This is a genomic window from Streptomyces sp. P9(2023) (assembly GCF_032436795.1).
In the GTDB taxonomy this organism is placed as follows: domain Bacteria; phylum Actinomycetota; class Actinomycetes; order Streptomycetales; family Streptomycetaceae; genus Streptomyces.
On sequence record NZ_JAUPWM010000005.1, the window covers coordinates 108147 to 222003 of the forward strand.

Annotated in this window: 101 protein-coding genes and 1 riboswitch (2 of these 102 only partly in view); of the genes, 61 read left to right on the forward strand and 40 right to left on the reverse strand. The window is 71.9% G+C overall.

Annotation, left to right across the window (positions count from 1 at the left end):
- From Q5762_RS09860 to Q5762_RS09885, 6 genes are all read left to right on the forward strand, one after another.
- Window positions 1–550: the 3' end of an NAD(P)H-hydrate dehydratase gene (locus Q5762_RS09860; RefSeq protein ID WP_315891618.1), read on the forward strand. The gene continues 887 nt to the left of window position 1, outside the view; the window shows 550 of its 1437 coding nt (coding positions 888–1437); its start codon lies beyond the left edge, outside the window; it ends in the stop codon at window positions 548–550.
- A 115-nt stretch (window positions 551–665) separates the two neighbouring features.
- Window positions 666–1538: a L,D-transpeptidase family protein gene (locus Q5762_RS09865; RefSeq protein ID WP_399494862.1), complete on the forward strand. Its 873-nt coding sequence runs from the start codon at window positions 666–668 to the stop codon at window positions 1536–1538.
- Window positions 1539–1558: 20 nt separating this feature from the next.
- Complete coding sequence (alr, locus tag Q5762_RS09870) at window positions 1559–2707, forward strand: alanine racemase (protein WP_315891619.1); 1149 nt, start codon at window positions 1559–1561, stop codon at window positions 2705–2707.
- 30 nt (window positions 2708–2737) lie between these two features.
- The gene (locus tag Q5762_RS09875; RefSeq protein ID WP_315891620.1) at window positions 2738–3913 is read left to right on the forward strand and encodes an alpha/beta hydrolase; all 1176 of its coding nucleotides are present in this window, start codon (window positions 2738–2740) and stop codon (window positions 3911–3913) included.
- Window positions 3914–3923: 10 nt separating this feature from the next.
- Window positions 3924–4415 carry a tRNA (adenosine(37)-N6)-threonylcarbamoyltransferase complex ATPase subunit type 1 TsaE gene (tsaE, locus tag Q5762_RS09880; RefSeq protein WP_315891621.1) on the forward strand — a complete coding sequence of 164 codons (492 nt, stop codon included), beginning with the start codon at window positions 3924–3926 and terminating at the stop codon, window positions 4413–4415.
- A 109-nt stretch (window positions 4416–4524) separates the two neighbouring features.
- Window positions 4525–4698, forward strand: coding sequence for a hypothetical protein (locus tag Q5762_RS09885; RefSeq protein WP_315891622.1), 174 nt, complete (start codon window positions 4525–4527; stop codon window positions 4696–4698).
- Window positions 4699–4745: 47 nt separating this feature from the next.
- Here Q5762_RS09885 and Q5762_RS09890 read toward each other — a convergent pair whose 3' ends face one another.
- A complete protein-coding gene (locus Q5762_RS09890; protein WP_399494802.1) occupies window positions 4746–5309 on the reverse strand; it encodes a hypothetical protein in 564 nt (187 codons plus the stop codon).
- A 105-nt stretch (window positions 5310–5414) separates the two neighbouring features.
- Between Q5762_RS09890 and tsaB the strand changes: the two genes are divergently transcribed.
- The 8 genes from tsaB to Q5762_RS09930 all read left to right on the forward strand — a co-directional run bounded on the left by tsaB (window position 5415) and on the right by Q5762_RS09930 (window position 11262).
- Window positions 5415–6086 (forward strand): tRNA (adenosine(37)-N6)-threonylcarbamoyltransferase complex dimerization subunit type 1 TsaB, encoded by a 672-nt coding sequence (gene tsaB / locus Q5762_RS09895; protein ID WP_315891623.1) that lies wholly within the window; start codon window positions 5415–5417, stop codon window positions 6084–6086.
- 20 nt (window positions 6087–6106) lie between these two features.
- Complete coding sequence (rimI, locus tag Q5762_RS09900; RefSeq protein ID WP_399494864.1) at window positions 6107–6577, forward strand: ribosomal protein S18-alanine N-acetyltransferase; 471 nt, start codon at window positions 6107–6109, stop codon at window positions 6575–6577.
- The gene (gene tsaD, locus Q5762_RS09905) at window positions 6570–7676 is read left to right on the forward strand and encodes a tRNA (adenosine(37)-N6)-threonylcarbamoyltransferase complex transferase subunit TsaD (RefSeq protein ID WP_315891625.1); all 1107 of its coding nucleotides are present in this window, start codon (window positions 6570–6572) and stop codon (window positions 7674–7676) included. The genes rimI and tsaD overlap by 8 nt, the downstream gene beginning before the upstream one ends.
- The gene (locus Q5762_RS09910; RefSeq protein WP_315891626.1) at window positions 7673–7930 is read left to right on the forward strand and encodes a hypothetical protein; all 258 of its coding nucleotides are present in this window, start codon (window positions 7673–7675) and stop codon (window positions 7928–7930) included. Before tsaD ends, Q5762_RS09910 begins: the two co-directional genes overlap by 4 nt.
- A gap of 36 nt (window positions 7931–7966) precedes the next feature.
- Complete coding sequence (locus Q5762_RS09915; RefSeq protein WP_315891627.1) at window positions 7967–8833, forward strand: polysaccharide deacetylase family protein; 867 nt, start codon at window positions 7967–7969, stop codon at window positions 8831–8833.
- Between the two features lie 109 nt (window positions 8834–8942).
- Complete coding sequence (locus tag Q5762_RS09920; RefSeq protein ID WP_315891628.1) at window positions 8943–9302, forward strand: YciI family protein; 360 nt, start codon at window positions 8943–8945, stop codon at window positions 9300–9302.
- 33 nt (window positions 9303–9335) lie between these two features.
- Entirely contained in the window at window positions 9336–10634 is a 1299-nt protein-coding gene (locus tag Q5762_RS09925) for an RNA polymerase sigma factor (RefSeq protein WP_315891629.1), read from the forward strand.
- Window positions 10635–10644: 10 nt separating this feature from the next.
- On the forward strand, window positions 10645–11262 hold the full coding sequence (locus Q5762_RS09930; protein WP_315891630.1) for a hypothetical protein: 618 nt from the start codon (window positions 10645–10647) through the stop codon (window positions 11260–11262).
- A 58-nt stretch (window positions 11263–11320) separates the two neighbouring features.
- Here Q5762_RS09930 and Q5762_RS09935 read toward each other — a convergent pair whose 3' ends face one another.
- A complete protein-coding gene (locus Q5762_RS09935) occupies window positions 11321–12502 on the reverse strand; it encodes a THUMP-like domain-containing protein (RefSeq protein ID WP_315891631.1) in 1182 nt (393 codons plus the stop codon).
- Between the two features lie 109 nt (window positions 12503–12611).
- Here Q5762_RS09935 and Q5762_RS09940 point away from each other — a divergent pair, with 109 nt between their 5' ends.
- On the forward strand, window positions 12612–13538 hold the full coding sequence (locus Q5762_RS09940; RefSeq protein ID WP_315891632.1) for a polysaccharide deacetylase family protein: 927 nt from the start codon (window positions 12612–12614) through the stop codon (window positions 13536–13538).
- Window positions 13535–13717 (forward strand): hypothetical protein, encoded by a 183-nt coding sequence (locus tag Q5762_RS09945; RefSeq protein ID WP_315891633.1) that lies wholly within the window; start codon window positions 13535–13537, stop codon window positions 13715–13717. Before Q5762_RS09940 ends, Q5762_RS09945 begins: the two co-directional genes overlap by 4 nt.
- On the opposite strand, the gene Q5762_RS09950 is transcribed toward Q5762_RS09945, so the two are convergent.
- On the reverse strand, window positions 13714–14091 hold the full coding sequence (locus tag Q5762_RS09950; protein ID WP_315891634.1) for a DUF6234 family protein: 378 nt from the start codon (window positions 14089–14091) through the stop codon (window positions 13714–13716). The two genes, Q5762_RS09945 and Q5762_RS09950, sit on opposite strands and share 4 nt — an antisense overlap.
- A gap of 273 nt (window positions 14092–14364) precedes the next feature.
- Between Q5762_RS09950 and groES the strand changes: the two genes are divergently transcribed.
- Together groES and groL are read left to right on the forward strand one after the other, a co-directional pair.
- Complete coding sequence (gene groES, locus Q5762_RS09955) at window positions 14365–14673, forward strand: co-chaperone GroES (RefSeq protein ID WP_057584642.1); 309 nt, start codon at window positions 14365–14367, stop codon at window positions 14671–14673.
- Window positions 14674–14792: 119 nt separating this feature from the next.
- Window positions 14793–16421, forward strand: coding sequence for a chaperonin GroEL (groL, locus tag Q5762_RS09960; protein ID WP_315891635.1), 1629 nt, complete (start codon window positions 14793–14795; stop codon window positions 16419–16421).
- A gap of 96 nt (window positions 16422–16517) precedes the next feature.
- On the opposite strand, the gene Q5762_RS09965 is transcribed toward groL, so the two are convergent.
- Window positions 16518–17228 (reverse strand): ester cyclase, encoded by a 711-nt coding sequence (locus Q5762_RS09965; RefSeq protein ID WP_315891636.1) that lies wholly within the window; start codon window positions 17226–17228, stop codon window positions 16518–16520.
- Window positions 17229–17290: 62 nt separating this feature from the next.
- Between Q5762_RS09965 and Q5762_RS09970 the strand changes: the two genes are divergently transcribed.
- On the forward strand, window positions 17291–19306 hold the full coding sequence (locus Q5762_RS09970; protein WP_315891637.1) for a hypothetical protein: 2016 nt from the start codon (window positions 17291–17293) through the stop codon (window positions 19304–19306).
- A gap of 163 nt (window positions 19307–19469) precedes the next feature.
- Window positions 19470–21014: an IS1182 family transposase gene (locus tag Q5762_RS09975; protein WP_315891801.1), complete on the forward strand. Its 1545-nt coding sequence runs from the start codon at window positions 19470–19472 to the stop codon at window positions 21012–21014.
- Between the two features lie 76 nt (window positions 21015–21090).
- On the opposite strand, the gene Q5762_RS09980 is transcribed toward Q5762_RS09975, so the two are convergent.
- From Q5762_RS09980 to Q5762_RS10000, 5 genes are all read right to left on the reverse strand, one after another.
- A complete protein-coding gene (locus tag Q5762_RS09980) occupies window positions 21091–22122 on the reverse strand; it encodes a hydroxyacid dehydrogenase (protein ID WP_315891638.1) in 1032 nt (343 codons plus the stop codon).
- A 26-nt stretch (window positions 22123–22148) separates the two neighbouring features.
- Window positions 22149–23021 carry a carbohydrate ABC transporter permease gene (locus tag Q5762_RS09985; RefSeq protein WP_315891639.1) on the reverse strand — a complete coding sequence of 291 codons (873 nt, stop codon included), beginning with the start codon at window positions 23019–23021 and terminating at the stop codon, window positions 22149–22151.
- Window positions 23018–23908 (reverse strand): sugar ABC transporter permease, encoded by an 891-nt coding sequence (locus Q5762_RS09990; protein WP_315891640.1) that lies wholly within the window; start codon window positions 23906–23908, stop codon window positions 23018–23020. The genes Q5762_RS09985 and Q5762_RS09990 overlap by 4 nt, the downstream gene beginning before the upstream one ends.
- Window positions 23909–23912: 4 nt before the next feature.
- Window positions 23913–25226 carry a sugar ABC transporter substrate-binding protein gene (locus tag Q5762_RS09995; protein WP_315891641.1) on the reverse strand — a complete coding sequence of 438 codons (1314 nt, stop codon included), beginning with the start codon at window positions 25224–25226 and terminating at the stop codon, window positions 23913–23915.
- A gap of 133 nt (window positions 25227–25359) precedes the next feature.
- Window positions 25360–26445 (reverse strand): substrate-binding domain-containing protein, encoded by a 1086-nt coding sequence (locus tag Q5762_RS10000; RefSeq protein ID WP_315891642.1) that lies wholly within the window; start codon window positions 26443–26445, stop codon window positions 25360–25362.
- 227 nt (window positions 26446–26672) lie between these two features.
- Here Q5762_RS10000 and Q5762_RS10005 point away from each other — a divergent pair, with 227 nt between their 5' ends.
- Entirely contained in the window at window positions 26673–28493 is a 1821-nt protein-coding gene (locus Q5762_RS10005; RefSeq protein WP_315891643.1) for a DUF2264 domain-containing protein, read from the forward strand.
- Between the two features lie 365 nt (window positions 28494–28858).
- Here Q5762_RS10005 and Q5762_RS10010 read toward each other — a convergent pair whose 3' ends face one another.
- Both Q5762_RS10010 and Q5762_RS10015 read right to left on the reverse strand, forming a co-directional pair.
- The gene (locus Q5762_RS10010; protein ID WP_315891644.1) at window positions 28859–29632 is read right to left on the reverse strand and encodes an SDR family oxidoreductase; all 774 of its coding nucleotides are present in this window, start codon (window positions 29630–29632) and stop codon (window positions 28859–28861) included.
- 39 nt (window positions 29633–29671) lie between these two features.
- Complete coding sequence (locus Q5762_RS10015; protein WP_315891645.1) at window positions 29672–30346, reverse strand: MOSC domain-containing protein; 675 nt, start codon at window positions 30344–30346, stop codon at window positions 29672–29674.
- 79 nt (window positions 30347–30425) lie between these two features.
- Here Q5762_RS10015 and Q5762_RS10020 point away from each other — a divergent pair, with 79 nt between their 5' ends.
- The gene (locus tag Q5762_RS10020) at window positions 30426–31331 is read left to right on the forward strand and encodes a LysR family transcriptional regulator (RefSeq protein WP_315891646.1); all 906 of its coding nucleotides are present in this window, start codon (window positions 30426–30428) and stop codon (window positions 31329–31331) included.
- 141 nt (window positions 31332–31472) lie between these two features.
- On the opposite strand, the gene Q5762_RS10025 is transcribed toward Q5762_RS10020, so the two are convergent.
- Window positions 31473–31826, reverse strand: a complete 354-nt coding sequence (locus Q5762_RS10025; RefSeq protein ID WP_315891647.1) for a WhiB family transcriptional regulator — start codon at window positions 31824–31826, stop codon at window positions 31473–31475.
- A 452-nt stretch (window positions 31827–32278) separates the two neighbouring features.
- On the opposite strand from Q5762_RS10025, the gene Q5762_RS10030 reads away from it, so the two are divergent.
- The 4 genes from Q5762_RS10030 to Q5762_RS10045 all read left to right on the forward strand — a co-directional run bounded on the left by Q5762_RS10030 (window position 32279) and on the right by Q5762_RS10045 (window position 36687).
- On the forward strand, window positions 32279–32890 hold the full coding sequence (locus Q5762_RS10030) for a response regulator transcription factor (protein WP_003948568.1): 612 nt from the start codon (window positions 32279–32281) through the stop codon (window positions 32888–32890).
- A gap of 321 nt (window positions 32891–33211) precedes the next feature.
- A complete protein-coding gene (locus Q5762_RS10035) occupies window positions 33212–33814 on the forward strand; it encodes a sigma-70 family RNA polymerase sigma factor (RefSeq protein ID WP_315891648.1) in 603 nt (200 codons plus the stop codon).
- A gap of 140 nt (window positions 33815–33954) precedes the next feature.
- The gene (guaB, locus tag Q5762_RS10040) at window positions 33955–35457 is read left to right on the forward strand and encodes an IMP dehydrogenase (protein WP_315891649.1); all 1503 of its coding nucleotides are present in this window, start codon (window positions 33955–33957) and stop codon (window positions 35455–35457) included.
- 105 nt (window positions 35458–35562) lie between these two features.
- Entirely contained in the window at window positions 35563–36687 is a 1125-nt protein-coding gene (locus tag Q5762_RS10045; RefSeq protein ID WP_315891650.1) for a GuaB3 family IMP dehydrogenase-related protein, read from the forward strand.
- A 68-nt stretch (window positions 36688–36755) separates the two neighbouring features.
- On the opposite strand, the gene Q5762_RS10050 is transcribed toward Q5762_RS10045, so the two are convergent.
- Both Q5762_RS10050 and Q5762_RS10055 read right to left on the reverse strand, forming a co-directional pair.
- Window positions 36756–37277 (reverse strand): hypothetical protein, encoded by a 522-nt coding sequence (locus tag Q5762_RS10050; RefSeq protein WP_315891651.1) that lies wholly within the window; start codon window positions 37275–37277, stop codon window positions 36756–36758.
- A gap of 137 nt (window positions 37278–37414) precedes the next feature.
- Window positions 37415–38656: a nucleotide sugar dehydrogenase gene (locus Q5762_RS10055; protein ID WP_315891652.1), complete on the reverse strand. Its 1242-nt coding sequence runs from the start codon at window positions 38654–38656 to the stop codon at window positions 37415–37417.
- Between the two features lie 224 nt (window positions 38657–38880).
- Between Q5762_RS10055 and Q5762_RS10060 the strand changes: the two genes are divergently transcribed.
- From Q5762_RS10060 to Q5762_RS10085, 6 genes are all read left to right on the forward strand, one after another.
- Window positions 38881–40587: a glycerol-3-phosphate dehydrogenase/oxidase gene (locus tag Q5762_RS10060; RefSeq protein ID WP_315891653.1), complete on the forward strand. Its 1707-nt coding sequence runs from the start codon at window positions 38881–38883 to the stop codon at window positions 40585–40587.
- Window positions 40588–40865: 278 nt separating this feature from the next.
- Window positions 40866–43112, forward strand: coding sequence for a serine/threonine-protein kinase (locus Q5762_RS10065; RefSeq protein ID WP_315891654.1), 2247 nt, complete (start codon window positions 40866–40868; stop codon window positions 43110–43112).
- Between the two features lie 163 nt (window positions 43113–43275).
- Entirely contained in the window at window positions 43276–46050 is a 2775-nt protein-coding gene (locus Q5762_RS10070; protein WP_315891655.1) for a serine/threonine protein kinase, read from the forward strand.
- A 234-nt stretch (window positions 46051–46284) separates the two neighbouring features.
- On the forward strand, window positions 46285–47928 hold the full coding sequence (locus Q5762_RS10075) for a protein kinase domain-containing protein (protein ID WP_315891656.1): 1644 nt from the start codon (window positions 46285–46287) through the stop codon (window positions 47926–47928).
- Between the two features lie 165 nt (window positions 47929–48093).
- A complete protein-coding gene (locus Q5762_RS10080) occupies window positions 48094–49722 on the forward strand; it encodes a succinic semialdehyde dehydrogenase (RefSeq protein ID WP_315891657.1) in 1629 nt (542 codons plus the stop codon).
- A gap of 51 nt (window positions 49723–49773) precedes the next feature.
- A complete protein-coding gene (locus tag Q5762_RS10085; protein WP_315891658.1) occupies window positions 49774–51618 on the forward strand; it encodes a GMC family oxidoreductase in 1845 nt (614 codons plus the stop codon).
- A gap of 623 nt (window positions 51619–52241) precedes the next feature.
- Here Q5762_RS10085 and Q5762_RS10090 read toward each other — a convergent pair.
- Window positions 52242–52547 (reverse strand): chorismate mutase, encoded by a 306-nt coding sequence (locus Q5762_RS10090; RefSeq protein ID WP_315891659.1) that lies wholly within the window; start codon window positions 52545–52547, stop codon window positions 52242–52244.
- A gap of 325 nt (window positions 52548–52872) precedes the next feature.
- On the opposite strand from Q5762_RS10090, the gene guaA reads away from it, so the two are divergent.
- The 4 genes from guaA (at window position 52873) to Q5762_RS10110 (ending at window position 57414) form a co-directional block, all read left to right on the forward strand.
- Window positions 52873–54474, forward strand: coding sequence for a glutamine-hydrolyzing GMP synthase (gene guaA / locus Q5762_RS10095; RefSeq protein ID WP_315891660.1), 1602 nt, complete (start codon window positions 52873–52875; stop codon window positions 54472–54474).
- 115 nt (window positions 54475–54589) lie between these two features.
- Entirely contained in the window at window positions 54590–55384 is a 795-nt protein-coding gene (locus tag Q5762_RS10100) for a class II aldolase/adducin family protein (RefSeq protein WP_315891661.1), read from the forward strand.
- A gap of 160 nt (window positions 55385–55544) precedes the next feature.
- Window positions 55545–56777 carry a hypothetical protein gene (locus Q5762_RS10105; protein WP_315891662.1) on the forward strand — a complete coding sequence of 411 codons (1233 nt, stop codon included), beginning with the start codon at window positions 55545–55547 and terminating at the stop codon, window positions 56775–56777.
- A gap of 88 nt (window positions 56778–56865) precedes the next feature.
- The gene (locus Q5762_RS10110; RefSeq protein WP_315891663.1) at window positions 56866–57414 is read left to right on the forward strand and encodes a DoxX family protein; all 549 of its coding nucleotides are present in this window, start codon (window positions 56866–56868) and stop codon (window positions 57412–57414) included.
- A gap of 8 nt (window positions 57415–57422) precedes the next feature.
- Here Q5762_RS10110 and Q5762_RS10115 read toward each other — a convergent pair whose 3' ends face one another.
- From Q5762_RS10115 to Q5762_RS10140, 6 genes are all read right to left on the reverse strand, one after another.
- The gene (locus Q5762_RS10115; protein WP_315891664.1) at window positions 57423–57893 is read right to left on the reverse strand and encodes an NUDIX domain-containing protein; all 471 of its coding nucleotides are present in this window, start codon (window positions 57891–57893) and stop codon (window positions 57423–57425) included.
- Complete coding sequence (locus tag Q5762_RS10120; protein WP_315891802.1) at window positions 57893–58603, reverse strand: helix-turn-helix domain-containing protein; 711 nt, start codon at window positions 58601–58603, stop codon at window positions 57893–57895. Before Q5762_RS10120 ends, Q5762_RS10115 begins: the two co-directional genes overlap by 1 nt.
- Window positions 58604–59148: 545 nt before the next feature.
- Window positions 59149–59736: a recombinase family protein gene (locus Q5762_RS10125; RefSeq protein ID WP_315891665.1), complete on the reverse strand. Its 588-nt coding sequence runs from the start codon at window positions 59734–59736 to the stop codon at window positions 59149–59151.
- Between the two features lie 392 nt (window positions 59737–60128).
- Window positions 60129–61676, reverse strand: coding sequence for a recombinase family protein (locus tag Q5762_RS10130; protein WP_315891666.1), 1548 nt, complete (start codon window positions 61674–61676; stop codon window positions 60129–60131).
- 36 nt (window positions 61677–61712) lie between these two features.
- Window positions 61713–61973: a hypothetical protein gene (locus Q5762_RS10135; protein WP_315891667.1), complete on the reverse strand. Its 261-nt coding sequence runs from the start codon at window positions 61971–61973 to the stop codon at window positions 61713–61715.
- A complete protein-coding gene (locus Q5762_RS10140; protein WP_315891668.1) occupies window positions 61960–63309 on the reverse strand; it encodes a PspC domain-containing protein in 1350 nt (449 codons plus the stop codon). Before Q5762_RS10140 ends, Q5762_RS10135 begins: the two co-directional genes overlap by 14 nt.
- A 171-nt stretch (window positions 63310–63480) precedes the next feature.
- Here Q5762_RS10140 and Q5762_RS10145 point away from each other — a divergent pair, with 171 nt between their 5' ends.
- Both Q5762_RS10145 and Q5762_RS10150 read left to right on the forward strand, forming a co-directional pair.
- On the forward strand, window positions 63481–64749 hold the full coding sequence (locus Q5762_RS10145; protein ID WP_315891669.1) for a PspC domain-containing protein: 1269 nt from the start codon (window positions 63481–63483) through the stop codon (window positions 64747–64749).
- Window positions 64746–65453 carry a response regulator transcription factor gene (locus tag Q5762_RS10150; protein ID WP_315891670.1) on the forward strand — a complete coding sequence of 236 codons (708 nt, stop codon included), beginning with the start codon at window positions 64746–64748 and terminating at the stop codon, window positions 65451–65453. Before Q5762_RS10145 ends, Q5762_RS10150 begins: the two co-directional genes overlap by 4 nt.
- Window positions 65454–65467: 14 nt before the next feature.
- Here the strand turns inward: Q5762_RS10150 and Q5762_RS10155 are convergent, their stop codons facing one another.
- On the reverse strand, window positions 65468–65881 hold the full coding sequence (locus tag Q5762_RS10155) for a monooxygenase family protein (RefSeq protein ID WP_315891671.1): 414 nt from the start codon (window positions 65879–65881) through the stop codon (window positions 65468–65470).
- A gap of 116 nt (window positions 65882–65997) precedes the next feature.
- Window positions 65998–67113 carry a C40 family peptidase gene (locus tag Q5762_RS10160; protein ID WP_315891672.1) on the reverse strand — a complete coding sequence of 372 codons (1116 nt, stop codon included), beginning with the start codon at window positions 67111–67113 and terminating at the stop codon, window positions 65998–66000.
- Between the two features lie 346 nt (window positions 67114–67459).
- Here Q5762_RS10160 and Q5762_RS10165 point away from each other — a divergent pair, with 346 nt between their 5' ends.
- The gene (locus tag Q5762_RS10165; RefSeq protein WP_315891673.1) at window positions 67460–67813 is read left to right on the forward strand and encodes a hypothetical protein; all 354 of its coding nucleotides are present in this window, start codon (window positions 67460–67462) and stop codon (window positions 67811–67813) included.
- Between the two features lie 39 nt (window positions 67814–67852).
- Here Q5762_RS10165 and Q5762_RS10170 read toward each other — a convergent pair whose 3' ends face one another.
- Complete coding sequence (locus tag Q5762_RS10170) at window positions 67853–69025, reverse strand: C40 family peptidase (RefSeq protein ID WP_315891674.1); 1173 nt, start codon at window positions 69023–69025, stop codon at window positions 67853–67855.
- Window positions 69026–69319: 294 nt separating this feature from the next.
- On the opposite strand from Q5762_RS10170, the gene pcrA reads away from it, so the two are divergent.
- Window positions 69320–71782: a DNA helicase PcrA gene (gene pcrA, locus Q5762_RS10175; RefSeq protein WP_315891675.1), complete on the forward strand. Its 2463-nt coding sequence runs from the start codon at window positions 69320–69322 to the stop codon at window positions 71780–71782.
- Window positions 71783–71838: 56 nt separating this feature from the next.
- On the opposite strand, the gene Q5762_RS10180 is transcribed toward pcrA, so the two are convergent.
- Together Q5762_RS10180 and Q5762_RS10185 are read right to left on the reverse strand one after the other, a co-directional pair.
- On the reverse strand, window positions 71839–73308 hold the full coding sequence (locus Q5762_RS10180; protein WP_315891676.1) for a M23 family metallopeptidase: 1470 nt from the start codon (window positions 73306–73308) through the stop codon (window positions 71839–71841).
- Window positions 73309–73564: 256 nt separating this feature from the next.
- Entirely contained in the window at window positions 73565–74374 is an 810-nt protein-coding gene (locus Q5762_RS10185; RefSeq protein ID WP_315891677.1) for an alpha/beta fold hydrolase, read from the reverse strand.
- Window positions 74375–74670: 296 nt separating this feature from the next.
- On the opposite strand from Q5762_RS10185, the gene Q5762_RS10190 reads away from it, so the two are divergent.
- The gene (locus Q5762_RS10190) at window positions 74671–75078 is read left to right on the forward strand and encodes a cobalamin B12-binding domain-containing protein (RefSeq protein WP_315891678.1); all 408 of its coding nucleotides are present in this window, start codon (window positions 74671–74673) and stop codon (window positions 75076–75078) included.
- A 161-nt stretch (window positions 75079–75239) separates the two neighbouring features.
- On the opposite strand, the gene Q5762_RS10195 is transcribed toward Q5762_RS10190, so the two are convergent.
- Both Q5762_RS10195 and Q5762_RS10200 read right to left on the reverse strand, forming a co-directional pair.
- On the reverse strand, window positions 75240–76838 hold the full coding sequence (locus Q5762_RS10195; RefSeq protein WP_315891679.1) for a DUF5691 domain-containing protein: 1599 nt from the start codon (window positions 76836–76838) through the stop codon (window positions 75240–75242).
- Window positions 76839–76911: 73 nt separating this feature from the next.
- Window positions 76912–78300: an SWIM zinc finger family protein gene (locus Q5762_RS10200; RefSeq protein WP_315891680.1), complete on the reverse strand. Its 1389-nt coding sequence runs from the start codon at window positions 78298–78300 to the stop codon at window positions 76912–76914.
- A 148-nt stretch (window positions 78301–78448) separates the two neighbouring features.
- Here Q5762_RS10200 and Q5762_RS10205 point away from each other — a divergent pair, with 148 nt between their 5' ends.
- From Q5762_RS10205 to sucD, 6 genes are all read left to right on the forward strand, one after another.
- A complete protein-coding gene (locus Q5762_RS10205; protein ID WP_315891681.1) occupies window positions 78449–78862 on the forward strand; it encodes a hypothetical protein in 414 nt (137 codons plus the stop codon).
- 110 nt (window positions 78863–78972) lie between these two features.
- The gene (locus tag Q5762_RS10210) at window positions 78973–80154 is read left to right on the forward strand and encodes an AAA family ATPase (protein WP_315891682.1); all 1182 of its coding nucleotides are present in this window, start codon (window positions 78973–78975) and stop codon (window positions 80152–80154) included.
- Window positions 80151–82463, forward strand: coding sequence for a DUF5682 family protein (locus Q5762_RS10215; protein WP_315891683.1), 2313 nt, complete (start codon window positions 80151–80153; stop codon window positions 82461–82463). Before Q5762_RS10210 ends, Q5762_RS10215 begins: the two co-directional genes overlap by 4 nt.
- Window positions 82464–82549: 86 nt before the next feature.
- The gene (locus Q5762_RS10220) at window positions 82550–83692 is read left to right on the forward strand and encodes a VWA domain-containing protein (RefSeq protein ID WP_315891803.1); all 1143 of its coding nucleotides are present in this window, start codon (window positions 82550–82552) and stop codon (window positions 83690–83692) included.
- A gap of 411 nt (window positions 83693–84103) precedes the next feature.
- The gene (sucC, locus tag Q5762_RS10225; protein WP_315891684.1) at window positions 84104–85297 is read left to right on the forward strand and encodes an ADP-forming succinate--CoA ligase subunit beta; all 1194 of its coding nucleotides are present in this window, start codon (window positions 84104–84106) and stop codon (window positions 85295–85297) included.
- Between the two features lie 19 nt (window positions 85298–85316).
- Entirely contained in the window at window positions 85317–86201 is an 885-nt protein-coding gene (gene sucD / locus Q5762_RS10230) for a succinate--CoA ligase subunit alpha (protein WP_315891685.1), read from the forward strand.
- A gap of 88 nt (window positions 86202–86289) precedes the next feature.
- Here the strand turns inward: sucD and Q5762_RS10235 are convergent, their stop codons facing one another.
- Window positions 86290–87675: a sigma factor-like helix-turn-helix DNA-binding protein gene (locus tag Q5762_RS10235; RefSeq protein WP_315891686.1), complete on the reverse strand. Its 1386-nt coding sequence runs from the start codon at window positions 87673–87675 to the stop codon at window positions 86290–86292.
- Between the two features lie 119 nt (window positions 87676–87794).
- Here Q5762_RS10235 and Q5762_RS10240 point away from each other — a divergent pair, with 119 nt between their 5' ends.
- Entirely contained in the window at window positions 87795–89351 is a 1557-nt protein-coding gene (locus tag Q5762_RS10240; protein WP_315891687.1) for a DUF6350 family protein, read from the forward strand.
- Between the two features lie 13 nt (window positions 89352–89364).
- Here the strand turns inward: Q5762_RS10240 and Q5762_RS10245 are convergent, their stop codons facing one another.
- On the reverse strand, window positions 89365–90150 hold the full coding sequence (locus tag Q5762_RS10245) for a hypothetical protein (protein ID WP_315891688.1): 786 nt from the start codon (window positions 90148–90150) through the stop codon (window positions 89365–89367).
- 278 nt (window positions 90151–90428) lie between these two features.
- On the opposite strand from Q5762_RS10245, the gene purN reads away from it, so the two are divergent.
- Window positions 90429–91052: a phosphoribosylglycinamide formyltransferase gene (purN, locus tag Q5762_RS10250; protein WP_315891689.1), complete on the forward strand. Its 624-nt coding sequence runs from the start codon at window positions 90429–90431 to the stop codon at window positions 91050–91052.
- On the forward strand, window positions 91049–92611 hold the full coding sequence (gene purH / locus Q5762_RS10255; protein WP_315891690.1) for a bifunctional phosphoribosylaminoimidazolecarboxamide formyltransferase/IMP cyclohydrolase: 1563 nt from the start codon (window positions 91049–91051) through the stop codon (window positions 92609–92611). The genes purN and purH overlap by 4 nt, the downstream gene beginning before the upstream one ends.
- A 68-nt stretch (window positions 92612–92679) precedes the next feature.
- On the opposite strand, the gene Q5762_RS10260 is transcribed toward purH, so the two are convergent.
- From Q5762_RS10260 to Q5762_RS10275, 4 genes are all read right to left on the reverse strand, one after another.
- Complete coding sequence (locus Q5762_RS10260; protein ID WP_315891691.1) at window positions 92680–93171, reverse strand: hypothetical protein; 492 nt, start codon at window positions 93169–93171, stop codon at window positions 92680–92682.
- Between the two features lie 74 nt (window positions 93172–93245).
- Window positions 93246–94154: a hypothetical protein gene (locus Q5762_RS10265; protein ID WP_315891692.1), complete on the reverse strand. Its 909-nt coding sequence runs from the start codon at window positions 94152–94154 to the stop codon at window positions 93246–93248.
- Window positions 94155–94253: 99 nt separating this feature from the next.
- Complete coding sequence (locus tag Q5762_RS10270; protein WP_315891693.1) at window positions 94254–95660, reverse strand: protein kinase domain-containing protein; 1407 nt, start codon at window positions 95658–95660, stop codon at window positions 94254–94256.
- Complete coding sequence (locus tag Q5762_RS10275) at window positions 95657–96403, reverse strand: FHA domain-containing protein (protein WP_315891694.1); 747 nt, start codon at window positions 96401–96403, stop codon at window positions 95657–95659. The genes Q5762_RS10270 and Q5762_RS10275 overlap by 4 nt, the downstream gene beginning before the upstream one ends.
- 165 nt (window positions 96404–96568) lie before the next feature.
- Between Q5762_RS10275 and Q5762_RS10280 the strand changes: the two genes are divergently transcribed.
- The gene (locus Q5762_RS10280; protein ID WP_315891695.1) at window positions 96569–98023 is read left to right on the forward strand and encodes a DUF2079 domain-containing protein; all 1455 of its coding nucleotides are present in this window, start codon (window positions 96569–96571) and stop codon (window positions 98021–98023) included.
- A 99-nt stretch (window positions 98024–98122) separates the two neighbouring features.
- Here the strand turns inward: Q5762_RS10280 and Q5762_RS10285 are convergent, their stop codons facing one another.
- A complete protein-coding gene (locus Q5762_RS10285) occupies window positions 98123–98707 on the reverse strand; it encodes a hypothetical protein (RefSeq protein ID WP_315891696.1) in 585 nt (194 codons plus the stop codon).
- 268 nt (window positions 98708–98975) lie between these two features.
- Between Q5762_RS10285 and Q5762_RS10290 the strand changes: the two genes are divergently transcribed.
- The 4 genes from Q5762_RS10290 to Q5762_RS10305 all read left to right on the forward strand — a co-directional run bounded on the left by Q5762_RS10290 (window position 98976) and on the right by Q5762_RS10305 (window position 102995).
- Entirely contained in the window at window positions 98976–99836 is an 861-nt protein-coding gene (locus Q5762_RS10290) for a bifunctional methylenetetrahydrofolate dehydrogenase/methenyltetrahydrofolate cyclohydrolase (protein WP_315891697.1), read from the forward strand.
- Window positions 99837–99838: 2 nt separating this feature from the next.
- Window positions 99839–100477 carry a DUF3017 domain-containing protein gene (locus tag Q5762_RS10295; protein WP_315891698.1) on the forward strand — a complete coding sequence of 213 codons (639 nt, stop codon included), beginning with the start codon at window positions 99839–99841 and terminating at the stop codon, window positions 100475–100477.
- Between the two features lie 255 nt (window positions 100478–100732).
- A complete protein-coding gene (locus tag Q5762_RS10300; protein ID WP_315891699.1) occupies window positions 100733–101830 on the forward strand; it encodes a DUF2690 domain-containing protein in 1098 nt (365 codons plus the stop codon).
- 175 nt (window positions 101831–102005) lie between these two features.
- The gene (locus Q5762_RS10305) at window positions 102006–102995 is read left to right on the forward strand and encodes a malate dehydrogenase (protein WP_315891700.1); all 990 of its coding nucleotides are present in this window, start codon (window positions 102006–102008) and stop codon (window positions 102993–102995) included.
- A 75-nt stretch (window positions 102996–103070) separates the two neighbouring features.
- Here the strand turns inward: Q5762_RS10305 and Q5762_RS10310 are convergent, their stop codons facing one another.
- Complete coding sequence (locus Q5762_RS10310; protein ID WP_315891701.1) at window positions 103071–103586, reverse strand: carboxymuconolactone decarboxylase family protein; 516 nt, start codon at window positions 103584–103586, stop codon at window positions 103071–103073.
- Between the two features lie 47 nt (window positions 103587–103633).
- On the opposite strand from Q5762_RS10310, the gene Q5762_RS10315 reads away from it, so the two are divergent.
- A complete protein-coding gene (locus tag Q5762_RS10315) occupies window positions 103634–105076 on the forward strand; it encodes a PLP-dependent aminotransferase family protein (RefSeq protein WP_315891702.1) in 1443 nt (480 codons plus the stop codon).
- 64 nt (window positions 105077–105140) lie between these two features.
- On the opposite strand, the gene Q5762_RS10320 is transcribed toward Q5762_RS10315, so the two are convergent.
- Window positions 105141–105980 (reverse strand): hypothetical protein, encoded by an 840-nt coding sequence (locus Q5762_RS10320; protein WP_315891804.1) that lies wholly within the window; start codon window positions 105978–105980, stop codon window positions 105141–105143.
- Between the two features lie 90 nt (window positions 105981–106070).
- On the opposite strand from Q5762_RS10320, the gene Q5762_RS10325 reads away from it, so the two are divergent.
- Window positions 106071–106379 carry a hypothetical protein gene (locus Q5762_RS10325; protein WP_315891703.1) on the forward strand — a complete coding sequence of 103 codons (309 nt, stop codon included), beginning with the start codon at window positions 106071–106073 and terminating at the stop codon, window positions 106377–106379.
- Window positions 106380–106395: 16 nt separating this feature from the next.
- Window positions 106396–107583, forward strand: a complete 1188-nt coding sequence (locus Q5762_RS10330) for a glutathionylspermidine synthase family protein (RefSeq protein ID WP_315891704.1) — start codon at window positions 106396–106398, stop codon at window positions 107581–107583.
- Between the two features lie 95 nt (window positions 107584–107678).
- Here the strand turns inward: Q5762_RS10330 and rocD are convergent, their stop codons facing one another.
- Complete coding sequence (gene rocD, locus Q5762_RS10335) at window positions 107679–108884, reverse strand: ornithine--oxo-acid transaminase (protein WP_315891705.1); 1206 nt, start codon at window positions 108882–108884, stop codon at window positions 107679–107681.
- A gap of 107 nt (window positions 108885–108991) precedes the next feature.
- Window positions 108992–109082, forward strand: a riboswitch (ZMP/ZTP riboswitch).
- Window positions 109083–109190: 108 nt separating this feature from the next.
- Here rocD and glyA point away from each other — a divergent pair.
- From glyA to Q5762_RS10350, 3 genes are all read left to right on the forward strand, one after another.
- The gene (glyA, locus tag Q5762_RS10340) at window positions 109191–110474 is read left to right on the forward strand and encodes a serine hydroxymethyltransferase (RefSeq protein WP_315891805.1); all 1284 of its coding nucleotides are present in this window, start codon (window positions 109191–109193) and stop codon (window positions 110472–110474) included.
- A 181-nt stretch (window positions 110475–110655) separates the two neighbouring features.
- Window positions 110656–111669 carry a tryptophan--tRNA ligase gene (gene trpS, locus Q5762_RS10345; RefSeq protein ID WP_315891706.1) on the forward strand — a complete coding sequence of 338 codons (1014 nt, stop codon included), beginning with the start codon at window positions 110656–110658 and terminating at the stop codon, window positions 111667–111669.
- A 95-nt stretch (window positions 111670–111764) separates the two neighbouring features.
- Window positions 111765–112352, forward strand: coding sequence for a 2'-5' RNA ligase family protein (locus Q5762_RS10350; protein WP_315891707.1), 588 nt, complete (start codon window positions 111765–111767; stop codon window positions 112350–112352).
- 28 nt (window positions 112353–112380) lie between these two features.
- Here the strand turns inward: Q5762_RS10350 and Q5762_RS10355 are convergent, their stop codons facing one another.
- On the reverse strand, window positions 112381–113136 hold the full coding sequence (locus tag Q5762_RS10355; protein ID WP_315891708.1) for a decaprenylphospho-beta-D-erythro-pentofuranosid-2-ulose 2-reductase: 756 nt from the start codon (window positions 113134–113136) through the stop codon (window positions 112381–112383).
- A 25-nt stretch (window positions 113137–113161) separates the two neighbouring features.
- Window positions 113162–113857 carry the 3' portion of an FAD-binding oxidoreductase gene (locus Q5762_RS10360; RefSeq protein ID WP_315891709.1) on the reverse strand. Its footprint extends 669 nt past the window's final position, so 696 of the gene's 1365 nt are visible here — the last part of the coding sequence; the start codon falls outside the window, past its right edge; the stop codon is at window positions 113162–113164.

Sequence of the window (113857 nt, forward strand, 5' to 3'; positions counted from 1 at the left end):
ACGCGTCCAGGCGTGGGTCGTCGGGCCCGGCCTCGGCGACGAGCGCTCGGCGGTCGCCGAGGTCCTCGCCTCGGACGTACCGGTCCTGGTGGACGCGGACGGGCTGCGCGAGCTGGACCCGGCGACGGTACGGGAGCGCACGGCGCCGACCCTGCTCACCCCGCACGCCGGCGAGGCGGCCGCCCTGCTCGGTACCTCGCGCGACTCGGTGGAGGCGGAGCGGCTCGCGGCGGTACGGGAGTTGGCGGCGCGTTTCGGGGCGACGGTGCTGCTCAAGGGCTCGACGACGCTGGTGGCGGAGGAATCCGGTCCGGTACGCGTGAACCCGACCGGCACGTCGTGGCTGGCGACCGCGGGGAGCGGGGACGTCCTGTCCGGCCTGGCCGGCTCCCTGCTCGCCGGCGGGTTGCGCGCTCGGGACGCGGGCTCGGTGGCCGCGTACCTGCACGGCCTCGCCGCCCGCCGTGCCTCGGGCGGCGCGCCGATCACGGCCGGCGACGTGGCGGACGCCCTGCCCGGCGCCTGGCGCGACGTGGTGACGGCTCCCTAGCGGCTCCCTAGCGGCGCCCGGCACCCCCGACGCACGCCCGGTCGGGCGAAGACGTTGGGCCACGCGTGGCGTTGGGCGGGCGGCGGTCGGTGGGGGCGGGTTCGCTGAGTGGGTGATCAGATCGACCGCCTCCTCCCGTGTCGTAACGCTGCTGCTCGTCGCCGCAGTCGGACTGCCGAGCACCGCAACCGCCTCCGCCGAACCCGCACCCCCCGCCCCCGCCGCCGACACCCTCGTGCCCGGTGTCGAGGGCGCCGGGCAGGCCGAGTACCCCATGGACACGCCCGATCAGGTGCTGCCGCCGGTTCCGCAGCAGGCCGAGGGCGTGCCCGTTCCCGTGCCCGAGCCCGACGGGCCCGTCGACGAGCTGGTCGAGTACCTGCCGCGCAGTGCGATCGCCGCCGCCTGCACCAAGCTCGCCGGGCCCCACCAGCGCCGCGTCGAGCGGCTGCTCAAGCTCAAGGTCGACGGCAAGCAGTCCGCCGCCGACTGCAAGGCCATCCGCGCCTTCCAGGTCAAGGAGAAGATCAAACCCGCCAGCGGTTACGCCGGCCCCGTCACCTGGGCCCGCGCCGAGCTGGTCGCCGCCCGCAAGAACCCCAACGCCGCCGGGAAGTGCCCGGCCAAGACGTACACCGTCGCCTGCGTCGACCTCGACCGTGAGCTGATGTGGGTGCAGAAGGGGAAGAAGGTCGGCTTCGGGGTCGTCAACATCCGGAGCGGGCGGCCCGGCTACCGCACCCGTACCGGCTGGAAGAAGGTCTACTGGCGCAACAAGGACCACTGGTCCTCCCTCTACAACACCCCCATGCCCTACGCCCAGTTCTTCGACGGCGGACAGGCCTTCCACGCCGTCTACGGCCAGCTCGCCACGCCCACCGGCAGCCGCGGCTGCGTCAATCTCAGCCACGCCAACGCCAAGAAACTCTGGGACGTGCTGCGCAAGGGTGACCGGGTCTACATCTGGGGAAAGCGGCCCGAACGCTGACACCTGAGAGACTGGGCGCGATGACTGAGACACCGCCGCCCCGCAGAGCCCGCGCCGAGATCGACCTCGGGGCGCTGCGTGCGAACGTCCGCACGCTGCGCGCCCGTGTCGCGCCGCACGTCCAGGTGATGGCCGTGGTCAAGGCGGACGCGTACGGCCACGGCGCCGTCCGCTGCGCCCGCGCCGCGCTCGACGCGGGCGCCGACTGGCTCGGCACCGCCACCCCGCACGAGGCGCTCGCGCTGCGCGCCGCCGGGATCACCGACGCGCGGATCCTGTGCTGGCTCTGGACCCCCGGCGACCCCTGGGCCGACGGCATCGAGGCCGGGCTCGACATCGCCGTCAGCGGTCTGTGGGCCCTCGAAGAGGTCCGCCAGGCGGCCAGGGAGACCGGCCGGGCCGCCCGTATCCAGCTCAAGGCCGACACCGGGCTCGGGCGCAACGGCTGCCAGCCCGCCGACTGGCCCGAGCTCGTCGGCGAGGCCCTCAGGGCCGAGCAGGACGGGCTGGTCAAGGTCACCGGACTCTGGTCGCACTTCGCCTGCGCCGACGAGCCCGGCCACCCCTCGATCGCCTCCCAGCTCGACGTCTTCCGCACCATGCTCGACTACGCCGAGAAGGCCGGCGTCGAGCCCGAGGTCCGGCACATCGCCAACTCACCGGCCACCCTCACCCTCCCCGAGGCCCACTTCGACCTGGTCCGGCCCGGCATCGCGGTGTACGGCGTCTCGCCCAGCCCCGACCTCGGCACCCCCGCCGATTTCGGTCTGCGGCCCGTGATGTCCCTGATCGGGAGCGTCGCGCTGGTCAAGCAGGTGCCCGGCGGGCACGGCGTCAGCTACGGGCACCATTACGTCACCGAGGGCGAGACCCACCTCGGCCTCATCCCGCTCGGGTACGCCGACGGCATCCCGCGCCACGCCTCCGGCCGCGGCCCGGTCCTGGTCGGCGGCAAGGTCCGGCGGGTGGCCGGGCGGGTCGCCATGGACCAGTTCGTCGTGGACCTCGGCCGGGACACCGTCGAGCCCGGCGCCGAGGCGCTGCTCTTCGGGCCCGGCGACCGGGGCGAGCCGACCGCCGAGGACTGGGCCGAGGCCGCCGACACCATCGCGTACGAGATCGTCACCCGCATCGGCGCGCGCGTTCCGCGCGTCTATGTGAACGGGTAAGCACCAGAACCGACCGAACAGGGGAGCCTCGTGAGCGAGTCCAGCACCGACAACTGGCGGCGTGCCGGGCTCGCCGGTGCCGCGATAGGCGTCCTGGCCGCCGGCGCGGCGGCCGGCGTGGCCATCGAGCGGCTGACCGTCGGGCGCGGCATGCGGCAGAAGGCGCGGCTCGCCCTCGACGCCTCCGCCCCCTACGGCTCCCTGCGCGGCACGCCCGGCAAGGCGCCCGCCGACGACGGCACCGCGCTCTACTACGAGGTCGACGAGGTCGAGTCGGACGCTCCGGCGCCGCGCCGCCGCAGGCTCTTCGGCCGCAAGGCGCCCGCGCCCGTCACCGTCGTCTTCAGCCACGGCTACTGCCTGGGGCAGGACTCCTGGCACTTCCAGCGGGCGGCGCTGCGCGGCCTGGTCCGTACCGTCTACTGGGACCAGCGCAGCCACGGCCGCTCCGAGCGCGGCGTCGCCCAGTCCGGGCCGGACGGCCCGCCCGTCTCCATCGACCAGCTCGGCCGCGACCTCAAGGCCGTCATCGACGCGGCCGCGCCCGAAGGGCCGCTGGTCCTGGTCGGGCACTCGATGGGCGGCATGACGATCATGGCGTTCGCCGACCGCTACCCGGAGCTGGTCCGCGAGCGGGTCGTCGGCGTCGCCCTCGTCGGTACGTCGGCGGGGAAGCTGGGCGAGGTCACGTACGGACTGCCGTCGGCCGGGGTCAACGCGGTGCGGCGGGTCCTGCCGGGCGTCCTGAAGGTGCTCGGCTCACAGACGGAGCTGGTGGAGCGGGGACGCCGGGCCACCGCCGACCTGTTCGCCGGGCTGATCAAGAAGTACTCGTTCTCGTCCCGCGACGTGGACCCGGCCGTCGCCCGGTTCGCGGAGCGGATGATCGAGGCGACCCCGATCGACGTGGTCGCGGAGTTCTACCCGGCCTTCGCCGAGCACGACAAGGCGGCGGCGCTCGCGGTCTTCCGCGACCTGCCCGTCCTCGCGCTGGCCGGCGACCGCGACCTGGTCACGCCCAGCTCGCACACCGAGGCCATCGCCGATCTGCTGCCGGACGCGGAGCTGGTCATCGTGCCCGACGCCGGGCACCTGGTGATGCTGGAGCACCCGGAGGCCGTGACGGACCGGCTCGCCGACCTGCTCGCGAAGGTCGGCGCGGTGCCCGCTACGGCGACGACGAAGGCGGGGGCCGGCAGCCGTTAGGTTGGCCGGTATGGAAGAACCGCATTCTGCCGCCAGCCTGGCCATCGACTCTCCGGAGCAGATGCAGGAGATCGGGCGCCGGCTCGCCAAGCTGCTCCGCCCCGGCGACCTCGTCATGCTCACCGGCGAGCTCGGCGCCGGCAAGACCACGCTCACCCGAGGCCTCGGCGAGGGCCTCGGCGTCCGGGGCGCCGTCACCTCCCCGACCTTCGTCATCGCCCGCGTCCACCCGTCCCTGGTCGGCGGGCCCGCGCTGGTCCACGTCGACGCGTACCGCCTCGGCGGCGGTCTCGACGAGATGGAGGACCTCGACCTGGACGTCTCGCTGCCCGAGTCGGTGGTCGTCGTGGAGTGGGGCGACGGCAAGGTCGAGGACCTCACGGACGACCGGCTGCACGTCCTGATCCACCGCGTCGTCGGCGACACCGACGACGACCGGCGCACGGTCGTGCTGCGCGGGATCGGTGCGCGCTGGGCGACCGAGAACCTCACGCTGAGCTGAACGTACGTAGGTTCCGACAAGGTGTCGGGAAGATGTTGCGTCGGTCGTACGGGACGTGGTCACATGGATGCAGAGCTGGTTAGGTGTACCTAACCTACGGGAGGCATGCATGGCGACGCCTGAGCGCGAGAACGCGGAAGCGCGGATGCGGACGCGTACGTCGATGAGCGAGCTGCTGGCGTCCTGCGCCGCGGCGAACGCGGTCTCGACACCCCCGCGCACGCCGAAGCATGAGCCGGAACAGGACACCGCCGAGCCCGAGGCCGAGCGCGAGGCGGCGTAAGCGGCCGTAACCCGAACGGGCGACGCGCCGGCCGGCCCCCGGCCCTCCTACGGGACGACGACGACCTTCGCGCCGATCGACGCGAAGGTCCACATCGCGTCGCCGTCCGCCCGCTTCATCCGGATGCCGCCGGTCTTCCGTGTCGGGTCCGGCGTCGGGAGCGTGCCGTCGACCGCCGCGCTGAAGCCGATCGAGACGTCCTGCTCGGTCGTGAACCGCACCACGTGCTCGATCATCACGCCGTCCGAGCCGGTGACCGAGCCCGAGCGGGACGTCACCTTGTACGTCCCCGGGGCCGGGTGGACCGTGCTCGGCATGACCGAGAAGGCGTGCGTGGCCTGGCCCTTCGGGTCCACCAGCCACACCCGGCGGTCGCCGAGCGCGTACACGACGCGCGTCCCGGTGCCCGAGTCGGCGGGGACTGCGAGCGGGTCCTTGACGGGCTTCTCGGGGCCACCGGTCGCGGCCGTCGACGGCGCCGTGCTCGGGGCCTTCGGCTTCGCCGAGACGTCCGCCGGGGCGTTCGCCGACGCCTGGTAGGCGAGGAAGGCGACCGCGGCGACCGCCGCCGCCGTGAGCCCGGCCACGAATCCCGAGCTGCTCCGTGCCACCCTGCTGCCCACCTTTCGTACGTACGTATCGGTCGTGACGGTAGCAGCCGTGGGGGACCGGGACGGGGCGCCGTGCGGACCGGCCGGGAGCCGTAGGCTGTTTGCGTGCTCTTGCTCGCCATGGATACCGCCACACCCGCCGTCACCGTCGCCCTCCACGACGGCGACTCCGTCATCGCCGAGTTCCGGCAGATCGACGCCCGCCGCCACGGGGAGCTGCTGCTGCCCGCCGTCGACCGGGTCCTCACCGAGGCCGGGCTGAAGCTCGACGCGGTCACCGGCATCGTCGTCGGCGTCGGGCCGGGGCCGTACACCGGACTGCGGGTCGGGCTCGTCACCGCCGCGACCTTCGCCTCCGCCCTCGGCGTGCCCGTGCACGGCCTGTGCACACTGGACGGGCTCGCGTACGCCTCCGGGATCGAGGAGCCGTTCGTCGTCGCGACGGACGCGCGCCGCAAGGAGGTCTACTGGGCGCGGTACGAGAACGCCCGTACGCGCGTCGGCGACGCGGCCGTCGACCGGCCCGCCGACATCGCCGAGCAGGTCGCCGGGCTCCCCGTCGTCGGCGCCGGCGCGCGGCTCTACCCCGAGGCCTTCCCGGACGCCCGCGACCCGGAGCACCAGTCGGCGGGCGCGCTGGCCGCCCTGGCGGCGGAGCGGCTCGCGGCGAGCGCCTCGGGCACCTCTCACACCGGCTTCCTCGACCCGCTGCCGATGTACCTGCGCCGCCCCGACGCCCAGGTGCCGAAGAACTACAAGGTGGTCACGCCCAAGTGACCGGCGCCGTACTGCGCGAGATGCGCTGGTGGGACCTGGAACCGGTGCTGGAGCTCGAGACCGAGCTGTTCCCGGAGGACGCCTGGTCGCCCGGGATGTTCTGGTCCGAACTGGCCCACGCGCGCGGCCCGCACGCCACCCGCCACTACGTGGTGGCCGAGGATCCGGCCGACGGCCGGCTCGTCGGCTACGCCGGACTCGCCGCCGCCGGCGGCCTCGGCGACGTCCAGACCATCGCCGCCGCCCGTGACCAGTGGGGCACCGGCCTCGGCGCCCGCCTCCTCACCGATCTGCTCCACGCGGCCACCGCGTTCGAGTGCGAAGAGGTACTGCTGGAGGTACGGGTCGACAACACACGGGCCCAGAAGCTGTACGAGCGCTTCGGCTTCGAGCCCATCGGCTTCCGCCGCGGCTACTACCAGCCGGGCAACGTGGACGCGCTCGTGATGCGACTGACCGCTCAAGGAACTGAGACTGATTCTGATGGCTGACGAACCGCTCGTACTCGGTATCGAGACCTCCTGCGACGAGACCGGGGTCGGCATCGTCCGGGGGACGACGCTGCTGGCCGACGCCGTCGCGTCCAGCGTCGACACCCACGCCCGCTTCGGCGGCGTGGTGCCCGAGATCGCCTCCCGCGCGCACCTGGAGGCGATGGTCCCGACCATCGAGCGCGCTCTGAAGGACGCCGGGATCTCCGCCCGTGACCTCGACGGCATCGCCGTCACGGCCGGCCCCGGTCTGGCGGGCGCGCTGCTCGTCGGCGTCTCGGCGGCGAAGGCCTACGCGTACGCGCTGGGCAAGCCGCTCTACGGCGTGAACCACCTGGCCTCGCACATCTGCGTCGACCAGCTGGAGCACGGCCCGCTGCCCGAGCCCACGATGGCGCTGCTCGTCTCCGGCGGGCACTCCTCGCTGCTCCTCGCCCCGGACATCACCGCCGACGTCCGGCCGATGGGCGCGACCATCGACGACGCGGCCGGCGAGGCCTTCGACAAGATCGCGCGCGTGCTCGACCTCGGTTTCCCCGGCGGCCCGGTCATCGACCGGCTCGCCCGGGAGGGCGACCCGAAGGCCATCGCCTTCCCGCGCGGCCTGAGCGGCTCGAAGGACCCCGCGTACGACTTCTCCTTCTCCGGTCTGAAGACCGCGGTCGCCCGCTGGATCGAGGCGAAGCGGGCGGCGGGCGAGGAGGTGCCGGTACGGGACGTGGCGGCGTCCTTCCAGGAGGCCGTCGTCGACGTGCTCACCCGCAAGGCCGTACGGGCCTGCAAGGACGAGGGCGTGGACCACCTGATGATCGGCGGTGGCGTCGCGGCCAACTCGCGGCTGCGGGCGCTCGCCCAGGAGCGGTGCGAGCGGGCGGGCATCCGGCTGCGGGTGCCCCGGCCGGGGCTCTGCACGGACAACGGCGCGATGGTGGCGGCCCTGGGCGCGGAGATGGTGGCCAGGAACCGGCCGGCGTCGGACTGGGAGCTGTCGGCGGACTCGTCGCTTCCGGTGACGGACCCGCACGTGCCGGGGAATCACTCGCACGCTCATGACCACGACCACGTGCACGAAGTCAGCAAGGAGAACCTGTACTCGTGACCGTCGTGACCCTGATGTGGGAGGCGCGCGCGGTCCAGGGCCGTGGCGCCGAACTCCTGGAGTGGGCGCGGGCGCAGCTCCTGCCGTACGAGCCGCTGCGGAGGGAGACCTTCCGCGCCCCGCAGGACCGGGTGCTCGTGCTGACCTGGTGGGAGACGGACGCGGTCGACGCCGAGCTGCCGGAGCTGCCCGAGCCGGCCGCCGACCTGGTCACCCGTCCGGTGCATCGTTGGCGTTTCGAGTCCGTGGACTGAGGCAACCTCCGGTCATTTTGTCGCATCATCCACGTCGTGACTCTCGGCGTGGACAAGAAGATCGTGACGTGGGCGGCGCTGACCGCCGCCGTACTCCTCATCTCGGGATGCGGCGGCCCGGCGGGAGCGGACTCCGCGACCGCTCCCACGAGACCTGCCTCGCCCACGACGGCCCCCGCCGAGGCCAAGGCCCCGGACCAGGCCGACAAGGCCGCGCAGGCCTCCGCCGCGTACCGGAAGTGGGGCCTGAAGCCCTTCGCCGCGCCGCCCGTACCGCCGACGACCAAGCCGGTGACGCGGAAGCCCGGCGCGCCCGTCCCCGTCATCAGCGAGATACCCACCAAGGACAAGGTCGTCTTCATCACGATCGACGACGGGGCCGAGAAGGACCCGGAGTTCCTGAAGATGATGGAGGAGCTGAACGTCCCGGTGACGGTGTTCCTCACCGACTCCGCCATACGCGCCGACTACGGCTACTTCAAGCCGCTCGCCGCCCTCGGCAACGGCGTCGCCAACCACACCCTCACCCACCCCAACCTGCGCACCCTCGGCCGCGCCGCCCAGCACCGGGAAATCTGCGGCCAGCAGACGAAGCTGGCGAAGGAGTACGGGACGACCCCCCGGCTCTTCCGCCCGCCCTACGGCAACTGGAACGAGCACACCCGCGCGGCGGCCGGCGAGTGCGGGGTGGACGCGATCGTGCTGTGGCGCGAGTCGATGCAGATCAAGAACATGCAGTACCAGCGCGCCGACAAGAAGCTGCACCCCGGCGACATCATCCTGGCCCACTTCAGGGGCCCCGCCGAGCTCAAGGGCACGACGATGACCCGGATGACGGCCAACATGCTCCGCCACATCCAGGAGCAGGGCTTCACGGTGGCCCGCCTGGAGGACTACGTCTAGGAATCCCGTCGCGAAATTCTTCGCGCGTGGTGTCGATGCGGGTCGAGCCCGTTCGACGTATGAGTGAAAGGCGGGGAACAGCCCCGCCCGCCACGCAAGGAGAACGACCATGCCCCGCTACCTGACGATGATCCGCATCGAAGAGGGCGCCTTCGAGATGTCGGAGGCCGACGCCGGGTTCGGCCAGCGCATGGAGGCGCTGTTCGAGGAGATCACCAAGGCCGGCGTGATGCTGGAGACGGCCGGCCTCAAGCCGACCGAGGAAGGCAAGCGCGTCGTCTGGGAGGGCGGGAAGATCTCCTACACCGACGGGCCGTTCACCGAGACCAAGGAGGTCGTCGGCGGCTACTCGATCACCCAGTGCAAGGACCTCGCCGAGGCCATGGAGTGGTCGAAGCGGTTCCTGGAGGTCCACCCGCCGCAGTGGAAGGTGACCTGCGAGGTCCGCGAGATCGAAGAGATGGGCTGACGCGGTCGGGGCGGGTGGTGTCATCGTTGACGCATGACCGCACCCGCCCCCGGCGCCGTAGAGACCGTCTTCCGGATGGAGTCGCCGCGGATCATCGCCGCCGTCGCGCGGATCGTCCGTGACGTCGGCATCGCCGAGGAGATCGCCCAGGACGCCTTCGTCGCCGCCCTCGAACAGTGGCCGCGGACGGGGGTGCCCGACCGGCCGGCCGCCTGGCTGACGGCCGCCGCCAAGAACCGCGCGGTGGATCTCGTACGGCGCCGGGAGACGTACGCGCGCAAGCTCGCCGAGGTCGGGCGGGAGGTGCCGGAGGCCGCGTACGACCCCGAGCCGTCCGGGCCCGGCGACATCGACGACGACCTGCTGCGGCTGATCTTCACCGCCTGCCACCCGGTGCTCTCCGCCGAGGCACGGACCGCGCTGACGCTGCGGCTTGTCGGCGGGCTGCGCACGGACGAGATCGCCCGTGCCTTCCTCGTACCGGAGGCGACGGTCGCACAGCGGATCGTGCGGGCGAAGCGGGCGCTGGCGAAGGCGGGCGTGGAGTTCGAGGTCCCGTACGGGGACGAGCGGGCGGCCCGGCTCGGCTCGGTGCTCGACGTCATCTACCTGATCTTCAACGAGGGGTACGCGGCGACGGCGGGCGACGACCTGCTGCGCCCCGCACTGTGCGAGGACGCGCTACGGCTGGCCCGGGTGCTCGCGGGGCTGATGCCGAAGGAGGGCGAGGTCCACGGTCTGGCCGCCCTGCTGGAGATCCAGGCCTCCCGGACGGCGACCCGGACCGGTCCGGACGGGCGGCCGGTCCTCCTCGCCGACCAGAACCGGAGCCGCTGGGACCGCCGCCTCATCCTGCGCGGCTTCGAGGCGCTGGGGCGGGCGGGCGAGGGCGCTTCGTACGGTCCGTACGCCCTCCAGGCCGCCATCGCCGCCTGCCACGCGAAAGCGCCCACGTACGGGGCCACGGACTGGCGGACGATCGCCGGCCTCTACGGGCGACTGGCGTCCGTCGCGCCCTCCCCGGTGGTCGAGTTGAACCGTGCGGTCGCCGTCTCGATGGCCGAGGGCCCGGAGGCGGGCCTCGCCCTCGTCGACGCCCTCGCCGAGGAACCGGCCCTGGCGGGCTACCACTTGCTGCCGAGCGTCCGCGGCGACCTGCTGGAGCGACTCGGCCGGCCGGCCGAGGCCCGCGCGGAGTTCGAGCGGGCCGCCGCCCTGACCCGCAACGAGCGGGAACGCGCACTGCTGCGCGAGCGCGCGGAACGGGCGGGCGGCAGGGGGCGTTTCGGGACGGGCGGGCCGTCCGGGCGGGGTGAGCCGGGGGCTCGGTAGTCTCGGCCGCATGTCCCCGCGTACCGCCCTGCCCCCACCCCCGCCGCCCGCCGAGATACAGAGCTGGCCCGACCACGAGGCCCGACTGGCCGACCGGGCGCGGGCGATGACCGAGCTCAACCGCCGACTGATCGGCGGAACACGGCTGGTGGTCTTCCTGATGTGGCTGGCCGTCCTGGAACTGGGCTGGGGGATCTGCGGCGCCGGGCTCATCGCCCTCGACGACTCCATCGACCCCTTCGCGGGCATGTTCTCGTTCTTCCTGCTGGGCCTCGGGCTGTGCGCCGTGGTCCCCGCCGTCTTCTTCCTCGCCCGGGGCGCCCGCCGGGACCGCGAGGCGCGGGACCGGCTGATCCGGTGGGCCGCCCTGGACGGCGACCGCGCGGCCGACGCGCGGCTGCGCGAGCCCGTCCTCGGCGTCGTCTGGCTGCTGCTCGCCTTCGCGCTGTGCGCCGTCGGCCTGTGGCTCTCGCTGGCCGCGCCCGCCGAGGCGACCGGCCCGGGCCGCGGCGGCTACGGCACGGCCGCCTACTTCGTGGGCGCCGGGCTCGGCCTGTGGGTCAGCGGCATGACGGCCGCGGTGAAGGCGGTCGGGCACTACCGGCTGGCGGTACGGCTCGTGGCGTAGCGCTGATGGGCGTACGGCTCTTGGCGCGCGGGCCTCATGGCGCAGTGCCCGCCCGGGGTCAGGCCGCCGGGCGGCCGATCAGCATCGTCGGGGCGCCCGCGACCCGGGTCAGGATGACCGTCGCCGCGTTCGGGCCCTTCGGCTTGACCCGGCGGCGGATCTCCTCGGGCTCGACCGCCGAGCCGCGCTTCTTCACCGTCAGCGTGCCGACCTCGCGCTCGCGCAGCAGGGCCTTCAACTTCTTGAGGTTGAAGGGGAGTTCGTCGGTGATCTCGTACGCCGTGGCGAACGGCGTCGGGGTGAGGGCGTCCGCCGTGACGTACGCGATCGTCTCGTCGATCAGGCCCCCGGCCAGCTCCTCTGCGACCTCGGCGACCAGATGCGCGCGGATGACCGCGCCGTCCGGCTCGTAGAGGTACTTCCCGACCGGGCGGACCGCCGGGTCGGGCAGGCCGCGGCCGGTCAGGCTCGCGCCGGACGGCAGGAGGGTGGCGCGGCGGGTGCCGGGGGAGGTGCCGAACCAGAGCACGGCCTCCTTCACGTCCCCGCCGTCCGAGATCCACTCCGCCTCGGCCTCCGCCGGCACCGCCTCGTGCGGGATGCCGGGGGCGATCTTCAGCGCCGCGCGCGGGGCCTTGCGGGCGGCCTCGACGGCCCAGGAGAGCGGCGGCGAGTACGCCTCCGGGTCGAAGATGCGGCCGCGGCCGCCCCGGCGTGCCGGGTCCACGAAGACGGCGTCGTACGGGCTGGTGTCGATCTCGGTCACGTCCGCGCACCGCACCTCGATCAGCCCGGCCAGCCCGAGCGCCTCGGCGTTGGCGCGGGCGACCTCGGCGGTCAGCGGGTCACGGTCGACGGCCAGGACCGCGATCCCGGCCCGGGCGAACGCGAGGGCGTCGCCGCCGATCCCGCCGCACAGGTCGGCCACGCTCCGCACCCCGAGCGCCTTGAGCCGCTCCGCGCGGTACGTCCCGACCGTGGCCCGCGTCGACTGCTCGACGCCGTTGGGGGTGAAGTACATCCGGTACGCGTCCTCGGCGCCGAACTTCGCCACCGCGCGCTGCCGCAGCCGGGCCTGGCCGAGCGCGGCCGAGACCAGTTCGGCGGGGTGCTCGCGGCGCAGCCGGGAGGCGACGGCCAGTTCCTGGGCGGGGTCGTAGTCGCGCAGGGCGGCGAGCAGCGTCTGGCCCTCGGGGGTGAGCAGGGCGGTGAAGTCGGCGAGGTCGGTCACCCGTCCCATTGTGGGCCAGCCGGGGGATGGTGGGCGCCGGGCGGTGGTGTCGGGGGCCGCGCGGGGCGCTCCGCTGACAGGATGCGGCGCCATGCAGCTAGTAAGACAAAAAGAAGAAATGCGCCGAAAGGGGTCGGCGGCGCGTCTCCGTCGCCCGGTGGGCGCCGCACTGGTCGTCGCCGCGCTCGGATCCGCCTGCGCCGGCCCCTCCGGCGACGGGGAGGGCGGCTCGGGCGGCCGTAAGGGCCCCGCCCGCCCGGCCGCCGGTCAGCCGCAGGCGGAGGGCGCGGCCGCCGCGCTCGACACGTACGTCGAGAAGGTCCGCGCGCAGCGCGCCGCCCGGGTGGCCGCCGCCAAGAAGTGGGGCCTGGACCGGCCGCCGCTGGACGCCCCGGCCCCGCCCGCCGTGAAGCCGAAGATCACCACCCGCAAGGGCTTCGAGACGGACGGCGAGGGGCTGCCGCCGGTCTTCACCACCGTGCCGACCAAACAGAAGGTCGTCTTCCTGACGATCGACGACGGCGCGGAGAAGGATCCCGAGCTGGTGCGGATGATGAGCGAGCTGCGGATCCCGTACAGCGCGTTCCTCAGCGACTACCTGGTCAAGGAGGACTACGGCTACTTCAAGAAGATGCAGGCCGCCGGCGTCTCCCTGCACAACCACACCCTCAACCACCGCTACCTGCCCGGGCTCTCGTACAGCGCCCAGAAGCGGGAAATCTGCGGGATGCAGGACACCATCGAGAAGCGGTACGGGAAGCGGCCCCCGCTCTTCCGGCCGCCGTACGGCAACTACAACGAGGACACGCTGCGCGCGGCGAAGACGTGCGGGGTGAAGGCGGTTCCGCTGTGGGCCTCCGAGGCCTTCCCGGACCGGATGGAGTGGCGCGAGTGGGACCGCGACCTGCACCCCGGCGACATCGTGCTCACGCACTTCCGGGGCAAGGAGGACTGGAAGGGCTCGATGCCGGACATGATCCGCCGGGTGATGAAGACGATCACGGCCAAGGGGTACGCGGTCGCGAAGCTCGAGGACTACGTGTGACCCGCGCGCGCCGGCCGGCGGTCGGCCTCGCGATGGCCGGCGCGCTCCTGCTGCCGGGGATCTCGGGGTGCGCGTCGTCCGTGGACCCGATCGAGCGCCTGGGGCGGAAGACGGCGGTCCGGGTGTTCCACACGCTCACCGTGCCCGACGACGGCCCGACGACGGCGCGCCGCCGCTAGGGAGCGCTCGCGCTCCTCGCGGGGGTGGGGTGCGCGTACGCCCACTGCTCCCCCGCGACGAGCAGCGTGACGAGGAAGAGCAGCCCCGCCGCGAGGAAATGACACCCGGCCGTCCACACCCGGCCGCCGCGCGGCATCGCCCACGCGAGCAGCAGGACGGCTCCGGTGACCACGCCGAAGACGATCACGGGAACCCAGTCCATCGGGGGCGGGCTCGCGTCGCGCGGGTCGGGTGCGCCGCCGAGGTTCCGCGCGGCCAGGAAGACGGCGGCGGCCAGGGCGAGTACGCCGTCCAGGACCAGGAACACCAGTCCGACGGCGATGTCCGTGCCCGTGCGGACCGTGCGGACCAGGGGGCGCGAGGGCGTTGTCATGTCCGCACCTTCGTGCGGAACCATCCGCTCCGTAACGCCGTTGCCCGTCCCGAGACCGAATCGAACGTGCTGCGGTACCGAACCGCCACGCGTCGCTGAATTGGCACTCCGCTTGACCGAGTGCTAATCGCAGTCATAGTCTCGGCTCTGGCACTCCCCACTGGAGAGTGCCAACACAGCGACGGGCAGGTCCGGCACCCGCGACGACGGATCCACCTGGTCGCCACCCCAGACAGTTAGCCCCGTGAGATCTCCGAAGGGGGAGGTCGGATCGTGACGACCACCAGCTCCAAGGTTGCCATCAAGCCGCTCGAGGACCGCATTGTGGTCCAGCCGCTCGACGCCGAGCAGACCACCGCCTCTGGCCTGGTCATCCCGGACACGGCGAAGGAGAAGCCCCAGGAGGGTGCTGTCCTCGCCGTCGGTCCGGGTCGCTTCGAGAACGGCGAGCGCCTGCCGCTCGACGTCAAGGTCGGCGATGTCGTGCTGTACAGCAAGTACGGCGGCACCGAGGTGAAGTACAACGGCGAGGAGTTCCTCGTCCTCTCGGCTCGCGACGTGCTCGCGATCATCGAGAAGTAATTCACCGAAGTACCTGAAGCAGATGCTTTGAGCTGCGCCCCTGACCCCGCACCGGGCGTCCGGGGCGCAGTTCGTTTCACCAGTTTCACCACGAAATCCGAGAGGGCTGAATCGCTCCCATGGCGAAGATCCTGAAGTTCGACGAGGACGCCCGTCGCGCCCTTGAGCGCGGCGTCAACAAGCTTGCCGACACGGTGAAGGTGACGATCGGCCCCAAGGGCCGCAACGTCGTCATCGACAAGAAGTTCGGCGCCCCCACCATCACCAACGACGGTGTCACGATCGCCCGCGAGGTCGAGATCGAGGACCCGTACGAGAACCTCGGTGCTCAGCTGGTGAAGGAGGTGGCGACCAAGACCAACGACATCGCGGGTGACGGCACCACCACCGCCACCGTGCTCGCCCAGGCGCTCGTCCGCGAGGGCCTGAAGAACGTCGCCGCGGGTGCCTCCCCGGCCGCCCTGAAGAAGGGCATCGACGCCGCGGTCAAGGCCGTCTCGGACGAGCTGCTCGCGACCGCCCGTCCGATCGAGGACAAGTCCGACATCGCCGCCGTGGCCGCGCTCTCCGCGCAGGACCAGCAGGTCGGCGAGCTCATCGCCGAGGCGATGGACAAGGTCGGCAAGGACGGTGTCATCACCGTCGAGGAGTCCAACACCTTCGGCCTGGAGCTCGACTTCACCGAGGGCATGGCCTTCGACAAGGGCTACCTGTCCCCGTACATGGTGACCGACCAGGAGCGTATGGAGGCCGTCCTCGACGACCCGTACATCCTGATCCACCAGGGCAAGATTTCCTCGATCCAGGACCTGCTGCCGCTGCTCGAGAAGGTCATCCAGGCCGGCTCCTCGAAGCCGCTGCTGATCATCGCCGAGGACGTCGAGGGCGAGGCCCTGTCGACCCTGGTCGTCAACAAGATCCGTGGCACCTTCAACGCGGTGGCCGTCAAGGCCCCCGGCTTCGGTGACCGCCGCAAGGCGATGCTCGGCGACATGGCCACCCTCACCGGTGCCACCGTCATCGCCGAGGAGGTCGGCCTCAAGCTCGACCAGGCCGGTCTTGACGTGCTGGGCACCGCCCGCCGCGTGACGATCTCCAAGGACGACACCACCATCGTCGAGGGCGGCGGCAACGCCGACGAGCTCGCGGGTCGCGTCAACCAGATCAAGGCCGAGATCGAGTCCACCGACTCCGACTGGGACCGCGAGAAGCTCCAGGAGCGCCTCGCGAAGCTGGCCGGCGGCGTGTGCGTGATCAAGGTCGGCGCCGCCACCGAGGTGGAGCTGAAGGAGAAGAAGCACCGTCTGGAGGACGCCATCTCCGCGACCCGCGCCGCGGTCGAGGAGGGCATCGTCTCCGGTGGTGGCTCCGCTCTGGTCCACGCCGTCAAGGTCCTCGAGGGCAACCTCGGCAAGACCGGCGACGAGGCCACGGGTGTCGCGGTCGTCCGCAAGGCCGCCGTCGAGCCGCTGCGCTGGATCGCCGAGAACGCCGGCCTCGAGGGCTACGTCATCACCTCGAAGGTGGCGGAGCTGGAGAAGGGCAACGGCTTCAACGCCGCCACCGGCGAGTACGGCGACCTGGTCAAGGCCGGCGTCATCGACCCGGTGAAGGTCACGCGCTCCGCGCTGGAGAACGCCGCCTCGATCGCCTCCCTGCTCCTCACCACCGAGACCCTCGTGGTGGAGAAGAAGGAAGAGGAGTCGGCGGACAACGGCCACGGCCACGGCCACGGTCACTCGCACTGACGCGCACGTAGCTGATCGCTCGTAGTCGATCACCGAGGTCCGGTGCCCCGAGGGGCGCCGGGCCTCGGCGTTTGTGCGGACGTTTCTACGGGCTTTCTACGGGCTGTCCACGCCCTCCACCGCGCCGAGCTGCCCCATCAGCCCGAGCAGGTCGTACTGCCACCACCCTTCCGTGATCTTGCCGTCCGTCCGGAACTGGTGGATGGTCGTGCCCGTCATGGAGACCTTCATGCCGGTGGGCTGGAGCCCCATGAAGTCGCCGGTGTGGGTGCCGATCCAGGTCCACCGCGTGCACACCCGGTCGCCCTCGGCGATCTGGTCGTTGACGGTGAAAGCGAAGTCGAACCCGCCCCGCCACATCTCCACCTCGCGGCGGACCGCGTCCATGCCGATGACGTCCTGCGCGTTCGTCGGATCGTGGTCGTGGTAGCCCTCCGCCAGGACCTCGTCGAGGGGTGGCAGCTCGCCCTCGGAGGCCATGAGCTCGAAGAGGTGGCGGGCGTTGGACTTGTACAGCTGCTCGTCCCGGATGATGTCGAGGTCCGTGAACGTCGGCATCTCGTCACAGAGCGCGACCATCTCCCGGAAGATGCGATCAGTCTCCGGAAGCTGCGAGTTGGTCATCGCGACCTCGTAGGAGGGGAACTCCACGATCTCCACGAGGTGCGTCGCGTCGGAGCGGTCCTTGCCGATGACGCTGTGGGTGGCCGTGCGCTTGCCCTTGGTCGACTCGACCCACTTGTCCATGAGCCGGTTCAGGTCGTCGAACCGACTGGTCTTGCAATCGATTATCTGTACGAAGGTCATGGTGCCTCCCGGACCGGGTGGACCCTTCCATCTTAGGGCCGGGGAGCTGGCAGCATGAGGTCATGCTGCGTGCGTGGGGGAGCCGGTCGGTGGCGGTCGGGGGAGACGCGGAGCTGGTCGTCACCGGCGACCACGCCCGCATCGGAGTGGACGGTCCGCCCGTCCACTCCGCCTACCTGGAGCAGGTGCGCCGGACAGCCCCGCCGGAACTGGTCGAGCGGGAGGAGGAGTTGGCGGAGCTGGCCGCCTTCTGCCAGACCGGCTCCGGCCCGTCGTACGCGTACTGGCGCGCCGAGGCATGGGCCGGCAAGACGGCGCTGCTGTCCTGGTTCACGCTCCACGCCCCGCCGGGCGTGCGGATCGTCTCCTTCTTCGTGACCGCCCGCTGGGCCGCGCAGAACGACGCCGTGGCTTACGTGGAAGTGGTGCTGGAGCAGCTCGCCGAGCTCGCCGGGGAGGGGCTGCCGCCCCTGCTCACCGCCGCGACCAGGGAGGCCCATGTGCTGCGCCTCTACGGAGAGGCCGCGCGGGCCTGCGCCGAGCGCGGCGAACGGCTGGTCCTCCTCGTCGACGGCCTCGACGAGGACCGGGGCGTGACCACGGGGCCGGACGCCCACTCGATCGCGAGCCTGCTCCCGTACGGCCTTCCCGCCATCGTCTCCGGCCGCCTGAACCCCCCGCTGCCCTCGGACGTCCCGGAGGGCCATCCGCTGCGCGACCCGGCGATCGCCCGCACCCTGGAGCCCTCCCCGTCGGCCCGCGCGATCCGCGCCGAGGCGGAACGCGAACTGAAGCGCCTGCTTGAGGCGGGTGGGGTCGAGCACGACATCCTGGCCCTGCTCACGGCGGCGGGCGGCGGCCTGACCGCGGACGACCTGGCGGAGCTGACGGACGCGGTGCCCTATCGCGTACGGGACGTCCTGCGCACCGGGCCGGGCCGCACCTTCGCCCCGCGCGCCGACGCCTACCTCCTCGCCCATGAGGAACTGGCCGTCCAGGCACGGGAGATGCTCGGCGAACGCGAACTGGAGAGCTCCCGGGCGAGACTGCACGCGTGGGCGGCGGAGTGGCGGGAGCGGGGCTGGCCGGAGGAGAGCCCGCGGTACCTGCTGCGCGGCTACTTCGCGATGCTCCGGGCGGCCGGCGACGCGACCCGTATGACGGGGTGCGCCCTGGACACCGTACGGCAGGACCGGCTGCTCGCCGTGACGGGCGGGGACGGTGCGGCGCTGGGGGAGATACGGGCGGTGGCGGAGGCGGTCCTGGAGCTGGGGGACGGGCCTGATCTGGTGATGTCCCTGCTGCGGCTCGGCATCCGGCGCGATGCGCTCGAGCACCGCAACAGCGGCATCCTGACTACGCTGCCCCCGGCCTGGGCCGCGGTCGGACAGATCGAACGCGCGATCGCGCCGGCGCGCGGCATGGACGAGATACGGGCGGTCTCCGCCCTGTGCGCCGTCGCCGACGAGCTCCTGGCGCGCGGTGACCGCGCCCGCGCGACCGAACTCGTCGAGGAGGTCGAGGCCGCCGCCCTGCGAATGAGCCGGAAGGGCTCGGGGAACGTCGCGATGCAGGACGTGGCGGGGGTGCTGATGAGGATCGGTGCCCACGACCGCGCCGCGCGGGTGGTCCGGTCCATCGGGGAGGACATCTGGCGCCGGGAGTCGCTGCTCGCCCTGGTGCAGGAGCTCTGCGGGAGAGGCGAGTACGGGCCCGCCCTCGACCTGGCTCGCACCGACCCCCTGGCGGGGGTGCGGGCGGCCGCGACGACCGCCGTCTGCCGCGCCCTGGTCCGTGGGGGCAGGTGGCCGAGGCCGAGGCGGCGGCCCGGGGCACGGCGGCGGCCGGGACGGACGAGGAGCTCGTGGCCCGGGTGGTGGTGCTCGTCCGGGTCTCCGTCGCGGTGCGGGAGGGCGGCCACCCGGCGGCGGCCGACGGCATGCTGGGCGACGGGCTGCGCGCCCTGGCGGGCGCGCCGACCCGGGACGACGGACGGGGGCGGACCGGACGGGGGCGGACCGGACGGGGGCGGACCGGACGGGGGCGGATCGGACGGGGGCGGATCGGGCCAGGGCTGACCCGGACCTGGAGCGCGAGGTGGTGCGGGCGCTGGTCGAGGCGGGACAGTTCGCCTAGAAGACCGATGAAGATGTTGGGTTCTGGCTCCGCCGCGTCAGTGGTGGGGCCAGACTCGTTGTTGTGGTTCAAGGGGAGTGGGTCGGGGAGACCGTCGGGCCTGATGTGTGGGCGACGTGTCGGGAGTTGATTCCGGCTGGGAGTGTGTTCGCGTTCCTGGCCGAGCACCGTGGCCGGCTGTTTCCCGCGGAGATGTTCGCGGACATGTATCCGTCGGTGAACGGGCGGCCGTCGATGCCGCCGCAGATCCTGGCCGCCGCGATCACGTTGCAGGCCTTGCATGGCCTGTCGGACTTCGAGACGGTCCAGGAATTGCGCTGCGACCTGCGGTGGAAGGCCGCCTGCGGGCTCGGCCTGCACGACATGGCGTTTGATCCGTCGCTGCTGGCGTACTTCCGTCGACGGCTGGCTCGTTCAACGCGCCCGAACCGGGTTTTCGAAGCGGTCCGCGAGGTCGTCAGGGCAACCGGGGTCCTGAGGGGCAAGCACCGGCGGGCACTGGACTCCACCGTTTTGGACGATGCGGTCGCCACCCAGGACACCGTCACTCAGATCATCGCCGCTGTCCGGGCGGTGATCCGGGAGGTCCCGGGAGCCGGCCCGGCCGCGGCCGTGCAGTGCACGGCCCACGACTACACCGATCCCGGCAAACCCCGAATCGCCTGGAACGACGCCCAGGCCCGCGCCGGGCTGGTGGACGCCCTCGTCACGGATGCACTGCGGCTGCTGGGGCACCTGCCCGAGCAGCAGCTCGGCGAGAAGGCCGCGAACGCGGTGGGCATCCTGGCCCTGGTCGCCGGGCAGGATGTCGAACCGGCCGAGGACTCCGACGGCCGCGACGGACGCTGGCGCATCACCCAGGGCACCGCCCCGGGCCGCATGCTCTCCACCGTCGACCCCGAAGCGCGCCACGTCCACAAGACCCGCTCCCACCAGCAGGACGGATACAAGGCCCACCTCGCCGTCGATCCCGAGACCGGCCTGTTCACCGCCGTCGCCCTCACTCCCGGAGCCGGGCCGGAGCACCACGAAGCAGCCGTCGGCCTCGACCTGCTCGCCGAGGAGGACCAGCCGGTCGACGCCTTCGGCGACACCGCTTATTCCACCGGCGACGCCCGCCAGAGACTGGAAGCCGCCGGACACCGGCTGTTCCTAAAACCCGCCCCGCTGCGGGCGGCCGTTCCCGGTGGCTTCACCCTCGACGACTTCGCCATCGACACCACCGCGGCCACCGTGACCTGCCCCCAAGGACACACCGTCGCGCTGTCGGACCCTGGCGGACAGCACCACCAGCGCAGAGCAGCGTTCAAAGACCTGTGCACCAGATGCCCCCTGAGTGAGAAGTGCACCAAAGCCAAAGCGGGCCGGATCCTGACCATCCGCCCCCACCACGACCAGCAGGCGGCCGCCCGCCACCAGGCCGCCACCGACCCCGACTGGCAAGCCGACTACCGCCGCTGGCGACCCCCCGTCGAACGCGCCGTCGCCTGGATCGTCCACCGAGGCAACCGCAGACTCCGATACATCGGCACCATCAAGAACGACACCTGGCTCCACACCCGAGCAGCCGCCCTCAATCTCCGCCGACTGATCAACCTCGGACTCACCTACAACAACGACACCTGGCACCTCGCCCCAGCCGGCACATGACCACGCGGGGCTGCCCGGCCTCCGGCCGGACAGCCCCGCAACAAGATCTTCATCAGCCTTCTAGGGGGTGTCCGGGCTACGCCGACCGCGTCAGGTCCGACGGCCGTACCGGATCCGCGAACGGCTCCCCCCGCCCGTACCGCTCCACCTCCCCCAGCGCCTGGTCCGCCATCCGGTGCAGCTCGTTGCCGAGCGAGCCGGCCACGTGCGGGGTCAGCAGGACGTTCGGGAGGGTCCAGAGCGCGGAGTCGGGGGCGGGGACGTCCGGGTCGGTGACGTCCAGGACCGCGTGGAGGCGGCCCGCGCGCAGGTGGGGGAGGAGGGCGGGCTCGTCGATCAGGGAGCCGCGTGAGGTGTTGATCAGGGTCGTGCCGTCCGGCATCAGGGCCAGTTGCCGCTCGCCGATCATGCGGTACGTGGCCGGGAGTTGGGGCGCGTGGACCGACACGATCGTGCTCCGGGCGCACAACGCATCCAGGCCCACGAGCTCCACACCCAGCTCGCGCGCCTCGCCGGTCGTCACGTACGGGTCGTGGAGCAGCACCTCGAAGTCGAAGGGGCGCAGCAGCTCGACGACCCGGCGGCCGATGCGGGAGGCGCCGACGAGGCCGACCGTACGCCGGTAGTTCCCCCAGGCCGCCGACTCCGCGGTCCAGACGCCGTCCGCGCGGACCTCCCCGTACCGCTGGGCCGAGGGCAGGATCCGTTTCCCGGCGAGGAGGATCGCGGCGAGCGTGTACTCGGCGACGGGCAGGGCGTTGGCGGCGGCCGTGGACGTGACGGCGAGGCCGCGCTCCCAGCAGACCTCCGTGATGTGGTGCTTCACCGAGCCGGCCGCGTGGACGACGGCCTTGAGGCGCGGGGCGCGGTCCAGGACGCCGGCGGTGAGCGGGGGCGCGCCCCAGCAGGTGAGGAGGAGTTCGGCCTCGGCGAGGGCCTCGGCGACGCGCGGGTCGTCGGGTGCGGTCAGGTCGTGGGCGACGAGGTGCGGGTCGGTGCGGGTGAGCGCGGCGAGGCGCGCGCGGTGGGCGTCGGTGAGGAGGCGGTCGGCGACGCCCGGGCCCATGGAGAGGAGGAGGGTCGGGCGATTGTCAGTGGCGGGGTGCATGGTGGACATCGTGGGACCTGGACTCCTCACTTGACGCTGCCGGCGGTCAGTCCGGCCTTCCAGTGGCGCTGGAGGGAGACGAAGGCGACGACGAGGGGGACGACGGCGAGCAGGGATCCGGTGACGACGAGGGGGTAGAAGTCGGGTTCCGCGTGGGCGTTGCTGTTCCACGCGTAGAGGCCGAGGCTCAGCGGGAAGAGCTTCTGGTCCGAGAGCATCACCAGGGGGAGGAAGAAGTTGTTCCAGATCGCGGTGAACTGGAAGAGGAAGACGGTCACGAAGCCCGGCATGATCATGCGCAGACCGATCGACCAGAAGGCGCGCAGCTCGCCCGCGCCGTCGATACGGGCGGCCTCCAGGGCCTCGTCGGGGATGTAGCCGGCGCTGAAGACCCGGGCGAGGTAGACGCCGAAGGGGTTGACGAGGACGGGGATCAGGACGGCCCAGTAGGTGTTGACGATCCCGACCTCGCTGGCCAGGAGGTACATGGGCAGGGCGAGCGCGGTGGTGGGGACGAGCACGCCCAGGAGGACGACGCCGAAGAGCTTCTCCTTGCCCCGGAAGTCGTACTTGTCGAAGGCGTAGCCCGCCGCGACGCTGATCAGCGAGCAGGCGGCGGCGCCCACACCCGCGTAGAGGAGGCTGTTGGCGTACCAGTGGAAGTAGACGCCGTCGTTGTACGCGGCGAGCCGGGAGAGGTTCCCGCCGAGGTCGAAGCCCTCGAAGGAGAAGGCGTTGCCCGCCAGCAGGCCGCCCGCGTCCTTGGTGGCGGCGGTCAGCAGCCAGACGAGCGGGAAGAGCATGTAGACGACGGCGAGGACGAGCGCGCCGTTGACGGCGGTCTTCGAGAGCCAGACGTTCGTCGTGCGGGAACGGGGCCGGGACTGGGGCCTGCTCATGCGCGCTTCCCCTTCCTGCGGCCGGTGAGGCGGGTGACGGCGAAGGAGAGCAGTGCCGCCGTGAGGGCGAGGAGGACGGACGCGGCGGCGGCGAGGCCGTAGTCGTTGCGGTCGAAGGCGGCGGTGTACGCGTACATGTTCGGCGTCCAGGTGGAGGTGACGGCGGAGCCCGTGCCCTTGTTGAGGATCAGCGGCTCGGTGAAGAGCTGGAGCGAGCCGATCACGGTGAAGAGACCGACCATCGCGATCGAGGCCCGGATCAGCGGGACCTTGATGCTGAACGCGACGCGCCAGGAGCCGGCGCCGTCGACGGTGGCCGCCTCCAGGACGGAACGGTCGATGGCCTGCAGGGCCGCGTAGAAGATCACCATGTTGTAGCCGAGCCACTCCCACAGCGCGATGTTGACCACGGAGGGGAGCGCGCCCTCGGGCGAGAAGAAGTCGAAGCCGATGCCGCCCGCCTCCATCGCCTCGACGACCGGGCTGAGTTGGGGCGTGTAGAGGTAGACCCAGATCAGGGCGGCGATGATGCCGGGGACCGCGTGCGGCAGGAAGAGCGCGAGCTGGAAGAAGCGGCGGGCCCGGGCGAGCGCCGAGTCGAGCAGCAGGGCGAGGCCGAGGGCCCCGCCGAGCAGCAGCGGAATGTAGAAGAGGCAGTAGCCGAGCAGGACGACGAAGCCCTCGCGGAAGGCCCGGTCACCCAGCGCCGCGGTGTAGTTGTCGAGCCCCGAGAAGGCGGACTCGGCGCCGCCGAAGCCGAGCCCCGACTGCTTCTCCGTGAAGAGGCTGAGCCAGATCGCGTAACCGATCGGCACCACCATCACCGCGGTGAACAGGGCGAAGAAGGGGGTCAGCAGGAACGCGGCGGCGCGGGTGCGGGCCCTCACCGGATCAGCCCTCGACCTTCAGACCGCGCTTGGTCAGCTCGGCGACGGTCGCGTCGTGCCCGGTCCTGACGGCGTCCACGATCGTCGGACCGCCCTTGGCGATCTTGCCGAACTGGTCCTTGATGGCCGTGTTGGTGGTGCCGGTGGTCGGGCCCCACGCCCAGTTCGGGTTGATGGAGGCACCGGCCTCCTCGAACAGGGCGTAGATGTCCTGGCCGCCGTAGTAGCTGGCGTCGAAGGCCTGCTTGGCGACCGGGCGCAGTGCGCTCGCGGCGGGGAAGGCGCTGGACGTACCGGAGGCGATCCGAGCCTTGACGCCCGCCTCGGTGGTGGACATCCACTCGGCGAACTCGACGGCGGCCGCCTTGTTCCTACTGTCCTTCGTCACGGCGAAGGAGGTGCCGCCGAGCATCCCGCTCGCGGGCTTGCCGTCCCAGCTCGGCATGGGCGCCACCGCCCACTTGCCGCTCTGCTCGGGCAGGGTGCCCTTGAGGACGCCCGCGCCCCAGGACGCACCGAGGTAGCCGATGGTCGTGCTGTTCTTGAGCGAGCCGGTCCACTCGGGGCTGAACGAGGCGTTCTTGTGGACGAGGTCGTCGTCGACGAGGCCCTGCCAGTAGGCGGCGACCTTGGTGGTGCCCGGGTCGGTGGTGTCGATCTTCCAGGTGTCGTTCTCGGCCTTGAACCACTGGGCGCCGGCCTGCCAGGCCATCGCCTCGAAGGTGGTCGGGTCGTCGGGGAAGAAGGTGGCGATCCGGGCCTTGGCGTCGGCCTTCCGCACCTTCTCGGCAGCGGCCTTGAACGCGTCCCAGGTGCGCGGGACCTCGACCCCGTACTTCGCGAAGAGGTCCTTGCGGTAGAAGAAGGCCTGCGGGGAGGCGTCGAAGGGCACGGCCCAGGTCTTGCCGCCGAGGGTGGTGAGCTCGACGGTCTGCGGCAGCAGCTTGCCCCGGTCCTCCTCGGTGAACTCGCCGCCGATGTCCTGCAGCGCGCCGGAACTGACGAACTCGGGGAGCGAGGAGTACTCGATGGAGACCAGGTCGGGCGCGTTGCCCGCCTTCACGGCGTTGGAGACCTTGGCGTAGCCGCCGGCGGTCCCGGAGGGGATCTCCTCGAACTTCACCTGGATGTCGGTGTGGGAGGCGTTGAACGCGTCCACCACGTCCTTGGAGCCCTTGGCCCAGCCCCAGAAGGTGATGGTCACGGGCCCGGAGGGCTTGTTCGCGGTGTCGGCACCGCCGCCGCAGGCCGTGAGGACGGCCAAAGCGGTGGCGGTACCGGCTATGACACGGGACGTTCTGCTCCAACTGCTGCTCACGGCACGGCTCCTGACACGGCGGGCGTGGACGGGGTTGGCCGTGATCCTGGGACGGCTCATGAGCGAAGTCAAGAGCGAAAGATTGATTGATCGAAAAAAGATCGAATCGATCAGGCGGTACGGGTCGAATCGATCAGGCGGGGCGACCCCCTGAGGGAGCCCCGCACGAGGACCGCACCCGCAGCCGCGGCAGCAGGCTCAGGTGACGCCGCGCGGCCTCTTCCGCCGGGTCCTCCGTCAACCGCTCCACCAGCAACTCCGTGGCGTGCCGCCCCACCTGACGCTTCGGCGGCGCGACCGCCGTGAGCGGTGTGTCGGCGAGCGCGGCGACCTCGTCGTCGTACGCGATCAGGGCCAGGTCCTCCGGCACCTTCACCCCCAGCTCCGCCAGGCGCTGGACGATCTCGATCGCGTCCACGTCGTTGTGGACCAGGGCCGCGCTCGCCCGGCCCGAGACCACCGCCTCGTGGAGGGCCCGTACCGCGCGCTCGAACCCCGCCGGATCCTGGTCCGCCGGTACGGAGTCGATCACCGGCCCGGGCGCCTCCAGGCCCAGCGTGACCAGCGCCTCCGCGTACCCGGCGCGCACCGCGAGCGCCGTCGGGCTGTCGCCCCTGGCCACCAGCAGCGGGGTGCCGTGGCCGAGGCCGAGCAGGTGGCGCAGGGCCAGCAGGACGCCGTGGCCGTGGTCGGAGACCACCCGGTCCAGAGCGTCCAGCGGGCTGCCGGGGTCCGCCCGGCGCTCCAGGAGCACGGCGGGCACGGGCAGTTCGGCCAGCCAGTTCCCGTACGCGGGCCGGTCCTCCGGGCCCCGCCAGCCGGGCGCGACGAGCACCCCCTCGGCGCCGGCCGCGAGCAGCCCCTCGGTGCGGGCGCGGTCCTCCTCGGGGCGGTAGTCCGAGATCCGCAGGATCAGCCGGGCCCCCGCCCGCGCCGCCGCCTCGTGCGCGCCCCGGATGACCTCGGCGAAGTAGTACGTGGCGGAGGGCGCGAGCAGCCCGAGGACCAGACCTTCCGACACTGCCGCGTGCCGTTCGGGCCAGGACACCTGGCCGTGCACCCGGTCGAGCAGCCCCTTGGCCGCCAACGCCTCCACGTCGCGGCGGGCGGTGACGGGGGAGACCCCGAGCAGTGTGGCCAGGTCGGCGACGCGCACGGTACCGCGCTCGCGCACCAGGGCCAGGAGTCGGTCGTGTCGTCCGGCGGCACTCTCGCGCACGGTGCATCCCCTCGCGGTCGGTCGGTCTGTCGGTCTGTCGGTCGGTCTGTCTGTCGGTCCGGCTTCTGGGCGGAGGCCGGACGTCGAAGGTCGGAGGTCGAAGTTCGGAGCCTACGCCAGAATGATCGAACGGCAGGAGTTTCGATCATTCGCTCCGAACGCATTGACCTTCGATCGAAGCCTGTTGATGATTCCGGGGGACGACGACGTCCGCCTCAGGGAGCATCATGCCCACGCCGCCCGAGAACCGTGAGCTCAGCCCGTACACCGGCTGGACCCGCGCCCACTGGGAGGACGCCGCCGACCGACTCCTCCTCGCCGTACGGCCGTACGCCTCACCCCGCCACGGCCGCTTCGACCTGCCAGGCCCCCGCCCCAGCTGGTCCGGCGTCCGCTCCGACGGCCTCGAAGGCCACGCCCGTACGTTCCTGCTCGCCGCCCTCCGCGTCGCGGGCGCCCGGGGCGCGGACCCATGCGACCACCTGTCCCGGTACGCCGAGGGCCTGGCCGCCGGCACCGAGGCACCGGGCGGGGACGGCCCCGACTCCTGGCCGCCCCTCACCGACGTACGGCAGGCCGTCGTCGAATCCGCCTCCGTCGCCCTCGGGCTCCGGATGACCCGCCCCTGGCTCTGGGACACCCTGGACGACCGCACCCGGCAGCGCGCCGTCGACTGGCTGCTGCCCGCCCTCGAACCCTCCCCGGTCGACAACAACTGGTGGCTCTTCGGCCTCACCGTCGCCGGCTTCCTCCAGGACGCCGGCATCGAGACGGACCGCGCGGCCGCCACGATCGACCGCTCCCTCGACCGGATCGAGCAGTGGTACCTCGGCGACGGCTGGTACAGCGACGGCGACAACCGCGCCTTCGACCACTACAACGCCTGGGCCCTGCACTTCTATCCGGTCCTGCACGCCCACCTCTCCGGAGACCAGGACCTCCTCGCCCGCTACGGCCCCCGGCTGCGCGCCCACCTCGCCGACCACGCCCACCTCTTCGACGCGAACGGCGCCCCGCTCCCGTACGGCCGCTCCCTCACGTACCGCTTCGCCGCGGCCGCCGCCCCCTGGCTCGGCGCGCTCACCGGGCACACCCCGCTCACCCCGGGCGCCACCCGCCGCCTCGCCTCCGGCACCCTGCGGTACTTCCTCGACCGGGGCGCGTGCGACGAGCGCGGGCTGTTCACCCTCGGCTGGCACGGCCCGCACGCGCCGGTCGTCCAGAGCTACTCGGGCCCCGCCTCCCCCTACTGGGCGGCCAAGGGCTTCCTCGGACTGCTCCTCCCCGCCGAGCACCCCGCCTGGACCGACCCCGAGGAACCCCTCCCCGCCGAACGCGCCGACACTGTGCGCCCCGTGGCCCCGGCCGGGCTGCTCCTCCAGACCACCGCCGCCGACGGACTCGTACGCCTCCACAACCACGGCAGCAACCATGTGGCGAGCGACCCGGCGGGCGACGACGACTCGGGCTACGCCCGCTTCGCGTACTCGACGCGCACAGGCCCGACGACGGCGCCCGACCAGCCCGACAACCACTTCGCCTTGGTGATCGACGGCCGCCTGACCCGCCGCGGCCCGGCAACGCCCCTGGGCACCGGCCCCGACTGGGCGTGCTCCCTCTCCACCCCGATCCCCGGGATCCGGGTCCTCTCGGCGACCCTGGCCCACGGCCGGGCCGAGGTCCGCGCCCATCTCGTCCTGGGCGCCCCCGCCGGAACTCCCGTACGCCAGACGGGCTGGGCCACCACGCCGGACGGCCCGACCGCCCAACTCCATCCCGTCCACGGCTACCCGCCGGCCGCCGAGACCGTCGAACTCACCACGGGCGCCACGCTCCAGGGCGGGCCGGCCACCCGTACGGCCGCCCTGCACGGCACCACCACCGGCCCCGAAACCCTCTTCGTAGCCCTGGCGTCCCTCACCGCCGAACCCTCCCCACCCCCCGTCACCACGCTCGCAACGGTCCAGATCACCGCCCAAAACATCCAAGTAACCTGGCAAAACGGCCCCACAACCTGCCTAGCCCTGGAAACCCACCCCCTCCGCTAGCGCGACACCCGCCCGCCCCGCCCCCCCCCGTTGTGGGCATTCGTTCCGCTGGGGCGGAACGGGTGGGCACAACGGAACGGCGCCTTGGCGGGCGCGTCCGCCCCGTTCCCCTACGGCCACCCCGAGCGCCCTGCACGCGCAACGGCCCGGGGGGTGCGGCTCCGGGCTCCTGTGCGGAAGGCGCCCGCATGGGGCGCCGTCCCGTGTGCCCACCCTCCCCCAAGCTCTCGGCTTCGCTCGAGCAGGGGGACCCCCATCGCCCCAGCGGAACGATTGCCCACACGGGGGTGGGAGGGAGGCGGGCTCCCCGCACGCGCGGGGATGGGAGGGGAGGCGGGCCCCCCGCACGCACGAGGGTGGAGGGGTTACTTCGGGCCGTACTTGCGGCCCGCCTTCGACGACACCCCGCCCAAAAGCCCCCGCGGCGCCAGCTTCACCACACCCATCAGCGCCTTGTATCGCGGATCCGGGATCGACAGCGACTTCCCCCGCGCCAGATCATTCAGCGCCTCCGCCACCAGCTTGTCCGCGTCGAGCCACATCCAGCCCGGGATGTTGTCCGTCCCCATCCCCGCCCGGTCGTGGAACTCCGTCCGTACGAATCCCGGGCACAGCGCCATCAGACGCACCCCGCTGCCCGCCAGATCCCGCGCCGCGCCCTGCGTGAACTGCACCACCCACGCCTTGGACGCCCCGTACGTGCCGCGCGGCACGAACGCGGCCACCGAGGCCACGTTGACGACCCCGCCCCGGCCCCGGGCGCGCATGGACTCCGCCGCCGCCGACGTCAGCCGGAGCACCGCCTCGCAGTGCACGGTCAGCATCTTCAACTCGTCGGCCATGGAGACTTCCAGGAACCGGCCCTTGTTGCCGAACCCCGCGTTGTTCACCAGCAGGTCCACCGGCTGCTTGGGGTCGGAGAGCCGGGCCTCCACGGCCGCGATCCCCTTCTCCTCGGACAGGTCCGCCGCCAGGACCTCGGCCTCGATGCCGTGCCGGTCGTGCAGTTCGGTCGCCTGCTCCCGCAGCCGCGTCACATCCCGGGCCACGAGCACGACATCGTGTCCGTCCGCCGCCAGCTTCCGCGCGAACGCGGCCCCGATCCCCGCCGTCGCGCCCGTAATCAGTGCAGTCGTCATACGCGGCAACGTTAGTGCCCCGCGCGAAGACACCGGAGGTCAGGAGCCACTGCCGTACTTCTCCACGTACACGCGCGCGTGCTCGGCGGTCTCCGGGTGCAGCGCCTCGCCCGCCGCGAGCACGCGCGGCAGCAGCGGCCGCTCGGTCGTCAGGGCCTTGAACTCGAAGGCCACGGTCACCTCGTGGTCCGGGCGGTGCACCACCTCGATGGCGTCGCCCGCCCGGATCTCGCCCGGCTCGACGACCCGCAGGTACGCGCCCGGCACGCCCTCCCGGGTGAACCGCTTGACCCAGCCCTGCTCGCCGAGGTGCCCCTGGAACGTCCGGCACGGGATCCGGCTGGAGCTGACCTCCAGGATCAGATCGGCGCCGATCCGCCAGCGCTCGCCGATCCTGGCGCCGGTCACGTCGACGCCCTCGGTGGTGAGGTTCTCGCCGAAGGCGCCGCTCGGGACCGGCCGGCCGAGGAGCTCCGCCCAGCTGTCCAGGTCCTCGCGCGCGTACGCGTAGACGGCCTGGTCGTTCCCGCCGTGGTGCCGGGAGTCGCACACGGTGTCCCCGGCGACCCCGCTTCTGCCGACCCCCTTGGGCCCGGGCGCGGTCACCCGCACCGGCCCCTCCACCGGCTGCTTGTCGATGCCGGTCACGCCCTCGGGATGGTCGGTGTACGCGACGGTCTTCGGGCGGCCCAGATTCAGGGACAGAAGCTTCATGAGGGAACAATAGGCGACCCTCCTCAAAGCGTCGACCGAATATTCGACGAGAGCTACAAGCTTCGCTTATGCTCGACGTATGATCGAGGCCCGCCATCTCCGCGTCCTGCGCGCCGTCGCCGCGACCGGCTCCTTCTCCGCCGCCGCGCGCGAACTCGGCTGCACCCAGCCCGCGGTGAGCCAGCAGATGAAGGCGCTGGAGACCTCCGCCGGCACACCCCTGCTGATCCGGACCGGCCGCGAGATGCGGCTCACGCAGGCGGGCGAGGCCCTCGTCCGGCACGCCTCCGGCATCCTCGCGGGTCTCACCGCCGCCGAGGAGGAGGTCGCCGCGATCGCGGGGCTGCGCGCCGGCCGTGTCCGGCTCGTCTCCTTCCCCAGCGGCAGTTCGACGCTCGTCCCCACAGCCCTCGCCGCCCTGCGCGCGGCGCACCCCGGCACGCGCGTCTCACTGGTCGAGGCAGAGCCGCCGCGCTCGATCGAGATGCTCCGCGAGGGCGACTGCGACGTGGCCCTCGCGTTCCGTTACGGAGCGGGGCAGGCGGAGTGGGACGACCTGATCGTCCGGCCGCTGCTCGCCGACCGCCTGGTGGGCCTGGTCCCGGAGGGGCACCGGCTCGCCGACGTGGAGGCCGTGGGGATAGCCGAACTGGCCGACGAGTCCTGGATCGCGGGCTGCCCGCGCTGCCGGCGCCAGTTGGTGGACGTGTGCGAGGAGGCGGGGTTCACCCCGCGCATCGACTTCGCCACCGACGACTACCCGGCGGTCGTCGGACTCGTCGGCGCCGGTCTCGGGGTCGCGGTCCTGCCGCAGCTCGCCATCGAGTCCGTACGCCCCAAGGGCGCGCGGACCGTGGTCGTGGAACCGGCCGTGGAGCGCGAGATCGTCGCCCTCACCCTGCCGGACCTGGCTCAGGTCCCGGCGGTCGCGGCGACCCTGGACGAGCTGACCCGCGCGGCGGGCGTCGCGGCCACACGCGCGTAGGGGCCTGTCGGGCCCGAGGGGCGCGCCGACCCTGTCGCGCGGCATGCCCCGGGGCCGCGTGCGGCGCGACACCGTGCTCGGCCGGTCCCGGCCGTCATCGTTCGAGCAGAAACGTTCCTTCAGACCTTCGGTTCCGCCGGCTCAGGCATGCCCCATGCGTGCCGAACCGGCTGCCGACGCCGCCGCCGAAGCCGTGGCCGAAGCCGTGATCAGGCGGTTGCGGGCTCGTCCCATGAGCTCTTCGCGTTCGTCCTCGGTGAGGCCGCCCCATACGCCGTAGGGCTCGCGTACCGCGAGTGCGTGTGCCGCGCACTCCGCGCGTACCGGGCACCGCATGCAGACCTCTTTCGCCGAGTTCTCACGCGCACTCCGTGCCGCGCCGCGCTCTCCCTCGGGGTGGAAGAACAGGGAGCTGTCGACTCCGCGGCAGGCCGCGAGCAGTTGCCAGTCCCACAGATCGGCGTTGGGTCCGGGAAGGCGGGAGAAATCTGCCATTGCGCTTGTCCCCTTGAAACCGTGTCGAACGGATAGGTGGGCGGGTGGATGGCTGATGTACCGGGGGCCCTTCAACCCCCCGTGGGTCTCGCGTACCCGATCTCGCGGGCTCGACCCGACCGTACAACTACTGTCTAAGTAGATGTAAATATGACTCATTGCGAATCTAGCCACAGACACCACAAAAAGGGAAGAAAACCCGCTAAATGGGGCATAGCTTCCAGTGAAGGACGGATGACCCGCGTGGCTCTCCTCCGCGTTCGCTCCCTCACGTAGAGTGTCGAATGCGGCCGCCCGACCCGTAACTCTTTCGAGTGACCGTCGTTGAGAGTGCGGAGGCGGTTGAAGGAACAAGCGCTCGGGCAGGTGTCCGAGGGTGTCAACCGCACAGGTGACGATACGTACCAGCCCTGGAGGCTCAAGGTGACGCGCATCAGCTGCGGAGGGCGGCCATGACATCCGTCCTCGTCTGCGACGACTCCCCGCTTGCCCGAGAGGCTCTTCGCCGTGCGGTCGCGACCGTGCCCGGCGTCGAGCGCGTGACTACCGCGGCCAACGGCGAGGAAGTCCTCCGCCGCTGGGGCGCGGACCGCTCGGACCTGATTCTGATGGACGTACGCATGCCCGGTCTGGGCGGCGTGGAGACCGTCCGCCGACTGCTGTCCGCCGACCCCGGCGCCCGCATCATCATGCTGACCGTCGCCGAGGACCTGGACGGTGTCGCGCTCGCGGTCGCCGCCGGTGCCCGCGGGTATCTGCACAAGGACGCCTCGCGCGCCGAGCTGCGGGCCACGGTCACCCAGGCCCTCGCCGACCCGACCTGGCGGCTCGCCCCGCGCCGGCTGCGGTCGGCCGAGATGGGCGCGGCGCCGACGCTCACCGCGCGTGAGATCCAGGTGCTCGAAGGCATGAGCCACGGCCGGTCCAACGCGGAGATCGGGCGCGAGCTCTTCCTCTCCGAGGACACGGTGAAGACACACGCGCGGCGGCTGTTCAAGAAGCTGGGCGCGTCGGACCGGGCGCACGCCGTCGCCCTCGGGTTCCGGTGGGGCCTGGTCCGCTAGGCCGCGACGACCGGCCGCGTCCCCGTCCGCCCCGCGCGGACGGGGCGGCAGTCCGGGACCCGCGAGGCGGCGGTCGGGTACCGCGAAAGGTCGCGGCCGGGGCCCCGCCACGGCGGCGGCCCGGGCCTCCGATACGCCGGCTTGTGTCACTTCCGCGCGGGATGCCGCATCCTTGAGGGTGTGGAGTTCCTCGGGGACGAGTCGATCGAGCGGAAGGGGAGGGCGCAGGAGATGAGTTCCGGCGCACCTGCTCATAACGCTTCGGTGCACAACTACGGACGCGGTGCCACGGATCCTCAGACGTCAAGGCACCATGGAGCGATGCGCGACGACGAGACCGTGGGTTCCCCCACGCCCGTGGGGCCAGGGGAGATCGGTGCACTCGTTCACCGTGCCGTCGAGGGCGACGAACAGGCCACGCACGACCTGCTGGCCCGCGTGCACCCGCTCGCCCTGCGCTACTGCCGTACGCGACTGAACCGGCTGCCCGGTGATGCTCGCCACTTCGTCGAGGACCTCGCGCAGGAGGTCTGCGTCGCCGTCCTGATGGCCCTGCCGCGCTACAAGGACACGGGCAGGCCCTTCGAGGCCTTCGTCTTCGCCATCGCCGGACACAAGGTCGCCGATCTCCAGCGCGCCGCGATGCGGCACCCGGGATCGACGGCCGTGCCGTCCGACGAGATGCCCGAGCGGCCCGACGACTCCCTCGGCCCCGAAGAGCGCGCGCTGCTCAGCGACGATGCCGAATGGGCCAAGAGACTCCTCGCCAACCTGCCGGAGAACCAGCGCGAGCTGCTGGTGCTGCGGGTGGCGGTCGGCCTCACGGCCGAGGAGACCGGCCAGATGCTCGGTATGTCCCCCGGGGCGGTACGGGTCGCGCAGCACCGCGCGCTCAGCCGGCTGCGGGCCCTGGCCGAGCAGTAAGGGTCGACGGGGCCCAGTAGCCCTCACGTACACGTACGAACGTCCAAAGCTGCTCTCTGGTCTTGATCGTGGAATGAGACACCGTCGAGGCCCGTTAGCATGGACATCCGCACCGATCAAGGCCATTTGGGGAAGGTGTCATGACTGCCAACGTCGACGGAGTGCCCGAGAAATTCGCGACACTCGGGCTGACCTACGACGACGTGCTGCTGCTGCCGGGCGCGTCGGAAGTACTGCCGAACGCGGTCGACACCTCGTCCCGTATCTCGCGCAACGTCCGGGTGAACATCCCGCTGCTCTCCGCCGCGATGGACAAGGTCACCGAGTCCCGCATGGCCATCGCCATGGCGCGGCAGGGCGGCGTCGGTGTGCTGCACCGCAACCTGTCCGTCGAGGACCAGGTCAACCAGGTCGACCTCGTGAAGCGCTCCGAGTCCGGCATGGTCACCGACCCGATCACGGTGAGCCCGGACGCCACGCTCGCCGAGGCGGACGCGCTGTGCGCCAAGTTCCGGATCAGCGGTGTCCCGGTCACCGACGGCGCGGGCAAGCTGCTCGGCATCGTCACCAACCGCGACATGGCCTTCGAGTCCGACCGCAGCCGTCAGGTCCGCGAGGTCATGACGCCGATGCCGCTCGTCACCGGCAAGGTCGGCATCAGCGGTGTGGACGCCATGGAGCTGCTGCGCCGCCACAAGATCGAGAAGCTTCCGCTCGTCGACGACGCCGGTGCGCTCAAGGGGCTCATCACCGTCAAGGACTTCGTGAAGGCCGAGAAGTACCCGTACGCGGCCAAGGACGCCGAGGGCCGGCTGCTCGTCGGCGCCGCGGTCGGCGCCAGCCCGGAGGCGCTCGAGCGCGCCCAGGGGCTCGCCGCCGCCGGTGTGGACTTCCTGGTCGTGGACACCTCGCACGGCCACAACAGCAACGCGCTGAGCTGGATGTCGAAGATCAAGTCCAGCGTGAACGTCGACGTGATCGGCGGCAACGTGGCGACCCGTGACGGCGCCCAGGCCCTCATCGACGCCGGTGTCGACGGCGTCAAGGTCGGCGTCGGGCCCGGCTCGATCTGCACCACGCGTGTCGTCGCCGGTATCGGCGTTCCGCAGGTCACGGCCATCTACGAGGCCGCGCTCGCGGCCCGCGCGGCCGGGGTCCCGGTCATCGGCGACGGCGGCCTGCAGTACTCGGGCGACATCGGCAAGGCGCTGGCCGCCGGTGCCAGCACGGTGATGCTGGGCAGCCTGCTCGCGGGTTGCGAGGAGTCGCCCGGCGAGCTCCAGTTCATCAACGGCAAGCAGTTCAAGTCGTACCGCGGCATGGGCTCGCTCGGCGCCATGCAGTCCCGCGGCCAGGGCCGGTCGTACTCGAAGGACCGCTACTTCCAGGGCGAGGTCGCGTCCGACGACAAGCTCGTGCCCGAGGGCATCGAGGGCCAGGTGCCCTACCGCGGTCCGCTGGCCAACGTGCTGCACCAGCTCGTCGGCGGTCTGCGCCAGACCATGGGCTATGTGGGTGCCGCCACCATCGACGAGATGGAGTCCAAGGGCCGCTTCGTCCGGATCACCTCCGCGGGCCTCAAGGAGAGCCACCCGCACGACATCCAGATGACGGTCGAGGCGCCGAACTACAGCAGGAAGTAACGCAGCGCGACACGTGGGGCGGTTCCGGCATGTGGCCGGAACCGCCCCACGCGCGTGTGTCGGGGATACTGGTAGGCGCAGACGTAGAGGGAAAGGCCACACATCGTGACTGAGATCGAGATCGGGCGCGGCAAGCGCGGCCGCAGGGCGTACGCGTTCGACGACATCGCCGTCGTACCGAGCCGGCGCACCCGGGACCCGAAGGAGGTCTCGATCGCCTGGCAGATCGACGCCTACCGCTTCGAGCTCCCCTTCCTGGCCGCCCCCATGGACTCGGTCGTGTCGCCGCAGACCGCCATCCGCATCGGCGAGCTGGGCGGACTCGGCGTCCTGAACCTCGAAGGCCTGTGGACCCGGTACGAGGACCCGCAGCCGCTGCTCGACGAGATCGCCGAGATGGACGAGGCCACCGCGACCCGCCGGCTGCAGGAGATCTACGCGGCTCCGATCAAGGAGGAGCTGATCGGGCAGCGCATCAAGGAGGTGCGCGACTCGGGTGTCGTCACCGCCGCCGCGCTCTCCCCGCAGCGCACCGCGCAGTTCTCCAAGGCCGTCGTCGACGCCGGCGTGGACATCTTCGTCATCCGCGGCACGACGGTCTCCGCCGAGCACGTCTCGGGCGCGGCCGAGCCGCTGAACCTGAAGCAGTTCATCTACGAGCTCGACGTCCCGGTCATCGTCGGCGGCTGCGCCACGTACACCGCGGCCCTGCACCTGATGCGCACCGGCGCGGCGGGTGTCCTGGTCGGCTTCGGCGGCGGCGCGGCGCACACCACGCGCAACGTGCTCGGCATCCAGGTCCCGATGGCGACCGCGGTCGCCGACGTGGCCGCGGCCCGCCGCGACTACATGGACGAGTCCGGCGGCCGGTACGTGCACGTGATCGCCGACGGCGGCGTGGGCTGGTCGGGCGACCTGCCGAAGGCGATCGCCTGTGGCGCCGACTCGGTCATGATGGGCTCCCCGCTGGCCCGCGCCACGGACGCGCCGGGCAAGGGCCACCACTGGGGCATGGAGGCCGTCCACGAGGACGTGCCGCGCGGCAAGCTGGTCGACCTGGGCATCGTGGGCACGACCGAGGAGATCCTCACCGGCCCGTCGCACTCCCCGGACGGCTCGATGAACTTCTTCGGGGCCCTGCGCCGCGCGATGGCGACCACGGGCTACAGCGAGCTCAAGGAGTTCCAGCGCGTCGAGGTCACCGTCGCGGATTCGCAGCACAAGCGCTGACGTTCGCCTGCTGTACGGGAAGGGCCCCGCACCGGTCGGTGCGGGGCCCTTCTCGCGTGCCGGGGCGTTCAGCCGGCGACCTTCCTGGTGATGGCGAAGCCCTCGTAGCCGGCGATGGCGTAGAAGAGCAGGTCCATGACGCCCAGTTCGGCCTTCCAGGCCTCGAAGAGGAGCGAGAACTCGGTGGTGAGCAGCTCGCCGACCCCGATGGGGGCGCCGTCGAGCCCCGCCCACCAGCTGGCCATCAGGGCGAAGCCGAAGAGCTGGCCGGCGAAGACGCCGAGCAGGGCGAGCGGGACACCGGCGATCGGCAGGATCGGGTTGCGGCCGCCGACCTTGCCGAGTGCGAACCCGACCAGCGCGCCGACGGCCAGGGCCAGCAGGCCGATCTGGGTGTAGCTGCCGTCCTCCTTGGCGAAGGCGCGCATCAGACCGCCGTAGGCGAGCGCCCCGGCGACGGTGGCGCCGACGCCGGCCGCGAGGCCGAGGCCCAGGCTGTTGCGCGCGGGCGCGGGCGCCGGAGCGGCCGGGTACGGGGAGGGCGCGCCGTCGGCGAACGGGTTGCCGGGCGGCGGAACGGGCTGAGACATGGTGCTGATCCCCCCAGGGACACGTACACGCACGGATGTGCGAGAGAAGAGCCCGGAGACTAGCAGTCCGCTCGGACGGTGTGCCTGGGGGATTCGGGGAGGGTTTCGGGAAGGGCTCGGGGCGGTTTTCGGGGAGCTCAGAGTCGGTGGGCCGCGCCGGCCGGGGTGGCGCCTCGGGTGTCGAGGAGGAGTTGGGCCTTCACCGCCAGGCCCTGGAGGTCGTACGTGCGGTGGTGCTGCAGAAGCACCGTCAGGTCGGCGTGGGCGGCGGCCTCGTAGAGGGAGTCCGCGCGGGGGACCGGGAGGTCGCGGACGCGCCAGTCCAGGACGTGCGGGTCGTGGTAGCTGACCACGGCGCCGAGGTCCATCAGCCGGCGTGCGATCTCGTCGGCGGGGGAGCTCTCGCGGTCGGCGAGATCGGGTTTGTACGTGATGCCCAGCAGAAGCACCCTGGCTCCCCGGGCCGACTTGCCGTGCTCGTTGAGGAGCGTCGCGCAGCGCTGGATGACGTACTGCGGCATGCGTTCGTTGACCTGGGTCGCCAACTCGACCAGCCGGAGCGGACGGTGCGGGCCGATCGTGTCGACCGGCACTCCGTGGCCGCCCACGCCGGGTCCTGGGCGGAAGGCCTGGAAGCCGAAGGGCTTGGTCTCGGCGCAGCGGATGACGTCCCAGAGGTCGACGCCGAGGTCGTGGCAGAGCACCGCCATCTCGTTGACCAGGGCGATGTTGACGTGCCGGAAGTTGGTCTCCAGGAGCTTGACCGTCTCGGCCTCGCGCGGGCCACGCGCGCGTACCACCTTGTCGGTCAGCCGGCCGTAGAACGCGGCGGCGGACTCCGTGCAGGCGGGGGTGAGGCCGCCGATGACCTTGGGGGTGCCCGCGAAGCCGTGCGCGCGGTTGCCAGGGTCGAGCCGGCCGGGGGAGTACGCGAGATGGAAGTCGCGGCCCGCGCGCAGCCCGGAGCCCTCCTCCAGGAGGTCCCGCAGCACACCTTCGGTGGTGCCGGGGTGGACAGGCGATTCGAGCAGCACGGTGGTGTGCGGGCGCAGCCGCGCGGCGAGGGCGCGGGCGGCGTCGGCGACGGCGGTGAGGTCGAGGGTCCGGTCCGGGCCGAGTGCGGTCGGGGCGCAGATGACCGCGGTACGGACCCGGCCGAGTTCGGCCGGGTTGGTGGTGGGCCGGAAGCCCCCCGAGAGCATCCGGCGGATCTCCGACGCGGTGAGCGAGCCGTCGACGGGCGGGCGCCCGGCGGCGAGTTCGGCGACGGGGCGGGGGTCGGTGTCGTAGCCGATGGTGTCGATGCCGGCGGCGATCGCGGCCTGGGCGAGGGGGAGTCCGAGGTGGCCGAGGCCGATGACGGCGAGATCAGCGGGCATGGGGGTGGGCCGTCCTTCCCAATAGCCGGAGGGGACGAGACGCGCAAGCCCGGTGGACAGAACGAGGCGAGCGCAATGTCAGACTAGGCGTAAATATGACCGATATGCCGCATTGTGTGGTCAAAGGTTGCCGAGTGTTATCCACAGGCGGTGGCTGAAGTCGGAGGGCCGGGACAGAATCGAGTCTGTGAGCCCGATCACGCGGGGGACGACGGGAGGCAGCGGTGAGGACAGCGACACTGGGACCGGCCGAGCGCGCCGAGGCGCTGGCGGCGATGGCCGAGCGCGAACTGGACGTGCTGGTGGTGGGCGCCGGCGTGGTCGGCGCCGGGACGGCCCTCGACGCGGTCACGAGAGGTCTTTCCACCGGCCTCGTCGAGGCCCGGGACTGGGCCTCCGGCACCTCCAGCCGGTCGAGCAAGCTGATCCACGGCGGCCTGCGCTATCTGGAGATGCTGGACTTCGCGCTGGTGCGCGAGGCGCTGAAGGAGCGCGGCCTGCTCCTGGAGCGGCTCGCCCCCCATCTCGTGAAGCCCGTCCCTTTCCTCTATCCCTTGCAGCACAAGGGCTGGGAGCGGCTCTACGCGGGCTCGGGCGTCGCGCTGTACGACGCGATGTCGGTCTCGTCGGGGCATGGGCGGGGGCTGCCGGTGCACCGCCACCTCTCCCGGCGCAACGCCCTGCGGGTCGCCCCCTGCCTGAAGAAGGACGCCCTGGTCGGCGCGTTGCAGTACTACGACGCCCAGATGGACGACGCCCGCTTCGTCGCCACAATGGTCCGCACGGCCGCGAGCTACGGAGCGAAGGTCGCCAGCCGCGCGCGGGTCATCGGCTTCCTGCGCGAGGGCGAACGGGTGGTCGGCGCCCGGGTCCAGGACGTCGAGGCGGGCGGGGAGTACGAGATCCGCGCGAAGCAGCTGGTGAACGCGACCGGGGTGTGGACGGACGACACCCAGGCGCTCATCGGGGAGCGGGGTCAGTTCCACGTACGGGCGTCGAAGGGCATCCATCTGGTCGTACCGAAGGACCGGATCCACTCCAGCACCGGACTGATCCTGCGGACCGAGAAGTCCGTCCTCTTCGTCATCCCCTGGGGGCGGCACTGGATCGTCGGCACCACGGACACCGACTGGGACCTGGACAAGGCCCACCCGGCCGCGTCCAGCGCCGACATCGACTATCTCCTTGAGCATGTGAACAGCGTCCTGGCGACCCCGCTCACCAGGGACGACGTCCAGGGGGTGTACGCGGGCCTGCGGCCGCTGCTGGCCGGCGAGTCGGACGCCACGAGCAAGCTGTCGCGCGAACACACCGTCGCGCACCCGGTCCCGGGCCTGGTCGTGGTGGCCGGCGGCAAGTACACGACCTACCGGGTGATGGCCAAGGACGCCGTGGACGAGGCCGTGCACGCGCTCGACCAGCGGGTCGCCGCCTGCGTCACCGAGGACATCCCGCTCCTGGGCGCCGAGGGCTACAAGGCCCTGTGGAACGCGAGGGCCAGGATCGCCGCGAGAACCGGACTCCATGTCGTGCGCGTCGAGCATCTGCTCAACCGGTTCGGGTCGCTGACGGAGGAGATCCTGGAGCTCATCGCCGCCGACCCCGGCCTCGCCGAGCCGTTGACGGGAGCGGAGGACTATCTGCGCGCCGAGATCGTCTACGCGGCCTCGCACGAGGGCGCCCGGCATCTGGACGACGTCCTGACCCGGCGTACCCGGATCTCGATCGAGACCTTCGACCGCGGGACGCGCGTGGCGCGGGAGTGCGCCGAGCTGATGGCCCCGGTGCTCGGCTGGGACGAGCGCCAGATCGAGAAGGAGGTGGAGCACTACGAGAAGCGGGTGGAGGCGGAGCGGGAGTCGCAGCGGCAGCCGGACGACCTGACGGCGGACGCGGCACGGCTCGGGGCGCCGGACATCGTGCCGATCTGATCCGTTCGGACGGTCCTGGGCGAACTCGGCCTCCGAGAGGGGACGTTGGGGGCGGGGTGCGGCATCCTGTTCGTACGGGTGCGGAACCCGAGGGGGGTGTGTCGGCGTCGGGTGCCATGGCGGGATCGCTTTCCCGCGGGTCCGTCCTCCCGGAGTCTGGACCCGGGAGCGAGATCGGTCCCGGGGTGAGAGACAATGGGCTCTCTTCCAGGGCGGGTTACCGCATCGCGCGGGAAGCGGCGGACGCGGGCGAAGATCAGGGATCGCAGAGGGGACGCATGTCGGAGGCGGAGCAGTCGCGGGACACGGCGCGGGACCCTCGGCGGGACGCCGGCGCGGGTGCCGGAACCGACGGCGACCTGGGCGCGGTTCCCGCGGCACGTGAGGCGGAGCCGGACGAGAAGTCGGGCACGGACGCCGGTAATGGCGCGGGTAGGGACAAGGGCGCGGGCACGGACGCTGCCGGGACCGCCGGCGTGGCCGACGCGGCGCCCGGTGAGCCGGAGAAGGATGCGCCGGAGGACGCGGTGAGGGGTTCGGCGAAGGTTTCCGAGCCTTCCGACGCGGTGCCTTCCGACGCCGTGCCTTCCAGCGCCGTGCCTTCCGACGCGGTGCCGGCCGAGGCGCCCGTGCTCAGGAAGTCCGCCAGGGCTGCGGCGCCCGAGGAGCGGTTGCTCGCGGGGCGGTACCGGCTCGACGGGGTGCTCGGACGCGGCGGCATGGGCACCGTGTGGCGCGCGGTCGACGAGACCCTGGGCCGGACCGTGGCCGTCAAGGAGCTCCGCTTCCCCAACAGCATCGACGAGGACGAGAAGCGACGCCTCATCACCCGGACCCTGCGCGAGGCGAAGGCCATCGCCCGGATCCGTAACAACGGCGCCGTGACCGTCTACGACGTCGTCGACGAGGACGACCGGCCGTGGATCGTCATGGAGCTCATCGAGGGCAAGTCCCTCGCCGACGCCGTCCGGGAGGACGGCACGCTCACCCCGCACCGCGCCGCCGAGGTCGGTCTCGCCATCCTCGACGTGCTCCGTTCCGCGCACCGTCAGGGCATCCTGCACCGCGACGTGAAGCCGTCGAACGTCCTGATCGCCGAGGACGGCCGGGTCGTCCTCACCGACTTCGGCATCGCGCAGGTCGAGGGCGACCCGTCGATCACCTCCACCGGCATGCTCGTCGGCGCGCCCTCGTACATCTCGCCCGAGCGCGCCCGTGGCCACAAGCCCGGCCCGGCCGCCGACATGTGGTCGCTGGGCGGACTGCTGTACGCGAGCGTCGAGGGCAGCCCGCCGTACGACAAGGGCTCCGCGATCGCGACGCTCACCGCGGTGATGACCGAGCCCGTCGATCCGCCGAAGAACGCCGGGCCGCTGCTTGAGAAGGTCATCTACGGCCTGCTGGCCAAGGACCCGGCGCAGCGGCTCGACGACGCCGGTGCGCGCGTGCTGCTCCGGGCCGTGCTCGACGCGCCCGCGCCCGCGCCGGTCGTGGAGCCGGAGCCGTCGGCCGAGGCCACCAGAGTCGTGCCGCTGCCCCCGGTCCCCCCGGAGCCGCCGAAGCAGGCGCGGTCCGGCGCCAAGGAGAAGGCTCCGGAAGCGGGCACGGGCGCCGAGCGGATGCGCGGCGCGCTGAAGTCCGTACGGAACGCGGCCGCCACGGCACGGTCCGAGCAGAAGCCCCGGCCCGAGCCGATCCAGGGCGGCAGCAGACCGGCGCAGCCACGGGCCTCGCTCACCGACGTCGTACCGCGCCGCACGCTCGTCATCATCGCGGGGATCGTGGTCCTCGCCCTGCTCGGCACCATCCTCGCGGTCTCGCTCGGCGGCGGTGACGACGACAAGGACACCAAGGGCGGCGGCAAGGGCGACGACAGGACGACCTCCGCGGGCGCCACGGCCGGCAACGGTGGCACCGACACCCAGGGCAAGGGTCAGACCCCGAGCGACCCCGGCCAGCAGGGCGGCGACCAGCCGACCGACCCGGGGTCCGGCTCGGGCTCGGGCTCGGGCGGGCAGAGCGGTACGCCGTCGGGGAAGCCGAGCAACGGCGCGCCCGGGACGCAGCTGCCCGCCGGGTACACCATGGTGACGAACAGCCGGTTCCACTTCACCATGGCGATGCCGTCCACGTTCAAGCTCAACGGAATAGCGGGCCGGAACTCGGGCGGGATCTTCAACGAGGACGGCGGATACCCGCGCGTCCAGGTCGACTACAACAGCAGCCCGAAGGACGATGCGGCCTCCGCCTGGGCGGCCGCCGTTGCCGGTGTCTCCGCCTCCAGCAACGGCTACCGCCACATCGGCATCAAGCGCGTCTCGTACAACGGGTACCCGACGGTCGCCGACTGGCAGTTCGAGCGCACCGAGAAGGGCAAGCGCGTCCGGATACTCAACCGGGGCTTCAAGGTCGACGCCACGCACGGCTACTCGATCATGATCACCTGCGAGTCGGACAAGTGGGACGCCGCCGCGTGCAAGACGCTGCGGGAGACGGCGTTCGCCACGTTCAGCCCCAAGGACTGACCGGCGCCACGTATCGTGAGAGTCCGGGGACCGTACGCAGCCGAAATGCATCGCCAAATGTACGGTCCAGGATCGGAATTGACGGTTTCGCGCGGTCCGGGCGATGCATGAGCTGACGGGATCCGTACGGCCCGGGGGACAGCGCGCTCGGTGGGGAGGCGTCGTGGACGACTACGCGGGAAGGGTGCTCGCCGACCGCTATCGCCTGCCCGTACCGCCGCAGGACGCGTACGAACTCGTCGAGACGCGCGCCTTCGACACCTACAGCGGGCAGGAAGTCCTGGTCCACCAGGTCCCGTTGCCCGAGGTGATCGACGCCGAGGTGGTCGACGAGGACGGCACCGGCTTCACCCCGCACCGGGCGAGTTCGGGCCGGGCGACCCGGCGGCCGGCCGATCCGGCGGTGCGGCGCGCCGTCGAGGCGGCCCAGGCGGCCGCGCAGATTCCGGACCACCCCCGGCTCGACCAGGTCTTCGACGTGTTCGCGGAGGCCGGTTCGCTGTGGATAGTGAGTGAACTGGTCGCGGCCAGGCCGCTGGCGGCGCTCCTCGCCGAGCGCCCGCTGAGCCCGTACCGCGCGGCCGAGATCGGCTCCGAGGTCCTCACCGCCCTACGCGCCCTGCACGCCCACGGCTGGACCCACCGGAACATCACCCCCCGGACCGTGCTCGTCTGCGACGACGGCCGCGTGGTGCTGACCGGCCTCGCGGCGGGCGCGGCGGAGGAAGCGCTGTGCGGGTACGCCCCGGTGCCGCTCACCGACGAGGACGAGCCGGCGCCGCCGTACGGAGACACGGACGAGGGCGACGGCGAACACGACGGCGAAGGAGACGACGGCGACGGGTTCGGTCAGGAGTGGCCTGGCGACCGGGAGGAGCCGTCGGCGGGTACGGGCGAACCGGTCGTACGTCCCGAGCTGCCGGCGAGCACGCCCCCGCCGGCCGCCGACGTACGGGCCGCCCGCGCGGGCGCCATCGCCGCGTACCGGGCGGGAGCCCGCGCCGCCGCGCACATCGGTGAGACCGGGGCCGTACCGGTACAGCGCCCGACCCCCGAGCCCGTCCCGGAGCGCGCCCCCGAGCCCGTCCCGGAGCCCGCCCCCGAGGCCGAACCGCCCTCCGCCCAGCTCCCGATGGCGCCCGCGCCCGTGCCCGCGCAGGGGCTCGGGCCCGAGCCGCAGTGGTGGTCCCAGACCGGGGACGACGAGGACGAGGACGACAACGACGACGAGTACCCGGCGCCGTACCGCAAGGGGTACGGGCAGGACGGCGGCGGCGGGCCGACCCGCGCGATGCTCGCCGGGACCTGGAGCGACGGCCCGCACGCCTCGCGCGACGCCTCCGGGCCTGTCCCCGCGGGCGGCAGCCCGGTGCTGCCCGCCCTCCCCGCCGGCTACACCCCGGCGCCGGTCCCTGAGCCCGGACGGGTACGCGTACCCGCACCGGCCTCCGGAGCCTGGGACGGGCCCGCCGAGGCGGACGACGCGCCGCCCACGTCCGTGTACCGGGGCCCCGCCACCCGGCTCGCCGCCGAACGCGCCCGCCAGGCCAGGATCGCCGTCGTCGGCGCGGTCACCGAGCGCTGGGCGCCCGAACAGGCGGGACCGGTCCACGAGAACTGGCGCCTGGCCCCGCCCATCGGCCCCGCCACCGACCTGTGGGCGCTCGGCGCGCTCCTCTACCGCGCCGTCCAGGGACACGCCCCGTACCCCGAGGACAGCGCCGCCGAGCTCGTCCAGCTGGTCTGCGCCGAGCCCCCGGCCTACGCCGAGGAGTGCGGCCCGCTGCGGCCCGTCGTGGAGTCCCTGCTCCGCCAGGACCCCACCGAGCGCCCCGACTTCGAGGAGCTGAGCGGCTGGCTGCGCTCCCTCGTCCGTTCCGCCCCGGAGCCCGACGCGGGCGTGGGCGTCGTGCCGCTGCCGTCCGAGGACGCCACGCGCCTGCCCGTCGTACGGCGCCGGGGCGAGCTGGTGCGCAGGCGCCGAGGGGGCGGCGCGGCGGGAGGCCGCCACCGCCACCGGAAGGGGAAGGGCCGGCAGGACGAAACCGTGGCCGTACGGCAGGACGAGCGGTCCGAGCGGTACGAGCCCGCCCACGTACAAGAGCAGCGGTCCGATCAGCGGTCCGGCAGGCGTCAGGAGTTCCCGCAGGAGCACTTCCACGAGGAGCTCCCGCAGCGTGCCCCGCGCCCGCCCCGGGCCTCGCGCGGCGCGGCCGGAGGGGCCCGTTCCGCGCGCTCCCTCGGCCTGACGCTGCTGCTCCTGGTCATGCTGCTGCTCGTCGGAGTCGTCGCGTACGCCGTGCTGTTCATGCCCAAGGACGGCGCCGAGGGCCGGCAGCCCGCGGGGCAGTCCGTCACCCCGACGACGGGGTCGAGCGCCAAGCCGAGTGCGACGCCCAGCGCCAAGCCGAGCACGACGCCCGGCTCCAAGCCCGGTTCGGAGAAGACCACCCCGCCGGCCACCACCCCCAGCACACCGGCCCTGGCCGCCGGGTACACGCTCCAGAAGGACCCGGAGGGCTTCGAGATCGGCGTCGCCGACGGCTGGCGGCGCAGCCCGATCAACGACGCCGGGCAAGTCCGCTACACCGGGGGTGACTTCGTCCTGATCGTCGTACCGGGCCGGGACACCGTGCAGGCCAACGGCTCGGATCCGATGGCGTACCAGCGCACCAAGGAGCGCGAGCTCCAGCCGTGGCGGGACTCCTCCTGGTCCAGCGCCTCCGGTCTGCGCCGGATCGAGGTGGGCCGGCAGGTCATGGCGGTGGGTCAGTTCACCTGGCAGGACACCACCGGGCGTGAGGTCTTCGTCCGCAACCTCGCCCTGATCGAGGACGGCCGCTACCACGTGGTCCAGGTCATCGGCCCGGAGAGCGAACGCGACAAGGTGTCCGAGCTCTACGACCAGGCGGTGAAGGCCTACCGGGCCACCCGCTGAAATGCGCCGGTTCCGCCACCCGCTGAACGCACCACCGCTGAAACGCCCGAGACCCGCCACCGGCTGAAACACGCCATCACCGCATCATCTGAATCGCGCCACAGGCTGAAACGCGCCGAAACGCGTCGAACCGGGCCCGAACGGGGTCACAGTGCGGTTCCTTTGCGAGCCCCGAGGTTCCGTCCTCCGTCTCCCCCTCCGTAACCTGGCATCCGAAGGAACGGGCGGGGGACTGTGGAACATTCTCAGGGCACGGAGACGGGCACGGGGTTGCTGCTGGCCGGACGGTACAGGCTGGGCGAGACCATCGGTCGCGGCGGCATGGGCAAGGTCTGGCGGGCGCACGACGAGGTCCTGCACCGGGTGGTCGCGGTCAAGGAGTTGACGGCGGGTCGGTTCGTGGCCGAGGCCGACCGCCTCGTGCTGCACGCCCGTACGCAGAAGGAGGCCCGCGCCGCGGCGCGGATCACCCACCCCGGCGTGGTCACCGTCCATGACGTGCTGGAGCACGACGACCGCCCGTGGATCGTCATGCAGTACGTCGACGGGCCCTCGCTCGCGGACGCCGCGAAGGAGGCCGGCACGATCGAGCCCCGCGAGGCGGCGAGGATCGGGCTGCACGTCCTCGGGGCGCTGCGCGCCGCGCACGCCGCGGGAGTGCTGCACCGGGACGTGAAGCCCGGCAACGTCCTGCTGGCCCGCGACGGACGGGTCCTGCTCACCGACTTCGGCATCGCGGCCATCGAGGGCGACTCGACGATCACCCGGACCGGTGAACTCGTCGGTTCCATCGACTATCTGGCACCGGAGCGGGTACGGGGCGGGGACCCCGGCCCCGCCTCCGACCTCTGGTCGCTCGGCGCGACGCTGTACACGGCGGTGGAGGGCACCTCGCCGTTCCGCCGGACCTCGCCGATCAGCACCATGCAGGCCGTCGTGACCGAGGAGCCGACGCACCCGGCGAAGGCCGGCGCGCTGGCCTCCGTCATCGTCGCGCTGCTCCGCAAGGACCCGGCGGGCCGGCCGGGCGCCGACGAGGCCGAGCGGATGCTGCTCGACGCGATGGAGGGCCGTACTCCGCAGGCGGCGCAGGCCTACGTACCGACGCAGCGGGTCGGACCGGAGGAGCTGACCTCGGCCACCGCCCAGCTCCCGGCCGCCTCGGACCCCACCTCCTCGTCGACGGCCGGCCGCGGCCCCACCGCGACCCCGATCTCCACCCCCGCGCCCCACCCGGCCCGCCTTGAGCCCAAGGGCAGGGGACGCTGGCGTACGGCGGTCCTGGCGGCCGTGCTCGCCGGTCTGATCGCCGGGGGAGCCGTCTTCGCCGCCATGAACGACTCCAGCGGCGCCCAGAGCGGGGACACCGGCGGTCGCGGCACGGGCCCCACCGTGACGGAGCGGACCCCGCCCGCCGTCCCGGCCGGCTGGCACCGGGTCGACGACGAGAAGGGCTTCAGCCTGCTCGTCCCCGACGGGTGGAAGCGGCAGACCGACGGCGACAACGTCGACTACACGCCGGACAACGGCAAGCACCGGATCCGGATCAGCATCGATCCGACGCCCGACTTCGAGAACCCGTACGTGCACGCGCTGGACCTGGAGAAGACCCTCAAGAAGCGCATGAAGTACCAGCGGATCAAGCTCAACCAGAACACCTACCGCGACCAGGTCCGCTCCGCCCGGTGGGAGTTCACCTGGTACGAGAAGCAGGAGTTCCCGGGCCCGAGGCACGCGATCGACCAGATGTACTTCGGGGACGACGGCACCGAGTACGCCTTGTACATGTCCTCACCGGAGTCCAGCTGGGAGACCACCCGGCAGCAGTTCGACGTCGTCGTGCAGCACTGGCGGGCCCCGGGCGAGCAGAGCGGCTGAGTCCGGCCGAGTCGGCGGGGTATCCGCGAGATCGCACTCCCGCCCGACCGTGAGCCCCTGATCAGGGCTTATGTGCCAGCGATCGCTGGCGCGATTGTGTGTAGGCGGTGAAAACGCGTTACCGACGGGTACCCAAAGGCCGGTTCGCGGCCTACCCTCGGCCTCATGACGGACTCGCAGGCACTCGCCACCCCGGCCACCGCCACCCCCGGCACGAACCCCCTCGCGCCCTCGCCGGCCGGTGCCCGCACCGCCGCCGACGTGGTCACGCCGGAGGTGGTCGCCCAGCTCACCCGCGGCGTCGCCGGTTCCGGCCGTACCGCCAACCACACCCCCTTCACCGGGGAGAAGCTGGCCGACCTGCCCGAGTCCACCCCCGAGGACGTCGCCGAGGCCTTCGCCCGCGCCCGCGCCGCCCAGGGCGCCTGGGCCGCGGCCCCCGTCAGGGCTCGCGCCGCCGTACTGCTCCGCTTCCACGACCTGGTCCTCGAGCGCCAGGCCGAGGTCCTCGACCTCATCCAGCTGGAGACCGGCAAGGCCCGGCTGCACGCCCACGAAGAGGTCATGTCGGTCGCCGTCGCCGCCCGCCACTACGGCCGCAAGGCCCCCGCCTACCTGCGTCCCAAGCGCCACACCGGCGTCGTACCGACCCTCACCAAGGTCACCGAGCTGCGCCAGCCGCGCGGTGTCGTCGGCCAGATCGCGCCCTGGAACTACCCCCTGGAGCTGTCGGTCGGCGACGCGCTGCCCGCCTTCGTCTCGGGCAACGCCGTCGTGATGAAGCCCGACACCGAGACCGCGCTCACCGCGCTCTGGGCCCGTGACCTGCTCATCGAGGCCGGGCTGCCCGCCGAGGTCTTCCAGATCGTCATCGGCGAGGGCCCGGTCGTCGGCCCCGAGGTCGTCAAGCACGCCGACTACGTCTCCTTCACCGGCTCGACCAGTACCGGCCGCCAGGTCGCCCAGGGCGCCGCCGCCCGGCTCGTCGGCGTGAGCCTCGAACTCGGCGGCAAGAACGCCATGCTGGTCCTCAAGGACGCCGACATCGAGAAGGCCGCCGCCGGTGCCGTCCGCGCCTGCTTCTCCTCCGCCGGACAGCTCTGCATCTCCATCGAGCGGCTGTACGTCCACGAGTCGGTCGCCGACGACTTCGTCGCCCGGTTCGCCGCCCGTACGAAGGCGATGCGGCTCGGCAACTCCCTCTCCTACGGCGCCGACATGGGCTCCCTCGTCGGCACGCGCCAGCTGGAGACGGTGACCAAGCACGTCGAGGAGGCCGTCGCCAAGGGCGCCAAGCTGGTCGCCGGCGGCGTCGCCCGCCCCGACATCGGCCCGCTCTTCTACGAGCCGACCATCCTCGACGGCGTCGAGGGCCCGATGGCCGTCTGCACCGAGGAGACCTTCGGCCCGGTCGTCTCCATCTACCGCTTCAAGGACGAGGACGAGGTCGTCGAGCTGGCCAACGCCACCCCGTACGGCCTCAACTCCTCCGTCTGGACGAAGGACTCCCGGCGCGGCCACGCCGTCGCCGCCCGGCTGCGCACCGGCACGGTCAACATCAACGAGGGGTACGCGCCCGCGTACGGCAGCGTCCAGGCGCCGATGGGCGGCATGAAGGACTCCGGGCTCGGCCGGCGCCACGGCTCGGAGGGCATCCTCAAGTACACCGAGGCCCAGACCGTGGCCCAGCAGCGGCTGATCCCGCTCGCACCCTCCTTCGGGATGGACGACGAGAAGTACGCCGCGTTCATGAGCCTGTCCCTGAAGGCGATGAAGGCCCTCCGCCTGCGCTGACGCCGCCCCCGTCCGTATTCCGCTTACGCCCCTTTTCGTACGAGGAGAGCCATGACCGCGGTACCCCCTGCCCGAAATCAGGTCGAGGACGCCCTGGACTCGGCGGACGACTCCGACGCGTACGGAAACGACGCGTACGACTACGACGTCATCGTCGTCGGCTCCGGCTTCGGCGGCTCGGTCACGGCGCTGCGCCTGACGGAGAAGGGCTACCGGGTCGGCGTCCTGGAGGCCGGCCGCCGCTTCGCCCGCGCCGAGCTGCCCAAGAACTCCTGGGACCTGAAGAACTTCCTCTGGGCCCCCGCCCTCGGCCTCTACGGCATCCAGCGCATCCACCTGCTGGGCAACGTGATGGTCCTGGCGGGCGCGGGCGTGGGCGGCGGTTCGCTGAACTACGCCAACACCCTCTACGTACCGCCCGCGCCGTTCTTCGACGACCCGCAGTGGAAGGACATCACGGACTGGCAGGAGGAGCTGGCCCCGTACTACGACCAGGCCAAGCGGATGCTGGGCGTCCGGCTCAACCCGACGATGACCCCTTCGGACGTCCACCTCAAGGCGACCGCGCAGGCCATGGGGATCGGTGACACCTTCCACATGGCGCCGGTCGGGGTCTTCTTCGGCGACGGCGAGGACGCCGAGGGTACGGCGAAGGCCAAGCCGGGCACCGAGGTCGCCGACCCGTACTTCGGCGGCGCGGGGCCGACGCGCAGGGCCTGCACCGAGTGCGGCGAGTGCATGACGGGCTGCCGGCACGGCGCCAAGAACACCCTCAACGAGAACTACCTCCACCTCGCCGAGAAGGCAGGCGCCGTCGTCCACCCGATGACCTCGGTGGTCGCCCTGACGGAGGACTCGCGGGGCGGGTACGCGGTCAAGACGCTCCCGACCGACAAGCGGCGGAAGGGCCAGGGCCGTACGTTCACGGCCCGGCGGGTCGTCATAGCGGCGGGTACGTACGGCACGCAGACCCTGCTCCACCGGATGAAGGACTCCGGCCTGCTGCCCCGGATCTCGGCCCGGCTCGGCGAGCTGACCCGTACCAACTCCGAGGCGCTCGTCGGCGCGCAGACCACCGACCGGCGCTACCGCAAGAAGCACGGCGCGGCGAAGGCCGGCTTCACGCGCGGCGTCGCGATCACCTCCTCGATCCACCCGGACGAGAACACCCACATCGAGCCGGTCCGCTACGGCAAGGGCTCCAACGCCATGGGCGGCATGACCGTCCTCCAGGTGCCGTACGGCGCCCACCGGGTACGGAACTGGCTCCTGGAAATGGTCAAGCACCCCACCCTCGCCGTCCGCTCCCTCTCCAACCGCCGCTGGTCGGAGCGGACGATCATCGGCCTCGTCATGCAGTCCCTGGACAACTCCCTGACGACGTACCGCAAGCCGGGCGGCCTCGGAAAGGGCCTGCTCACGGCCCGCCAGGGGCACGGCGCGCCGAACCCGAACCAGATCGCCGAGGCGACCCGGGCGGCCTCCCTGCTCGCCGAGGAGATCAACGGGTTCGCCGGCTCCAACATCGGCGAGCTGATGGGCACCCCGCTCACCGCGCACTTCCTGGGCGGCTGCCCGATCGGCGCGGACGCCGAGTCCGGTGTCATCGACCCGTACCACCGGCTCTTCGGGCACCCGGGCATCTCGGTCGTCGACGGGGCGGCGGTCTCCGCCAACCTCGGCGTCAACCCGTCGCTGACGATCACGGCGCAGGCGGAGCGGGCGATGTCCTTCTGGCCGAACAAGGGCGACGAGGACCCGCGCCCCCGGCAGGGCGAGTCGTACATGCGTCTCACGGCCGTCGCCCCGAAGGCGCCGACGGTCCCGGCGGACGCGTTCGGCGCGCTGAAGCTGCCGTTCCTGGGGATCCCGGCGGTCCCGCCGAAGAAGGCGTAGTCACTCCTGGACACGGAAAAGGCGCTGCACCCCCCTCCGAGTGCAGCGCCTCTCCAGTTTCTGGGTGGTGCCGCATGCATGACCTGTGACTGGGGGGATTGGTTGTAGGCCGAGCCGGGAAATGTCATGTGACGCGCGTCACATGCATATGCCCGGGCAGGTGCGCGTGCGGGTGCGCGTGCATGCGCAAGGGCCCCGGGACGCGATTCCGGTCGCGTCACGGGGCCCTTGGCGGTCGGCACCGGTGTCAGGGCAGCGGCGGTGCCGAGGGGGAGCGACGCCGGGGGGTGCGCCGCGAGGGGTATGTGGGGAGGAAGGGACGGGAGGTATGGGGTGTTCGTCTGGACCGGTTGCGGTCGGCCCCGGGCGTCCCCGGGGCCGACCGCCCTTTACGGGTGACCGGGCTGCTGTCCCCTGCCGTCCGGTCACGCGCGCTGGGGCGAGGTCCCACGACGTACTTGCGGTACGTCACACGCCCCAGCGAAGCCACGCGTGGTTTTTTCGGGGCCGCCCCTGGCTGGCACGGACAACGGGACCAACGAAGGGGTGCGGGAGCCGGTCACGCGCCGTACGGGTGAGAGCGGGCCCGAACTCAGGTCCTACCCCCGCCCGCCGGACGGCCCTCAGATACGGCCCCGGCAGAGCTCCAGCATCGTCATCGCGAGCGCCGTACCCGGCTTGCCCAGGGCGTCCCGGTAGTGGCTGAGCACCTCCATCTCGCGCCCGAGGTTCACGCGGCGGCCGCCCGAGCCGATCCGGGCCTCCTGGATGACGGCCGAGACGGCCATCCGTTCCTGGATCAGCCCGATGATCCGGTCGTCGAGCGCGTCGATCCGCTCACGCGCGTCGCCGATGAGCGCGGCGGCCTCGTCGTTCCGGGCGCCGGTCTTCTCGGTCTGGGTCTTCTCGGTCCGGGTGGTGGTGCTCACGGTGGGGCTCCTCTGCGGGGATGGGATGCCCCGGAGCGACACGGCCCGGAAACGACAGAACGCCCCGGGCCTTGTCGGCCCGGGGCGCCTGGGAAGTCGCTTGTCAGTTGCTCAAGCAGCACGACCATGGCAGCCGGACGGGCCGGTGCCATAGGTAAAGACGAAGGTCGGGAGCTTGCGCATGCGGACAGTATGGACCCTTGTGCGGGGCCCGGGACAAACCGGGTTCGGATGGTGAGACGAAAAGCGGCACCGGCGCGCCGGTAGAATCGACAAATAGCCCCCCTTCGGGGGAACCCCTCCCTACCGCCGGAAGGCCGCCGAAGTGTCATCAGCGACTCCCGCTGCCGCGCCCGACGTCACCAACCCGGACGTAGTCCTCGTTGTCGACTTCGGCGCTCAGTACGCCCAGCTCATCGCCCGTCGCGTCCGTGAGGCGCGGGTCTACAGCGAGATCGTCCCGTCCACCATGCCGGTGGCCGAGATGCTGGCCAAGAAGCCGAGGGCGATCATCCTCTCCGGCGGCCCGTCCTCCGTGTACGCGGAGAGCGCCCCGCGCCTGGACCGTGCCCTCTTCGAGGCCGGCGTGCCCGTCTTCGGCATGTGCTACGGCTTCCAGCTGATGGCGACCACCCTCGGCGGCACCGTCGACAACACGGGCGCCCGCGAGTACGGCCGTACGCCGCTGCACGTCTCCAAGGCCGGATCGACCCTCTTCGAGGGCACCCCGACCGAGCAGTCCGTGTGGATGTCGCACGGCGACGCCTGCTCCGCCGCTCCCGAGGGCTTCGCCGTCACCGCGTCCACGGACGTCGTGCCGGTCGCCGCCTTCGAGAACGACGAGAAGAAGCTGTACGGCGTCCAGTACCACCCCGAGGTGCTGCACTCCACGCACGGCCAGCAGATCCTGGAGCACTTCCTCTACCGGGGCGCCGGCATCGAGCCGTCCTGGACCACCGGCAACGTCATCGACGAGCAGGTCGCGGCCATCCGCGAGCAGGTCGGCGACAAGCGCGCCATCTGCGGTCTGTCCGGCGGCGTCGACTCCGCCGTGGCCGCCGCGCTCGTGCAGAAGGCCATCGGCTCGCAGCTGACCTGCGTGTACGTCGACCACGGCCTGATGCGCAAGGGCGAGACCGAGCAGGTCGAGAAGGACTTCGTGGCCGCGACCGGCGTCCAGCTGAAGGTCGTCGACGCCCAGGAGCGGTTCCTCACCGCGCTCGCCGGGGTCTCCGACCCCGAGGAGAAGCGGAAGATCATCGGCCGCGAGTTCATCCGCGTCTTCGAGCAGGCGCAGGCCGAGATCGTCGCCGAGTCGGCGGGCACCGGCGAGGACGTCGCGTTCCTCGTCCAGGGCACGCTCTACCCGGACATCGTCGAGTCCGGCGGCGGCACCGGCACCGCGAACATCAAGTCCCACCACAACGTGGGCGGCCTCCCCGAGGACCTGGAGTTCGAGCTCGTCGAGCCGCTGCGCCAGCTGTTCAAGGACGAGGTCCGGATGGTCGGCCAGGAGCTCGGGCTGCCGGAGGAGATCGTCCAGCGGCAGCCGTTCCCGGGCCCCGGCCTCGGTATCCGGATCGTCGGCGAGGTGACGAAGGCCCGTCTCGACCTGCTGCGCGAGGCCGACGCCATCGCCCGCGAGGAGCTGACGGCCGCCGGTCTCGACCGCGACATCTGGCAGTGCCCGGTCGTCCTGCTCGCCGATGTGCGCTCCGTGGGCGTGCAGGGCGACGGCCGGACGTACGGTCACCCGATCGTCCTGCGCCCGGTCTCGTCCGAGGACGCGATGACGGCGGACTGGACGCGGATGCCGTACGACGTGCTCGCGAAGATCTCGACCCGGATCACCAACGAGGTCAACGACGTGAACCGCGTGGTGCTCGACGTGACGAGCAAGCCGCCGGGCACGATCGAGTGGGAGTAGTCGCTCCCGTACGTGTGTGAAACCGCCGCCCCCACCATCCGGGGGCGGCGGTTTCGTCGTGTTGGGCGTGTGATCTCTCTGGTCAGTTGCGCGGCCCGGCGTTACCTTCCCGCCCATGAGCGAGACATCGGCGCCCGCACCCGTACCTGTCGAGCAGCTCCATGCCGCGATGCCTCCCGTCCACGGGACCGTCGAGGAGGAGCGGACGTACCGCAAGCGGAGACTCGCGGGCGCGCTCCGGCTCTTCGCGCGGTTCGGGTACGAGGAGGGCGTCTCCGGTCATGTGACCGCCCGGGACCCCCAGTACGCCGACTGTTTCTGGGTGAACCCCTTCGGCGCGCCCTTCGCCGAGCTGACCGCGAGCGACCTGGTCCTGGTCAACGGGAACGGGCAGGTGGTCCAGGGCGGCGAACACGTCAACCAGGCCGCCTTCGCCGTCCACGCCGAGGTGCACCGGGCGCGGCCGGACGTCGTCGCCGTCGCGCACAGCCACTCCACGCACGGGCGGGCGCTGGCCGCGCTCGGCGAGCTGATCGAGCCGATCACCCAGGAGGCCTGTGCCTTCTACCAGGACCACGCGCTCTACGACGCGTACACCGGGGTCGCCGTCGACCGCGAGGAGGGGAGGCGGATCGCCGTCGCCCTCGGCCCGTACAAGGGGATCGTGCTGCGCAACCACGGGCTGCTGACCGTGGGGGCCTCGGTCGACGCGGCCGCCTGGTGGTTCATCGCCATGGAGCGGTGCGCGCAGGTGCAGCTGACCGCGCGGGCGGCGGGCAAGCCGGTGCCGATCGGGCACAAGGAGGCGGTCGCCACCCGGGAGCAGCTCGGTTCCGACCTCGCCGCCTGGGTCAACTATCAGCCGCTGTGGCGCAGGATCAGCCGCGCGGAGCCCGAACTGCTGTCGTAACACCGTGTCCTCAGCTGTCTTTACGTCAATGTGATGACGGTTCAATCACTCTCGCGCGGGGCGCTCGGAGCGGTCCGGAGGCTCTTCGGTGCGACACAATTCCCAGGACTCACGGGCAAGTTGACGGGCTGTCGGAGTACGGAATCGGGAAGTGGGCGCCGTGGCGGTGCAAGAGGCGAGACAGTGCGGTGACCACGCGGGGTGCGCGGGGAGCGGGCGCGCGGGTCACCGGCGTGCGGTCGCCGCCTTCCTCGCCCGGCGGGACGAACTCGCCGTCGGCGACGGTGTGCCGGCCGCCGTCGCGCACTCGCCCGGTGCCTCGCGGCAGTGGGTCTCCGACGCGCTCGCGCAGTCGGCCCGGGCGGTCGCGGTGCGCGGGCGTGGGGCGGGCGAGGCCTGGCTGCGGCGGGTCCGGTACGCGACCCTGGGTGCCGTCTGGGGCGGGGTCGTCGCCCTGCTGCTCGCTCAGGCGCTCACCGCGATCGGCGCCGGCTGGACGGGGGCGCGTACGGCCGGACTGGTCGCCGCGCTCGCGCTCGCCGTCCCGCTCACCTTCGCCGCCCACGCCCACCGGGCGCGCGGCGGGGTCCTCGCCCCGCTGATCGGCGAGGACAACCGGCTCTCCACCTCGCGCGCGGTCGCCGCCGGCTGGCTGCTCTTCGCCGTCTACGCGGTGCTCTTCCTCGCGTTGCGCCTGGTCACGGGCGACGTCGGCCGGGTCGGCATCGGGGTCCACCACGGCGTCGGACTCCTGACCGTCTTCGCGCTGACGGCGGCGGTCGCCGTCGCCGCCTGGCGGATCGTGTGGGGCCGGGTGGTGGGGCAGCGGCTGCAGAAGGTGCGCGCCGACCGGCCGCGCGCCGCCGACCTGCTGTGCGACGACAACGGCCGCGCCGCCCTCACCGACGTCACCTACGTCCTGGTCTCCGGCGCCGTCCTCGTCCTCGCGGCCGTGCGGCTCGGGCGCGACCCCGAGCGGCTGCCCGAGGTGCCCTGGGCCCTGGTGCTCCTCGTCGCCGTCGCGGCGGCCTGCTACCTCGCCACCACGTGCACTGCCGGCGGCCGGCCCACGATCCTGTCCGTCGTCCGCTCGCGTGAGGCGGGCGACCTGGACGCCCCGATCCGCACGGGCGACGACATCGAGATCCGCGGGGCGGGGTTCGTCCCGGCCGGGGCATCGGGGCCGGACCCGTTGACCCGTCTGGTCGTGCGCGTCGGCGCCGTCCACGCCCACGTTCCCCTGGTCCCGGTCCCGGGCGGTTTCGCCAACCCCACGGACTCGGTCCTGACCGTCCCGCTCCCGGTCGACGTGGAGCCGGGGCGGGTCGAGGTGTGGGTGGTGACGGCCGCGGGCGTGGAGACCAATCGGGTCACCATCGACGTCGTCGACTGAACTTTCCCGGCGTTCCCCACGTATGCAGACCGAGGGGGTCCGAGGACAATCGGTTCTGCGGACAGTGGCGTGGAGAGGCAGGCCGACGATGTCACAGCGCAGTGAGGGAACGGCGGGGGCGACGGGGCACCACGGGGCGTCGGGCACGACCGGTGCGACGGGCCGGATCGCCGCGTGGAAGGAGACCGCGTCGCGATACGCGCTGCTGCCGCTGCGCGTCTTCCTCGGCGTCACCTTCATCTACGCCGGGCTTGACAAGATCACCGACTCCGCCTTCATGTCCGACACCGGCAGCGGGTCGATCGGCGAGATGATGCGCGGGGTCCGGGACACCTCGGCCATCCCCGGCCTGGTCGACCTGGCCCTCAACAACCCGGTCGGCTTCGGCTACGCCATCGCCTTCGGCGAGCTGGCCGTGGGCATCGGGACCCTCGTGGGTCTCTACGCCCGGGTGGCCGCGCTCGGCGGGGCGCTGATCTCCCTGAGCCTGTGGCTGACGGTGAGCTGGCAGACCAACCCGTACTACTACGGGAACGACCTCCCGTACATGTTTTGCTGGGTGCCGCTCGTCTTGGCCGGGGCGCCCTACTGGTCACTGGACGCCCTGATCAGGCGCAGGCGGAGGGCAACCACCTGAGGATGGCGCTACCCGAGGTAGGGGGTCTCCCGGTCTTCCAGGAAGTGAGCCAGCCTCAGCCGCTGCGTGTGGTGCATGTCCAGGGAGCCGAGAGCTCCCGGGTCCACCCAGCGGAGTTCCAGGGATTCGTCCGAGACGGTCAGGGTCCCGCCCACCAAACGGGCCCGGAAGCACACGTTGAACTGTCGGCGTACCTCTCCGTCGGTGTACGCGATGACGTGCTGGGGGTCGGTATACGTCCCGACGAGCCCAGTGATCTCTACGTCCAGGCCGGTCTCTTCCTTGACCTCGCGGACGGCCGTTCCGGGCAGGCTGTCGGTCATTTCCATGCCTCCGCCCGGCAAAGCCCACAGACCGCTGTCTGAGCGCCTCTGAAGCAGGATGCGGCCCTTGTCGTCGGTCACCACGGCGGACGCCGCTACAACCATGCTGTTCGGCTCCGGGGCGTCCGGGTCATCGAAGTACTCGATGCGTGCCACTAGCGGACCTCCTGGGCCGTCGACCAGACGGCGTCAAAGCTCTCGGCGTAGGTGTCGAACATGGTCCCGCCCCCCGTGCGTCGCAGGTGCCACACCGGCGCACCGTACGCGTTCACGCCCCACACGTGGGCATTGACCAGGGCTTGGTCGTCAGCTCTGTAGATCGAGTTGTAGAGCGTCGTTCCATGGGTCCTGATCTCCACGCCGGCGACGTCGGCAAGCGACCGGTAGTGAAGCAGCGCCAGCCGGCACCGTGACTCAATGCCGTGCCCGAACCTCTCCTCCTGGCCCCGGAGCTGAACGTTTTGTGAGTCGGCGTCACCCAGGCAGATGCGCACTGGGCATCCGGCCTCTGCCCTCTCCCTGAGTAGGTCATTGAGCCGGGGATACGCCTCATGCAGGAAGACGGCCGCATAGACCAGGACATCGGCCCGCTCTTGAGCTGACGACAGAAGGTCGACGAACACCGAGACGGGGAGGTCTGCCCGCTGCTCGTAGAGGGCCACCAGTTCGGGACTCACGGCCCTTGCCGATCGAGCCTGCCTCAACGCTGGCCACAGTGCGTGTATGTCCTCCCCCAGGACCTCGGCAGCCTTCATAGCGGTTGCCCTCCGGGGCACTCTCCCGAGGTTCACCCATCGCTCAACACTTTTGGGGTCAACTCCAGAGGCTTCGGCAAGAGTCGAGTGTGTCCAACCCCGGGAAGTCATCGTTGCCCGCAGGCGCTCATTGCTAGCCATAGGGACGTTCTACCCCCATCAGGACGTCCCAAAGTGGGGAATGTGCGAGGTTCCCCCGTCCTGGCTGCCGGCCGGACCATGAAGCCTCTCAGCGACGGAGAGTAGGGGGCGGACGTGGTGATCCATGCAGCAGCAGATACCGACGCAAGCCAGTGGGAGTACGTGACCTATGCGCCCAGGGGTGAGACGTGCCCAGCTTGCTTGAAGCAGATCAAGCCCCTTGAGCGGGTGCGTCGTGGCCGCTTCGAGCGTCAGCCAGGCGCCCCCATCGTGGTCTATCGCCACTACGAGAAGTGCTCGACGTGATCACGGCGCGAGATATCGGCTCCAGAGTGAAGGATGCGGCCGGACGGATCGGCATCCTGCGTGATGTAATCCCTGACTAAGAGGATCCATCGGAACCTCCACAGGAGCGCCGCAAGCGGTGTGTGGCCTTTCTGGCGCCTGAGCATGGGGGCCGTGAGTGGCAAGTCCCACCCCGGGCGGTTAAGCGGGTTGACACCTGCGAGCCTGCCTCAGGTGCTCTCATCGAGGTACCGGTACAGGGTGGCCCTTGAGACTCCAAGCGCCTTGGCGATGGCGCTGACGCTTTCCCCCTTGCCCTTCCGTGCCTTGGCCACCGTGAGCATGTCGTCAGTGATGACTGTGGGACGTCCGCCAGTTCGTCCCTGAGCCTTGGCCGCTTCCAGCCCGGCCTTGGTACGCTCCCGAATGAGAGAGCGCTCGAACTCCGCCATGGCTCCGATCACTTGGAGCATCAGACGGCCGTCCGGAGTGTTCGGGTCGATGTTTGCCAGTGCGCCGGTCAGTACTTTGAAGCCGATGCCTCGTTCTGCGAGCCCGTCCACCATTGCCACCAGGTCGATGAGGGACCTCGCGAACCGGTCCAGCTTCCACACGCAGAGCGAGTCGCCGCCCCTGAGGTAGTCCAAGGCTGCCTTGAGTTCCGGCCGCTCCGTGTTCTTCCCCGACGCCTTGTCGATGAAGGTCCGAGAGCATCCCGCAGCTTCCAACGCATCGAGTTGTAGCTGTGCCTCCTGAGTGTCGGTCGAGACCCTCGCGTATCCGATCAGGTGGCCTGTTGTCCTACCGGGCATCGTCATGCCGACACAGTCTCACAACTCGTCTCAGAACCTCAAGGGGTTGGGCCATGTTCCGAGACGGGTTTTGAACACCCTCTGAGACCTCTTGGCGTCCATCGTGGGCCCCGGTAACCATGGTTTTTGAGACGCTCTTCGTGGTCACCAGGCGGGCCCGTCTGGGCTGTGATCTGCCCGGGGTAACGCTCGGTGAATGCCTCCCTGGGGACCGCCGGGGCGCCTTCAGTCCATGCTGTACGGGTTTCCTGGGCGTCTTGACCTCTTGGTGTGATCCCGATCTCGGTTTCCTGGATTCTGTCCGAGGGTCGCTCAAAGGACACGTACATCTATTTTGAGGGGTTCTCTATATCTAATGCCTGCTAGTATCTGGGCCCCCTTCGGGGCCCAGATACTTCTCAGTGGACCGTGAACGGCTGGCTCAGGTTTCCTAGGTCCACCTCTGCGCCGAAGTCGATGGTATTGGAGACTCCCTTGACGACTGGGTTCAACCGGACACTGATTCCCGCCTTGAGCAGGTGACGTGTCCTCTCGGTGTCGTTGCCTTCGTTCCGCTCCCACATGTGGCGGAAGGTCTCCCCGGTATCCCGGTACTCGTACCTATCCGGCTTGTCTCCCTCGGCCGCCAGGGAGTCATGTTCCTCGTAGAGGGCTGCAACCTCTTCCTCGGTGGACTTCTTGGCGAAGCCGGACGAGTTCTTGCCTCCGGGGCGGATGGACCTCTGGAGTTCTGTTACGTACTCCTTGATTTCCTGGAGTCTCTGCGAGTTGTTCGAGCCCTTGACGTAGTGACGTTCGTGCATGGGGAAGTCTCCGATGACTCCCAGCACCATGCTCTCTACGGTCTCCCTCACCTTCTCGGCTCGGAAGGCGTAGCCCTTGCCGCAGGACTCCCGGTTGGCTGACTTGTTGCAGCGGTAGACGGGCTTACCCTGCTGCCTCTCCGGATTGAAGAGGTACAGGTTCCTGCCGCAGCCGCCGCAGAGGACGACGCCGCGATATGCAGTCGTGTTCTTTGTGGAGCGACGGCCGGCGCTGGGGCGCCCATTCATTTCATCCTGGAGCTTCGTCCATTCTTCGTCTGTGAGGATCGGGTCTGCCATCCGAATCTTCCCCTCAGAAGTCAGGATCGGTTGAGATGCCCCGTACTTCTTTCCGGGGACCTTCACCTCCTCACACTTCCAGCCGAGGATGGATTCGGACCTCAGAATGGTTGTGACGGTGCGGCTCCGCCAGATCGGTAGTGGATCACCATTGTTCTTCCGGCGATTGGACATCCTCTCGCCTCCGGGAGACGGAATCCCTCTGGTGTTGAAGTCGTCACAGACGGCCGAGTAGGGTTCTCCGTCCTCGACGACCCGCCTGTACATCTCCCGAATGACTTCCTTCTGATTCTCTCGAACTCGGAGCCTCATTGCTCCGTCGGTGTCGCGGAAGGATTCGTAGCCGTAGGGCGGCTTTCCCTTGGCCCAGACATTCTTGGATTTTGCGTAGCTCTGGAATGACTTGACTCGCATCGAGATGTTCTGTGCTTCAGTCTCGGCAATGGCCGCGAACAGGTCGATAATGACGTGCCGAAATGGGCCGACCATGTCGAGTACCGGTTCCTTGGCTGATACCAGGAACTTGCCGCCGTGAGCGGTCGCCCATTTGATCATGTCTTGCATGTCGACGACTTTGCGGACGAACCTGTCCATCTTCCAGAAGAGCAGTAGATCGAATTCAGGTGCCCGATTGTTGAGCCATTCACCGAGTTCTGGTCTCTCAAATGGATGAGACTTGGTGGCGGAGATGTGGGCGTCCTTGGCTACTCCCACAACCTGCCATCCGAGGTGCTGCCTCTCGGCTACGTAGGCCATGCAGTCCTGGAGCTGGCGCTCCAGCGAAGTGGACGCGTCGGTCTCGTTGCTGATCCTGAGGGCGATCAGTACACGCACAGGCTTCATGGCAACCCTATAACAGCAGTACGCCAGTGGCCTCGCCTATCTGATGGCCTGGCTGCCGCTCGTGCTCGCCGGGGCGTCCTCCTTCTCGCTCGACGCCGTCCTCGCCGCGCGACGGCGCACTCCGTAGGCGATCCAGGTCGCCACGGCGGCCACGCCGAGGCCGCCGAACAGGACCGGGACGACCTCGTACCAGGGGGTCTCCCAGGCGTCCGCCGCGTCCCCCGCGTACATGACGGCGAGGGCGAGGGCGGTCGCGCCGGCGATCAGCCGGCCGGGCCGGAACTCATGAAGCAGCACGGGTGACCTCCACCTGTCCGAGACCGACCTCCAGCGAGAGGTTCACCGTCCCGCCGGGCGTGGTGCCCGGCGCGGGCGGCAGCGTCCGGCTCTCGTCGCGGTCGGGCGCGATGTCGATGTCTTCGGGGCGCTGCTGCGGCAGCTGCAGATCGCCGAGGCCCACCTGGGCCCGCAGCTTCACCGTGACGTCCTTCGGCACGATCACCTCCAGTTTCCCGGCGCCGACCTCCGCCGCCGTGCCGACCGTGGTGCCCGCCGGGACGGCGAGCCGAGACAGGTCGAGCGTGCCGACGCCCGAGCCCAGTTCGTACCGGGGCTGCACGGCGGCGACCGACGCCGGCTGCCATGTCGTCCGCGCCCACTCCGTCGAGATCTCCTTGGGCAGTGCCGCCGCCACCGCGAGCAGGCCCGCCGTGATCACGGTCAGGAAGATCGTGCCGAACCCGGTCCTGCCGAGGAAGCTGCTGACCACCAGGCCGAGGCCGAACACGCCCAGGGCGGCGACCAGACCGATCTGCAGACTCGTGCCGAACGGCTCGCTCTCCCAGGACAGGCCCGTTCCCAGGCCGCCCGCGAGCAGCGCGAGGAGGAAGACCGGGCCGCCGATGGAGCGCGGGCCGCGCCGGATCGTCGACGCCGGCGGCCGCGGCCCGGCCGAAGACCGGTCCGGTCCCCACTGGCTGCCGGGCACCGGCACCTCGCCGCTCGGGAGACGTCCGTCCGCGTCCGCGCCGTGCGGGCCCCAGAGATAGCCGACGGCGATCTTCCCGGTCGAGCCGTCCTTGACTATGGGGTCCTTCCACCAGGACGGGAACTCCACCAGCGGCGGGGCCTTCGCCTCCGGCGGGGCGTCGGCGGCCGCCGCCGCCCCCGCGTCCGCGCGGCCCTCACTCTCGCCTGCGGCGGCCTGCACGCGCCGCTGGGACCAGACCGCCGCGCCGCACACCGCTATCGACAGCAGCGCCGCGAACGCGAGCGTCCCGCCGTTGTGCAGCATCGACAGGAAGACGGCGCAGCCCACCAGGGCCATCAGCACGGCCGCGAGCGCGGCCCCGTCGACCCGGCCCGAGAGCAGCCTGCGGCCTTCGTTCTCCTCCTCGCCCGCGACCGGCAGGAGCAGCCACGCGAAGCCGTAGAAGATCAGCCCGAGCCCGCCGGTCACGGACAGCACACCGATCGCGATGCGGAAGATCACCGGATCCAGGTCGTAGTGCCGGCCGAGGCCACCGCACACACCGGCCACGACCCGGTGCTGCCGCGAACGGCGCAGGGGCGCAACGGGCGGGGCCTCCGCCGGCGGCGGGGCCTCGTGCGAGGAAGGCGTCGAACTCGTCATGACCCCATGGTGACCGCCGCCGCCCCGCCGCGGCACCGGGATCGACCCTGGCCCGACCCTGATATTCCGCGGGCGGTCCACCCCGAGAAGTTCCTAGGGGCCGCTTCCTAGGGGCGATCTCAGGGACCGACCCTGATGTGTCGGCCCGGCCGGGCGTGTGACGATCGGTCCATGCCAGCATCCGCCCGTGTCACCGAGACCGACGAACCGCCCGTGCGCAAGCTCTACCGGAGCGCCGACGGACGGTGGCTCGGCGGTGTCGCGCGCGGTCTCGCGGGTCATCTCGGACTGCCCGTGGTCTGGGTCCGCGTGCTGTTCGTGGGCCTTCTCCTCGCGGACGGCCTGGGCGCCCTGCTGTACGCAGTCTTCTGGATCGTCGTCCCGCTCGGGGTCGGCGGCCGCAGCGCGCCCCGCCCCGTCTTCGAGACCACGCCGGACGGCCGGCGCCGGCTGCGCAAGCCGGACCGGGGTCAGGTCTTCGCGCTGATCGCGCTCGCCGTCGGCGCCGCGATCTTCGCGGGCAACATCGACTGGGGCAATCGGACGGACCGCTATGTCTGGCCCACGCTCCTCATCGGCGTCGGCGTGGTCCTCGTCTGGCGGCAGGCGGACAACGCCCGCCGGGCCAGCTGGACCGAGGCCGGCCGCCGTCGGCGCACCCTGCAGCTCGCGCGCGGATTCGCGGGGGTCGCCCTCGTCGGCATGGGGCTGACGGTCTTCATGGTGGTCCGGGGCTCCGCCGCCCAGCTGGGCACGGCGCTGACCGCCGCGATAGCCGTGCTCACCGGCATCGCGCTGCTCGCCGGGCCGTGGCTGGTGCGGATGTCGCAGGACCTCTCCGAGGAGCGGACCATGCGCATCCGCGCGCAGGAGCGCGCCGAGGTCGCGGCCCATGTCCACGACTCCGTCCTGCACACGCTCACGCTGATCCAGCGCAACGCGGACGAGCCGGGCGAAGTGCGCAGGCTCGCCCGCGCGCAGGAGCGGGAGCTGCGGAACTGGCTGTACAGACCGGAGGGCACGGGTAAGGACGAGGGTGAGGAGCCCGAGACCCTCGGGGAGGCCGTGAAGCGGGCCGCCGCGGAGGTCGAGGACAAGCACGGCGTGCCGCTGGAGGTCGTGGTCGTGGGCGACTGCCCGCTCGACGAGAAACTGGCCGCTCAGATGCAGGCCGCGCGCGAGGCGATGGTCAACGCCGCGAAGTACGGTGGCGAGGGCGGGGCCGTGCAGGTCTACGCGGAGGTCGAGGGCCGTACGGTGTTCGTCTCCGTGCGGGACCGGGGCCCGGGTTTCGACCTCGACGCGGTGCCCGAGGACCGGATGGGCGTACGAGAATCGATCATCGGACGGATGCAGCGCAACGGTGGTTCGGCCCGGTTGCGGGCCGTGCCGGGTGGGGGTACCGAAGTGGAGCTTGAGATGGAGAGGGTGGACGGATGAGCGACGAGACCGGGACCGGGACGGCGGCGGCGCCGACCACGGAGCGTCGGGTGCGGGTCGTGCTCGTCGACGACCACCGGATGTTCCGTACGGGGGTGCAGGCCGAGATCGGCCGGACCGACGTCACCGGCGTCGAGGTGGTCGGCGAGGCCGCTGATGTCGACCAGGCCGTCATGGTGATCACCGCGACCCGCCCCGAGGTCGTCCTGCTCGACGTGCACCTGCCGGGTGGTGGCGGGGTGGAGGTGCTGCGTCGCTGCACGAGCCTGATGACGGCGACCGACGACCCGGTGCGGTTCCTCGCCCTGTCGGTCTCGGACGCGGCGGAGGACGTGATCGGGGTGATCAGGGGCGGCGCCCGCGGCTACGTCACGAAGACGATCACGGGCACCGACCTGGTCGACTCGATCTTCCGCGTCCAGGAGGGCGACGCGGTGTTCTCGCCCCGGCTCGCCGGTTTCGTGCTCGACGCCTTCGCCTCCACCGACGCCCCGCCGGTGGACGAGGACCTGGACCGGCTCACCCAGCGGGAGCGTGAGGTGCTGCGGCTGATCGCCCGTGGATACGCGTACAAGGAGATCGCCAAGCAGCTCTACATCTCGGTGAAGACGGTCGAGTCCCATGTCTCGGCTGTCCTGCGGAAGCTGCAGCTGTCCAACCGGCACGAGCTGACCCGGTGGGCGACCGCCCGCCGGCTGGTCTGAGGGCCCGTCGCCGGTCAGGTCCGGCTAGCCCCGTCTCCCGCCGCCTCCGCCGCGAGGCGGCGCTTGGCCTCGGCCCAGTCGATGGGCAGGCTCTCCACCGGCACCTCCCAGAAGGTGAAGGTCGAGTCGCGCATCGTGGCGCGCAGCTCGCGCATGATCGAGCGGTGGGGTTCGGCGCGGGCGTAGGCGTAGAGGGCGTCGCGGTCCTCCCACGCCGACAGGGTGTAGAAGGTCCGCTTCAGCGGCTGCGCGATGAGCGAGGCGCCCAGGGCGCCCGGCGCTGACTTCACCTGGCGCCAGGCGGCGAGCGACTTCAGGAAGAACCGGGGGACGTCCGACAGGGAGCGCACCTCGAAGCGGGAGGCCATGACCTGGGCCTCGGTGCCGGGGCGGGCCTGGTTCGGAACGGTCCAGGGGAGGGCGGGCACGGCTGATCCTCTCCACGCATGGATGGATAGTGGCGCTACCCATAGTAGATAGTTCCGCTATCCAAACTCAAGCGTTCGCCCTCGCGTGTCACCCCCACCCGGGGCGCCGACGCGCGTCACCCCACCCGGGTCGCTCCCGCGAACGGCATCTCGTCGATCGGGGCGACCCGCACCGGCGCGCCCGGTCGGGGGGCGTGGATCATCTGACCGCCGCCGATGTACAGGCCGACGTGACTGATTCCCGAGTAGAAGAACACCAGGTCGCCCGGGGCCAGTTGGGAGCGCGAGACCCGCTGCCCGGCGTTGATCTGGGTGTACGTCGTCCGGGGCAGCGCCACACCGGCGGCGCGCCAGGCGGCCTGCGTCAGCCCGGAGCAGTCGTACGCCGACGGTCCCGTGGCGCCCCACACGTACGGCTTGCCGATCTGGTCCCGGGCGAAGGAGATCGCCTGCGCGGCCCGGCCGTTCGGCGCCGTGACAGGGCCGCCTCGCCCCGAGTCCCGGTCGGCCCGCGCCCCGGCCGACCCCGTACCCGACCCCGTACCCGTACCGGTATCCGTACCCGACCCGGAGCCCCCGGAGCGTCCCGACCCGGCTGCCGCCGCCTCGTACCGTGCCCGCTCCTCGGCGGTCAGCCGGGCCAGCAGCGAGCGCGCCTCGGTGAGCTTGCCCTGCACGGCCGCCTTCTGCTGCCGCAGATCGGCCTCGTGACCGCGCAGTTCGGTCAGCCGCCGGTCCGACTCGGCGCGCAGCTGGCGGATGCCGGTGAGTTCACGCCGTACAGAGGCGATGGTCGACGCCTGCCGCTGGCCGGCCTTCTCGACGAGGGCCGCGCGCGCCAGGTACTGGTCGGGGTCGGAGGTGAGCGCGAGCCGCACGGCCGGGTCGAGGCCGCCGGAACGGTACTGCGCGGTGGCGATGGAACCGAGCCCGTTGCGCGCGGTGTTGAGCCGATCCGTCCGGCGGGCCGACTCGTCCTGCAGCCGGTCCAGCGCGTCCCGCGCCGCGTCCGCCTTCTCCTTCGCGCCGTTGTACTTCTCGGTGGCCACCTCGGCCTCCTGGTACAGCCGGTCCACCTTCGCCTTGACCTGGGCCGGGGTGAGCCGGGGCTCGGTGTGCCCGGAGCCCTCGAAGACCGTCGCCGTCGCCGCCGAGGCGAGGGCGAGCGTGGCGGCGGTCCGTGCCGCCTGGCCACCGAGGGGGGAGTGCTTCGGCTTTCGGTGCGCTGCCACGAGGGCGGGTCACATCCTCTCCCTGTGGGGGTCGATACCCACCGGGTCCGGCGATGGGCCGCACAGGGGAGACGGCCCACCGCCGGATTTCTCGGCGGGGGCGGCCGACTGCCGCCGGACGGACCGACGGTGGTGGGGTGCCGGCCACCTGGGGCAGGACGCTAAACCTGACCGTCACGGCACGGCGGGGAGTTGACCGCTATTGGCGCCAGTTGGCGCCTGCGGACCGTTCCCGTCCCGCGGTTCCGACGGGGAGACGGCGCATTCCGGCGCGGGCCTGACCGAAGGGACGGAAGAGCTGGACCCGGCCGAACGCGGGTGCTATGCCACGGTTAGGCTCCGCTCCATGGACGTACTCATCAATGTCTTCGTCGCCCTGCACATCATCGGAATCGGCTCGCTGCTCGGCGGATTCCTCACCCAGATGAAGGCCATGGGCGCGGGTACGGCCCGCTTCAGCCCCGCGATGCTGCACGGCGCGCTGACGATGCTGATCACCGGCGTCGCCCTGGTCGGCCTCAACCAGGCGGACGACCAGACCGTCAACAACGTGAAGGTCGGCATCAAGCTGGCGGTCCTCGTCGTCATCCTCGCCCTCGTGTACGTGAAGCGGGACGAGGAGACGGTGGACAAGGGCCTCTTCGGAGCCGTCGGCGGCCTCACGATCGCCAACATCTTCATCGCGACGCTCTGGACGTGATGCTCTGGACGTGAGCCCCCGCAGCACGCGGGACAGGGCTCAGGCCGGGCGCACGCTGCCGTAGATCGGCATGTAGTAGATCGACTCCTCGCGCACGTTCGCGCCCGGCTTCGGTGCGTGGATCATCTTCCCGCCGCCGATGTACAGGCCCATGTGGCTGATGTCGTCGTAGAAGAAGACGAGATCGCCGGGGAGCAGATCGTCCGTCGCGACCCGCGTGCCCACCTTCACCTGGTCCCAGGTGGTACGGGGCAGGTCCACGCCAGCGGCCTTCCAGGCGGCCTGCGTCAGCCCGGAGCAGTCGTACGAGCTCGGGCCCGTCGCGCCCCACACGTAGGGCTTGCCGATCTGGGCACGGGCGAAGGCCAGCGCCTTGTCCGCCTTCGCGGCGTACGTCGAGTCGCCGGTCGCGGGCGGCTCAACGGGCGTGGTGGGCTCGGTGGGCGCCTGCTCCCGGGCCTCCTCCTGCCTGCGCCGCTCGGCCTCCTCGGCCTTCGCCCTGGCCTCGGCCTCGGCCTTCGCCCTGGCCTCCGCCTTGCGCCGCGCCTCGGCCTCCCGCTTGCGCTCCAGCTCCGCGAGCCGCGCCTTCTCCTCGGCCGTCAGCCGGTCGAGCAGCGTCCGTGCCTCGCCCAGCTTCTGCTGGACGGTCTGCTTGGTGGTGCGGAGCTTCGCCTGCGACTCGGTCAGGGCCTCCAGGCCCTTCGTCGCCTCGGCCCGGTCCTTCGCCGCCGCGAGGCGCTTGCCCTCGTAGTCCCCCACCGCCTCGCGCTGGCGCTCGGAGAGCCGCCCCATCAGGTGGGTCTGGTCGAAGTACGCCTGCGGGCTGTCCGCGAAGATCAGCGCGGCGGTCGGGCCGACGGCCCCCGCCCGGTACTGCGCCGCCGCGTACGAGCCGAGCGCCCGGCGCGACTCGTTGATCGCCTCCGTCCGCTTGGCCACCTCGTCGAGCAGCCCGTCGACCTTGCGGCGCTGCTGGTCCGTGGACTCCTTGGCCCGGTTGTACTCCTGCGTCGCCGTGCCCGCCTGCCGGTAGAGGTCGTCGACCTTCTTCTGGACCTCCTCCACCGTGGGCTTCGGCGGGGCCGCGGGTGCGGCCTGGGCGCTCTGTGTGGTCAGCAGCGTGACCCCGGCCAGGGCGGCCGTCGTGACCCCGACGGCGGGGGAGTGCGTGCGTGTGGTGCGCGGCTTGCGATGGGACGCCAAGGCCGGCATCTCCTTCCATGGCCGCCGAGGGGGACGACCGGCGCCACTCCCACAAGGCAGGACAACTGCCGTGGGCAGGGCCGGTTTCGGCGTGAGCGGCCCGCTCGGCGCGATTCGCCGTCGGAGAGGACGGGCTGCCTGGGCGAGCACGCTAGCCAACCGGTGAGGGCGCTGTGAAGGCCGATGTTCGATATGCCCGATACATTTTCGTGACCTGAAGCGGACTGTCACCCTCCGTAAGATTTCGGTCACTTCGGGAGGTGGCAGCGGGCTGTCAGTGCGGCGGCCTAGACTCGATAGGCGATGAGCAGCCTCTTTGACGACAGCTTCCTGGCGAGCCTCCAGAACCACTCCTCGGAGGAGCCTCCGCCCCCGCCCGAGGACGACGAGCACCACGCCGCCCACGGCGCCCCGGCCGCGGAGGAGGTCCCGCACGACCTCTTCGAGGGGCGCTTCGACGCGCCGCCGACCCGGGACGCGCACTACCGCGACGGAGCCCCCCGCCCCGTCGTGGACGCCGCCGCGCTCCTGGACGGGCTGAACGAGCAGCAGCGCGCCGCCGTCGTCCACACCGGCTCCCCGCTGCTCATCGTCGCGGGCGCCGGCTCCGGCAAGACCCGGGTGCTCACCCACCGCATCGCCCACCTCCTGGGCACCCGGCACGTCCACCCCGGCCAGATACTGGCGATCACCTTCACCAACAAGGCCGCCGGCGAGATGAAGGAGCGCGTCGAGCACCTCGTCGGCCCGCGCGCCAACGCCATGTGGGTCATGACGTTCCACAGCGCGTGCGTCCGCATCCTGCGCCGCGAGAGCAAGCGGCTCGGCTTCACGTCCTCCTTCTCGATCTACGACGCCGCCGACTCCAAGCGCCTGATGGCGCTGGTCTGCCGCGACCTGGACCTCGACCCGAAGAAGTTCCCGCCGAAGTCCTTCAACGCCAAGGTCTCGAACCTCAAGAACGAGCTGATCGACGAGGAGGCCTTCGCCGACCAGGCCGCCGACGGCTTCGAGAAGACGCTCGCCGAGGCGTACCGGATGTACCAGGCGCGGCTGCGCGAGGCCAACGCCCTGGACTTCGACGACATCATCATGACGACGGTCCACCTGCTCCAGGCGTTCCCGGACGTCGCCGAGCACTACCGCCGCCGCTTCCGCCACGTCCTCGTCGACGAGTACCAGGACACGAACCACGCCCAGTACACCCTCGTACGGGAGCTGGTCGGCACCGGCTACGAAGACCTGGAGCCTGCCGAACTGTGCGTCGTCGGCGACGCGGACCAGTCGATCTACGCCTTCCGCGGCGCGACCATCCGCAACATCCTCCAGTTCGAGGAGGACTACCCGAACGCGACGACGATCCTCCTGGAGCAGAACTACCGCTCCACGCAGACGATCCTCTCCGCCGCCAACGCCGTCATCGAGCGCAACGAGTCCCGCCGCCCCAAGAACCTGTGGACGAACGCGGGCGCGGGCGCGCAGATCACCGGTTACGTCGCCGACACCGAGCATGACGAGGCCCAGTTCGTCGCCGACGAGATCGACCGGCTCACGGACGCGGGTGACGCGAAGGCCGGCGACGTCGCCGTCTTCTACCGGACCAACGCCCAGTCCCGCGTCTTCGAAGAGATCTTCATCCGCGTCGGCCTGCCCTACAAGGTCGTCGGCGGCGTGCGCTTCTACGAGCGCAAGGAGGTCCGTGACGTCCTCGCCTACCTGCGCGTCCTCGCCAACCCCGAGGACAACGTCCCGCTGCGGCGCATTCTGAACGTGCCCAAGCGCGGCATCGGCGAGCGCGCAGAGGCGATGATCGACGCCCTCTCCCTCCGGGAGAAGATCACCTTCCCGCAGGCGCTGAAGCGGGTCGACGAGGCGTACGGCATGGCGGCCCGGTCCGCCAACGCGGTCAAGCGGTTCAACGTCCTCATGGAGGAGCTCCGTACGATCGTCGACTCCGGGGCCGGCCCGGCGGTGGTCCTGGAAGCGGTCCTGGAGCGGACCGGCTACCTCGCCGAGCTGCAGGCGTCGACCGACCCGCAGGACGAGACCCGGATCGAGAACCTGCAGGAACTGGCCGCCGTGGCCCTGGAGTTCGAGCAGGAGCGCGGCGAGGAGGAGACCGGAACCCTGGCCGAGTTCCTGGAGAAGGTCGCGCTCGTCGCCGACTCCGACCAGATCCCCGACGAGGACGAGGAGGGGTCGGGCGTCATCACGCTGATGACGCTGCACACCGCCAAGGGCCTCGAATTCCCGGTGGTGTTCCTGACCGGCATGGAGGACGGCGTCTTCCCGCACATGCGCGCCCTCGGCCAGGCCAAGGAGCTGGAGGAGGAGCGGCGCCTCGCGTACGTGGGCATCACGCGCGCCCGCGAGCGGCTCTATCTGACGCGGTCCTCGATGCGCAGCGCCTGGGGCCAGCCCTCGTACAACCCGGCGTCGCGCTTCCTGGAGGAGATCCCGCCGACGTATCTGGAGTGGAAGCGCACCGGCCCCATGGTCAAGCCCGCCGGGCCGACCTCGGGGATCACCTCCTCGCTCTCCTCCTCCCGCTCGCGCTCGGGCCCTTCGGGCTTCGCCACCCGCCGCACCAGCGACAAGCCGGTGATCGCGCTCACGGTCGGCGACCGGGTCACGCACGACCAGTTCGGCCTCGGCACGGTCATGCAGGTCACGGGCGCGGGCGCCGACGCGCAGGCGACGATCGACTTCGGCGACGAGAAGCCGAAGCGACTGCTGCTGCGGTACGCGCCGGTCGAGAAGCTCTAGCGAAACGACGGAAGGGGCGCGGCGAAAGCCGCGCCCCTTCCGGTCCTCGTACCCGTTCAGCCCGTGGGATCGAGTCCCTTGTCGCGAAACCACTGCAGAGGGTCGATGGGCGACCCGCCACCGGGCCGCACCTCTATGTGGAGGTGCGGCCCCGTGGAGTTGCCTGAGTTGCCGGAGTACGCGATGGGGGTGCCGGCCTTAACCCAGCCCGAGCGGATCTTCGCGCTGTCGAGGTGGCAGTACCAGAACTCGGTGCCGTCCTTGGCCGTCAGGATGACCATGTTGCCGTAGGCGCTGTTCCACTGGGTGCGGATGCTGCCGTCAGCCACGGCCATGACCGAAGTGCCGTACGAGACGGGGAAGTCGATACCCGTGTGCGAGGACATCCAGTTGACGCCGGCCTGGCCGAAGCGTGCGCTCAGCGTGCGCAGCTTCACCGGCAGCGCGAACTTGGGGCGCAGCGCCTCCTTGCGGGCTGCTTCCTCCTCGCGCTTCTTCCTCTCCGCCTCCTGTCGCAGCCGGAGGTCGATGCGCTCCTGCGTCCGGCTGGCGCGGTTACCGAAGTCGCGGGCGTCGGCGCTGAGCGCCGCGAGCTGGGTGTCCAGTTCGCTGTTGGCGGCCACCGGCTTGACCGAGGCCGGGTCGCCGGCGGCAGCGGTCTTCATGTTGTCCCCGGTCTGGGCTCGCGAGTCGCTGAGCCCGCCGACCGAGGCGGCCGCGATCCCGGCGACGCCCATGACGCAGGCGGACGGGACGGCGACGGTCAGGAGCGCGGAGCGCCTGGCGGGCGTACGGCGACGGCCCCGGCTGCCACCGGAGGAGCGGCGCACCGGGCGGGCGGCGGCGGCCGTGGCGGTGGCCGCGGTCTCCGTGAGGACCTCGACGGCCGGCTCCTCGGACTCCGCCGGGGGCTCGTAGGTGTACTCGTACGTGTGCTCCGCCGCGGTGTACGTGTCGTCCTGCGTGAGGGCTTCGAACTGCGCCGTGTGCACGGCGGGGTGCTCGTCCGGCTGCTCGGGCCGCGGCTCGGGGACGAACTCGTACTCGGGGGTGTACTGCTGCGGAAGGACGGGGTCGGCGACCAGGAGGTCCTGCTCCGGCGCGGCGTAGTTCCAGGCGGTGGCGTCGTACGTACCCGTCTCGAAGGAGGGGTTCGTCCACTGGCCGGTGGTGTCGTACGAGGTGAAGTGCGCGGTCTCGTACTGTCCGGTCTGCTGAGCCTCGCTCCAGGCGGTGGCGTCCCACTGTCCGGTCGTGTCGTACTGACCGGTCGTGCCGTAGTGGCCCGTGGTGTCGTACTGGCCGGTGGACCCGTACTGCTGCGTCATCGGCTGCTGCGCGACGTAGGTGTCGTACGTTCCGGCGTCCCACTGGTGGCTGCCGCTCCACTGAGTGGTGTCGTACTGGCCGCTGTGGCCCGCTTCGTAACCGCCCGGGAGAGCGCCGAAGAGCGGGTCCGTGGCGAAGCCGCCGGTGCTGTGGGCGTCGTCTCCGACGTACCCGGCGTGGGGGTGCTGGTCGTTCACCAACTTCTCTCTCGCCTCGGCGGCAGGGCCAGTCCGGGGCGGGCCCGCAGAGGGGTGTCCCGGGGTTAAGCAGTGGCGCGACTGTACCCGGCGGTATACGCAAGCGACAATCTTCGAAGGGTTTTGGGTCCACAGGAAACGGGCAATCGGCCGTGTTTCGGCGACCTAGGGGTAGAGCCTTGACTCTGCGTTCGAGGAACGTTCGAAGAACAGACACCTTCTGGCGGGTCGTCAGCGCCTTCGATGCGCGGGGGGCTCACGCCACGGAGGCGGCTCCGGGCTCGGTGGCTGCCGCGTCGTCGGCGTCGAGCGCCTCGCGGATGCCCGCCGCCACGGTCGGGTGCACCGTCAGGGCGAGATGGCCGATGCCGCTGACGCGCACGTTGTGCACCCGGAGATCGGGATGGTCGAGCTGCGCGGTCTCCACCGGGACCATCACCTGGTCCAGGTCGCTCCAGAAGCTGACGCAGCGCGTCCGGCAGCCCGGCGCGGGCTCGGCGAGCTCCCGGAGCACGTCCGAACCGGGGCGCATCTGGCGCACCAGGGGATGGGCGCGGGCCCAGGGCGCGGCGGTGGTGCCGGAGTGCGGGGTGCCGAGCATGACCAGCGTGCGCACCCGGGCGTCACCGCCCAGGCGCTGTACGTAATAACGGGCGATGAGGCCGCCCAGGCTGTGCCCGACGACGTCGACCTGCTGGTGGCCGGTGCGGGCGCAGAGCTCCTCGACGTGGCGGCCGAGGAGCTGCGCGGCGGCGCGCAGGTCGCAGGTCAGCGGAGAGTAGTTGAACGACTCGACAGGGCGACGGCCGTGGCGGGCGAGGGAGCGGCGGAGCAGGACGAACACCGAGCGGTTGTCGACGAAGCCGTGGAGCAGGACGACGGGCCGACCGGGTCCGGTCCCGGGTTTCTGGGCGGATTCCGCGCCGTCGTCGGTGCCGGGGGCGGTCTCGGGGCGCTCGGCGGCGATGCCGGAGGGGTAGAGGAGCAGGTGGCCGGTGAGGATCGCCAGCTCGAGGGCGTTGGCCTTCAGCGCAGTGGTGACCTTGGTGAGCCTGCTGAGCTCCATCGGCGACCTCCCGAGCGGCACGCGGGCGCCGAACGGCAGTGCGGTGTGCCGTACGTCCGGACCGGCGGCTGCGGCCCGGACGTACGGCTACCCCGTAGCGGCTCCCTTGCGCACGACCCGTTGCGGCTGGTGGGCCCAGGAGGAGGGCCCGGGACGGGTCGGGCGCAGAGCGAACATGTCCCACGTGTGATTTCCCCCTCGCCGTCCTCCGCGAAACGGCAGGGTGCGGGATGCTGGCGATAACGTTCGTTCACCTCCCCGGCAATGAAGCGCGGGGGTCGCATGTGGAGGCAGAGATGGGTGTGACCGGTCCGATCCGCGTGGTGGTGGCCAAGCCGGGTCTCGACGGCCACGATCGCGGGGCCAAGGTGATCGCGCGGGCGCTGCGTGACGCCGGCATGGAGGTCATCTACACGGGGCTGCACCAGACGCCCGAACAGATCGTGGACACGGCGATCCAGGAGGACGCCGACGCGATCGGCCTGTCGATCCTCTCGGGCGCGCACAACACGCTGTTCGTGAAGGTCCTGGAGCTGCTGAAGGAGCGCGACGCGGAGGACATCAAGGTCTTCGGCGGCGGCATCATCCCGGAGGCGGACATCGCGCCGCTGAAGGAGAAGGGCGTGGCGGAGATTTTCACGCCGGGTGCGACGACGAAGTCCATCGTCGACTGGGTGAACGCGAACGTCCGCGTCGCCGCGTAGTCCGACGTAGTCGGCGAAGCGGGGCCGGAACCTCGCGTAGCCCCGGCGGGCGGGACCCTTACTGCGGGTGGGGCCCTTACCCCGGGTATCCCCCGGCGGGCGGGGCCGCGAACCGGGGCCTTCGCGGTGGCCCGGCCGGGCCACCGCGCGGTATCGGCGGCTCAGGGGGTGAGTTCCGTCAGCATCTGGGATCTCAGGCGCAGGGTGGAGACCAGGCGCTGGAAGGCCTCCGACCAGTAGCCGCCGGCGCCCGGGGAGGCGTCCTCCGGTTCAGGGGCGAGGGCGGTCAGGGACTCCAGCTGGGGCGCGGCCGCGGGGGACAGGCACCGTTCCGCGAGGCCCATCACGCCGCTGAAGCTCCACGGGTAGCTGCCCGCGTCCCGGGCGATGTCCAGGGCGTCGATCACCGCCCCGCCCAGCGACTCCGACCAGGGCACCGTGCAGACGCCCAGGAGCTGGAAGGCCTCCGACAGTCCGTGCGCCGAGATGAACGCCGCCACCCAGCGGGCCCGTTCCTCGTCCGGGAGCGTCGAGAGCAACTGCGCCCGTTCCGCGAGGGACGATGTGCCCGGGCCGGTCGCCGGCGGGGTGGACGGGGAGCCGAGCAGCGCCCGTGACCAGTCGGCGTCCCGCTGGCGGACGGCCGCACGGCACCACGCCGCGTGCAGTTCGCCCGCCCAGTCGTCCGCGACCGGCAGCGCCACGATCTCCTCGGCCGAGCGCCCGCCGAACCGTGCCGGCCAGCACGACAGCGGCGCCGAGTCGACGAGCCTGCCCAGCCACCAGGACCGCTCGCCCCGGCCCGTCGGCGGCGTGGCGACGACTCCGTCCCGCTGCATTCCGGCGTCGCACTCGTGCGGCGCCTCGACCACGATCGTCGCGCCCCCCTCCGTACGGTCCAGGGAGACGCAGGACGTCGCGCGGTCCGCCATCCGGCCGGCGAGCGCCGATCCGGGCAGGGCGGAGAGCAGTTCGGCGGCGGTGGACCGCACGTTACGGCTCCGGTCGGACAGGGCCTCCTCCAGGAACGCCTCGTCCGCCGCGGAGAGTCCGGCCCGCAGCGAGTCCAGGAACATCAGCCGGTCCTCGGCCCGCTCCGCCGCCCAGGTGGACCGCAGCAGGGTGAGGGCGGCCGCCGGATCCTCGGCCCGTACGGCCGCGAGCAGGGCGACCCGCTCGGCGAACAGGCCCTCGTCCCACAGCGCCTCGACCGCCTCGCCGTCCCCGGCGTCGGGGAGCGCGGCGCCGCTGCCCGCCCCGCGCAGGGCGAACTTCCAGTCCGCGTTGAGCCGGGCCAGCCACAGACCGCGCGGCCCGGCGAGCGCCAGCGCCTGGGGCCGTAGGTCCGTACGGGCGCGGGCCGCGTCGAGGAGGGCGGGCAGCGCGGACGCCGGTGCCTTGTAGCCGTGTTCGTTGGCGGTGGCGAGCCACTGGGGGAGCAACTCGGTCAGGTCGGGCGCGGCCCCCCGCCGCCCGCCGGACGGGGCGGGGGCGGCCCGGCCCGCGAGGAGCTGGCCGAGCCTGCGCCGGGCGGCCTCGGGCAGCGGTCTGCGGCGGTCCTCCGGCGCGGGCTCGGGAGCCGGGGCGGCGGGCCCGGGCCGCAGGCCCGCCCTGCGCCGTACGGTGTGCAGCGCGGCGGCGTCGAGCAGCGCGACGGGAGCGCCGCCGGGCGCCGCTGCCCCCGGGAGCGCGGTGAGCGCGGGCGGCCGGCGGTCCGTGCCGAGCAGCGCCGAGGTGACGAGTTCTTCCCAGGCGTCCATGGAGTCTCCAGGCTGTCGTACCGAAGGCTGTCGTACCGATCGAAGGCCGACCGAGGTTCAGTGGAGCGGGACTTCAGTGGAGCGGGACCGTCTCGCCCGGGGCGTCGGCCGACCAGGCGGCGAGCGGGGTGACCCCCCGGTGCCCGCACTCACCGAAGACGGTCACCGGGCCGCCACCGGAGAGCGCGGCGAGCCGCCACAGACCGGGCCGCCCGAGCGCGCTGCCGCTCACCGGCAGCGCCTCGCCGGGGGCGTCCGGGCGGTCGGCCGCCGCGTCGGCGAGCTGCCAGCCGTGCTCCGTCGGTATCGGGACCACGTCGGAGAGCGTCACCGGCCAGGAGTCCAGCCAGGGGTCCTCGCGCAGGGCGAGGCCGTAGGCCGTGAGCGCGTCGCCGACCGTGCCGCCCCGGGGCGGGGCTTCGAGCGGGGCCGGGGCGGCGAACCGCTCGCCCAGCTCGGCCCGGAGCGCCCCCGCGCCCGCGTGGAGGGTCAGCGCGGCATCCACCACCACACCCACGGGCAGCGCCAGTTCGGGCGCGCGACCGGCCGCCCCGAAGGAGAGGAGCAGCGCCGTGCGTCCGGTGGCCCGGCCGTGCAGCCAGATCCGGCGGGTCGTCAGCTTGCCGTCACCCGTGTCGTACTGGGCGAGGACGAGCCACTGGTCCCGCACCGAGGGGCCGTCGGCGGGCGCGGTCAGACCCACCCGGGTCCGTACGGTCGTGGCGAGCGGGCCGGGCAGCCGGTCGACGGAGAGCCAGGCCCGGTCCAGGAGATGCGTCAGCGCGCACTCCTCCAGGAGCCGGACCGGCCAGCCGGGCCCCGAGCCCGGTATCGCGCCCAACTCCCGGACCCGGCCGGCGAGGCCCGGCGCCTGGGCGTCGACCATCCGGGCGGCGGTCTCCTCCCACAGCCCGTACCCGGCCTGCTCGGCCGAGGCCAGGCCGCCGCGCAGCAGGTCGGTGAGGCGTTGCTCCAACTCCTCGGCGCCCGAGGTGATCCGCGCCGACCGCCGCTCCGCCCTGCGCCGCGCGGCCTCGGGATCGGCGCTGGCGGCCTGCCCCGTCCCGTCCGCGCCGCGCGTCCGGGCGGCGGCGCGCTCGCGTCTGCCCGCCAGCCACCCGTCCGCCCAGTCGGGCACGTCGGCGGACGGGGCGACGGCCTCCGGGTCCGAGGCCCAGAGCAGCAGCAGCCCCAGCGCGTGCTTGCACGGGAACTTCCGGCTGGGGCAACTGCACCAGTACGCCGGGCCCGTGAGGTCGACGACCGTCCGGTACGGCTTGCTGCCGCTGCCCCGGCACAGCCCCCAGACGGCCCCCTCGCCGGTGCCCGTGCCGGAGCCGCCCGTGCCCGTGCCGGCCCACGGTCCGGCCGTGCCGAGCTTGCCTCCCGCTTTGCGCGACGGGTCGTCAGGAGCCAGTGCCAGCACCTGATCCGCCGTCCAGCGCACCCCCTGTGTGTCCATGCCCTCGACGGTAGAGGGCACCACTGACAACGGGCCGGACCTGGCGTTTCGAAGCCGCCGGACGGGCCGCCCCGGACGTTTGACTTTGCCAGCTCTTTACGATTGTCTGCCGGGGCCGATCACAGAACTCCGCCTGGGGGGACCCACCATGAAGCGCAACATCCGCACCGCCGTCTCGGCGCTCGCCGTCACCGGTCTCGCGTTCGGCCTCGGTGCCTGCTCCGAGGCTGCGAACAAGGCCGCCGACCAGGTCGACAAGGCCGTCAACGAGACCTACGAGGTCACGTACGAGGTCACCGGCAAGGGCGTCGAGTCGATCGACTACCACGGCGGCAGCGGCACGGCCATGGAACCGAAGCTGGAGAAGGAGACCAAGCCCACCACGCCGTGGAAGAAGACGGTGACGCTGAAGGGCATCATGCCGGCGGCCGTCATGCCGATCGCGCTCGACCCGTCCGACCTCACCTGCAAGGTCATCCACGAGGGCAAGGTCATCAAGGAGGCGAAGGGCCAGGAGGCGATGGCCGGCGGCTGTGTCGCGGTCTCCCCGATCGCCGGCTGACACCTCTCCGGACAGCGGGAGTTCGCCCCTGACCTGCGGCGACCGCCGACTGTCAGAGGCATGGTGCACGGTGGATCCCACATCAGGTCGGAGAATCTGGAGGGGGATCCATGACCGTGTCCGAAACCATCGCGAGCGCCGTGCCCGGTGCCGGCACCGGCACCGCTGCGGGCGCCGCCGCCCCGGCCGCGCCCGGCGCCGCGGACCTTGGTTCCGAGGCCCTGCGGCCGCACGCCGAGCACGCCTTCGCGGCCGAACTCAAGGCGCTGGCCGCCGCCGACGACCGGCCGCGGCCCGCCCGCTGGCAGCTGTCGCCGTGGGCCGTCGCCACCTATCTCCTCGGCGGGACGCTCCCCGACGGCACGGTGATCACGCCGAAGTACGTCGGGCCGCGCCGGATCGTCGAGGTCGCCGTAACCACGCTCGCCACCGACCGGGCGCTGTTGCTGCTCGGCGTGCCCGGCACCGCCAAGACCTGGGTGTCCGAGCACCTCGCCGCCGCCGTCAGCGGCGACTCGACCCTGCTGGTCCAGGGCACGGCCGGGACGCCCGAGGAGGCGATCCGGTACGGCTGGAACTACGCCAGGCTGCTCGCCCACGGCCCCAGCCGGGACGCGCTCGTGCCCAGCCCCGTCATGCGCGCCATGTCCGAAGGGATGACCGCCCGCGTCGAGGAGCTCACCCGCATCCCCGCCGACGTGCAGGACACGCTCATCACGATCCTGTCCGAGAAGACCCTGCCCATCCCGGAGTTGGGGCAGGAGGTGCAGGCGGTACGGGGCTTCAACCTCATCGCCACCGCCAACGACCGTGACCGGGGGGTCAACGACCTCTCCAGCGCGCTGCGCCGTCGCTTCAACACCGTCGTGCTGCCGCTGCCCGCCACCCCGGAGGCGGAGGTCGACATCGTCGCCCGCCGCGTGGACCAGATCGGCCGCTCGCTGGACCTCCCGGCGGTTCCGGAGGGCGTGGAGGAGATCCGCCGGGTCGTCACCGTCTTCCGCGAGCTGCGGGACGGGGTCACCGCCGACGGCCGCACCAAGCTCAAGTCCCCTTCGGGGACGCTGTCCACGGCCGAGGCGATCTCCGTCGTCACCGGCGGCCTCGCCCTGTCCGCCCACTTCGGCGACGGCGTCCTGCGCCCCGCCGACATCGCCGCCGGCATCCTCGGCGCGGTCGTCCGCGACCCGGCGGCGGACCGTGTCATCTGGCAGGAGTACCTGGAGACGGTCGTCCGGGAAAGAGACGGCTGGAAGGACTTCTACCGCGCGTGCCGCGAGGTGAGCGCATGACGTCGCCTTCGGCGCGGGCGACCCTGGCGTCGGAGGCGCGGGGCGACGGGCCGTTGTTGCTCGGGGTGCGGCATCACGGGCCCGGGTCCGCGCGTGCCGTGCTGGGGGCGCTGGAGGCGCGGCGGCCGGCGGTCGTGCTGATCGAGGGGCCGCCCGAGGCGGACGGGCTGCTCGCGCTCGCCGGGGACGACGGGATGCGCCCGCCGGTCGCGCTGCTCGCCCACGCGGTGGACGACCCCGGGCGCGCCGCGTTCTGGCCCTTCGCCGAGTTCTCGCCCGAGTGGGTGGCGATCCGCTGGGCCCTCGCCCACGGCGCCGCCGTCCGGTTCATCGACCTGCCCGCCGCCCACACCCTCGCCGCCACCGACCCCACCTGGGGCGACGGCGACGAGGACGAGACCCAGCAGGGGCTGCGGATCGATCCCCTCGCCGAACTCGCCCGGGCCGCCGGATACGACGACCCCGAGCGCTGGTGGGAGGACGCCGTCGAGCTGCGGGGCGCCGCCGACCCCGTCGCCCCGTTCGAGGCGCTCGCCGACGCCATGGGCGCCCTGCGCGAGACGTACGGCCACGGCGGCCACGCCCGCGACCTGGTCCGCGAGGCGTACATGCGGCTCCAACTCCGGGCCGCCCACAAGGAGTTCGGGGACGGTGAGGTGGCCGTCGTCTGCGGCGCCTGGCACGTGCCCGCGCTGACCCGCCGTACCACCGCCACCGCCGACCGCGCCCTGCTCAAGGGCCTGCCCAAGGTGAAGACCGAGATGACGTGGGTGCCCTGGACCCACCGCCGCCTCGCCCGCCGCTCCGGCTACGGCGCCGGCATCGACGCCCCCGGCTGGTACGGACACCTCTTCGCAGCCCCCGACCGCCCGATCGAGCGCTGGATGACGAAGGTCGCGGGCCTCCTCAGGGCCGAGGACCGGCTGGTGTCCTCCGCGCATGTCATCGAGGCCGTACGGCTCGCGGAGACCCTCGCGGCGATGCGCGGCAGGCCGCTCGCCGGGCTCGGCGAGACCACCGACGCCGTACGGGCCGTGATGTGCGACGGCTCCGACGTCCCGCTCGACCTCGTGCGCGACCGCCTGGTCGTCGGCGACGTCCTCGGCGAGGTCCCCGACGCCGCCCCCGCCGTACCGCTCCAGCGCGACCTCGCCCGGCTCCAGCGCGGCCTGCGCCTCAAGCCCGAGGCACAGGAGCGCGAGCTCGAACTCGACCTGCGCAAGGAGAACGACGCCGCCCGCGGCCGCCTCCTGCACCGGCTCCGTCTGCTCTCCGTCGACTGGGGCGCACCCGTCGCCGGACGCGGCAGCACCGGCACCTTCCGGGAGACCTGGCGGCTGCGCTGGCAGCCCGAACTGCACGTCCGGGTCGCCGAGGCCGGCGTCTGGGGCACCACGGTCGAGTCCGCCGCCGTCGCCAAGGCCGAGGCCCGCGCCCAGGAGGCCACCGCGCTCGCCGACGTCACCGCGCTCGCCGAGCAGTGCCTGCTCGCCGGCCTGGGCGCCGCCCTCCCCGTCGTCATGACCGCCCTCGCCGACCGCGCCGCGCTCGACACCGACGTCGCCCACCTCGCCCAGGCCCTGCCGGCCCTCGCCCGTTCTCTGCGCTACGGAGACGTCCGCGCCACCGACACCGCCGCGCTCGGCGAGGTCGCGGCCGGGCTCGCCGAGCGGATCTGCGTCGGCCTGCCCCCGGCCTGCACCGGCCTCGACACCGACGCCGCCACCGAGATGCGCGGCCACCTCGACGCCGTCCACGGCGCGCTGCCCCTGCTCCCCGACAGTACGGAGACGGCCGGCCGGTGGACCGGCGTGCTGCGCGGGCTCGCCGCCCGCGACAGCGTGCCGGGCACCATCCGGGGCCGGGCCGCCCGGCTCCTCCTCGACGAGGGCCGGCTCGACGAGGACGAGGCCGCGCGGCTCATGGGCCTCGCCCTCTCGCCCGGCACCCCGCCCGCCGACGCCGCCGCCTGGATCGAGGGCTTCGTCGGTGGCGCGTCCGGGGGCGGCATGCTCCTCGTCCACGACGAACGGCTGCTCGCCCTGGTCGACACCTGGCTGACCGGCGTCCCGGCGGACGCCTTCACCGACGTGCTGCCCCTGCTGCGCCGCACGTTCTCGGCGTACGAACCGGGCGTGCGCCGCACCCTGGGCGAGCTGGTCGCCCGCGGCCCGGCGGCCACCGCGAGCCGCACGGAGGCCGGCACGCCCGGCTTCGGCGCCGCCCTCGACGAGGAGCGGGCCGACGGAGTCCTGCCGGTGCTCACGCTCATCCTGGGACAGACCGACCTCGTGGGGGTGGACCGATGACCGGACCGATCGACACGATCACTGCAATCACCGCAATCGGCAGGATCGACACGACAGCGCGGGACGAGCGGCTGCGCCGCTGGCGCATGGTCCTCGGCGGCGGCGAGGCAGACGGCACCGGCTGCTCGCTCTCCGGTACGGACGCCGCCATGGACGGCGCCCTCACCGCGCTCTACGGCCGGGGCGACGGCCGTGGTGACGGGCGGCCCACCGGCCGGGACCGGTCCGCCGGGCTCGGCGCCTCCGCGCCCTCCGTCGCCCGCTGGCTCGGCGATATCAGGACGTACTTCCCCAGCTCCGTCGTCCAGGTCATGCAGCGCGACGCCATCGACCGCCTCGGCCTCTCCACGCTGCTCCTGGAGCCCGAGATGCTGGAGGCCGTCGAGGCCGACGTCCATCTCGTCGGCACGCTCCTCTCCCTCAACAAGGTGATGCCCGAGACCACCAAGGAGACCGCCCGGGCCGTCGTGCGCAAGGTCGTCGACGACCTGGAGAAGCGCCTCGCCACCCGCACCCGCGCAACGCTCACCGGCGCGCTCGACCGCTCGGCCCGGATCAGCCGGCCCCGCCACCGGGACATCGACTGGGACCGCACCATCCGCGCCAACCTCAAGAACTACCTGCCCGAGTACCGCACGGTCGTCCCCGAACGGCTCATCGGCTACGGCCGGGCCGCCCGGTCGGTCAAGAAGGACGTCGTCCTCTGCATCGACCAGTCCGGCTCGATGGCCGCCTCCGTCGTCTACGCCTCCGTGTTCGGCGCCGTCCTCGCCTCCATGCGGGCGATCCAGACCCGGCTCGTCGTCTTCGACACGGCCGTCGTGGACCTGACCGACCAGCTCGACGACCCGGTCGACGTCCTCTTCGGCACCCAGCTCGGCGGCGGCACGGACATCAACCGGGCCCTCGCGTACTGCCAGTCCACGATCACCCGCCCGGCCGACACCGTCGTCGTCCTCATCAGCGATCTCTACGAGGGGGGCATACGGGACGAGATGCTGAAGCGGGTCGCCGCGATGAAGGCGTCCGGCGTCCAGTTCGTCGCCCTGCTCGCGCTCTCCGACGAGGGCGCCCCTGCCTACGACCGCGAGCACGCGGCGGCCCTCGCCGCACTGGGCGCCCCGGCCTTCGCCTGCACCCCGGACCTCTTCCCCGAGGTGATGGCCGCGGCGATCGAGAAGCGCCCGCTGCCCGTACCGGACGCCACCCAGGGGATACGGAATCCGTAGCCGCGCCGGTCCCGCGCGGGTCCGGAATCCGTAGCCGCGACACCGTCCGGGCGGACGCGCCCGGGCCCACTGAGGGCCATATCACACCCCGGGCGCCCGGTCCCTCACTTCGCGGCCGGGCGCGGCGTGAAGTGCTCGCAGCCCCGTTCCCACCTGTGTCGTGACCGTCCAGGTCACCGCCCCGGACCTCCACGGACAGCCCCCGTACCCCTACGATCTGTGACCCGTATCACCGCTCCAGCGTGACCTGCGATTTAGGGACCAACGTCCTGCGGGGATAACCTGCGGGACGGACATGCCGCGTCCACGGACACCGTGTACGCCTCCCTTGTGACAGCGCAGTCACGTTGCCCTTCGCGGCACGCCCACGCAGACAACGAACCGCGATCATCAGAAAAGGGACGGACGCGCGTGGACCTGTTCGAGTACCAGGCGAGGGACCTCTTCGCCAAGCACGGTGTACCGGTGCTGGCCGGTGAAGTCATCGACACGCCTGAGGCGGCGCGCGAGGCCACCGAGCGTCTTGGCGGCAAGTCGGTCGTCAAGGCGCAGGTGAAGGTCGGCGGCCGCGGCAAGGCCGGCGGCGTCAAGCTGGCCGCCACCCCGGACGAGGCCGTCGCCCGCGCGACGGACATCCTCGGGATGGACATCAAGGGCCACACGGTCCACAAGGTGATGATCGCGGAGACCGCTCCGGAGATCCTCGAGGAGTACTACGTCTCGTACCTCCTCGACCGCACCAACCGCACCTTCCTCGCCATGGCCTCCGTGGCCGGTGGCATGGACATCGAGGAGGTCGCCGCGACGACCCCCGAGAAGCTCGCGAAGGTGCCGGTCAACGCCGTCGACGGCGTCGACATCGTGAAGGCCCGCGAGATCGTCGCCCAGGCGCAGTTCCCGGCCGAGGTCGCCGAGAAGGTCGCCGAGGTCATGGTGACCCTGTGGGACACCTTCGTCGCCGAGGACGCGCTCCTCGTCGAGGTGAACCCGCTGGCCAAGGTCGCCTCCGGCGACATCCTGGCGCTGGACGGCAAGGTGTCTCTCGACGAGAACGCCGACTTCCGTCAGCCCGAGCACGAGGCGCTCGAGGACAAGGCCGCAGCCAACCCGCTCGAGGCTGCTGCCAAGGCCAAGGGCCTCAACTACGTCAAGCTGGACGGCGAGGTCGGCATCATCGGCAACGGCGCCGGCCTGGTCATGTCGACCCTGGACGTCGTCGCGTACGCCGGTGAGGCGTACACATCGGGGAATGGCGGCGGCGTGAAGCCGGCCAACTTCCTCGACATCGGCGGCGGCGCCTCCGCCGAGGTCATGGCGAACGGCCTGGAGATCATCCTGGGCGACCCGGACGTCAAGTCCGTGTTCGTCAACGTCTTCGGTGGCATCACCGCCTGTGACGAGGTCGCCAACGGCATCGTCCAGGCCCTGGAGCTCCTCGCCTCCAAGGGCGAAGAGGTCACCAAGCCGCTGGTCGTGCGCCTCGACGGCAACAACGCGGAGCTGGGTCGCAAGATCCTGTCGGACGCGAACCACCCGCTCGTGCAGCGTGTGGACACCATGGACGGCGCGGCCGACAAGGCCGCCGAGCTCGCGGCTGCGAAGTAAGGGACGAGGTCAGAACACCATGGCTATCTTCCTGACCAAGGACAGCAAGGTCATCGTCCAGGGCATGACCGGTGCCACGGGCATGAAGCACACCAAGCTCATGCTGGGTGACGGCACCAACATCGTCGGTGGCGTCAACCCGCGCAAGGCCGGCACGACCGTCGACTTCGACGGCACCGAGGTCCCGGTCTTCGGCACCGTCGCCGAGGCGATGGAGAAGACGGGCGCCGACGTCTCCGTCCTCTTCGTCCCGCCGGCCTTCGCCAAGGCCGCCGTGGTCGAGGCGATCGACGCCGAGATCCCGCTCGCCGTCGTCATCACCGAGGGCATCGCCGTCCACGACTCCGCCGCCTTCTGGGCGTACGCGCAGTCGAAGGGCAACAAGACCCGCATCATCGGCCCGAACTGCCCCGGTCTCATCACCCCGGGCCAGTCCAACGCCGGCATCATCCCGGGCGACATCACGAAGCCGGGCCGCATCGGCCTGGTCTCGAAGTCCGGCACGCTGACGTACCAGATGATGTACGAGCTCCGTGACATCGGCTTCTCGTCCGCCGTCGGCATCGGTGGCGACCCGGTCATCGGCACCACGCACATCGACGCCCTCGCGGCGTTCGAGGCGGACCCCGACACCGACCTGATCGTCATGATCGGCGAGATCGGCGGCGACGCCGAGGAGCGCGCGGCGGACTTCATCGCGAAGAACGTCACCAAGCCGGTCGTCGGCTACGTCGCGGGCTTCACCGCGCCCGAGGGCAAGACCATGGGCCACGCCGGCGCCATCGTCTCCGGCTCCTCCGGCACCGCCCAGGCGAAGAAGGAGGCCCTTGAGGCCGCCGGCGTGAAGGTCGGCAAGACGCCGACCGAGACCGCCAAGCTGGCGCGCGCCATCCTCGCGGGCTGACGCACGCAGGGCTGAACCGCACAGGTGGGCCCCGCCCCTCCCGGGAATCCGGGCGGGGGCGGGGCCCACTCGCGTACGTACGGCCGGTCTAGTGCGGGTCGGGGATCAGCCGCTCCGGGCCGGGGTGCGGCTGCGAGCGGAGGCTGTCGCGCAGCTCCACGTCCTGCGGGGTGAGCTGCTGCGAGCCACCGCGCACCGGCACGCCGTTGACGGTCTCGCCGGGGTGGTTGACCGGCAGGTACCGCGTCGGCGCGGTCGCGACGGTGAAGGCCGTCGCCCCGATGAGCGCCGCGGTCACCCCGAGCACCGCCCGCGTCCACATCCGCGCGCGCCGCTCGCTGCGCGTTCGTACGGTCCGGGCGTCGGCGAGCGTGGCCGTCGGCGCCTCCGCGACCAGCGCGCCGAGCCGTCGCCGGAGGGCGTCGGGGTCGGCGAGCTCGGGCACGTGCTGTCCGATGACGGTACGGGCGTGCAGCAGGCGGTTGGCCGCGGCGGGGGTGCTCGCCTCGGTCTCGGCCGCCGTCTCGGGCAGGTCGAGGCCGAGACCGTCGTAGAGCAGGACGGTACGGCGGTACGGCGGCGGCAGTTCGAGCAGCGCCGCGAGCAGGTTCCGCCGCCCGGCCTCGGTGGGCGCGACGTCCGGGTGCTTGTGGGAGCGGCGCAGCCGGTGCCAGGGGGAGAGCGCGTACTCGTACGCCGCCGCCCGCACCCAGCCCACCGGATCCCGGTCGACCGCGACCTCGGGCCAGTGCTGCCAGGCGTGGTGGAAGGCGTGCTCGACGGACTCCCGGGAGAGCCGGCGGCGGCCGGTGAGCAGGTACGTCTGGTGGACGAGACCGGGCGCGGCGTAGGCGTAGAGCGCGTCGAAGGCCTCCTCGGGGGTGAGGGAGGACCGCTCGGCGACCGGTTCGGCGGGGGGCTCCGCGGAGGGCTCCGCCGGTTTCAGCTTCTCCAGCGGTTGCTGGGCGGCCGGTGCCGGGGAGCCCGCCCGGACGGCGCGCGGCGCCTTCTGCCCGAAGCCGGATCCGGGGCCGGGTCCGGACGCGGAGCCGCTGCCCAGGCCCAGCGTGGCCGCCGCCGGAGCCTTGGGTGGTTTCGCGGCGCGCTTGGTCGCGGCTCGCGGACGCGTGTTCGCCGCAGGCCTCGCGGAGTCGGCCAATTGGGGTCTCGGCGCAGGCGAATGCGTAGGCGTAGGCGTACGCGCAGGCGCCTGCGTCGGCGCCTGCGTAGAAGTCGGATTCGGCTTCTGCGGGGGCTTGGGCTCGTCCGGTGTGGGGGAGCCCTCGTCTTCGTACGCGCCGATCAGCTTCGCGTACGCCTCCTGCTTGCGCCCACGGGGTGTCGTGCGGCCGGTCTCCCAGGAACGGACCGTGGCTCTCGTGACGCCCATGGCCTCCGCGAGCTGGTCCTCGCTCAGCCCCCTGGCCTCGCGCAGCCTGCGCCGCTCCTTGGGCGAGGGAATGCTCCGGTTCATCGGCGACGACCTCCCGCAGGGCGACTCCGGGCGGAAAAGTACATAAACGTATCTTGAGCGACACAACGGCGTTTTGCCTGTTACGCGAGAAAAGCGCGTGTCGTTGGCAGCATGGGCGCGTGACCCATCTGACCGAGCACACCCCCTCGTTGTCGGCCGAGCCACTGGTGCGGGGTGGCCGGTCCGCCGCCCTGGTGACCGCCTTCGTGCGCGGCGGGGTCGCCGCGGGGCTCGGGCTCGGGGCGCTTGCGGTCCTGGTGACGGCGGCCTGGATCAGTTCGCCGTACCCCGACAGCGGTCCCGGCGGCGCCCTGCACGTGGCGGCCGGGCTGTGGCTGCTCGCCCACGGGGTGGACCTGATCCGCACCGAGACCCTCTCGGGCCTGCCCGCGCCGCTCGGCGTCGCCCCGCTGCTGCTCACCGCGCTGCCGGCCTGGCTCCTGCACCGGGCCGCGCGGGACACCCTGGAGCCGTACGCGGAGGAGCCGGCCGGGCAGGCCGGCGCGGGCGCCCGGTTCTCCGGTACCGGCGCGGTGGCCGCCGTGACCGCCGTGTGCGGCGGTTATCTGCTGGTCGGGGCCGGTGTGGTGCTCTACTCGGCGAGTGGTTCGCTGCCCGCCGACCTGCTGACCGCCGGCGTGTGGCTGCCCGCGGTGGTGGCCGCCTCGGCCGGGCTCGGCGCGTGGACGGCGGCCGGCCGGCCCCTCCCGCGCCAGGAACGGGCGGCGGTGGCACTGCGCGCCGCCGGGCCGGCCCTCGTGGTCCTGCCGGCCGGTGGGGCGGCGGTCTTCGGGGCCTCGCTGGTCTGGCACGCGGCCGCCGCCCAGGAGTCGTTCGGCGGGCTCGCGGGGGAGTGGTCGGGCCGGGTGTCGGTCCTGCTGCTTGCCGTCGCGCTGGTGCCGAACGCGGCCGTGTGGGGGATGTCGTACGGCCTCGGCCCCGGGTTCGCGCTCGGTACGGGAGCCTCGGCGACCCCGCTGGCGCTCACCGGTGACGCTGCCGTCCCGCCCTTCCCGCTCCTGGCCGCCCTGCCCGGCGAGGGCCCGGGCTCCTGGCCGCACTGGGCCGCCGTGGCGGTCCCGCTCGTGGCGGCCGTGGTCCTGGGGCTCGGCGTGGGCCGGTCGGCAGGGGCCTGGACGGGCCGGGAGACCGCGTTGACGGCTCTGATCGGCGCCTGGATGTGCGGGACGGCGACGGCCCTCCTCGCGGCGGCGGCCGGGGGCCCGCTCGGCGCGGGCCGACTGGCGGCGTTCGGCCCGGTGTGGTGGCAGGCCGGGTCGGCGGCGGTGCTGTGGTGCGCGGCGCTGGGGGTGCCGGTGGCCCTCGGCGTACGGGCCTGGGCGCGCCGCGGCACGAAGCCGGCGCCCGTGCCCGCGGATGCGCCCCCGACCGTGCCCCCGACCGTGCTCGCTTCCGCCGCGACGGCGCCCCCGATGCCCGTCCTCGCCCCGGCTCCCGCCCCCGCCGAAGAGAGTGGCGAGGGCGGGGAGCTGGGCTTGGACGCGGCCGGGGGCGAGGAGGAGTACGAGAGCGAGTACGACGACGCCGGATCCGAGTCGTACGACTTCCTTCCGGCCGCCTGGGAACCGACGCTGCCGCCGCCCCCGCCCCTGCCGCCCCTGCCGCCGCCCCCGCCTCTGCCCCCGCCCCTGCCCCCGCTCCCGCCCCAGGACTAGCCGGGTCCGGCGCCTACTCCCGTACGCCGAAGACGTCCCGCAGGGGCTCCGGCAGTAGTTCGTTGCAGGCCAGCTGGCCCGACTTGGTCAGGGCGTCGTCGGCGCAGGTGTAGAAGTCGCTGTAGACGAGCTGGATGGTGAAGCTGCCCGCGACGATCAGCAGGGAGAGCGCCGCCGCGATCAGCCCGCTCACCGCCGCCGTGCGCTGCGTGCGGGCGGCCAGGCCGGAGGGCGGCCCGGTACGGACGGGCGGCTGCCCGGCCGCCGACGCCCCCTGCGCCTGCCCCTCGCCCTGAGAGCCTTCAGTGCCCTGCGCGCCCTCGGCTCCCTGCGGAGCCTGAGTCTGCGCCTGCGCCTGCGCCTTGGGCTTGCCGCGCAGCGCGCTGATCGCCCAGTACAGGGCCAGGGCGCCGAGCAGCAGCGCCAGCTCCTGGATCTCGAAGAGGGCGAAGAAGAACGCCCACATGCCCGCGAGCAGCGCGTACCGCGCCCGCCGCTGCATCGGGTCCGTGGGGTCCCACTTGGGCCCCGGCCCCTGGCCCTGACCGTCAGGACCGCCGGAGCGCTCCGGGCGGCGGCCGAAACCGTCGGAGGAGCGGCCGGGCTGGCGGCTGCTCCAGCGGCCCCGGGCCCGGCCGGGCCTGTCGGATCCGTCGGAGCCGTCGGAGGATCCGGACGACCCGGACGACGCGTCGTCGTCCGAGCCCTCCGGCCGCCGCGGCTGCCACGGCTGGTCCGGCTGCCCCTCGGGCGGTGGCGCGAACGGATTGTTGTCGTCCGTGGACTGGCGTTCCGGCATCTGCTGAACGTCTTCCCTCTGTCGTCGCAACTGCTGTCTCAACTGCGTCTCAACTGCCGTATCAACTACTGGCCGAAGCATTACCCGAACCAATACCCGACCCACTGGTTCAAGTGTCGTCGAACCCCGACGCTACCCCCCGGCCACGCCCCCGTCCCGTGGGGGCCTTCCGGTGTGCCGGTATCGTTGCTGACGGTCGGGCCCTTCGTAGGGTTCCCCGTATCCAGAGGCACGATTCGTTCGTGCGACCGTACAAACACCACGGAAAGAGTGACCCAGTGGCCGCCGCCCGCCTCGTCGTCCTGGTCTCCGGCTCCGGCACCAACCTCCAGGCCCTGCTCGATGCGATCGCCGCCGACCCCGAAGGCCCCGAGGGTTACGGCGCCGAGATCGTCGCCGTCGGCGCCGACCGCGACAACATCGCCGGTCTCGAGCGGGCCGAGCGCGCCGGACTGCCCACCTTCGTGTGCCGGGTCAAGGACCACGACAGCCGCGAGGCGTGGGACCGCGCGCTGACCGAGGCCACCGCCGCGTACGAGCCCGACCTCGTCGTCTCGGCCGGCTTCATGAAGATCGTCGGCAAGGAGTTCCTCGCCCGCTTCGGCGGCCGGGTCGTCAACACCCACCCGGCGCTGCTGCCCAGTTTTCCCGGTGCCCATGGAGTGCGGGACGCACTCGCGTACGGCGCGAAGGTCACCGGATGCACCGTCCACTTCGTCGACGACGGCGTCGACACCGGCCCGATCATCGCCCAGGGCGTGGTCGAGGTCCGGGACGAGGACGATGAAGACGCTCTCCATGAGCGCATCAAGGAAGTCGAGCGTTCGCTGCTCGTCGAGGTCGTGGGGCGTCTGGCCCGGCACGGCTACCGCATTGAGGGACGAAAGGTAACAATCCCGTGACCGCCGAAGGTACGAAGCGCCCCATCCGCCGCGCACTCGTCAGCGTCTACGACAAGACCGGCCTTGAGGAGCTGGCCCGCGGCCTGCACGAGGCGGGTGTCTCCCTCGTCTCCACCGGCTCCACCGCCTCGAAGATCGCCGCGGCCGGCGTCCCGGTCACCAAGGTCGAGGAGCTCACCGGCTTCCCCGAGTGCCTGGACGGCCGCGTCAAGACGCTCCACCCGCGCGTGCACGCCGGCATCCTCGCCGACCTGCGCCTGGAGGACCACCGCAACCAGCTCGCCGAGCTGGGCGTCGAGCCCTTCGACCTGGTGATCGTGAACCTCTACCCGTTCAAGGAGACCGTCGCCTCCGGCGCCACTCCCGACGAGTGCGTCGAGCAGATCGACATCGGCGGCCCGTCGATGGTCCGCGCCGCCGCCAAGAACCACCCCTCCGTGGCGGTCGTCACCGACCCGGACGCGTACGCCGCGGTCCTCCAGGCAGTCAGGGAGGGCGGCTTCACGCTGGGGCTCCGCAAGCTGTTCGCCGCCCGGGCGTTCCAGCACACCGCCGCGTACGACGTCGCCGTCGCCTCCTGGTTCGCGGACGACTACGCCGCCGCCGACGACAGCGGCTTCCCCGGCTTCCTGGGCCACACGTACGAGCGCTCCAACGTGCTGCGCTACGGCGAGAACCCGCACCAGGGTGCCGCGCTCTACGTCGACGGCACGGGCGGCCTCGCCGAGGCCGAGCAGCTGCACGGCAAGGAGATGTCGTACAACAACTTCACGGACACCGACGCCGCGCGCCGGGCCGCGTACGACCACTCCGAGCCCTGCGTGGCGATCATCAAGCACGCCAACCCGTGCGGCATCGCGATCGGCGCGGACGTCGCCGAGGCGCACCGCAAGGCGCACGCCTGCGACCCGCTCTCGGCGTTCGGCGGTGTGATCGCCGTCAACCGCCCCGTCTCCGTGGCGATGGCCGAGCAGGTCGCCGAGATCTTCACCGAGGTCATCGTGGCCCCGGGCTACGAGGACGGCGCGGTCGAGGTCCTGGCCAGGAAGAAGAACATCCGCGTCCTGCGGGCCGAGGGCGCCCCGGCCAACCCGGTCGAGGTCAAGCCGATCGACGGCGGCGCGCTGCTCCAGGTCACCGACCGCCTCCAGGCCGACGGCGACGACCCGGCGAACTGGACGCTCGCGACCGGCGATGCCCTGTCGGAGGCGGAGCTGGCGGAGCTGGCCTTCGCCTGGAAGGCCTGCCGCGCGGTCAAGTCCAACGCGATCCTGCTCGCCAAGGACGGCGCCTCGGTCGGCGTCGGCATGGGCCAGGTCAACCGCGTCGACTCCGCGAAGCTCGCGGTCGAGCGCGCGGGCGAGGAGCGGGCGCGCGGCTCGTATGCCGCGTCGGACGCGTTCTTCCCGTTCCCGGACGGCCTGGAGATCCTCACGGCGGCGGGCGTGAAGGCGGTCGTGCAGCCGGGCGGTTCGGTGCGTGACGAGCAGGTGGTGGAGGCGGCGAAGAAGGCCGGCGTGACGATGTACTTCACGGGCACGCGGCACTTCTTCCACTGATACGAGTGACGGGGCGGCCCGCCGGTACCTGGCTGGTACCGGCGGGCCGCCCCGGTACGCGTGCCCGGTCAGGTCAGCCAGCTGCCCGCCGCGCAGGCCGAGGCGTACACCCACAGGTGGGAGCGGATGTCGTTGTCGACGCTGTCCACGTCAGTGCCGTTGAAGAAGCGGTTGTCACCCAGGTAGTCCGCGTACTTCTCGCCCGGCGCGAGGCAGGTGTAGCCGTCCTGGTACGCGTAGTTCTGGTACCTGTAGAAGGCGACGACGTCCTTGCCGCCGTAGTAGCCGCTGTTCATGACGGACGACGCCCTGTCGGAGGCGCCCATGAAGCCCCCGCCTTCCGCGTTCCAGTCGGGGTCGTTGCCCGCGGTTCCACCGAGGAACGCGCCCCGGCAGTCGACCCCGTCCCAGGCACGGACGTAGCCGTCACGACCGGGCCACTGGGCGTTGCAGCCGGCCCCCTGCGTACCCAGTTCCGCTGCCTGGGCGGTCGTGGCGGGGGCCGCGAGGCCGATGGCCGCGAGGCCGAGTGCTGCGATGGCTGTGCCCAACTTGCGCATGGCTGACTCCCGATTGTCCGTCTGGTGATGGGTGTGCTCATCCACGGCTGGTGACGTGGAGGTCTGTGGTGGTGTCAGGTCCGCGGGCCGACGATCTTCACCGCGCGTGCGAGTGCCTCGCGCCGCATCCGGAGGCTCGTGTCGAGGGCCTCGCCGTACTGGCCGCGCAGCTTGTTCATGTAGTAGGCCTCCCGCTCCGTGCCGATGGCCCGGAGCGAGGTGTCCCGCGCGCAGGTGGCATCGGCGATCGCGAGCTGTTTCTCGGCGGCGAACGCCTGGTCCTCCGAGCGTGCACCCCCGGCCTGCCGGAGAGTCGCCTGGCGGGCCGCCGACGGGTCGCTGTAGGGGTGGCCCGCCCGTTTCATGCACTGCGACCAGGCCTTCAGCGCCGCGGTGAACTGCTTGTCGCGCAAGACCTTCGGTACGTAGAGCGGCCTGAGATTGCTCGCGGTCTTGTCGGCGGTGAACCACGCCTTCAGATCCACGTACAGCCGCTTCTCCGCCTCGGCCGCGCATCCGCCCACGCGTTTCTGGATCTTCCCGCCGGAGGGGACGTCGGCCGAGATCACGGGCGCGTCGCGCCCGCCGTCCAGAGCCGTGTCGAAGGCCACTTGCCGCTCCTGGGACAGCGTCGTGCGGTAGGCGAGGTTGGGGTTGGCGTGGCGCGCCCGCTCCTCCTTGGCCAGGATGCGGCTGCCGTAGCCGTGTTTGCGGGCCCAGTCGACGTCATCCGCCACGTACCCGAGCGTGCGGCTCTCCTCAAGGCTCAGCCGGGGACTCGTCCAGTAGGAGAACCCCGCCCGGGTCATGCACTGCTTGATCAGCACCTCGTTGGCATCCGAGATCCGCAGCTGTTCGGCCTGCGTCAGGTCGCGTTCCGGCCGGGCCTCGACGGGTCGGCCGGAGTCCTGGGCGGCGCACCCGGTCGCGGCGGCCGAGAAGACCGCCACGACCGTGCACGCGCGAACGAACAGCTGCTTCATTCCGGCTCCCCCCCGTGTGACTGCGCTGCCCCTCGGCGGCGCAGTCACACCATGGCCCCCGGACGTGAAGGGGGGTACCTCGTAGCTCCTAGGGTCGGCTCACCAGGCGATCTCCTCTTTCCGTACTGGGACTTCGGAGGGCGACGTGCAGCTCGCACGCCACATGTGGGACATGGGTTGCACCGGGGTGGTGAAGTCCGTGCGGGTCGTCCGCTTCAGACACCCCAACAGCTCCTTGTTGGCGGCCTTCGTGTAGTACTCGACGTCGATCAGGTTCGTGCCCGAGTCGACGTTCCCGTTGTTGAAGACCGACCTGGCCGGCATCTCCGCCGCCCAGGCGCACCGTCCCGGTCCCTTCGACCAGTCCGGCGAATTGCCCTGCCAGGAGCACATCTCACCCTGGCCGTCTGGCTCGCTGAAGAAACAGACGGCCCCTGGTGCACAGCGACCGAAGCCCGATGCGCCCGTGCCCGCGTCCGTCTCACGCCCCAGCGCGCTCAGCGCGAAGCCGAGCACCGTCGCGGCCAGCCCCGCCGCGGCCACGACGGCCCGCCGGCGAGCGCGCGGCAGCCGGATCCGGCGGCGCGGCACCCGCCCGGCCGACGCCTCCCGGACCCGGCGCAGCAGCGAGGCCGCGTCGTGCGCGGCCCGCTCCTCGTGCGTACGGCTCAGGCAGTCCGCGACGATCTCCCGCCACGGCCGCGGCAGTCCGGGGGAGAGGCGGAGTTCCTCCTCGCCGCGCGCGTAGCGCAGCGCCGCGTCCCGGCGGGCGGTCGGCGTGCCGCCGGGGAGCGGTGAGGCTCCGGTGAGGACGAGATGGGCGAGGACGCCGAAGGCCCAGATGTCGGCGCTCGGGCGGATCCTCATGCCGCGGTCGCCCAGCTCCGCCCAGAGCAGTTCGGGCGGTGTGTAGTCGGGCGTGGCGAAGCCGGGCGCGTACGCGTGGGTGCCCTCCAGCTCGCTCGCGGTGCTGAAGTCGCCGAGCCGTACGCTCCCGTCCTTCATCAGCAGCACGTTCCCCGGCTTGAGGTCGCCGTGCACCCAGCCCGCCGCGTGCAGCTGGTGCAGGCCCTCGCAGACCTGGACGAGCAGCGAGGGCCCGGCCGGTGGCGGGGCGGTCCCCGACAGCAGCTCCTGCAGGGAGCGCTCCGCCTCCTCCAGTACGAGAACGGTGGCGCCGTCCAGCTCCGGGCGGTCCGGGTCGTCGACCGTCAGCGTCTCGTACAGCCGGATCAGGCGCGGCGAGCGCAGCCGCCGCAGCAGCTCCACCTCCCGCTCGGCCAGTTCGCGCAGATGGCGCAGCTGGCGAGGGGTGTGGGTGCCGGTCGGCAGGAACTTGAGCGCGGCCCGCGCCGGGAGGTCGGGCCGGTCCGGAAGGCCGTCCCGGTCGTCGGTGGTGCGGCGGGCCGCGTACACGCTGGCGAACGCCCCGGCCCCCAGCGGTCGTTCGACCGTCCAGCCGCCGATCCGGTAGCCGCCCGGGACGGCCAGGGGGAAGCCGCTCATCGCGCCGGGGCCAGGGCCTCGAGGTCGTCCTCGCGTACGAGGTCGAAGCGGAGGGCGAGCGAGACCAGGGACTCCTTCTTGCCGTTGAGCCGGGGGCCCGTGTCGGCCGCGTCCGGTCCCGGCTTGAGCCGTAACTTCACCGCCAGGTAGTCGATGTTCCACTGCACGGACGCCCGGTTCACCGCCGGCCACAGCGGGCGCAGCCGGTCCGCGATCTGCTCGACCGTCGGCAGCGGCGCGTGCGGGGTGCCCCGCAGCCGTTCCTCGCACAGCGCCGCGAGCACCAGGAAGTACCGCTTCGAGCGGTCGAGGGGGAACGCGAGCGCGGTCGGCTCGCCGCCCTCGACGGCGGGCGCGTGCTCCACGTAGTCGTGGCGCGGCGCCCACACGCTGAAGTCGACCAGATCACCGCCGGCGGGCAGCACGACCCGCGAGAACTCGAACGGCACCGGCGCGTCCACCCGCCCCGGCGCGACCTTGATGTGCTCCCCGGCGCCCTCGGGGTTCTCGACGACGTACGTCGCGGAGCCGCTGAAGTTGCTCAGCGACCAGTAGCTGCCCGTCGCCGCGATCTCACCCGCCGTACGGGACACCCCGGCGTGCGGGAGCTCCAGATGGTGCCCGGCGCCGGTGCCGGCCGGGCACGCGCGCGTGCGGCCGAAGTGGAGCCGCTCGCCGGGGGCCAGCCTGACCTGTTCTCCGAGAGGTGCGGTCGGTGCGGGCACCACGATGATGCTGTACATGGCCCTTCCTTTCCCCGAGGTTCTGCGCGGCGGCCAGGGTAGGGAGGCGCGATAAACGAACGCAGAACGTTCCGCCCGGTAGCAGAGCGTCGCGGGCGGCCGGTGGCCGCGGCCGCTCTGGTCTAATGGGTTGCTCTTTTGTCGGCGGCTGTAGGTGGGGGCGCGGTGTTGGATGTAAGGAACGGGGTGCCGGCCCAGGCCGCCGCCCCGGAGACCGAGCGTGACCGGCCGGCCGGGAGGGAGCTCACCGAGGCGCCCCTGCGCCCGTACGCCCTCGTGGCCGGCGTGCTCTGCGCGCTCTACTTCCTCTACTCCTGGGTCCAGTACGCGCACTTCCGCACCCCCTCCTGGGACCTCGGGATCTTCAACCAGTCCGTCCGGGCCTACGCCGAGTTCCGGGCGCCGATCGTCGACATCAAGGGCCCCGGCTTCCTCATACTCGGGGACCACTTCAGTCCCGTGACGGCGCTCCTCGCGCCCCTGTACTGGATCTGGTCCTCCCCGCTCGCGCTCCTCTTCGCGCAGGCCGCGCTCTTCGCCGCCTCCGCCGTCGTCGTCGGGCGCACCGCCCACCAGGTGCTCGGCAGCCGCGCCGCCGGCCTCGGGATCACCGTCGCCTACGGCCTGTCCTGGGGGCTCCAGGAGGCGGTCAAGTCCGACTTCCACGAGATCGCCTTCGCCGTCCCGTTGCTCGCGCTGACCTGCCGCGCCCTGCTCCTCGGCCGGTGGACGGCGGCCGCCGCCTGGTCCGCGCCCCTGGTCCTGGTCAAGGAGGACATGGGGCTGACCGTCGCCATGGTCGGCGCCGTCCTCTTCCTGAAGGGGCAGAAGCGGCTCGGCGCCGCCCTGGCCGCCTTCGGCACCGCGTTCTTCGCGCTGACGGTCCTGGTCCTGATCCCGGCCGCGAGCCGGGTCGGCCAGTACGACTACTGGGCCAAGATCGAGAAGACCGGCGAGGGCGCCGACGTGTCCTTCGTCCAGGTGCTGCTCGGCTCGCTCGGTTCCGGCGTGAAGTGGGAGATGGTCTTCTTCCTCGTCGGCATCACCGGCTTCCTGGCCCTGCGCTCCCCGCTGCTGCTCCTCGTGCTGCCGACGCTCGGCTGGCGCTTCCTCTCCCAGGACCCGAACCACTGGGGGATGATCTGGCACTACAGCGCCATCCTCATGCCGATCGTCTTCCTCGCCCTGGTCGACGGCGTCCGCGCCGTCCGCACGTCGCCGCGCGCCTGGCTCGTGGCGTACGGGAAGGTCGCCGTCCCGGTCGTCACGGCGGTCGCGATCGTGCTCGCCCTGGATCTGCCGCTGCGGGAGCTGCTGCGCCCGGAGACGTACCGTACGGACGCCCGGACGCTGGAGGCCCGGCAGGCGGTCGACGCGGTGCCGACGGGGGCGAGCGTGGAGACGAACGTGCCGCTCATGGCGCACCTCACCGCAGAGCGGAAGGTCTACTGGGTGGGCGGCGCGAAGGGCGTCAGCCCGGACTACCTCGCGCTCGACCTCTCCTCGGGCTGGTCCCAGCCGGTGACGGACCCGGTGCAGCTGGCGTCCCAGCTGCACCCGGAGGCGCGGTACGAGGTGTCGGCGCAGGCGGGACAGTTCGTGGTGCTCAAGCGGAGCTGACCCGCTCCAGGCATGCCGAAGGGGCCCGGTTCCGAGAACGGAACCGGGCCCCTTCGGCGTAGCCGGAGCTGGTGCTCAGGTGCTCAGGCGATCAGCTGATCAGTACTGCTGCTTCTGGCGGTTGAACCAGGCCGCGCCGTCCGCCTTCGCCACGAAGACGATGATCAGGATGCCCAGCGCGAGGCTGATGAGGCCCGCGGGCAGCGAGAAGATGCTGAACAGCACCATGAACGAGGCGTAGACGATCGTGCAGACGCGGACGCCGGTGCCACCCGACCTGAACTTGGCGGCGAGCACCATGCCCAGGACACCGATGATCAGCGAGAAGATCCCGAGGCCGATCAGCAGACCCTGGCCCAGGTCCGCGAACGCGGCGGCGTCGGCCGACGTGGCGCCGGACTTCTCGAGTTCGCTGTCGATGGCGAACGACATGACGACCATGGCGACGGCGCCGAGCACGTTGAAGCCGCTCATGATCCAGAGGATCACGCGGGCCGCCTTCACACCGCCCGGCATCTCCATCGTCGCGCCCGGGTAGCCACCGGCGCCGTACGGCTGCTGGACCGGGGGAGCCTGCGGGTAGCCGTAGCCGGGCTGCTGACCCGGCTGCTGGGGGTAGCCGTAGCCCGGCTGCTGCCCCTGCGGCTGCTGGCCATAGGGGTTGTTCGGATCGCCGAAGCTCATCGCGGGATTCCTCCGTTGGTCTGTGCGGGGACGACGCGGCCCGCGACGGAGGAGCTATAACGGCATATGAGCGGTTCGCCCCCCGGCACTGCCCGCGGCAGTTCGCCGTTATCGTCGTCGTACCGTCGACTTTTTGTCCAGTCGGTACGCAGGGCGTTGTGCGAGTGCAACTTTTCTCCCGCACTGTCCGCCGCTCCCGCGCCGCCCGCGCGAGTGGCGGAGGACACGGAATTGGAACTACCGAGGGGTCATCCTGGAGGATGGGGCCATGAGCGCCCAGATTCTCGATGGCAAGGCCACCGCAGCCGCGATCAAGACCGAACTGGCCGTCCGCGTGGCGGCCCTGAAGGACAAGGGCGTCACGCCCGGCCTCGGCACGATCCTGGTCGGCGACGACCCGGGCAGCCAGAAGTACGTCGCGGGCAAGCACCGCGACTGCGCGCAGGTCGGCATCGCCTCCATCCAGCGCGAGCTGCCCGCGACCGCCACCCAGGAGGAGATCGAGGCCGTCGTACGGGAGCTCAACGAGGACCCGGCGTGCACCGGGTACATCGTGCAGCTCCCGCTCCCCAAGGGCATCGACGAGAACCGCGTCCTGGAGCTGATGGACCCGGCCAAGGACGCCGACGGTCTGCACCCGACGAACCTGGGCCGACTCGTACTGAACGAGCCGGCGCCGCTGCCCTGCACCCCGAACGGCATCATCACGCTGCTGCGCGGCCACGGCGTCGAGATCAACGGCGCGGAGGTCGTGGTCGTCGGCCGCGGCGTCACCATCGGCCGCCCGATGCCGCTGCTGCTCACCCGGCGCTCCGAGAACGCGACCGTGACGCAGTGCCACACGGGCACCCGCGACCTCGCGGCCCACCTGCGGCGCGCGGACATCATCATCGCGGCGGCGGGCGTGCCGCACCTGATCAGGCCCGAGGACGTGAAGCCGGGCGCGGCAGTCCTCGACGTCGGCGTCTCGCGCAACGGCGAGGGCAAGATCCTCGGCGACGTGGACCCGGGCGTGAACGAGATCGCCGGCTGGATCTCCCCGAACCCGGGCGGCGTGGGCCCGATGACCCGCGCGCAGCTGCTCGTCAACGTCGTCGAGGCCGCCGAGCGCGCGGCCGCGGCCCTCTGACGATGACGTCGCGGGTGATGGGGGACGAGTCGTCGGGCGCCGAGGGCGCCGAGGGCGCCGAGAGCACGTCCGGCGTTCCGTCGGGCGGTTCGGTGCGTGCCGGGTCGGCCGGTTCCTCGGGCGCCGAGGCCGGCCTCGGCGGGGCGACCGGCTCCGCGTCGGGCTCCGGCGACGCCACGGGCACCGAAGCCGAGGGCCGTACGGACTCCGGTGCGTCGACGGGCGAGGTGGGTGCCGGGCGCTCGGGCTCGCGGCGCCCCCCGGCGCTCACGACCGACACCGCGCGCCCCGAGGGCAGTGGGCGGGCCGCGGCCGGCGGCGCTTCGGCGCCCGCGCGCCAGTGGCCGCTGCTGACCGTGGTGGGGCTCGCCGCGCTGGGGCTGCTGATCGTCGGGACGGACCTCATCCCGCAGTCGTTCCGGGTCGGGACGATTCTGGTCGGGGTCGCCCTGCTCGTCGGCGCGGGGCTGCGGCGCCTGCTGCCGTCCGTCGGCATGCTGGCGGTGCGGTCGCGCTTCACCGACATGGTCACGTACGGGGTCATGGGCGGGCTCATCGTGCTGCTCGCGCTCATGGTGCAGCCGGCCCCGTGGCTGAAGATCCCGTTCCTGGAGGACATCCTCCATCTGACGATCACTTAGCGGGTCGGCCGGCTTTCCGCTGGTGGTCCGCTCCTGGTCGGCGCCCGTCCTCTCCCCCGAGGGAGGACGGGCGCCGCACTTGTGAGGGTCATGTACGTGCCAATGATGTTCAAGAGACGTCTGTTCGTTGTGGCACGGAAGTGACCATTCCGCCACTCCGTCACTCCCACGGTCACCGGGGAACTGCCATGCTGGGCACGAGGATCCTGCTGGGGGTCGCGAGGAGGCTCGCGAGGAGGCGAGGGGGAGCCGCACATGCCTCGTTGGCAGCCGCTGCCGGACGGACTCGACCCGAGTGTGCGGGAGTTCGCGGACCGGTTACGGCGACTGATCGACCGCAGCGGACTGGACGTCGACGCCGTCGCGGACCGCACCGGCCACAGCGTGACGGCCTGGGAGTCGTACCTCGACGGCCGGGTGCTCCCGCCCCGGGCCGCCGTCCTCGCGCTCGCCGAGGTGACCGGCGCCGACGCCGCCCGACTGGTGGAGATGTGGGAGCCGGCCGAGCGCGCCCGGCGCGGCTCCGGGCGGGTGCCGAGGGAGCCGGTCGACGCCGTCCCCGACGCGAACGCCTCGACGGAGACCAGCGCCGGCAGCCCCCACGGCGCCACGGGCCGGCAGCCGGCACCACCGACGCCCGAACGACCGACTCCCGAACGACCGACTCCCGAACGACCGACTCCCGTACCGCCGACTCCCGTACCACCGCCGGCTTCCGTGTCGCCGGCCTCCGTACGGCCGACTCCGGTACGACCGACTCCCCTACCACCGCCGGCTTCCGTGTCGCCGGCCTCCGTACGGCCGACTCCCGTACCGCCCGCGCCGCGCCGGCCGCGCGCCGCCGCCCTGCGGGTCGTCCTCCTCCTCACCGGGATCCTCGGTGCCGCGCTCGTCGTCACCGCGGCCGTCCTCCTCGCCGACCTCGGCGGCGGCACCGGTGACCGAGGTGCGGCAGGCGCCGGTACCCCCACCACACCCCCCGCCGCCGGGACCGGCGCGCCCCTCCCCTCGGGGGTGAAATGCGCGGGTGCCGGATGTACCGGCCAGGACCCCGAAGTCATGGGCTGCGGAGGTACGTTCGCCACCACCGTCTCCCGTACGCCGGTCGGTGCGGGCGGTCTCCTTGAGGTGCGGTTCAGCAGGACGTGCGGGGCCGCCTGGGCCCGGATCACCGGCGCCGCGCCCGGCGACACGCTGCGCGTCACGGCGGCCGGTTCGCCCGCCGACCAGGAGGTGACCGTGGGCGCGGACAACGACGCGTACAGCCCGATGGTCGCCGTCGAGGAGGGAACGGACGCGACCGCGTGCGCGACGCTCACGGACGGCGCCCGGACGTGTGTCGGCGGCCGTTGACCCCGGTCGGGTGGCAGTGAGCCGGACCACAAGGGGGTGGGGGTTCGACCGGTCCCGGGTCGGATAGCCTGACCGCTGGAATATCTCTTCACGTCGAGACACCGATCGATCAAGAAGAGCTGTCCAGCACCCGGGGCAGGGACCCCCACCCGCCAGCTGTCTTACGGAGATCGCCATGACCCGCACTCCCGTGAATGTCACCGTGACCGGCGCGGCCGGCCAGATCGGCTACGCGCTGCTGTTCCGCATCGCCTCCGGCCACCTGCTCGGCGCGGACGTGCCGGTCAAGCTGCGCCTCCTCGAGATCCCGCAGGGCGTGAAGGCCGCCGAGGGCACCGCCATGGAGCTCGACGACTGCGCCTTCCCGCTGCTCAAGGGCATCGACATCTTCGACGACCCGAACCAGGGCTTCGAGGGTGCGAACGTGGCGCTGCTCGTCGGCGCCCGCCCGCGGACCAAGGGCATGGAGCGCGGTGACCTGCTCGCCGCCAACGGTGGCATCTTCAAGCCGCAGGGCAAGGCCATCAACGACCACGCCGCGGACGACATCAAGGTCCTCGTCGTCGGCAACCCGGCCAACACCAACGCCCTGATCGCCCAGGCGGCGGCCCCGGACGTACCGGCCGAGCGCTTCACCGCGATGACCCGCCTGGACCACAACCGCGCGCTCTCGCAGCTGGCGGCCAAGACCGGCGCGTCCGTCGAGGACATCAAGCGCCTCACCATCTGGGGCAACCACTCGGCGACCCAGTACCCGGACATCTTCCACGCGGACATCGCGGGCAAGAACGCGGCCGAGGTCGTCAACGACGAGCAGTGGCTGGCCGACACCTTCATCCCGACCGTCGCCAAGCGCGGCGCCGCGATCATCGAGGCCCGTGGCGCGTCCTCGGCCGCCTCGGCCGCGAACGCCGCCATCGACCACGTCCACACCTGGGTCAACGGCACCGCCGAGGGCGACTGGACCTCCATGGGCATCCCGTCGGACGGCTCGTACGGCGTCGCGGAGGGCCTGATCTCCTCGTTCCCCGTCACCTGCAAGGACGGCACGTACGAGATCGTCCAGGGCCTGGACATCAACGCGTTCTCCCGCGCCCGCATCGACGCCTCGGTGCAGGAGCTGGCGGAGGAGCGCGACGCGGTCCGCGAGCTCGGCCTGATCTGAGCCTGACCGGCTGAGACCGAACGACGAACCGCCCCTGGCCTTCGGGCCAGGGGCGGTTCGTCTTGCCGTGGGGCGCTACTTCTTGAACTGGCCGGGGGTGTAGTGGCCGGGCGTCATCCGGGTGGTGACGGCGATGCGGTTCCAGGCGTTGATGACGGTGATGGCGGCGATGACCCGGGCGAGGTCCGCCTCGTCGAAGTGGGCGGCGGCCCGCGCGTACACCTCGTCGGGGACGAAGCCGTCGGTGAGGACCGTGACGGCCTCGGTCAGCTCCAGCGCGGCGAGCTCGCGCTCGGTGTAGAAGTGCCGCGACTCCGCCCAGGCGGAGAGCTGGACGATCCGCTCCACCGACTCGCCGTCGGCGAGGGCGTCCTTGGCGTGCATGTCGATGCAGAAGGCGCAGTGGTTGACCTGCGAGGCCCTGATCTTGATCAGGTGGTAGAGCGTGGGGTCGATGTCCTTGGCCGCGGCCTGTTCGAGGCGCAGCATGGCCCGGTAGAACTCGGGCACGCGCTCGCCGAAGTTGAGGCGCGGGGCGTGCTCGTGGGCGTACTCGGCGGTGGTGGCGTCTGAGGCGGTGGTCGTCGTCATGTCTCTCACCGTACGAGCGGGATGGCGCAGGAGTATGGTCCATTTGTATGGCGGAAGAGTGGGCCACTTTCGGCGCGGACCTGCACCTTGACCTGAGTGGAGCGGGGCGCGGACCGGGGCTTCGCGCCGGGCTCATGGACGCGCTGCGGGAGGCGGTGCGCAGCGGGCGGCTTGCGGCGGGCGTACGGCTGCCGTCCTCGCGCTCGCTCGCCGCGGACCTGGGGATCGCCCGCAACACGGTCGCCGACGCGTACGCCGAGCTGGTCGCCGAGGGCTGGCTGACCGCCCGGCAGGGCTCCGGGACGCGGGTCGCGCAGCGGTCGGTGCCGCGCCGGCCGACGAGCGGTGCGGGCGCGCGCCCCGCTACGCCCGCGACTCCTTCGGCCCGGAGGGCCAGGTCCCGGCCGGCGTACGACCTGAAGCCGGGCGTGCCGGACCTGGCGTCCTTCCCGCGTGCCGAGTGGCTCAAGGCGTCCCGGCGGGCGCTGACGGCGGCGCCGAACGAGGCCTTCGGGTACGGCGATCCGCGCGGCCGGATCGAACTGCGGACGGTGCTCGCCGAGTACCTCGCGCGGGCGCGGGGCGTGTACGCGCGGCCGGAACGGATCGTGATCTGTTCGGGGTTCGTGCACGGGCTGCGACTGATGGCGGAGGTGCTGCGGGCGCGGAAGGTGCGGGAGGTGGCGGTCGAGTCGTACGGGCTCGATGTGCACTGGGAGTTGCTGACCCGGGTGGGGTTGCGGCTGCCGGCGCTGCCGTACGACGCGCTTGGGACGCGGACCGAGGGCCTGGCCGGGATGAAGGGCGTGGGCGCGGTCCTGATGACGGCCGCGCACCAGTTCCCGCGCGGCGGGGCGCTCCATCCCGACCGGCGGGTGGCGGCGATCGACTGGGCGCGGTCCTCGGGCGGGCTGGTCCTGGAGGACGACTACGACGGGGAGTTCCGCTACGACCGCCAGCCGGTGGGCGCGCTCCAGGGCCTCGACCCGGAGCGGGTCGTCTACCTGGGCACCGCCAGCAAGTCCCTGGCGCCGGCGCTGCGGTTGGGGTGGATGGTGGTGCCGGAGGGGCTGGTGGGCGAGGTGGTGGCGGCGAAGGGGCACGTGGACTGGACGGGCAGCGCGCTGGACCAGCTGACGTTCGCGGAGTTCCTCGGCTCGGGGGCGTACGACCGTCATGTACGGGCGATGCGGCTGCGGTACCGGCGGCGGCGCGACGAGCTCGTGGCGGCGGTGGCCGCGCAGTCGCCGACGACCCGGGTGAGCGGCATCGCGGCCGGCCTCCACGCGGTCCTGGAACTCCCCCCGGGGCAGGAGCGGGAGGTCGTCCGCTCGGCCGCGTGGCAGGGCCTGGCGGTCCTCGGCCTCGACCGCTTCCGCCACCCGTCCGTACCCCACACCCAGGACGGCCTGGTGGTCGGCTACGCGACACCCCCGGACAGCGCCTGGTCCGGCACCCTGTCGGCCCTGGGCCGAGTCCTCCCGGCCTGACCTCCCCCCGACGGGGTGTCACCCCGCCGGGGTACGCGGGGCCGGGGTACGCGGGGCCGGGGTGTCACGGCGTCGGGGTCTCCGTCCGGGCCGGTTCGGGCACCGGCACCTCCCCGAACCGCGCCAGCACCAACGCCGCGGTCACCGCCACCGTGAAGCCGAGGATCGCCAGCCACGCCAGCCCCTCCCGCGTCCGGTCGCCCAGCCACACCACCCCCACCAGCGCCGGACCGATCGTTTCGCCGAGGACCGCGCCCGCCGTCGCCGTCGTGACCGAGCCCCGCTGGAGCGCGGAGGTCAGCAGCACGTACGCCGTCCCGCCGCCCAGGAGAAGCGCGTACACCGCGGGGTTCGTGAGGGACCAGCTGTCGATCAGCCGGACCGCCACCTCCACCACCCCGAAGCCGAAGCCCGCGCACAGTCCCAGGGCCAGCGCCCGCGGCCGGCCGGGCAGCCGCCCCGCGGCCGCGCCGAGCCCCAGTACCCCGAACGCCGCCGCGAGCATCGCCCACCGCAGCGCCTCCGACGAGCTCTGCTCGCCCTCGTCGCCCGAGGCGAGCGCGAGCATCGTGAGCCCCACGCACACCACGCCCACCGCCGCCCACTCCATCAGGTGCAGCCGGACCTTGAGCAGCCATGAGGCCGCCACCGCTGTGACCGCCAGGCTCGCGGCGAGCGCCGCCCCCACCATGTAGATCGGCAGTGTCAGCAGGGCGACGACCTGGAGCCCGAAGCCGATGCCGTCCATCGAGAGCCCGGCCAGATATCGCCACTGCCGCATCACCCGCAGTTGCAGGGCCACGTCGACGCCGGCGCCGGTCCCGGGCGTCGCCTCCCGCGCGCCGAGTGCCTGAAACACCGACGCCATGCCGAAACAGACCGAGGAACCCAGAGCGCAGATCATCCCAAAGAGCACGAATGGACTCTAGTGCGGGGCGGCTCGGACATCGGCCTAAACTGTGCGGTCGCGACCACGGGATGGGGAGGCTGATTCATGCGCAGGCTGAGGTCGAGCACGGTGGTGCTCGGCGGTATGGGGGTGCTCGCGGCGACGATCACGTCCTGCGGCTCCGAGCCCGACAAGCGGTGTGTCGACCCGCTGACGCGCGGAAAGCTGCCCAGTTACGAGTGCGAGAGCAGCAGCAGCAGCAGCGGCAGCAGCTCCAGCTCCAGCTCCGGTACCGCCCGCGGCTCGTACTACTACGGCGGCAGCGTCAGCGACAACAGGGTCAGTGGCGGCAGCTTCGACAAGACGGCCGTCGACACCGGCGGCTTCGGCTGCTCCGGTTCCAGCGGCGGCTGAGCGGAGACCTCACGACATGCGGCGGCACACGATCGAACCCCGGCCGGGGTGGCAGCAGACGGTGGAGGAGCAGGGGCTCGTCTACCCCCTGACCCGCTACCCGGACGGCTCCCTGCGCCCGTACTGGGACGAGAGCGCGTACTACTCCTTCACCCTGCCCGAGGTCGAGGCCCTGGAGGAGGTCGTCGAGGAGCTGCACGCCATGTGCCTCGCGGCGGCGGCGCACATCGTCGAGCAGGACCGGTTCGCCGAGCTCGGTCTCACCGACCCCCGGCTCGTCGCCCTCGTCGCCGAGTCCTGGCGCCGCCGCGCCGAACTGCCGTCCCTCTACGGCCGGTTCGACCTCCGTTACGACGGTACGGGCCCGGCCAAGATGCTGGAGTACAACGCCGACACCCCCACCTCGCTGGTGGAGGCGGCCAGCCCGCAGTGGTTCTGGATGGAGGATCGTTTCCCCGGCGCCGACCAGTGGAACTCCCTCCACGAACGGCTCGTCGACGCCTGGAAGCGGCAGGCCCCGCTGCTGCCGCCCGGCAACCCCGTGCACTTCGTCCACTCCGACGGCGACGAGCTCGGCGAGGACCTGATGACGGTCGCGTACCTGCGCGAGACCGCCCAGCAGGCCGGCCTCGACACGGAGGCGCTGTCGGTCGAACAGATAGGCTGGGACCGGCTCTCGGGGCGGTTCGTGGACGACCGGCTCCGGTTCATCCGCAGCTGCTTCAAGCTCTACCCGTGGGAGTGGCTCGCAACCGACCGCTTCGGCCCGTACGTCCTGGACACCCTCGACAACGGCGGCGGTACGGGTACGACCTGCTGGATCGAGCCCGCCTGGAAGATGCTGCTCTCCAACAAGGCGCTGCTCGCGATCCTCTGGGAGCTGTACCCCGGCCACCCCAACCTGCTGCCGGCCTACCTCGACGGCCCGCGCGAACTCGCCACGCGCGGCGGCTACGTCGCCAAGCCCCTCCTCGGCCGCGAGGGCGCGGGCGTCACGATCCACGAGGCGGGCACGGAGCCGGTCGTACGGGACGACGAACCGTGCTGCTACCAGGAGTTGGCCCCGCTGCCCGACTTCGACGGCAACCGCGTCGTCCTCGGCGCGTGGGTCGTCGAGGACGAGGCGGCGGGACTCGGCATCCGGGAGTCGGCGGGCCCGATCACAGACGAGTACGCCCGCTTCCTCCCACACGTCATCCTGTGACGTAGTGCCGTCGGGCCTTGAACGTGGGGGAGGGTGGGCACAACGGGACGGCTCCCTTGCGGGCGCCTCCGCCCCGCCCCCCGCCCCCCTCGCCGTCAGCCGGCCAGCACCGCCCGCAACTGCTCCAACCCCCAGTCCAGGTCCTCCTTGGAGATCACCAGCGGCGGCGCGATCCGGATCGTAGAGCCGTGCGTGTCCTTCACCAGCACCCCCCGCTCCATCAGCTTCTCCGAAATCTCCCGCCCCGTGCCCCGCGACGGCGCGATGTCCACCCCCGCCCACAGCCCGCGCCCGCGCACCGCCTCCACCGCGCCTCCGCCCACCAGCAGCCCCAGCTCCGCGTGCAGGTGCTCGCCCAGTTCCGCCGCGCGCTGCTGGTACTCGCCCGTCCGCAGCATCGCGATCACCTCCAGGGCCACCGCGCACGCCAGCGGGTTCCCGCCGAACGTCGAGCCGTGCTCGCCCGGCCGGAACACCCCCAGCACGTCGCGGTCCGCGACCACCGCCGAGACCGGGACGACACCGCCGCCCAGCGCCTTGCCCAGGACGTACACGTCCGGCACCACACCCTCGTGCTCGCACGCGAACGTCCGCCCGGTCCGGCCGAGCCCCGACTGGATCTCGTCCGCGATGAACAGCACGTTCCGCTCGCGGGTCAACTCCCGCACCCCGCGCAGATACCCGGCCGGCGGGACCAGGACCCCCGCCTCGCCCTGGATCGGCTCGATCAGCACCGCGACCGTGTGGGCGGTGACCGCGGCCTCCATCGCGGTCAGATCGCCGTACGGGACGATCTCGAAGCCCGGCGTGTACGGGCCGTAGTGGTCACGGGCCTCGTGGTCCGTGGAGAAGCTGATGATCGTGGTCGTCCGGCCGTGGAAGTTGTTCGCCGCGACCACGATCTTCGCGTGCCCGTCCGGCACGCCCTTCACCTCGTACCCCCACTTCCGCGCGGTCTTCACCGCCGTCTCGATCGCCTCCGCGCCGGTGTTCATCGGCAGGACCATGTCCTTGCCGCACAGCTCCGCGAGCTGCGAGCAGAACTCGGCGAACCGGTCGTGGTGGAACGCTCGCGACGTGAGCGTCACCCGTTCCAGCTGCGCCCGCGCGGCGTCGATCAGCCGCCGGTTGCCGTGCCCGAAGTTGAGCGCCGAGTACCCGGCGAGCATGTCGAGGTAGCGGCGCCCCTCGATGTCGGTCATCCAGGCCCCGTCGGCCGAGGCGACGACGATGGGCAGGGGGTGGTAGTTGTGCGCGCTGTGCGCCTCCGCGGAAGCGATCGCGTCTTGCGTACTCGACACGGGGTCTCCGTTCGTCCTGCGGGCAGGGGCGGGTGTGGTTCCCTTTCTTATCGTCGCTCGGATGCCGGACGAAGAAACCTGTACGACGGCGCGCCAGCTAGTCTGGAAACACGCACGGCGACTGGCGCACGGGGAATCGACCCCGGGGGAGTCGTGCGCGGCAGACCACACGCGGTGCCGCCCGCCTGGGCACCACAAGGACCCGTCCCGTGTGGTGCCGCGTCGTCGTCGCAGTGCCCCGGGGCCCGCCGAAACGCCCGGAGGAACGCCATGAGCGCCACGAACGCCACGAACGCCACGAACGCGATGAACGCCACGAACGCGTCGAACGCGTCCAGCCATCCCGCCCTCGCCGCCGCCGACCCCGAACTCGCCGCGCTCGTCGGTGCCGAGGAGCGGTTGCAGGCCGAGACCCTGCGGCTGATCCCCAGCGAGAACTACGCCTCCCGTGCCGTCCTGGAGGCTTCCGGCACGGTCCTGCAGAACAAGTACAGCGAGGGCTACCCCGGCCGCCGCTACTACGAGGGTCAGCAGAACATCGACCAGGTCGAGACCCTCGCCGTCGAGCGCGCCAAGGCCGTCTTCGGCGTCGACCACGCCAATGTGCAGCCCTACTCCGGTTCCCCCGCCAACCTCGCCGTCTACCTCGCCTTCGCCGAGCCCGGTGACACCGTGATGGGAATGGCGCTGCCGATGGGCGGCCACCTCACCCACGGCTGGGGCGTCTCCGTGACCGGGCGGTGGTTCCGGGGCGTGCAGTACGGCGTACGCCAGGACACCGGGCTCATCGACTTCGACGAGGTCCGCGAGCTGGCCCTCAAGGAGCGCCCGAAGGTGATCTTCTGCGGGGGTACGGCGCTGCCGCGCACGATCGACTTCGCCGCCTTCGCCGAGATCGCGCGTGAGTCGGGCGCGGTTCTGGTCGCGGACATCGCCCACATCGCCGGGCTGATCGCGGGCGGCGCCCACCCGTCCCCGGTCCCGTACGCCGATGTCATCTCGACGACCACCCACAAGACCCTGCGCGGCCCGCGCGGCGCGATGCTGATGTCCCGGGAGGAGCACGCGAAGGTCCTCGACAAGGCGGTCTTCCCCGGGCTTCAGGGCGGGCCGCACAACCAGACCACGGCGGCCATCGCCGTCGCCCTGCGCGAGGCGTCCCAGCCGTCCTTCCGCGAGTACGCGCACGCGGTCGTCGCCAACGCCAAGGCCCTCGCCGAGGCGCTCCTCGCGCGCGGCTTCGACCTGGTGTCCGGCGGCACCGACAACCACCTGATCCTGATGGACCTCACGCCGAAGAACGTCCCCGGCAAGATCGCGGCGAAGGCCCTCGACCGGGCGGGGATCGTCGTCAACTACAACACCGTCCCCTACGACCCCCGGAAGCCCTTCGACCCCTCCGGCATTCGCATCGGCACCCCGTCCCTCACGTCTCGGGGCCTGGGTACGGAGCACATGGCCCAGGTCGCGGAGTGGATCGACCGGGGGGTGGCGGCGGCGGGCACGTCCGACGAGGAGACCTTGCGCACGATCCGCTCGGAAGTAGCCACCCTCCTGACCGCCTACCCGGCCCCCGGCCTCCCGACCTGACCCGGGCCCCTTCGCGCCCACCCCGCGTGGGCGGTGCCCAACCCCGGCCCCGCCGTATGGGCAATCGTCCCAGCGGAACAGTTGCCCACAACGAGGGCGGGGCCCCGGCCCAGTGGGGCCGAGGTAGCCCCTGGAACGGTGCCCGCACTGATCCGCGCGCGCACCTGAGAGAATGGCTCCCATGGCCTCTGATCGTCCCCGCGTGCTCTCCGGAATCCAGCCCACCGCAGGCTCGTTCCACCTCGGCAACTACCTCGGTGCCGTCCGCCAGTGGGTCGCGCTGCAGGAGTCCCACGACGCCTTCTACATGGTGGTGGACCTGCACGCGATCACGCTCCCGCAGGACCCCGCCGAGCTCCGCGCCAACACCCGGCTCGCCGCCGCGCAGCTGCTCGCCGCCGGTCTCGACCCGGAACGCTGCACCCTCTTCGTCCAGAGTCACGTCCCCGAGCACGCGCAGCTCGGCTGGGTCATGAACTGCCTCACCGGCTTCGGCGAGGCCTCCCGCATGACCCAGTTCAAGGACAAGTCCGCGAAGCAGGGTGCCGACCGGGCCACCGTCGGCCTCTTCACGTACCCGATCCTCCAGGTCGCCGACATCCTGCTCTACCAGGCCGACCAGGTCCCGGTCGGCGAGGACCAGCGCCAGCACATCGAGCTGACCCGCGACCTCGCGGAGCGGTTCAACGGCCGCTTCGGTGAGACGTTCACGATCCCGGCCCCGTACATCCTCAAGGAGACGGGCAAGATCTACGACCTCCAGGACCCGTCGATCAAGATGTCCAAGTCGGCGTCCACGCCGAAGGGGCTGATCAACCTCCTCGACGAGCCGAAGGTGACGGCGAAGAAGGTCAAGAGCGCGGTCACCGACACCGACACGGTCATCCGCTTCGACCCGGAGAACAAGGCCGGCGTCTCCAACCTGCTCTCCATCATGTCCACGCTCACCGGGACGAGCATCGCCGACCTGGTGACGAGCTACGAGGGCAAGATGTACGGCGCCCTGAAGACCGACCTCGCCGAGGTCATGGTGGAGTTCGTCACTCCGTTCCGGACCCGTACGCAGGAATACCTGGACGACCCGGAGACCCTGGACTCGGTCCTGGCCAAGGGCGCGGAGAAGGCCCGGGCGGTCGCCGCCGAGACCCTGGCGCAGACCTACGAGCGGGTGGGCTTCCTGCCCGCCAAGCACTGAGTCCAAGGACTCTGGCCTCAGGGGTGGTGCAGGCCGCACACTGGCGTCTGCACCACCACCCGTCCCGATATGACACGACTACGGAGGAGAACGACGTGGGGACCGTAACGCTCGGCGTTTCGATCGCGGTCCCGGAGCCCTATGGCAGCCTGCTCCAGGAGCTGCGCGCGGGCTTCGGGGATCCCGCCGCGCACGGCATCCCCACGCACGTCACCCTCGTCCCGCCGACCGAGGTGGACGAGGAGCGGCTCCCCGCGATCCAGGCGCATCTCGCCGAGGTCGCCGCGGGCGTCCGCTGCTTCCCGGTCCGGCTGAGCGGTACGGGAACGTTTCGCCCCCTCTCCCCGGTCGTGTACGTGATGCTCGCCGAGGGCGTCTCCTCCTGCGCCTGGCTCCAGGAACGGGTACGGGACGAGTCCGGCCCGCTCGTGCGCGAGCTGCAGTTCCCGTACCACCCGCACGTCACCGTCGCGCACGGCATCGCCGAGGAGGCGATGGACCGCGCCTACGCGGAGCTGGCCGACTTCGAGGCCGCCTGGACCTGCACGTCCTTCGCCCTGTACGAACAGGGCGCGGACGGCGTCTGGCGCAAGCTCCGCGTCTTCGAGTTCGGCGACAGCCGCCACATCCCCGGCGTCCCGGCCCAGGGCACCTCGGTGGACACCCCGACGCCCACCTGCTGATCGGCCGAAAACCGGTCTCACACCGGTCTCACACCGGCAGCCGTCGGAACACCGGCCTCGGTACGTGCCGCAGGGCCGACATCACCACCCGCAGCGCGCCCGGCACCCACACCGTCTCCGAGCGGCGCCGCAGCCCCAGCTCGATCGCCAGGGCGACCGCCTCCGGGGTCGTCGCCAGCGGCGCCTCCTCCAGGCCGGCCGTCATCCGCGACCGTACGAATCCGGGGCGTACGACCATCACGTGCACCCCGGTCCCCTGCAGCGCGTCCCCGAGGCCCTGGGCGAACGCGTCGAGACCGGCCTTGGACGAGCCGTAGATGAAGTTCGCCCGGCGGGCGCGCTCGCCGGCCACCGACGACAGCACCACCAGCGAGCCGTGCCCCTGTGCCTGCAGCGCCCCCGCGCAGATCAGGCCCGCCGAGACCGCGCCCGTGTAGTTGGTCTGGGCGACCCGGACGGCGGCGAGCGGGTCGGCCTCGTCGTGCGCCTGGTCGCCGAGGATCCCGAAGGCGAGCAGCACCAGATCGATGTCGCCCTCGGTGAAAATCTTGCCGAGCCGCTCCGCGTGCGACTCCGTGTCGAGTGCGTCGAACGGCACCGTGCGCACCTCCGCGCCCAGTGCGCGCAGCGAGTCGGCGGCGGCCGTCAGGGCGGGCGAGGGGCGGCCGGCGAGCCAGACCGTACGGGTGCGGCGGGCGATCAGCCGGCGGGCGGTGGCGAGACCGATCTCGGACGTGCCGCCGAGCAGGAGAAGGGACTGCGGGGCACCGAAGGCGTCCTTCATGACGATCAAACTCCTCAGAGAGCAATCAGAGGGCGAGACGACGGGAGAGGTCCGACCTGAACACGGAACGCGGGTCGAGCGCGGCGCGCAGCGCGCGGAAGTCGGCGAGCCTCGGGTACATCGCGTCCAGCACCTCGGGCCGCAGCCGCGAGTCCTTCGCGAGGTAGACCCGGCCGCCCGCGTCCGCCACCTCCTCGTCCAGCTCGTCGAGGAACGCGCCGAGACCGGAGAGCCGGGCCGGGATGTCGAGCGCGAGCGTCCAGCCGGGCACGGGGAACGAGAGCCAGCCCGGGTCGCCCGCGCCGAACCGCTTCAGTACGGCGAGGAACGAAGGACAGCCGCGGCGCGCGATCCGCTTCACGATCCGGCGCAGCGTCTCCTCGTGCCCGTGGCCGACGACGAACTGGTACTGGACGAAGCCGCCGCGCCCGTAGATCCGGTTCCAGTGCGGGACGCCGTCGAGGGGGTGGAAGAAGGCGGACATCCGCTGGAGTTCGCCGGTGCGGCGGCGCGGCGCCCTGCGGTACCAGACCTCGTTGAACAGCCCCACCGTCGAGCGGCCTAGCAGCCCCTCGGGGACGAGCGCGGGCGCGGCCGGCAGCTGCCCGGGGCGGAAGGCGAGCGGCGCGCGGCGGGCCCGGCGGTCGCGGACGGGGATCGCGTCGTACGGGGCGTGGTCGCCGCGGGTGAGGACGGACCGGCCGGTGGCGGCGCCGCGCGC

Bases quoted from the DNA above. Each gene is read 5' to 3' on its own strand.
- Q5762_RS10010 (WP_315891644.1), bottom strand. From the start codon at position 29,632: ATGACGACTGCACTGATTACGGGCGCGACGGCGGGGATCGGGGCCGCG.
- Q5762_RS10260 (WP_315891691.1), bottom strand. From the start codon at position 93,171: ATGCGCAAGTTGGGCACAGCCATCGCAGCACTCGGCCTCGCGGCCATC.
- Q5762_RS09935 (WP_315891631.1), bottom strand. From the start codon at position 12,502: ATGGGACGGGTGACCGACCTCGCCGACTTCACCGCCCTGCTCACCCCC.
- Q5762_RS10005 (WP_315891643.1), top strand. From the start codon at position 26,673: ATGCCCACGCCGCCCGAGAACCGTGAGCTCAGCCCGTACACCGGCTGG.
- Q5762_RS10125 (WP_315891665.1), bottom strand. From the start codon at position 59,736: ATGACGATGCCCGGTAGGACAACAGGCCACCTGATCGGATACGCGAGG.
- Q5762_RS10315 (WP_315891702.1), top strand. From the start codon at position 103,634: ATGGCGGAAGAGTGGGCCACTTTCGGCGCGGACCTGCACCTTGACCTG.
- Q5762_RS10200 (WP_315891680.1), bottom strand. From the start codon at position 78,300: ATGGACACACAGGGGGTGCGCTGGACGGCGGATCAGGTGCTGGCACTG.
- Q5762_RS10140 (WP_315891668.1), bottom strand. From the start codon at position 63,309: ATGACGAGTTCGACGCCTTCCTCGCACGAGGCCCCGCCGCCGGCGGAG.
- Q5762_RS09985 (WP_315891639.1), bottom strand. From the start codon at position 23,021: ATGAGCAGGCCCCAGTCCCGGCCCCGTTCCCGCACGACGAACGTCTGG.
- Q5762_RS10150 (WP_315891670.1), top strand. From the start codon at position 64,746: ATGAGCGACGAGACCGGGACCGGGACGGCGGCGGCGCCGACCACGGAG.
- Q5762_RS10085 (WP_315891658.1), top strand. From the start codon at position 49,774: ATGACCGCGGTACCCCCTGCCCGAAATCAGGTCGAGGACGCCCTGGAC.
- tsaE (WP_315891621.1), top strand. From the start codon at position 3,924: ATGGAAGAACCGCATTCTGCCGCCAGCCTGGCCATCGACTCTCCGGAG.
- Q5762_RS10220 (WP_315891803.1), top strand. From the start codon at position 82,550: ATGGTCCTCGGCGGCGGCGAGGCAGACGGCACCGGCTGCTCGCTCTCC.
- glyA (WP_315891805.1), top strand. From the start codon at position 109,191: ATGAACGCCACGAACGCGTCGAACGCGTCCAGCCATCCCGCCCTCGCC.
- Q5762_RS10235 (WP_315891686.1), bottom strand. From the start codon at position 87,675: ATGAACCGGAGCATTCCCTCGCCCAAGGAGCGGCGCAGGCTGCGCGAG.
- Q5762_RS10355 (WP_315891708.1), bottom strand. From the start codon at position 113,136: ATGAAGGACGCCTTCGGTGCCCCGCAGTCCCTTCTCCTGCTCGGCGGC.
- Q5762_RS10210 (WP_315891682.1), top strand. From the start codon at position 78,973: ATGACCGTGTCCGAAACCATCGCGAGCGCCGTGCCCGGTGCCGGCACC.
- Q5762_RS09940 (WP_315891632.1), top strand. From the start codon at position 12,612: ATGCGCCGAAAGGGGTCGGCGGCGCGTCTCCGTCGCCCGGTGGGCGCC.
- Q5762_RS10130 (WP_315891666.1), bottom strand. From the start codon at position 61,676: ATGAAGCCTGTGCGTGTACTGATCGCCCTCAGGATCAGCAACGAGACC.
- Q5762_RS10275 (WP_315891694.1), bottom strand. From the start codon at position 96,403: ATGTACAGCATCATCGTGGTGCCCGCACCGACCGCACCTCTCGGAGAA.
- Q5762_RS09930 (WP_315891630.1), top strand. From the start codon at position 10,645: ATGTCCCCGCGTACCGCCCTGCCCCCACCCCCGCCGCCCGCCGAGATA.
- Q5762_RS09970 (WP_315891637.1), top strand. From the start codon at position 17,291: ATGCTGCGTGCGTGGGGGAGCCGGTCGGTGGCGGTCGGGGGAGACGCG.
- Q5762_RS10170 (WP_315891674.1), bottom strand. From the start codon at position 69,025: ATGCCGGCCTTGGCGTCCCATCGCAAGCCGCGCACCACACGCACGCAC.
- Q5762_RS09980 (WP_315891638.1), bottom strand. From the start codon at position 22,122: ATGCACCCCGCCACTGACAATCGCCCGACCCTCCTCCTCTCCATGGGC.
- pcrA (WP_315891675.1), top strand. From the start codon at position 69,320: ATGAGCAGCCTCTTTGACGACAGCTTCCTGGCGAGCCTCCAGAACCAC.
- Q5762_RS10195 (WP_315891679.1), bottom strand. From the start codon at position 76,838: ATGGACGCCTGGGAAGAACTCGTCACCTCGGCGCTGCTCGGCACGGAC.
- trpS (WP_315891706.1), top strand. From the start codon at position 110,656: ATGGCCTCTGATCGTCCCCGCGTGCTCTCCGGAATCCAGCCCACCGCA.
- Q5762_RS09925 (WP_315891629.1), top strand. From the start codon at position 9,336: ATGACCGCACCCGCCCCCGGCGCCGTAGAGACCGTCTTCCGGATGGAG.
- alr (WP_315891619.1), top strand. From the start codon at position 1,559: ATGACTGAGACACCGCCGCCCCGCAGAGCCCGCGCCGAGATCGACCTC.
- sucD (WP_315891685.1), top strand. From the start codon at position 85,317: ATGGCTATCTTCCTGACCAAGGACAGCAAGGTCATCGTCCAGGGCATG.
- Q5762_RS10035 (WP_315891648.1), top strand. From the start codon at position 33,212: ATGCGCGACGACGAGACCGTGGGTTCCCCCACGCCCGTGGGGCCAGGG.
- Q5762_RS10120 (WP_315891802.1), bottom strand. From the start codon at position 58,603: ATGACTTCCCGGGGTTGGACACACTCGACTCTTGCCGAAGCCTCTGGA.
- Q5762_RS10290 (WP_315891697.1), top strand. From the start codon at position 98,976: ATGAGCGCCCAGATTCTCGATGGCAAGGCCACCGCAGCCGCGATCAAG.
- Q5762_RS10145 (WP_315891669.1), top strand. From the start codon at position 63,481: ATGCCAGCATCCGCCCGTGTCACCGAGACCGACGAACCGCCCGTGCGC.
- Q5762_RS10165 (WP_315891673.1), top strand. From the start codon at position 67,460: ATGGACGTACTCATCAATGTCTTCGTCGCCCTGCACATCATCGGAATC.
- Q5762_RS10025 (WP_315891647.1), bottom strand. From the start codon at position 31,826: ATGGCAGATTTCTCCCGCCTTCCCGGACCCAACGCCGATCTGTGGGAC.
- Q5762_RS10285 (WP_315891696.1), bottom strand. From the start codon at position 98,707: ATGAGCTTCGGCGATCCGAACAACCCCTATGGCCAGCAGCCGCAGGGG.
- Q5762_RS10100 (WP_315891661.1), top strand. From the start codon at position 54,590: ATGAGCGAGACATCGGCGCCCGCACCCGTACCTGTCGAGCAGCTCCAT.
- Q5762_RS10020 (WP_315891646.1), top strand. From the start codon at position 30,426: ATGATCGAGGCCCGCCATCTCCGCGTCCTGCGCGCCGTCGCCGCGACC.
- Q5762_RS10015 (WP_315891645.1), bottom strand. From the start codon at position 30,346: ATGAAGCTTCTGTCCCTGAATCTGGGCCGCCCGAAGACCGTCGCGTAC.
- Q5762_RS09950 (WP_315891634.1), bottom strand. From the start codon at position 14,091: ATGACAACGCCCTCGCGCCCCCTGGTCCGCACGGTCCGCACGGGCACG.
- Q5762_RS10030 (WP_003948568.1), top strand. From the start codon at position 32,279: ATGACATCCGTCCTCGTCTGCGACGACTCCCCGCTTGCCCGAGAGGCT.
- groL (WP_315891635.1), top strand. From the start codon at position 14,793: ATGGCGAAGATCCTGAAGTTCGACGAGGACGCCCGTCGCGCCCTTGAG.
- Q5762_RS10325 (WP_315891703.1), top strand. From the start codon at position 106,071: ATGCGCAGGCTGAGGTCGAGCACGGTGGTGCTCGGCGGTATGGGGGTG.
- Q5762_RS10330 (WP_315891704.1), top strand. From the start codon at position 106,396: ATGCGGCGGCACACGATCGAACCCCGGCCGGGGTGGCAGCAGACGGTG.
- tsaD (WP_315891625.1), top strand. From the start codon at position 6,570: ATGGCTGACGAACCGCTCGTACTCGGTATCGAGACCTCCTGCGACGAG.
- Q5762_RS10110 (WP_315891663.1), top strand. From the start codon at position 56,866: ATGTCACAGCGCAGTGAGGGAACGGCGGGGGCGACGGGGCACCACGGG.
- Q5762_RS10245 (WP_315891688.1), bottom strand. From the start codon at position 90,150: ATGCCGGAACGCCAGTCCACGGACGACAACAATCCGTTCGCGCCACCG.
- Q5762_RS10050 (WP_315891651.1), bottom strand. From the start codon at position 37,277: ATGTCTCAGCCCGTTCCGCCGCCCGGCAACCCGTTCGCCGACGGCGCG.
- Q5762_RS10190 (WP_315891678.1), top strand. From the start codon at position 74,671: ATGGGTGTGACCGGTCCGATCCGCGTGGTGGTGGCCAAGCCGGGTCTC.
- Q5762_RS09965 (WP_315891636.1), bottom strand. From the start codon at position 17,228: ATGACCTTCGTACAGATAATCGATTGCAAGACCAGTCGGTTCGACGAC.
- Q5762_RS10310 (WP_315891701.1), bottom strand. From the start codon at position 103,586: ATGACGACGACCACCGCCTCAGACGCCACCACCGCCGAGTACGCCCAC.
- Q5762_RS10295 (WP_315891698.1), top strand. From the start codon at position 99,839: ATGACGTCGCGGGTGATGGGGGACGAGTCGTCGGGCGCCGAGGGCGCC.
- Q5762_RS10215 (WP_315891683.1), top strand. From the start codon at position 80,151: ATGACGTCGCCTTCGGCGCGGGCGACCCTGGCGTCGGAGGCGCGGGGC.
- Q5762_RS09920 (WP_315891628.1), top strand. From the start codon at position 8,943: ATGCCCCGCTACCTGACGATGATCCGCATCGAAGAGGGCGCCTTCGAG.
- rimI (WP_399494864.1), top strand. From the start codon at position 6,107: ATGCGCTGGTGGGACCTGGAACCGGTGCTGGAGCTCGAGACCGAGCTG.
- Q5762_RS10065 (WP_315891654.1), top strand. From the start codon at position 40,866: ATGTCGGAGGCGGAGCAGTCGCGGGACACGGCGCGGGACCCTCGGCGG.
- Q5762_RS10270 (WP_315891693.1), bottom strand. From the start codon at position 95,660: ATGAGCGGCTTCCCCCTGGCCGTCCCGGGCGGCTACCGGATCGGCGGC.
- Q5762_RS10265 (WP_315891692.1), bottom strand. From the start codon at position 94,154: ATGAAGCAGCTGTTCGTTCGCGCGTGCACGGTCGTGGCGGTCTTCTCG.
- Q5762_RS10055 (WP_315891652.1), bottom strand. From the start codon at position 38,656: ATGCCCGCTGATCTCGCCGTCATCGGCCTCGGCCACCTCGGACTCCCC.
- Q5762_RS10320 (WP_315891804.1), bottom strand. From the start codon at position 105,980: ATGATCTGCGCTCTGGGTTCCTCGGTCTGTTTCGGCATGGCGTCGGTG.
- Q5762_RS10305 (WP_315891700.1), top strand. From the start codon at position 102,006: ATGACCCGCACTCCCGTGAATGTCACCGTGACCGGCGCGGCCGGCCAG.
- Q5762_RS10185 (WP_315891677.1), bottom strand. From the start codon at position 74,374: ATGGAGCTCAGCAGGCTCACCAAGGTCACCACTGCGCTGAAGGCCAAC.
- guaB (WP_315891649.1), top strand. From the start codon at position 33,955: ATGACTGCCAACGTCGACGGAGTGCCCGAGAAATTCGCGACACTCGGG.
- Q5762_RS10080 (WP_315891657.1), top strand. From the start codon at position 48,094: ATGACGGACTCGCAGGCACTCGCCACCCCGGCCACCGCCACCCCCGGC.
- Q5762_RS09885 (WP_315891622.1), top strand. From the start codon at position 4,525: ATGGCGACGCCTGAGCGCGAGAACGCGGAAGCGCGGATGCGGACGCGT.
- Q5762_RS10300 (WP_315891699.1), top strand. From the start codon at position 100,733: ATGCCTCGTTGGCAGCCGCTGCCGGACGGACTCGACCCGAGTGTGCGG.
- Q5762_RS10205 (WP_315891681.1), top strand. From the start codon at position 78,449: ATGAAGCGCAACATCCGCACCGCCGTCTCGGCGCTCGCCGTCACCGGT.